We start from the raw sequence: 115,343 nt of genomic DNA, 5'->3' as shown, positions 1-115,343 counted from the left end.
GCGATACGCAGCGCCAGGGTCGTGGTCTTTGCCGCCCCGGCATTGGCCATGGCGATGATATAGCGCGCGCTGTTGGTCTGGATGGCGCTTTGCTCGGCAGTGGGTGTGAACCCGGCGGGCTGAAAGCGCGGGATGGTCGGGGCGGTGCTGGAGGAGGTCTTGGTCATGCCCTGCTATCTGTGATCGTGGCGGTAACGGCGCGTCGGGACGCGCGCAGGCCGGATCGCCGGCGCCGCCATTGCGGTCCATCGGGCGGTGCTCGCTACCCTGCCGGAATCCCTATGCGGACCGGCACTCGTTGGCGAGCGGCTTGTGGGTCTTGCCTTCGAGCAGCAAACCCTTCCACGGCAGGTCGATCCACACCAGGCCGCTCACCGCGTCTTCGAAGCGCGGCAGGCCGGAGTGGGAGGGGTCGCGTTCTAGGCGGTAGTTCTTGCCGTTCCAGCCGAGGACGATGCGGTTGTTCACCCGCTCGTGGACTTCGCGCTGGACGTGGACATACAGTCCATGTTCGCAGTTGTAGTTGCCGCTGGCCAGATCGAAGTCGAACTGGCCGTCGTGGTACGACGGAACGGGTTCGGAGGGCTGGCCGGCAACCGGCGCTAGAGGCTGGGTCGTGCAGGCCGACAGGATCAGAGGCGCTACGACAAGCGCCAGGAGCGACAAACGGATCATTCGGACATGCCTCCATTGGAGCGATCTGGCTGATTGTAGAGCAATGGCGACAGAGCCCATCGCTTTCCCGCGGCCGTTGCGGCCAGCAAGCGCTTCCGGTCCCGGCCGCGCCCGGCTTGTCCAGCGCTTGACAAGTAGACTCGAAAGTCTCGCCCTTGTTCACTTGCCCGAGCATCTCGTCGTCACCGGACCCGGCGCCCAGGTCGATGTCGGCGAAGGCAAAAGAAAAGGCCCGGACACCTGAGGGATCCGGGCCTAAATCCACACCAAAGGAGGAGGGTGGAGGAGACGGTTCAAGAATAGGCCAGAATCTTGTGCGTTGCAATAATTTGACTCCTGAATATTTCTATTGATCGATAAGTTATTCAAATACATACGGCCATACCTTGTTCTCCGGGCCATATTTAAATGTGTTTGTCATGATGCATTGCGCCACAAGCAATGTGCCGCCGCCAGTAATTCCGCGGTGCTTGCGATGCGGATACGGGGGCGGGCCGGCGCCATAGGGGCCACGCCCCGACACTCTGGCCACTGACAGTGGCCACAGTTCCGGTCTGCCGGCCGCAGTTCAGCTCCGGCGCCGCCCACCTGCGAACGGGCGGCGGCCCGGACCGGGCCGCCGCCGCTCGTCGTCGTCTGCCTTGGGCTTGGGCATCAGCAGATTCTTGCCGCCCTGGCGAGCGGTGGAGGCGTGGGCAAGTACGGCGGCCTCGAACTGCTCGGTGCTCAGCGGAATCGGGGCAGACTTCGCGGCCGGAACGTAGGCAGCGAGTTTCTCGCGCATCAGGAAGACCCGTTCCGCCGTATCGGCCTTCTTGGGGAGTCCTTCGCCTAGCGCCTGGCCGGGAAGGGTCAGGGCATAACCGCCGTCTGCCGCAACGATGAGGCCATGGGTGGCGAAGCGGCGAAAGGCCTCCGCCCACAAGCTGGCGGAACTGACCGGACAGCCCAGCAACTCGGCTGCGGCCACGATCTCGACCAGCTCGGCGGGCCGCCGCTTGGTGGCAATCAGGGTGGCCAGCAGCAACTGGGCGTCGATGTCGTGGATCGGGTACATTCGCTTAGACGTCAATGTTCTGCGCGTACAAGGCATTGCTCTCGATAAACGCCCTGCGCGGCTCGACGTTGTCCCCCATCAGCGTGGTGAAGATCTCGTCGGCGGCGATGGCGTCGTCGATCTGCACCCGCAGCAGGCGGCGCACGGCGGGGTCCATGGTGGTCTCCCACAGCTGGTCGGGGTTCATTTCGCCCAGGCCTTTGTAGCGCTGCTTGCTGATGCCGCGCTCGACTTCGGCCAGCAGCCAGGTGATGGCGTCGGCGAAGCGGATGACGGTCTGGCGCTTCTCGCCGCGGCGGATCTCGGCGCCGGGGCCGATGAGGCCGGTGATGGCTTCGGCGGCGTTGCGGATGGTGCGGTAGTCGCCGGAGACGAGGAAGTCGTTTTCGACCCAGCCGAACTTGCGGTTGCCGTGGTGCAGGCGCTCGATGGTGAGGCGCCAGGCTTCGGATTCGTCGTGATATTCGGCGTAGATCTGCAGGCCGTCGGGCAGGTGGGGCTGAATGCGCGTGGCGGAAGCACGGGCGGCGGTTTCGTCGTCGAGGCTGATCGCAAGGTCGTGGGCGAGCATGGCCTGCAGCACTTCGGGATCGATGTAGCTGGCCAGGCGTCGGGTGACCGCTTCGGCGAGCAGGTAGCTGCGTGCGAGGCCGCCGAGGGCTTCTTCGGCAATCGGATCGGCGCCTTCGCGCGGCACCAGCACGGCGCCGTCGAGGGCGAGCTTGAGCAGGTGACCGTTGAGCTCGTGGTCGTCCTTGATGTACATCTCGCTCTTGCCGTGCTTGATCTTGTACAGCGGCGGCTGGGCGATGTAGATGTGGCCGCGCTCGACCAGTTCGGGCATCTGGCGGTAGAAGAAGGTCAGCAGCAGGGTGCGGATGTGGGCGCCATCGACGTCGGCGTCGGTCATCAGGATGATGCGGTGGTAGCGCAGCTTCTCGGGTTTGTAGTCGTCCTTGCCGATGCTGGTGCCGAGCGCGGTGATCAGGGTGGCGATTTCCTGGCTTTGCAGCAGCTTGTCGAAGCGCGCCTTCTCGACGTTGAGGATTTTGCCCTTGAGCGGCAGGATGGCCTGGAATTTGCGGTCGCGGCCCTGCTTGGCGGAACCGCCGGCGGAGTCGCCCTCGACCAGGTAGAGCTCGCACAGCGCGGGATCCTTTTCCTGGCAATCGGCGAGTTTGCCGGGCAGGCCGACGCCGTCGAGGATGCCCTTGCGCCGGGTCATGTCGCGCGCCTTGCGGGCGGCGTCGCGGGCACGGGCGGCTTCGACGATCTTGTTGCAGATGGTGCGGGCGTCGAGCGGGCTTTCGAGCAGGAAGTCGCCGAGCTTGCTGGCGACGACCTCTTCGACCGCCGGACGGGCTTCCGAGGAGACCAGCTTCATCTTGGTCTGGCTGGCGAACTTGGGGTCGGGCATCTTGACCGACAGCACACAGGCGAGGCCCTCGCGCATGTCGTCGCCGGTAATGTCGACCTTGGCCTTCTTGGCGATCTCGTTTTCTTCGATGTACTTGTTGATGACCCGGGTCATCGCCGCGCGCAGGCCGGTGAGGTGGGTGCCGCCGTCGGCCTGCGGGATGTTGTTGGTGTAGCACAGCACCTGTTCGGCGTAGCTGTCGTTCCACTGCATCGCGACTTCGACCGCCAGTTCGGCGTCGTGGCCCTGGCCGGTGGGAATGCGGGTGGTGCCGGCGGCGTAGAACACGGTTGGGTGGAGCACGGTCTTGGTGCGGTTGACGTACTCGACGAAGCCCTTGACCCCGCCGGCGAAGGCGAAATCTTCCTCCTTGCCGGTGCGCTGATCGATCAGGCGGATCTTGACCCCGTTGTTGAGGAAGGACAGTTCGCGCAGGCGCTTGGCGAGAATGTCGTAGTGGTATTCGATGGTGCCGAAGATCTCTTCGTCGGCGAGGTAGTGCACCTCGGTGCCGCGCTTGCTGGTCTCGCCGAGGACCTTGAGCGGGCTGACCTCGACGCCGTTGACGACCTCGATGAGGCGGTCCTGCGGCACGCCGCGGTGGAACTCCATGAAGTGCTTCTTGCTGTCGCGGCGCACGGTGAGGCGCAGCCACTTGGACAATGCGTTCACGCACGAGACGCCGACGCCGTGCAGGCCGCCCGAGACCTTGTAGCTGTTCTGATTGAACTTGCCGCCGGCGTGGAGCACGCACATCACGATTTCGGCCGCCGAGCGCTTGGGCTCGTGCTTGTCGTCCATCTTGACGCCGACCGGGATGCCGCGGCCGTTGTCGGTGACCGAGATCGAGTTGTCGGCGTGGATGGTGATGACGATGTCGTCGCAGTGGCCGGCCAGGGCTTCGTCGATGGCGTTGTCCACGACCTCGAACACCATGTGGTGCAGGCCGGTGCCATCGGAGGTGTCGCCGATGTACATGCCCGGACGCTTGCGGACCGCCTCCAGGCCTTCGAGCTGCTGGATGCTGGTTTCGTCGTAGTCTTCGTGGGCGATTGCGGACGCGGTGGGCAGGTTTTGCGGTTCGGACATGGTCATCTCGGGTGATTCATAAAGAACGTGCCCCCGCTGGCGGGGGCATCGAACCCGGCGGGGCCGGGTTCATCGGTGCTGAAGGGTGGATCAAATGCGGGATCAAATGCGCATCGGCATCACGACGTACTTGAAATGCTCGTTGCCGGGCAGGGTGATGAGTGCGCTCGAGTTGCCGTCATTGAAGCGCCATTCGATGGTCTCCGACGACAGGTTGTTGAGCACGTCGAGCAGGTAGGTGACGTTGAAGCCGATGTCGAGCTTGGTGCCGTGGTAATCGATCTCGAGCTCGTCCTGGGCTTCTTCCTGCTCGGCGTTGGAGCTGACGATGCGCAGCGCACCGTCGTCGAGCACCAGGCGCACGCCGCGGAACTTCTCGTTGGTGAGAATGGCAGCGCGCTGCAGGCAGGCAAGCAGCGGCAGGCGCGGCAGGGTGACGATGCCGGGGTGGTTGTGTGGGATGACGCGCTGGTAGTCAGGGAACTTGCCGTCGATCAGCTTGGTGACCAGTTCGATGGCACCGAAGCGGAACACCGCCTGGTTGCCGGCGAGGATGACTTCGAGCGGGTCGTCGCTGTCGGCGAGCTGGCGCGACAGCTCGAGCACGGTCTTGCGCGGCAGGATGGTTTCGCAGCGCTGGGTGACCGGGACTTCGAGGTCGCTGGAGGCGTAGGCGAGGCGGTGGCCGTCGGTGGCGACCATGCGCAACTCGCTGCCGTCGGCGATCAGCAGCAGGCCATTGAGGTAGTAGCGGATGTCCTGCTGCGCCATCGAGTAGGCGACCTGGGCGAGCTGGCGCTTGAACGCGCGTTGCGGCACCGAGAACCGGGTGGCGTCGCCGTCGGGCAGATTCATGCGCGGGTAGTCGGCCGCGGGCAGGGTCTGGAGCTGGAAGCGGCTCTTGCCGGCCTTGACCGTCAGGCGCTTGTCGTCGAGGGTGAGGTTGACGTCGGTGTCGGGCAGCGCGCGCAGGATGTCCTGCAGCTTGCGCGCGGCGACGGTGATGGCGACGTCCTCGCCGCCGGCGTTGCCCGCGGTGGTGGTGCGGATCTGGATCTCGATGTCGGTGGCGAGCAGGGTCAGGCGGTCGCCCTGCTTCTCGATCAGCACGTTCGACAGGATGGGCAGGGTGTGGCGCTTTTCGACGATGCCGGCCACGGACTGCAGCGGGGCGAGAAGCGCATCACGGGTGGTGTTGAGCAGGAGCATGGCGTCAGTCTGGTCAGGAAATTGATCGGAAAGTCATCGCTGGCTCAACCCCGCAGGACCTGGGTGAGCACGTGTACATCGTGGTTGAGCTGGTGGTCGCCGAGGCGCAGCTCGGTGATGGTACGACAGGCGTGTAGCACGGTGGTATGGTCGCGACCGCCGAAGGCCTCGCCGATCGCGGGCAGCGACATCGGGGTGAGCTCCTTGGCCAGCCACATCGCGACCTGGCGCGGGCGGGCGATGACCCGGGTGCGCTTCTTGGAGTGCATGTCGGCGATCTTGATCTTGTAGTAGTCGGCCACCGTCTTCTGGATGTGCTCGATCGAGAGCTGACGGTTGTGCGCGTTGAGCAGGTCCTTGAGCGCGTCCTTGGCCACCTCGAGCGAGATGCCGCGGCCGTGGAAGCGGGCGTAGGCGACGACCTTGTTGAGCGCGCCCTCGAGTTCGCGCACGTTGGAGCGCAGGTTCTTGGCGATCAGGAAGGCGACGTCGTCGTCGACGGTGACGCGCAGGGCCTCGGCCTTTTTCTGCAGGATCGCGACCCGCATCTCGAGCTCGGGCGGCTCGATCTGCACCGTCAGGCCCCAGTCGAAACGGGAAATGAGGCGGTCTTCCAGACCCTGGATGTCCTTCGGGTAGGTGTCGCAGGTGATGACGATCTGCTTCTTGGCTTCGGTGAGCGCATTGAAGGCGTGGAAGAATTCTTCCTGGGTCCGGTTCTTGTTGTTGAAGAACTGGATGTCGTCGATGATCAGCATGTCGAGCGAGCGGTAGTAGCGCTTGAACGCGTCGAAGCTCTTCTGCTGATAGGCGCGCACCACGTCGGCGTAATAGTCCTCGACATGTACATAGCGCACCACCGCGCGCGGGTTGTGGCGGAACACCGCGTTGCCGATGGCGTGCACCAGGTGGGTCTTGCCCAGACCGACGCCGCCGTATACGAACAGCGGGTTGTACGAGGTGCCGGGATTCTGTGCCACCTGCATGGCGGCGGCGCGGGCCAGGTCGTTGGCACGGCCGGTGACCAGGGTGTCGAAAGTGAAGTCGGCGTTGAGGCGGGTCTTGTCGTAGGCGAGTTCGGCGCCGGACTGCGGCTCCGGCGTGGCCTGACGCATGATGGCCGCCGAGGCGACCGGGCGCGGTTCGCTGAGCGGTACGGTGCTGACGCTTGCCGCGGTCGCCGGGCCGGCTGCCGGTGCCCGCGGGGCGGCAGGGGCAACCGGTGCGCGCACGACACCGGGTGCGGGCAGCTGGAGGTCGAGGAGCAACGGCACACCGTGGAATTCTTCGCCGAGCTCACCGATCCGGCCGATGTAGCGCTCGCGCACCCACTGCATCACGAACCGGTTGGGCGCGATCAGGGTCAGGGCCGGGGCGCTGTCACTGCCGCCATAGACAACCTGCAGGGTCTTGATCCAGGTATTGAATTGCTGCTGTGGCAGTTCCTGCTCGAGGCGCGCCAGGCAGAAGGGCCAGAAATCCTGATTCACGGAGGGGGCAGTTTGGGTTTGCGGCACGGTTCTCGAAAACATGCATGCCGCGCCTGCAACACGAGGCGCAGCGGGAGCGACGGCCTGATGGCCTGTTATTGGGAATAGTCCGGTCAGCCGCGGCGGGTGGAAAGACCGCGTGTCGTTTGCCGACGGGATGATCAAGCGCATGATTCTACCCCTCGACGTCGGACTTATCCACAGACAGGCGCAATCATTGCGGAGAATCGGCAAGGCGCTCTTTCGCATGGGCCGGCGACCAATGTTCTTGACAAACAGGGCATTATCCAATCTAATCTCGCGTTTGACCTTACCACTGGCAGCCGATCATGAAACGCACTTACCAACCTTCCGTCGTTCGTCGCAAGCGCACCCACGGCTTTCTGGTCCGCATGAAGACCCGTGGCGGTCGTGCGGTCATCCGTGCCCGTCGTGCCAAGGGCCGTCATCGCCTCGCTGTCTGAGGTGATCGACCCGGCGGGCGCTGACCAGAGTTTTCGAAGCGCTCACAGATTGCACAAAACGGATGAATTTTCATCCGTTTTTGCTTTTCGGCGGGCGCTACGTGGGCGCTTCTACATGCTGCATTACCGCCCCAACGGGTCGGAGTCCGCCCGCGTGGCGGTGGTTGTGGCAAAGAAGGTGGCCAAGCGCGCCAATGTGCGCAACCTCGTCAAGCGCATTGCGCGCGAGATCTTTCGTCGTCAGCGTGTCTTGATTCCGCCTTACGATCTGATCGTCCGGCTGCATGCGCCGGTTGCGACTGCAACGCGCGCAGAAATGAATCAGGATCTGCTGCAGTTGCTGTCGAGGCTGCCCCGGCTGTGAGCATTGCCGCAGGCATACTCATGCGGGGTCTGCCCGTTTTTCTCCGCCCCGGCCTCACTTTGAAGCCGGTCCGCGCTTGTTCCTCCCTCAGGGCGGGTATCATTCCGTTCCCTGACTAACGACCGTACGACCACGAACCCGATGGATCAACGTCGCCTCATCCTCCTCCTGATTTTCTCCCTGTCCCTGGTCATGCTGTGGGATGGCTGGCTCAAGTACAACCAGCCGGCCCAGCCGCCGGTGCCGGCAAGCGCCGCAGTGACCAAGGGTGGCAGCAGTGTGCCCGTTCCCACCGCCGGTCTGACGCCGGGTGCCGCTGCACTGCCGGTGGTCGAAGCCGCCAAGACCGCTCCGCGGGTGCGTGTCGTCACCGATTTGCTCCGTGCCGACGTCTCCGCCGAGGGTGGCAGCATCGTCCGCCTCGAGTTCGAGAAGCACCAGGCCACCACCGACCAGTCGCGCGGATTCGTGCTGTTCGACGACGGCGCAACGCACCTGTACTCGGCCGAGGCCGGCCTGATCGGGGCCGGGCTGCCCAACCACCGCACGATCTACAGCCTGCCCGCGGGCGAGCAGGTGCTGAAGGACGGGCAGGATGCGCTGGAGCTGCGCCTCGAGGCGCCGGAACAGAACGGGATCAAGGTTGCCAAGCTGATTACCTTTCATCGCGGCAGCTACCTGGTCGATGTCAGCTACGAGATCACCAATGGCAGCGGCGAGCCGCTGTCGGCACACGCCTATTTCCAGCTCACCCGTGACGGCAAGGAGGCGGAGCAGGTCGAAGCCTTCGGCGTGACCACCTTCACCGGGCCGGCCTTCTTCACCGATGCGGCCAAGTTCCAGAAGGTGCAGTTCGAGGAGATTGCCGAGGGCAAGGCCAAGTTCGCCAAGAACGCGAACGATGGCTGGGTGGCGATGGTGCAGCATTACTTCGTCAGCGCCTGGCTGCCGGCCGAAGGTGTCGAGCGCGAGTTCTTCGCCCGCAAGGTCGGTGGCGACCTGTATTCGGCCGGGGTCATCGTGCCGGTGGCGGCGATTGCGCCGGGCGCGAGCGGCAAGGTCGACTCGCGCCTGTATGCCGGTCCGCAGGAGCAGGACAAGCTCGAGGGCATCGCTCCGGGCCTCGACCTGGTGGTCGACTACGGCTGGCTGACGGTGATCGCGGCGCCGCTGTTCTGGGTGCTGTCGTGGTTCCACAACCTGACCGGCAACTGGGGCTGGGCGATCATCCTGGTGACGGTGGCGATCAAGGCGGTGTTCTTCCCGCTGTCGGCGGCGAGCTACAAGTCGATGGCCAAGATGCGCGTGCTCGGCCCGCGCATGCAGCGCATGAAGGAGCTGTACGGTAACGACAAGGCCAGGATGCAACAGGAGATGATGAATCTCTATCGCACCGAGAAGATCAATCCGCTCGGCGGCTGCCTGCCGATCCTGGTCCAGATCCCGGTGTTCATCGCGCTGTACTGGGTGCTGCTGGGTAGTGTCGAGATGCGTCAGGCGCCGTGGCTGGGCTGGATCCAGGACTTGTCGGCGAAGGACCCGTACTTCATCCTGCCGGTGATCATGGGTGCGTCCATGCTGATCCAGATGAAGCTCAACCCGACCCCACCGGATCCGCTGCAGGCCAAGATCATGATGGCGATGCCGATCGTGTTCACCTTCATGTTCCTGTGGTTCCCGTCCGGGCTGGTGCTTTACTGGGTGGTGAACAACGTGCTGTCGATCGCACAGCAATGGCAGATCACGCGGATGATCGAGAGTGGCAAGCCGGGCGCCAAGACCGCCTGACACCATTGCCGCGATCGCAACGGCGCCGGGCCGCGGAGGCATTGGCGTCGTTCGTGTTTCCGGTGCGGCGCTGGACGGCTTTGCGCGGGCACTGAGCGGGCGTCAGCCCCGGCCCCGGGTCGCGTCCTTCGCCCGCTTCCTCGACGCCCGCGGCGAGCCGATCGACGAGGGTCTGCTGCTGTACTTCACGGCGCCGGCCTCGTTTACCGGCGAAGACGTCCTCGAACTGCAGGGCCACGGGGGCCCGGTCGTCATGCAGTTGTTGCTCGATCGCTGTATCGCGCTCGGCGCCAGACTGGCCGAGCCCGGTGAGTTCACCCGGCGCGCGTTTCTCAACGGCAAACTCGATCTGGCCCAGGCCGAGGGCGTTGCCGACCTGATCGAGGCTTCGACTGCGGCGGCGGCGCGCTCTGCCGTGCGTTCGCTGTCAGGGCGATTTTCGCAGGAGATTCATCGTATCCGCGATGCCCTGATCGATCTGCGCATGCTGGTCGAGGCGACCCTGGATTTTCCCGAGGAGGAGATCGACTTTCTCGAACAGGCGCGGGCACTGCCCCGGCTCGAGTCGATCCGCGCCCAGCTCGAAAAAGTACTCGATCGCGCGCGCCAGGGGGCCTTGCTGCGCAGCGGGCTCAATGTGGTGCTGGCGGGGGCGCCGAATGTCGGCAAGTCGAGCCTGCTCAACCAGTTGGCGGGCGAGGAGCGGGCGATCGTCACCGAGGTGGCCGGCACCACCCGCGATGCCTTGCGCGAGACGATCCAGATCGAGGGCATCCCGCTGCACATCATCGACACGGCCGGCTTGCGCGCGACCAGCGATGCGGTCGAGCGCATCGGCATCGAGCGCACGCGGCGGGAATTGGCGCGTGCCGATGTGGTGCTGCGCCTGATCGACGCATCGCGGCCAGGCGAGGCCGAGGGCGGGACGGATATCGACCTTCAGCTTGCTGCCGGTATCGAGTGCATCACGGTGATCAACAAGATCGATCTTGCCGGGCTCGTTCCGCAGCGCAGCGAAGAGCAGGGGAGGGTCACGGTACAGGTGTCGGCGCGCGAGGGGCTCGGCATCGATCTTGTGCGCGGCGAGTTGCTGCGAGTGGCCGGGTGGCACGCTCACGGCGAGGACGTGATTCTCGCGCGTGAGCGGCATCTGGCGGCACTGCGTGCCGCACTTCAACATATCAATACCGCGGCCGAAACCTTGCCTGCCCTCGAGCTGTTTGCCGAGGAGTTGCGCCTTGCCGGGGAGAGCCTTGGCGAGATTACCGGCGAGTTTTCGGCCGATGATCTTCTGGGGGTCATCTTCTCCCGATTCTGCATCGGCAAGTGATGGTTGCGCAGGGAAAGGATGTATGGCGGATCGGTGCGGCGGGGGCCCGAAGCGGAGGTGGCAGTTTATGCCGTTGGTATTGTCCCGGGTTCAATTGTCTCCTCCGGTGGCATGCATGAGTCGAAAGCCAATGAGTCGAGATCCATTCGGGGGCACCCCAAAAAACCTTACGGAAGCGCAAAGCCTGATTGTTGCGGTGCAGCGCAGCGCTGAGGATGTCGGCGTAACGGTACGGCTGCCCCCGCCCATTCCGACCACCTGCTGTGGCCGTGGTTGTAGCGGGTGTGTATGGGAGGGCTACTACGCGGCCCTCATCTACTGGCGAGATCAGGCCGTGGAGAAGCTCGGGGTCGGGCGCGCGTCTGGCGACCTGCATTTTCCTTTATTGGGGGACACTCGATGAGCTGGGATCCCGATCGCTATCTGGGTTTTCACGACTTGAGATTGCGTCCGGCGCTGGACCTGCTTGCGCGGGTTCCACTGACCGCACCTGAGAATATCGTCGATCTCGGTTGTGGTCCCGGGAACGTAGCGCGTGTATTGCGCGAGCGCTGGCCGGAGGCGGATTTGTGCGGGGTTGACCAGTCCATGGCCATGCTCGCGCGTGCACAGCAGGTGTTGCCCGACGCGCGCTGGATCGACGCGGACCTTTCCAGCTGGTCCCCGGCGCTTCCAGTCGATCTGGTGTTTTCCAACGCGGCACTGCACTGGGTGGACGATCATCCGGCATTGTTTGGACGACTTGCCGGCATGGTCGCGACGGGCGGTGTACTGGCCGTTCAGATGCCGGCGAACTTCGACGCCCCTTCCCATCGGCTGATTCGCGAACTGGCAGCGGCCCCCGCTTGGGTCGACTACCTGGGCGGGGTGCGCATGGGCGCGGTACTGGACACGGGGAGCTACCATCGCCTGCTTGCACCGCACTTCAAGGTGGTGGATCTGTGGGAAACGACCTATGTCCAGCAACTCGTCGGCGAACATGCGGTGTTCGACTGGTTGATGGGGACCACACTGGTGCCCTATCTGGAGCGACTCGATCCGAGCGCGGGCGTTGCATTCGCGACTGCGCTCAAGCCCTTGCTGGCGAGCGCGTATCCGGTGCAGGACGACGGCTCGGTGCTGTTTCCGTTCAAGCGGGTGTTCATGGTTGCACGGGAACCGCGGCAGGATGTTTCACGTGAAACACGATGATTGATGGCGATCTCATTTTTCTGGTTCTGGGCGTCGCGGCCTTCTTTGCCGGGTTTGTCGACGCGGTGGTCGGCGGCGGTGGCCTGATTCAGATACCGGCACTGTTTGCGGCGTTTCCATCGACGTCGCCGGCCACGCTTTTCGGAACGAACAAGGTTGCGAGCATCGTTGGCACCACGAGTGCTGCGCTCCAGTACGGTCGCCGGGTTGCGATTCCATGGAGCGTCGCACTGCCGGGCGCGGTCGCCGCGCTGATCGGGGCCTGGTATGGCGCCAAGGCGGTGGCCTATCTTCCACCGACGATCCTACGCCCGTTGATCCTGCTGTTGCTGGTGTTGGTGGCGGTGTACACCTTCGTGCGCAAGGATCTCGGATCGGTGTCGCGCGAAGGTGAACACGGCCGTCGGTCGGCGATCGTGGCCTCGGCAATCGGCGGGGTGATCGGATTCTACGATGGCTTTTTCGGCCCCGGCACCGGAAGCTTTCTGATCTTTCTGTTCATCCGCTGTCTGGGCATGGACTTTCTGCGTGCTTCGGTCACGGCGAAAATCCTTAACGTGGCAACGAATCTCGCCGCAATCAGTTTCTTCGCTGGCAACGTGGAAATCATGTGGAAGCTGGGGCTGACGATGGCGCTTTGTAACCTCATCGGTGCGCTGGTGGGATCGCGCACAGCCTTGCGCCACGGGACGGGCTTCGTGCGAAAAATGTTCCTCGGCGTGGTATCGGTACTAATTGCGAAGCTTGCCTACGATACCGTTCTGGCATGGTAGCCGGCGGGAATGTTTCACGTGAAACAGCATCTGATCTTGCAAGCTCCGACGGGGTCGCCCCAAAGGCACGACCGATCACGTAGCGCGAACGGTCGGGTGCTTCGTTCGCCGCTGGTTTGGCCCGCGCTGCCGTTTGCCGCGCTCCCCACAATTCAATTTTGACCTTCAGAAGGCAACGTGAACCGTCCTCCCAATCGCGTGACCCGCCCCCAGGAACGCCCTCGCGCGCACCGCCGTCAACCTGCCGCTGCGCCGTCACTGCCTGAAGACAGCCTGGGCTATGCACTGCGCCAGGCTGCCTTGCTGATCGCCGCGGTCCTCCAGGGCGATAACCTTACCGACCGTTATGAAGCGCTGCTCAGGACTCATCCCGACTGGGGCGATGCCACGCGCGGGGCGGTCAGAGATCTGGCCTGGTCCACCCTCCGTGAATACGGTCGAGGTGATGTGGTGCTGAAACAATTTCTGCACAAGCCTCTGCCGGCATACGTCCATGCGCTTTTGTTGATTGCCGTGCATCGGCTCGGCCAGCGCCCGGCGCAGGCACATACACTGGTGGATCAGGCCGTGGAAGCTGCCGCAGTCGAGGCGCCCGCCCTGAAAGGCGTGGTCAACGGCGTACTGCGCAACGTGCTGCGCGAAGGCGCGAACCTCGACCGCTGGCGACAGCACGACCCAGTCGCACGCTACGCCTACCCGCAGTGGTGGATCACGCGCGTGCGCAAGGACCATCCCCACGACTGGGAGGCCGTGTTGAGCGCGGGCAACCTCCATCCTCCCATGTCGCTGCGGGTAAACCGCCGGCGCTCGACGACGCTGGACGTGCTCGCCGCGCTCGACGCGGCCGGGATCGCGGCACGGGAACTGGATAACGGCGCGGTGTTGCTCGATCGTGCGGTGCCGGTCTCGCGTCTGCCCGGCTTTGCCGACGGCGCCCTGTCGGTACAGGATGCAGGCGCACAATGGGCCGCATTGTGGATGGACCTCGGGCACGGTCAGCGTGTTCTCGATGCCTGCTCCGCACCCGGTGGCAAAGCCGCGCACATGCTCGAACTGGCCGACATCGAGCTGACAGCCCTCGAACTCGATCCTCAACGTGCCGCACGGGTTAAGAGCAATCTCGACCGCCTCGGTCTGGAAGCGCACATCAAGGTCGCCGATTGCCGGGATCTCGATGCCTGGTGGGACGGACGCCCGTTTGATCGCATCCTTGCCGACGTGCCATGCTCCGCCTCCGGCGTCGTACGGCGCCACCCCGATATCAAGTGGCTGCGCCGCAACGAGGATATCGCCCGCTTTGCCGCCCAGCAGGCGGAAATACTCGATGCACTTTGGCATACCCTGGCGCCCGGTGGCACAATGCTATACGTGACCTGTTCGGTTTTCGATGAAGAGAACCGTGACCAGATCGAACGCTTCCGAGCCCGCCACCCGGATGCAGCGTCGGACGCCATCGCGGCCTCCGGTTCGCGTCCGCTGTTACCCACTGGCGATCATGACGGCTTCTACTATGCGCGGCTGCGCAAGCATTGCTGATTTGTTGCGCCGGCTGCTGTTGTTGCTGGCACTGGCTTCGGTTGCGGTGTTCGCTGCCGACGAGAGCACCATCACGCATGCGGAGATCGTCCCGGGAGATGGCGGCTACGTGCTCAATGCCGACATCGAACTCGACCTCAATCCACGCCTGACCGACGCGATCACGCGCGGGGTGGCGCTCCATTTTGTGGCCGAGCTGGTGATCGAGCGCCCGCGTTGGTACTGGGTCAATGAGGTGGTGGTAGAGCGCGAACTCAATTACCGCATCTCCTACCACGCGATCACCCGCAGCTACCGCCTGTCGATCGGTAGCCTGCACCAGAGCTTCGAAAGCCTCGACTCGGCCTTGCGTACCATGCAACGCATCCGCAACTGGCAGCTGACCGACAAGGACGGACTGAGCCCAGGGGTGTCGCATGAAGTCGCACTGCGCTTTCGTCACGACACCGCACAACTCCCCAAGCCCTTTCAGGTGACGGCGATCGGCAGCCGTGACTGGAATGTCGGCACCGACTGGATGCGGTGGACCTTCCTCCCCGGCGCAGCGACTTCGCAATGAAGCGTATCGCCCTCGCCTTCATCGCTGCCATCGCAGGGATTTCGCTGTATTTGCTGACCTCCGCAAGTGCGAACTCCGACCTTTTTGCCGGCAACTATCCTTATCTGCTCGCGCTCAACGGCGTCGTGGCAGTGGCGCTGGCCGGGCTGGTGGCCGTGCAGCTGCGCTCCCTGTGGCGGGAGTATCGCTCACGCCAGTTCGGCTCCCGGCTCAAGTTCCGGATGATGCTGATGTTCGCCCTGATGGCCCTGCTGCCGGGGCTCGTCGTTTATGCGGTGTCGCTGCAGTTCGTGGTGCGCAGTATCGAGTCCTGGTTCGACGTCCGGGTAGATTCGGCGCTGGAAGGGGGCATCGCGCTCGGCCAGAACGCGCTCGATTATCTGGTGAGTCAGGTCAACGTCAAGGCGGGCGACATGGCGCTGGATCTCGAGGGCGCCGAAATCGTCACCCCCAGTCGACTGAACCGGATGCGTGAGCTTTCCGGGGTCGCCAGTGCCACCGTACTGGCGGCGAATGGCCAGGTGATCGCGACCGCGTCGGACGGCATGGTCGAGCTGATACCCGATTTGCCGACTTCGGCGCAACTGCGCCAGGCCCGGCAGAGTCGCAATGTTCACATGGTCGACAGCGGCGCAGACGGACGCCTGGTGATCCGGGTGATTGTCCCGATTCCGAGCCGTTCCATCATCAGTGAGCCGAATCTGCTGCAGCTCACCCAGCCGGTGCCGGAGACCTTTGCACGCCACGCCGAGGCGGTCCAGGAGGCTTATCGGGACTATCAGCAGCTCACCCTCGGCCGTGATGGCCTGAAGCGGATCTACCTGCTGACCCTGACCCTGACCCTGCTGCTCGCGCTGCTCACCGCAATGGCGGTGGCCTTCGTCCTCGCCCGCCGCCTTGCCGCGCCGTTGCTGATACTGGCCGAGGGCACCCAGGCCGTCGCTCAGGGCGACTATCGCCCGCGGCAGGCATTACCCGCACGGGACGAACTCGGCGTGCTGACCCAGTCGTTCAACCAGATGATCCGCCAGCTCGAAGATGCGCGCGCCGCAGCCGACCGCAACCGCGCCGCGGTGGAGGCCGCGCGGGCCTACCTCGAGAGCGTGCTCGCCAATCTGTCGACCGGGGTCCTCGCCTTTGCCAGCGACGGCACGCTGCGGGCGGCCAACCGTGGTGCGCTCGATATCCTGGGAGACGACCTCGCCGGTTTCGAAGAGATTGCGCTCGCCGACTGGCCGCGCCACCAGGTGTTCCGTGACGCTCTGCTCGCCGGCTTCGCGAGCCATGAAGGGGACTGGCATGAACAGATCGAAGTGCCGTCGAGCGATAGCTCGCCCCTCACCCTGCTGGTTCATGGATCGCGCCTGCCCGAGGGTACCGGCGGTGGACTGGTGGTGGTGTTCGACGATATCTCGCGCCTGATCGAGGCCCAGCGTACGGCCGCGTGGGCCGAGGTGGCGCGACGGCTGGCGCACGAGATCAAGAATCCGCTGACGCCGATTCAACTGTCGGCTGAGCGTCTGGCCGTCAAGCTGGCCGCCCAGCTCGACGAGAACGGTCGGGCGATGCTCGAGCGCGGCACGCGCACGATCGTGAACCAGGTGGAGGCCATGAAGAATCTGGTCAATGCCTTTCGCGACTATGCGAGATTGCCTGCGACCGAGCTGGTGCCGATCGATCTGGCCGCGCTGAGCCGCGAGGTGTTGAACCTGTACGAGAGCGCTGCAGTGCACATCGATGTGCAACTCGCGGATGACCTGCCGAAGGTTCTGGGGGATCCGTCGCAGATCCGCCAGATCATTCACAATATGCTGCAGAATGCGCAGGACGCAGTGGCCAGCCAGGACGACGGCGAGATCACGCTGATCGCACGCCGCGATGGCGAGCGCGTACTGATGTTGTTTCGCGACAATGGCCCGGGCTTTCCGCCCGAGGTCCTGGCGCGTGCCTTCGAACCTTATTTCACGACCAAGTCCAAAGGCACCGGACTCGGGCTCGCAATGGTCAAGAAGATCGTTACCGAGCACGGGGGCGACGTGCGGATTGCCAATCGCGATCTCGGCGGTGCCGAGGTGCGTATCCGTCTGCGGACGATCATGACAAGCGGTGAATACTGACCATGGCAAAGCTACTCATCGTTGATGACGAAGTCGGCATCCGGGAACTGCTCTCGGAAATCCTGCGCGACGAAGGGCACGACATCCAGCTTGCCGGAAACGCTGCTGAAGCGCGTGCTGCACGCAACTCCGCGCGCCCCGACATGGTGTTGCTCGACATCTGGATGCCCGATACCGATGGCATTACCCTGCTCAAGGAGTGGTCCGCCAACGGCCAACTCACCATGCCGGTGGTCATGATGTCCGGCCATGGCACCATCGATACGGCGGTGGAGGCCACCCGCATCGGTGCGATCGACTATCTCGAGAAGCCGATCGCTCTGCAGAAGCTGCTGGCCGCAGTGAAGCGGGGGCTGCAGCGACCGGTGGCGAGCGGGGTTCCGGCGCCGTTGACGCTGGCGGCCTTTACCCGGTCGGCTCCATTGCGCGAGCTCAAGCGGCGCATCGAACAGATTGCCGACAATTCACGTGTTCTGCTGCTCAGGGTCGGCGGCGGCAGTCTGGCCGAACTCGCTGCGCGCAGCCTTCAGGTGGCGGGCACCCCCTGGCTGGATCTGAGTGCGGTGATCGCGCCCCTCGATCTGACCCAGCTCCAGGCAAGCCACGGCGGCCTGCTGTTTGTCGGCGAGCTGGGGCGACTGAGCCGGGCCCAGCAAAAGAACCTCGCGTTCGCGCTCGAGCGGCTGGAACGCTTCGAACTGCGGCTGGTTGTCGCCACCGAGCGTAGCCACGACATGCTGCTCAACGACGGCTGGGACGAAACCTTGCTCGATCGCCTGTTCGAGGTCAGCCTCGCACCGCCGTCGATGACCGATATTCGAGATGATCTCCCTGAACTTGCCGCCCAGGTCCTGCTGCACCTGGTCGAGGCCAACGAGGTGCCATTGCGCCGGTTCTCCACCGCAGCCCTGAACCATATGCGCACCCAGCCGTGGACCGGTGGCTATGGCGAGTTGCGTGCTGCGGTCCGTTCGCTGGCGTTGGCGACGCTCGATGAGGAGATCGGACTGTCGGAGGTTCGTCGGCTACTGGCGCCGACCGCCGACAATGCGTCCTGCGCGGTCTCATTCGATCAACCCCTGCGTGAGGCGCGCGAAGCGTTCGAGCGGATGTATTTCGAGCACCACCTCCGCCTCGAAAGCGGCAACATGACGCGTCTCGCCGAGAAAACCGGCCTTGAGCGAACCCATCTCTATCGCAAGCTCAAGCAGCTCGGCTTGCAGGCAGGGCGCCGCCACGAAGAGGCCTGACCCCATGCATACCAGATCGGCGACAGTCCGCTTATGCGGCAGTGCAACATTCCGTGTCAAGGGTCCATCAGAGCGCGTAGAATCGTCGGCTTCTGTGTCATTCTGGGGCTAGCCCGGTGAAAATCATCATCCTCGGCGCTGGTCAGGTGGGAGCCTCGGTGGCTGAAAATCTGGTGTCCGAAGCGAACGACATCACTCTGGTGGACACCAGCGCAGACTACCTTGCCGAACTGCGTGAGCGACTCGAAGTGCGCACCGTCTGCGGTAATGCCGCTTCGCCCTCGGTGTTGCGCGAGGCCGGGGCCGACGACGCGGATCTGCTGATTGCGGTCACGCAGTCGGACCAGACCAATCTCTGCGCCTGTCGGGTCGCGAAGGCCTTGTTCAACCTGCCGACTCGGATCGCCCGACTACGCTCCTCCGACTACGTCGATCATCCCGAACTGCTCGACGAGAATAACTTCGCGGTCGATTTCTCGATCTGTCCGGAGCAGATCGTCACCGACTATATCAAGCGCCTGATCGCGTTTCCCGAGGCGTTGCAGGTGCTCGAGTTCGCTGACGGTGTGGTCAGCCTGATCGGGGTGCGCGCGTTCGAGGGCGGGCCGCTGGTCGGGCATCCGCTCAAGGCGCTGCGCTTCCACCTGCCGAATGTCGAAGTGCGGATCGCCGCGATCTACCGCAACGGCGAGCCGATCATTCCCGAGGGCGACACCGTCATTGTGCCGGGCGACGAAATGTTCTGCCTCGCCGCGTCGGTCCATATCCGCCAGGTGATGCGTGAACTGCGTCGCACCGACAAGCCGATGCGACGGATCATGATCGCCGGCGGGGGCAACATCGGTTTTCGCCTCGCACGCTCGATCGAGAACGACTACAACGTCAAGATTCTCGAAGTCGACAAGCGCCGCGCTGAGGTGCTCGCCTCCCAGTTGGGACACACCCTAGTGCTGCGCGGCGATAGCACGGACGAAAAATTGCTCGAGAACGAGGGGATCGACGAGACCGACCTTTTCGTTGCGCTGACCAACGACGAGGAAGACAACATCATGTCGGCCTCGCTCGCCAAGCGGATGGGCGCGCGCCGCACGCTGGCCCTGATCAACCGCAAGAGCTATGTGGATCTGGTCCAGGGCGGGCCGATCGACATTGCGATCTCGCCGGCACACACCTCGATCGGCTCGCTGCTTGCGCATGTCCGCCGTGGCGATGTGGTTGCGGTGCACAGCCTGCGCCGCGGTGCGGCCGAGGCGCTGGAGATCATCGCCCACGGCAAGCCCAAGGACTCCAAGGTGGTCGGTCGTCGAATCGAGGAAATTGCCCTGCCCAAAGGGGCCACCATCGGGGCCATCGTGCGCGACGAACGGCGCAGCGACGGCAAGGTGATCCGGCGCATGGTGATCATTCCCCACCACGACACCGTGATCGAGAATGAAGACCACGTCATCGTGTTCTGCACGCACAAGAAATTGGTGAGCAAGGTGGAGAAGCTGTTCCAGGTCGGTTTCACTTTCCTCTGATCGCATGCAATCGCCAGCTCGCGCCTATTACCCCGCGCTCAATGCGCTCGGCCTGATCATCGTCATTTTCGGGCTGTTGATGTGCTTCCCGCTGGTGGTCTCGGTCTGGCTGGACGACGGCGCCAGGCTCGCCTACGACCAGGCCATTCTGTTCACGCTGGTCGCCGGTGCCGTGCTGTGGTTATGGACCCGCGGCCGACGCCGCGACCTGCGTATACATGACGGTTTTCTGCTGGTGGCGTCGACCTGGGTGGTATTGCCGGTGTTCGGCGCCTTGCCCTTGATCGGCTACCTGCCCGAACTTTCGGGCATCGATGCCTATTTCGAGGCCGTCTCCGGACTTACCGCGACCGGCGGTACGGTGCTGACCGGACTGGACGAGTTGCCGACCTCGATCAACCTGTGGCGCACCTTCATGCACTGGATCGGGGGCATGGGCGTGATCGTGCTGGTGGTCGCGATCCTGCCGCTGCTCGGGATCGGCGGCCGTCAGCTGTTCAAGGCCGAAGTCCCCACCCCGATGAAGGAGAGCAGCCTCACCCCGCGCATCGCCGAGACGGCCAAGGGGCTGTGGATGACCTACATCCTGCTCACGCTCGGTTGTGGCTTCAGTCTCTGGTATGCCGGTCTGGATGGCTGGGATGCGGTGATCCATGCCTTCTCGGTGACCGGGCTGGGCGGTTTTTCCAACAAGGACGCCTCGCTAGGCCATTTCAACAACCTGAATGTCGAGCTGGTGGCGATCGTGTTTGCGCTCGGCTCGGCGCTGAACTTCGCGACCCATTACCTTGCGCTGTCGCGGCGCTCGATCATGCCCTACCTGCGGGACCCTGAAATCCCCTTCTTCTTCGGTGTGCTGGTGTTCAGCATCGTGATGCTGACCGTGTATCTGATGCAGTTCAACGCCCATGCCGATGCCCCGACGACACTGCGCTACGTGGCGTTCCACGTGGTGTCGATTTCGACTTCGCTGGGCCTGTCGACCTACGACTACACCCTGTGGCCGATGTTCGCGCAGGTCTGGGTGCTCTTTCTCGGCAGCTTCATCGCCTGTTCGGGTTCTGCCGGCGGCGGCATCAAGATGATGCGGGCGATGATCCTGTACAAGCAGGTGTTCCGCGAGATCATCCGTTCCCTGCACCCGAACGCGGTCAGCCCGGTACGGCTGGGCACGCAACCGGTGTCGGAGGGGATCCTGCACGCGGTGCTGGGTTTCAGTTTCATGTACATGGTCACCATCGTGTCGCTCACCCTGGTGTTGTCGGCGAGCGGGCTGGAGCTGGTCTCCGCGTTCTCCGCGGTGGTGGCCTGCCTGAACAACACCGGCCCGGGGCTGGATGCGGTGGGGCCGGCGTCGAACTATCAGGCGCTCAACGATTTCCACACCTCGGTACTGGCCTTCACCATGATCCTCGGACGACTGGAGATCTTCACCTTCCTGGTGGTGCTGACGCCGGCGTTCTGGCGACGGTAGATGCAGTCGGGGGGCGGATCGCGGGCCCAAAACTGACCGCGCTCAACCCATCTTGCCCTGCAACAGGCGATAATCACGGCTTGATGCCAATCGGCCGGATGAGAGGACTCGACGTGAGCCGCCTGAAAAACGATACCTTCCTGCGCGCCCTGCTGCGCCAGCCTACCGAATACACCCCCGTCTGGCTGATGCGCCAGGCCGGACGCTATCTGCCGGAGTATTGCGAAACCCGCAGACGTGCAGGCAGCTTCCTGCAGTTGTGCAAGAGCCCGGCAATGGCCTGCGAAGTCACCCTGCAGCCGCTCGCGCGCTACGACCTCGATGCCGCAATCCTGTTCTCCGACATCCTTACCGTTCCCGACGCGATGGGGCTGGGGCTGTACTTTGCCGAGGGCGAAGGGCCGCGCTTCGAGCGTCCGCTGCGCGACGAATGGGAGATCCGCAATCTGTCCGCGCCCGACCCCCATGCCGAACTGCAGTATGTGATGGACGCGGTTTCCGAGATCCGCCGGGCGCTCGATGGCAGCGTGCCCCTGATCGGCTTTTCCGGCAGCCCATGGACGCTGGCATGCTACATGGTGGAAGGCGGAGGGTCTGACGACTACCGCAAGGTCAAGAGCATGGCCTACAGTCGGCCGGACCTGATGCACCACATCCTCGCGGTGACCGCCGATGCGGTGGTGAAATACCTCAATGCCCAGATTGAAGCCGGCGCCCAGGCGGTGATGGTGTTCGATTCCTGGGGGGGCGTGCTCTCCGATGCCGCCTACCGGGAATTCTCTCTCCCCTATCTCGAGCGTGTCGTGTCCGGCCTGATCCGCGAGCGCGAGGGCATGCGCGTGCCGAGCATCGTGTTCACCAAGGGTGGCGGCCTGTGGCTGGAATCGATTGCGGCGATCGGCAGCGATGCGGTAGGGCTGGACTGGACCATGGACATCGGCCGCGCCCGCACCCTGGTGGGTGACAAGGTTGCGCTGCAGGGCAATCTCGATCCCAACGTGCTGTTTGCGCCGCCCGAGGTGGTGGCCGCAGAGACCCGCAAGGTGCTCGATTCCTACGGCCCGCATCCGGGACACGTGTTCAATCTCGGTCACGGGATTTCCCAATACACGCCGCCCGAAAACGTCTCGGTGCTGGTCGACACGGCACACGAATACAGTCGCCAGTTGCGGGCCAGGGGTTGAACACCTGGCACACGACCTGAGAGCGGGTGGAATCCGCCGGTTTCCAGGTCGTGTCAAGCAAAGAATTCGAGCTTTTTGCTTGACTTATGCACACCGCGGCGATCAAGCCGCTGAATATTCACCGGAATGGTGCAGATATGCGGACGATTTTTCAAGCTACTGATTTAAAATGAAAAAAACTTTGCTGCATGTTAAGGCAAAGTGACAGAAGTGCTTGATTTCCGCAGCTTCCAGGCCGATTCACCCAGCTTTCCCACAAAGTTATCCACAGATTTTGTGGACAAGCCGCAGGAGGCTTTTTAAGCAAGTGCTTAGCCTTCTTTTTTATGTTCTGGCATCAAGACTTGGCTGCAAGTGCATGAAATAACGAAACTTTAAAGATATTCCAGGTTTTGAAATGCCGATCGTTCGCATCGCCCTCCCCCTCCCGATACCACAACTCTTTGATTATCTGGCGGAAGATGCCGATGAGTCGGATGTGGGGCGGTGTGTTCGGGTGCCCTTCGGCCGGGGGGAAAAGAGCGGATTGATCCTTGCGCTGCCCACCGAGCCCGGCATTGACCACCATCGCCTGAAGCCGGTCAGCCATATCCAGCGCGAAGTTCCCCCGCTACCGGCCGACTGGCTCGAACTGGTCGCCTTTGTCGCGCGCTACTACCATGCGCCGCTGGGCGAAGTCGTCGCCCTTGCGCTGCCGCCCGGCCTGCGCCGTGCGGACGGGGTCAGTGCCGACGAGATCGACCCGCTGCTGGCGGTTTCTGCCGCGGGCGCGGCTGCGGTGGCGCAGGCGCGCCGTGACAGCCGGCCCTTGGCCTTGGTGCGCGAAATGGCGACGCTGGGCGGGCCGGTGCGGCGCAGCGTGGCGCGGGCGCTCGAAGCCGGCAGTGCGGTGGGCGATGCGCTCCGGCGGGGCTGGCTGGCGCCCGCTGCCGCCAGCGCCGATCGCCATCTAGCCGCCAACCGCCCGGCCTTGACCGACGAACAGGCCGGCGTCATCGCGGCGGTTACCGCGGCCGGTGCCGGGTTCAGGCCGTGGCTGCTGCACGGTGTCACCGGCAGCGGCAAGACCGAGGTCTATCTGCGTCTGGCCGAACAGGCGCTGGCCGCGGGGCAACAGGTGTTGATGCTGGTGCCCGAGATCGCGCTCACCCCCCAGCTCGAGAACCGGGTTGCGCAGCGCTTTCCGGCGGCCAATGTGGTGAGCCTGCATTCGGGGCTGGCCGAAGGTGCGCGCTCGCGGGGTTTCGTCCAGGCCCTGAGTGGCCATGCCGACATCGTGCTCGGTACCAGGCTGTCGGTGTTTGCGCCGTTGCCGCGTCTGGGCATCATCCTTGTCGACGAGGAGCACGACGCGTCCTACAAGCAGCAGGAAGGGGTGCGCTACTCGGCGCGCGACGTCGCGATATGGCGCGCCCGCCAGCGCGGCCTGCCCGTGGTGCTGGGCTCGGCGACGCCGTCGTTGGAGAGCTGGCAACATGCGCGCAACGAGCGCTACGGACTGCTGCGTCTGACCCACCGTGCGGTGGCCACCACCCTGCCCCGGGTGCGCGGGGTGGACACGCGACGGATGAAGCTCGACGAAGGCCTCAGTCCGGCCCTGCAGGCGGCCATCGCCGAGCGCCTGGAGCGCGGCGAGCAGAGTCTGGTGTTTCTCAACCGGCGCGGCTACGCGCCGGTGCTGTCATGCCCGGCGTGCGGCTGGGTGAGCCATTGCCCGCACTGCTCGGCCAATCTGGTGGTCCACCTCGCCGACCGCCGCCTGCGCTGCCATCATTGCGGCTGCGATGGCCCGATTCCCCACGCCTGCCCGAGTTGCGGCAATCAGGACATCCAGCCTTTTGGCCGCGGTACCCAGCGCGTGGAGGCGCGGCTGGTGGAGCTCTTTCCCGCTGCCCGTGTGCTGCGGGTGGATCGCGACGCGGCGCGCACCCGCGCGCAATGGGAACGCCTGCTCGACAGCATTGCCGCGGGCGAGGCGGACATCCTGGTCGGCACCCAGATGATGGCCAAGGGGCACGATTTTCCCAAGCTCACCCTGGTGGGGGTCATCGGCGCCGATTCGTCGCTCCATGCCGCCGACTTTCGCGCCCCCGAGCGCTTGTTCCAGCAATTGATGCAGGTCGGCGGCCGCGCCGGTCGCGGCACCCTGCCAGGCGAGGTGCTGATCCAGACCGAATACCCCGCCCATCCCTTGTACCAGCACCTCGGCCGGCACGATTTCGATGCCTTTGCCCGCATGGCGCTGGACGAGCGCCGCACCGCCGGATTTCCACCCTTCACTCATCAGGCCATGCTGCGGGCGGATGCGCCCGCGCTGAAGGACGCCGTCGAGTTCCTGCAGCACGCCCGTCGTCTTGCCGAGTCGAGTGCGTCGGCTTCGCTGCGTCTGTTCGACCCGGTGCCGATGCGGATGACCCGGCTCGCGCGGCGCGAACGGGCACAATTGCTGGTCGAGGCGGACGGCCGCGGCGAGCTGCAGGGTTTCCTGGCGGGCTGGATGCATATGCTCCATGGTCAGCGCACGTCAAGGGATCTGCGCTGGCAGCTCGATGTGGATCCGCTGGAGGTGTGAGCGTCGCCTACTTTGCCCTGCCACCAGCCGGCCACAACCACGCGGCACCGCGCACACCCGAAGAGTCGCCATGCCGTGCCGGGCGCAGCCGGGTGACCACCTCGTCGGAGAAGATGTGCTCGCGCCAGCGTGCGGGCACATTGGTGTACAGGCGATCGAGCTTCGACAGGCCGCCGCCGAGCACGATCACGTCAGGGTCGAGCAGGTTGATCACCGGCCCCAGGGCGCGCGCCAGCCGGGCCTCGTAGCGTTGCAGCGTGGCCTCGCAGGCAGGGTCGCCGGCTGCGGCCGCAGCGGCGATCCGGGTCGCATCCAGCCGGCCACCGTGACGGCGCGCGTGATCCGCCGCCATGCCCGGACCGGAAAGCCAGGTTTCGATGCAGCCGTGGCGGCCGCAGTAACAAGCCGGCGGTGGCTGATCGTCGGCGTCCGCCAACGGCAGAGGCGAATGCCCCCATTCGCCGGCAATGGCATTGGCGCCGGTGAGCAGGTGGCCGCCGACCACCACCCCGCCGCCCACACCGGTGCCGAGGATGACCGCGAAAACCGTCTCGGCGCCGGCTCCGGCCCCGTCCGCCGCCTCCGACATGGCAAGGCAGTTGGCGTCGTTGGCCAGCCGGATCTCGCGTCCGAGCAGCGCTTCGAGGTCGCGACGCAGCGGTTTGCCGTTGAGACAGGTGGAGTTCGCGTTGCGGATGCAGCCGGTCAGCCGTGACAGCGAGCCGGGGGCGCCGATCCCGACGCTGGCCCGCCCGCCGGTCTGCGCTTCGGCAAAGGCGACCAGCTCCGCCACGACGTCGAGGGTGGCGCGATAGTCACCGGGAGGGGTCGGCACCCGACGGCGCAGCAGCTCACGGCCATCGGGCGCGAGCGCGACAATCTCGATCTTGGTGCCACCGAGGTCGATCCCGATCCGGACCATGGGCAGTCGGATCCGCTCAGGTCAGCCGGTCGACTGCGTCGCGGTACTGCTCCATCGCCTGTTCGCGGCTGTTGGCACTGACCCCCAGATTGCGCACCAGACCATCATTCAGGCTATAGCACCAGCCGTGCACGGTCACGCCCTGGCCACGCTGCCACGCTTCGCGCAGGATCGACGTCTGGCACACGTTGACCACCTGGTGGATGGCGTTGAGTTCGCACATGCGGTCGAGGCGGACGGCCGGATCGTCGATCCGGGCGAGTTTGTCTTCATGGCGATCGCGGACGTCCTGCACATGGCGCAGCCAGTTGTCGGTGAGCCCGGTGCGGTTGTCGTTGAGCGCGGCCTTGACCCCGCCGCAGCCGTAGTGGCCGACGACGAGGATGTGCTTCACGCGCAGCATCTCCACCGCATAGTGGATGACCGACAGGGCGTTGAGGTCGGTATGGACGACGACGTTGGCGATGTTGCGATGGACAAAGACCTCACCCGGCGCCAGGCCGATGATCTGGTTGGCCGGTACGCGGCTGTCCGAGCAGCCGATCCACAAGTACTCGGGGGACTGCTGACTAACCAGACGCGCGAAGAACTCGGGGTCTTCGTTGCGCATGCGCTCCGCCCATGCCTGGTTGTTGCTGAAGAGGTCGTCCAGATCGTGACTCATTCGATAATCCTGCCTCGGGTGGTCCGATGATAATGTCGGTAATTATGAATTACTTGCGGGGGGGCTGTCAGCCCCAAAACCGGGATGTGTTCGCGAGCGACGATGCAGCCAGCCCCGTATCGTCGATTCTGCACACGGGGGTGGAGTCCGGTGCCGCGCTGGGCACCATCACCATACTCCCAGGTCCCCCAGCTGTTTGCCTGCGGCCGCGGCCCAGCCCCGGTTTGCTGCCGGACTGGCCGGGCTGGGGTGCAGGATGCGACCGAATTTTACCCCGGACTGCCCGAGCGCGTCCGCCGCACGCTTTTCAGCCCAGTTGCCGATCCCGATCACCCATTCCGGTTGCAATACCTCGACCAGGGTTTGCAGGTGCGCATCGCAGGCATCCAGCAGAGGGCGTTGTTCGGCGGCGGGCAGCTTGTCCGGAGTCAGGTTGCGGCCGTCCTCGAAGAAGGCAAGCGGGCAGTAATTGGCGACGAAATGCTCGGCGAAGAAGGCCGTGGGCTCGCCGAAGCGGTCCCGGAACAGTCCCCACAGACGTTGGCCGCTGACTTCCGAGCGGGTGCACGCAAAGCCTTCCACCGGCCGCCTGGGATTGGGCATCGGCGGCTGGCCCACCGGACCCTCGAGGCCGAGCCAGTCGCGCGCGGTGTTGATTTCGCCGAAGGGCACCCCGATCTGGGCCATGCCGAAGGGCCCCGGGTTCATGCCGACGAACACGATCCGCTTGCGGCCCTCGCCGTAGCGTTGCAAATAGTGTTCGTGGATCTCGCGGGCGTAGACCAGGGGGTTGTACACGTGGGTGACCGGTGGTGCGAACTGCATGCGGTCAACGCGGGCCGCGAGTTCGCGGGCGGCGGCAATCAGGGCGGAGGCGGTCATCGGACAGGTTGTGCGGCAGCTTGTAGGGGTCGATTGCGCTCGTGCCAGGGTGCCACCTTCAACAGCAGCAGCATGCCCGGAACAGCCAGGAAGAAACACATCCAGAAGAAGTTGGTCCACCCCAGAGCCTCGACCAGCCAGCCCGCGGTGGCATTGACGAAGGTGCGCGGCACGGCCATCAGGCTGGTGAACAGGGCGAGCTGGGTGGCGGTGTAGGCCGGGTTGGTGGTACGCGCCATGAAGGCGACGAAGGCAGTGGTACCCAGCCCGGCGCCGACCGCCTCACCGGCGATCACCGTGGCCAGCACCGCCAACCGGGCTGCGTTCGATTCCCCCGGGCCGAGCCACGCCATCCACACGAAGCCGAGGATGGTGACGAACTGCACCACGCCAAATATCCACAGCGCCCGGTTGATGCCGATCCTGACCATCCAGATGCCGCCGACGATGCCGCCGATCACCATCGGCCACAGCCCCGCGTTCTTGGCGATCACCCCGATTTCAGTCTTGCTGTAACCCATGTCGAGATAGAAGGGCGTGGCCAGCGCGGTGCACAGCGAATCGCCGAGCTTGTAGAAGAACAGGAACGCCAGCACCAGCAGCGCCGACTGCACCCCGTGGCGACCGAAAAATTCGCGGAACGGCTCGATCACCGCGTCGCGCAAGGTGCGCGGCGAGCCGGCCGCGGCGAACGGCTCCTTCACCGTCAGCGTCATCGCCAGTCCGGGCAGCATGAACGCGGCGGTGATCACGAACACCTGGCTCCAGGGCAGGTGGTCGGCCAGGATCAGCGACAGCGAACCCGGGACCAGGCCGGCGATGCGGTAGGCGTTCACGTGGATCGCATTGCCCAGACCCAGCTCGCTATCGGGCAGGATCTCGCGGCGAAACGCGTCCAGCGCGATGTCCTGGGTGGCCGACAGAAACGCGAGGGTGGCGGTGAGGCCGACCACCATCGCCAGATGATCGACCGGCGATAGCTGACCGAGCCAGGCGATGGAGCCGATCAGGCCGACCTGGGACACGAACATCCAGCTGCGCCGGCGCCCGAGCCAGGGCAGAATGCCGTAGCGGTCGAGCAGCGGTGCCCACAGGAACTTCCAGGTGTAGGGGAACTGGATCAGGGCGAAGGCGCCGATCGCCTTCAGCGACAGTCCTTCGGTCTTCAGCCACGCCGGCACCAGGTTGAGCAGCAGGTAGAGCGGCAGCCCCGAGGCGAAGCCGGTGAAGATGCAGATCAGCATCCGGCGGTTGAGCAGGGTGGTGAGCCAGGCGGGACGGGACAGGGACACGGGCGGCTTCGGGCAGACAGGAGCGCCGATTATCCCAGATCGCCCGTAGCTGGGGCGGGTCGTTTGACGAGGCGGAGGCGATCGCCCCGTCCCGGTTACGTATTCATGGAATGGCTCGCCGCGCGGATCAGAGCCTCGGCTTCACGCGCCGGGAGCGGCTTGCTGAAGTGGTAACCCTGCAGCTCGTCGCAGCCCAGTTCGCGCAGACGCGCGACCTGGACCGCGCTCTCGACCCCCTCGGCGATCACCGACAGACCCAGGTTGTGGGCCAGCGACACTGCGGCGGCGACAATGGCGGCGTCGTTGGCATCGGTCTCGATATCCGACACAAAGGAGCGGTCGATCTTCAGGTGATCGATCGGGAATAGCTTCAGATAGGACAGCGACGAATAGCCGGTCCCGAAATCGTCGATCGCGATCCCGATCCCGAGCGCCTTGAGCTGACCGAGCAGTTCCGCCGCCTCCTGCGGCTTCTCCATGATCGAGCTTTCGGTGATTTCGAGTTCGAGCAGCGCGGGGCGCAGGCCACTGGTCGCGAGCACCTCCGCGACACGGCGGGCAAGGTGGCCGGTGCGCAGCTGCATCGCCGACAGGTTCACCGACATGCGCAGCGCCGGCAGTCCGGCCAGCTGCCACTGCCGTGCCTGGTGGCACGCGGTCTCCAGCACCCAGTCGCCGATATCGCCGATCAGGCCGGTTTCCTCGGCCAGCGGAATGAAGCGCACCGGCGCGATCAGGCCATCGCTCGGATGGCGCCAGCGCAGCAGGGCCTCGACGCCAGTGAGCGCGCCGCTGGATGCCGAGTACTGGGGCTGATACCAGAGTTCGAATTGCTTGTCGTCCACCGCCTGGCGCAACTTGCGTTCGAGTTCGATACGTTCGAGCGCCATGCGGTTGAGCTCTTCGGCATAGAACTGGAAGTTGGCCCGACCGAGCGCCTTGGCGTGATACATCGCGGTGTCGGCATTGCGCATCAGGGTGGAGGGATTGTCGCCGTCATCAGGGAACAGGCTGATGCCGATCGAGGGCGTGGTATGCAGCGTGGCGTCGCCGATCGCGTAGGGCGCCGACAGCCGGGCAAGCATCTTGGCCGCGGCATGGGCGGCATCGTTGGCGTCGTGCAGGCCCTGGAGCACGACCACGAACTCGTCGCCGCCGAGACGGGCGACGATGTCGGTCTCGCGCACCGCTTCGCGCAGCCGGTCTGCCACCTGTACCAGCAGCGCGTCGCCGACATGATGGCCGAGCGAGTCGTTGATGGTCTTGAAGCGATCGAGGTCGAGGAACAGCACCCCGGCCCGTTGCTGCGCCCGGCGCGTGGTGGCGATCGTCTGCTGCAGGCGGACGCCGAGCGAGAAGCGGTTGTCGAGCCCGGTCAGGGTATCGTGATGGGCGAGGTGCTGGATCGCCGCCTCGGCGCGCTTGCGCTCGGTGATGTCGGAGAAGATGACAATGTAGTGGGTGGGGGCTGACGATGCGCTTTCGCGCACCACGCTGATGGTCAGCCAGCGCGGATAGGGTTCGCCGTTGACGCGAATGCCGGTGGTCTCGCCGGCCCAGAAGCCGGCCGCATCGATCGACGGCCACGAGATGACGCTTGCGGTCCGGTCGCTGTCATTCTCCTCGGGCGTGAACCGGCGGCCGATCACGGCCTTGCCGGCAAAGCCCGAGATGGCCGCATGTGCGGGATTCACCGACAGGATCCGGAGTTCGCCGTCGGTGATCACGATCGCTTCGGGGCTGTGTTCGAACACCTTGTCGGCCAGCTGCAGCTGTTTGTCGGTGCGTTGGCGCGCGGTGATGTCGGTGTAGATGGTGACGAAGCCACCGCCGGGAACCGGCTGACCCTGGATATCGAGGACGGTCCCGTCGGGGCGGGTGCGCTCGAAATGATGGGCTTCGGCACGGCGCGCACGGTCGAGCAGTCCGGCGACGATGGTGTCCGGATCGCCGCTGCCATATTCGCCCCGCCGTGCATTGAAACGCAGCAGCGCTTCCAGGCTGGGCGGGCCGTCGGCAAACAGGGATTGCGGGAAATCGAGCAGATGGCGCAGACGATCGTTGCAGGCCACCACCTGCATGTCGCCGTCCACCAGCGACACCGCACTCGGAATGTTGTCGATGATGGTCTGCAGCGTTTCGTTTTTGCGTGCGAGTTCCTGCTCGATCGCCTTGCGCTCGGTGATGTCGGTATAGGTGGTGATGAAGCCCGCCACCTTGCCGTCCAGGCAGAGCGGTTCGCCGGTCACCAGGTGCGAGCGGCCACTCGGCTTGCTGCGCTCGAAGCTGTGTGGCCTGAACTGCTGGGCCAGGGCGCGCCGCCGGCTTACGTGTTCGGCAGGATCACCCGGCCCGTAGTCGCCGCGCAATGCCGGGACCATGATCAGGTCGTCGAAGCTGACGTCCTTCACGACGATCTCGGGCGGTAGTTCGAGGATCTCGGTAAACAGGTCGTTCCAGTACTTCAGCCGCAGATTTTCGTCGAAAACGCTGATTCCCTGGGGCAGATGGTTGACGATGGCGGTCAGGTAGGCGGCCTGCCGGTGGAGTTCGAGGGCGATGGTCTGCTGCGCGGTGATGTCCTGCACCGTACCGATGGCACGATACGCCTGCCCGCGGTCGTCGCAGTCGATTCGCAGGTGATTGTTGAAGTAACGGATCTGGCCGTCGGCATGGATCACCCGGTAGGCAAACTCGCACTCGCGGCCGGATGCGTAGGCCGCTTTCAGGGCGCGGGCAAGGTGCTCGCGATCGTCCGGATGAACGCGGCGCATGAAGCCGTCGTAGCTCGCCGGCTCGTCGTCGGGGATGCCGACCAGGGCGCGGGTCTGTTGCGACCACCACAGCTGGCCGGAGTCGAGCCGGCGTTCCCAGCGTCCGATGTGGGCCATCGACATGGCCAGTTCGAGTTCGGCGTATCGGGCCGCCGCGGCCGCCTGCTGCCTGCGGCCGGTCCGCAGCATCACGGCCGTGGCGAGCATCAGCAGCGCGGCGCAGGCAAGGCCGGCGGCGAGGCTACCGGCGTAGGCGGCGAACGTGATCCCGATGGCCAAGACGATGGCGGCGAGCATGGCAGGCCATTGGCGATCGACGGGCGCTGTGGAGGAAGTGGCTGACATGTGCCGGTGTTTGGAAACCCGTTCCTTCGAGTAGGACCGGAAACGGGACTGGTTCCCGTCCCGCGGCAGGCAGGCGACTGCAGGAGTCCGGATTCTGACAGCCGCATCCCCCGCAAACAAGCTTGCACTGCAGCGAGAAGGCACTGAAATTGCGCGGGTTTACACAATTCGATACGTTCCTTGCGCTAATGTCCGAGTACGCGAACAATGCCGGCTCGTACTGAATCCAGACCTGAGTAGGAGACCTGCCATGACTCAAACCGTGATCGTGTCTTTCGGTGAGAACCGGGAGTACGAACTGAACGTCAACGATGCGGACGTGGCCGGACTGGCGAAGGATCAGGCCCGCGCCTGGCTGTCGAAGGAGTTCGAGGCGCTGGAATGCACCCCGTCGAACCCGATGGGTAAGGTGCTGGTGCTGGACATGATCCTGAACGTGGCCAAATACGGTGGCGAAAGCCGTTTCGAACAGGCCGGCGATTGGGCGCGGAAGTTTGCCGCAGTGACGGCGGTGACCCTGGCGCGGCCGGTCATGAAGGTGGATGTCGCCAACTTCGTGGTGGGCTGATCCCGCACTGCTTACCAGCGCGCGACGGGCCGGCAACGGTCGGGTTGCGCGCCGTGCGTGTCAGTCGCGGCCCAGTCGATACACCGCCACACTGGCCAGGAAATTGGCTTCTTCCTTGACCACCTTGCCCTCGTCGAAGGCGATGCGCTCACGCACCGCAATGCCGTTCATCTCGCACAGCGCGTCGAAGTCGGCAATGGTGAAGAAGCGTACGTTGGGGGTGTTGAACCACTGATGCGGCAGGCTCTCCGACACCGGCATACGGCCGTTGAGGATGCTCTGACGGTGGCGCCAGTAGCCGAAGTTGGGAAAGCTCACCACCGCCTCGCGACCGACCCGCAGCATTTCCGCGAGGATGCCCTGAGTGTTGTGCATGGCCTGCAGCGACAGGCTCATGATCACGTGATCGAAGAAGGCGTCCTCGAAATCGGCCAACCCTTCGTCCATGTTGGCCTGGAGCACGTTCACGCCGTTCCTGACGCAGGCGAGCAGCTTGTCGGGGTCGTTCTCCACGCCGTAGCCCTGCACCTGGCGCACCTCGATCAGGTGCTTGAGCAGGCTGCCGTCGCCGCAGCCGAGATCGAGCACCTTCTCGCCCGCGTCGATCCACTGGGTAATGACCTCGTAGTCGTATCGATAGGCAGCCATGCTTACACCTTGATGCGGTCGAACCATGCGGTGAGCACTGCATGGTACTGGGGTTCGTCGAGCAGGAAGGAGTCGTGACCGGCCGCGCAGTCGATCTCCGCGTAGCTTACATTGCGCTGGTTGTGCAGCAAGGCGTAGACGATCTCGCGCGAGCGCGCCGGCGAGAAGCGCCAGTCGGTGGTGAACGACACCACCAGGAAATCTGCACTGGCGCCGGCCAGTGCGGTGGTGAGCTTGCCGCCATGGGCGAAGGCCGGATCGTAGTAGTCGAGTGCCTTGGTGGTGAGCAGATAGGTGTTGGCGTCGAAGTAGCCGGCAAACTTGTCGCCTTGGTAGCGCAGGTAGGACTCGATCTCGAACTCGACGTCGTAGCTGTATACCGCCTTGCCGTGGCGCAGGCTACGGCCGAATTTCTCCCCCATCGAGTCGTCCGACAGATAGGTGATGTGGCCGATCATGCGCGCCAGCTTGAGCCCGCGGGTCGGGACCACGCCGTGTTCGTAGTAATTGCCGCCGTGAAACTCGGGGTCGCTGAGGATGGCCTGGCGGGCGACCTCGTTGAAGGCGATGTTCTGTGCGGTGAGCTTGGGCGCCGAGGCGATCACCGCGGCGTGGCCGATACGCTCGGGGTATTGCAGCGTCCATGACAGGGCCTGCATGCCACCGAGGCTGCCGCCGATCACGGCCGCGAGACGCTCGATGCCGAGCCGGTCGGCCAGCCGGGCCTGGGTGTCGACCCAGTCTTCCACGGTGACGAACGGGAAATCCGCGCCCCACGGCTTGCCGCTGGCGGGGTTGATCGACAGCGGCCCGGTCGAGCCGTAACAGCCGCCGAGGTTATTGACCCCGATGACGAAGAACTTGCGCGTGTCGACTGGCTTGCCCGGACCGACCAGGTTGTCCCACCAGCCGGCGCTGTCGGGTTCGTCGGCGTAGCGGCCGGCGACGTGGTGTGAGCCGGACAGCGCGTGGCATACCAGTACCGCATTGGTGCGATCGGCGTTGAGTTCGCCGTAGGTCTCGTACACGAGGTCGTAGCTCGGCAGCGTGCCGCCGCTGCGCAGCGGCAGAGGCGTATCGAAGTGCGCCGTCTGAGGGGTCACGATGCCGACGGATTGAGGTTGGATCATGGTCGCTGTCTGCAAAAAAACAAAACCCAGTCGGCTGCAAAACGCGGACTGGGTTGCCCTCGCTTTAGCCGTATTTATTGAGCGCCCGCAAGCTATGGTTCAAATCGGCGCTAGGGCTGAAAATTAGCCTGCGTACGGGGAAATGTCAAACCGGGGGGTGCGGTGAGGTGCCTGCGCTTGAGGCGGGTGGGCGGGGGCGCGTGTGGCGGGCAGACGTTCGCGGCCTTCGGCTTCCCCGCTGCAAGGGCGTCATCGGGGCGGCGATGCAAACTCGGTCGCTGCGCTCCCTCAGACATGCATCACCCTGTTTCCCCGCTGACGCCCTTCCAGCGGTCGCTCTCGACAGCCCGCCACACGCGCCCCCGCCGACCCTTGGTGCCATGCCCTGCGATCGCGCCGGTTGCCGCAGTTGGCCATGGTAAGATTTTGCCCCGTCAACCCCCGCTTTCGCCCCGAATGATCCGCATCACCCTCAACGGTCAACCCGAAATCCTGGACGATGGTCTTACCGTGCTCGCCCTGCTCGAACAACGCGGGCTGGTCGGCAAGCGCCTCGCGGTCGAGCGCAACGGCGAGATCGTGCCGCGCGCGCGCCACGGCGACGCCGTGCTGGCCGAAGGCGACCAGCTCGAGATCGTGATCGCGGTCGGTGGCGGCTGAGCACGGTGTTGTCCGGCGTACCGCATCGGCGTGGCAACGCCCTGTCCTCCTGATCCTCCATTACAGGCCCCAACATGAACGATCCCCTGGTGATTGCCGGCAAAGCCTACGGTTCCCGGTTGCTGGTCGGTACCGGCAAATACAAGGATTTCGCTGAAACCCGCGCTGCGATCGACGCCAGTGGGGCGGCGATCGTCACCGTGGCGATCCGTCGCACCAACATCGGCCAGAACCCCGGCGAGCCCAATCTGCTCGACGCCCTGCCGCCCGAGCAGTTCACCATCCTGCCCAACACCGCCGGCTGTTACAGCGCCGACGATGCGGTGCGTACCCTGCGTCTGGCGCGCGAGCTCCTCGATGGCCACGCGCTGGTCAAGCTCGAGGTGCTGGGCGACCCGAAGTCGCTGTTCCCGAACATGCCGGAGACGCTGAAGGCGGCCGAGACCCTGGTCAAGGACGGTTTCGACGTGATGGTGTACTGCTCGGACGACCCCATTCAGGCGAAGATGCTCGAGGACATCGGCTGCGCCGCGATCATGCCGCTGGCCTCGCTGATCGGCTCCGGCATGGGCATCCTCAACCCGTGGAACCTGCGTTTGATCATCGATCAGGCGCGCGTGCCGGTGATCGTCGATGCCGGCGTCGGCACCGCGTCCGACGCCGCGATCGCGATGGAGCTCGGCTGCGACGGGGTCCTGATGAACACGGCGATCGCCCTGGCCGGGCAACCGGTGCTGATGGCGAGCGCAATGCGTAAAGCGGTCGAGGCCGGGCGCGAGGCTTTCCGCGCCGGGCGCATGCCGCGCAAGTTCTACTCGGCCGATCCGAGTTCGCCGACCGCAGGGCTGATCGGTTCATGAGCGAGACCCAGGACAGGGTCGAGATCATCGGCCAGGACAGCCCGGAGCACCGCTTCTCCAGCCGCAGCATCCGCAGCTTCGTGCTGCGTCAGGGGCGCATGTCGGGCGCGCAGCAGCGCTACCTCGACGACATGCTGCCGAAGGTCGGCCTGCCCTACCGGGTCGCGCCGCTGGAACTGGATGCGGTGTTCGGCCGCAGCGCGCCGAAGATCCTCGAAATCGGCTTCGGCATGGGCGAGACCACGGCGAAGATCGCCGCATCCCGGCCCGAGCATGACTTTCTCGGCATCGAGGTGCATGGGCCGGGGGTAGGCGCACTGTGCAAGCTGATCGCCGAGCAGCACCTGTCGAACGTGCGCATCATGCAGCACGACGCAGTCGAGGTCTTGCGCGACATGATCCCGGACGGCGCGCTCGCCGGCGTGCATGTGTTCTTTCCCGACCCCTGGCGCAAGGCGCGGCATCACAAGCGGCGCATCATCCAGCCCGATTTCGTCGCCCTGGTGGCGCGCAAGCTGGTGCCGGGCGGTTACTTGCATTGCGCCACCGACTGGGAGGACTATGCTCACTGGATGCTCGAAGTGCTGGCAGCCGAACGGACGCTGGAGAACACCGCCGACGGGTTCGCGCCGCGTCCCGATTATCGTCCGCTGACCAAGTTCGAGAACCGCGGTCTCAGGCTCGGCCATGGCGTGTGGGATCTGGTGTTCCGGCGCAGCAGTTGATTCATCACCACAGATAGCGAGGCGACGCCGTGCTCGGTAGCATGTTCAGGTTTATCGGTAGGGTGTTGCGAGCGCTGTGGCGCTGGCTCGACCTGGTCCGCCGCACGGTGGTCAATCTCCTCCTGCTGGTGCTGATCGGGCTCGTGCTGGCGCTGTTCTTCCAGCCCGATCCGAAGGTGCCCGATGGCGCGGTGCTGGTGCTGCGCCCTTCCGGTTCGCTGGTCGAGCAGCGCATGCTGAGCCAGCCCCTGGCCCTGCTGCGCAGCGGCGGCGATCAGGGCCGGCAGACCGTGTTGCACGATCTGATCGAAGTCGTGCGCGCCGCGCGCGACGATGATCGGATTGCGGCGCTGGTGATCGAAACCGACGAGCTCGACAGCACCAGCCTGTCCAAGCTGGCCGAACTGCGTGCAACGATCGCCGACTTCAAGGCGACCGGCAAACCGGTGCTGGCCCGCGGCGAACACTTCAGCCAGGGTCAGTACTACCTTGCCTCGATCGCCGACGAGGTCCAGCTCGCGCCCGACGGTTTCGTGCTGCTACGGGGTTTGGCACGCTATTCGAGCTATTTCCGTGGCGCGCTCGACGCGCTCGGGATCAAGGTGCATGTGTTCCGGGTGGGTGAATACAAATCCTTCTCCGAGCCCTTCACCCGCAGCGACATGTCCGACGAGGACCGCGAAGCCACCCGGGATCTGCTCGACGGCTTGTGGAGCCACTTCCGCACCGATGTCGCTGCCGCCCGCAAGCTGACTCCGCAGGCGCTCGACGGCTACATCACCGGCTATCGCGATGTGCTTGCGGCCACCGGCGGCAATGCCGCGCAGGCGGCGCGCGATGCCGGTCTGGTCGATGCCTTCGCCACCCCGGATCAATGGCGCGCTCAGCTGATCGAGCGTTTTGGTGCCGATCAGTCGGGCAAGGATTTTCGCCAGATCGATGCTGGCAGCTATCTCGCCGTTGCGCGTGCTGCGCGCGCGACCGTGCCGGAGCAGATTGCGGTGCTGGTGGCGCAGGGCGCGATCGCCGATGGCGACCAACCACCCGGCGTGGTCGGTGGCGACACCTTCGCGCGCATGATCCGCGAGGCCCGCGAGGACGATGCGGTCAAGGCGCTGGTGGTGCGGATCGACAGCCCGGGCGGGAGCGCGTGGGCGTCCGAACTCATCCGCCGCGAACTCGAGCTCACCCGCAAGGCCGGCAAGCCGGTGATCGCGTCGATGAGCTCGGTGGCCGCCTCCGGTGGCTACTGGATCGCCGCCGGTGCCGACGAAATCTGGGCCGCGCCGACCACGGTGACCGGTTCGATCGGCATTTTTGCCATTTTCCCGGAGATCTCCGAGCCGCTGAAGCGGCTCGGCATCACCTTCGACGGCGTCGCCACCGCGCCGCTGGCCGGCGTCCTCGATCCGCGTCGGCCACTGGACCCGGTTGCGGCCGAGGCGATGCAACTCGGGATCGAGCATGGTTATAGGCGCTTCCTCGAGACGGTGGCCGGTGCGCGCAGCATGACGGTGGAGGAAGTCGACGGGGTGGCGCGTGGCAGGGTGTGGACCGGCGAGGCCGCGGTCGGGCTCGGCCTGGTCGACCAGGTCGGCGGCCTGGAAGCCGCGGTGGCGGCCGCCGCACAGCGCGCCGCACTCGAGCGCTACACCCTGGTATGGCCGGCAGTGGGGCTTTCCCCCGGGCAGTTGTTGATGCAGCAGCTGTTGACCGTCAGCGGGCTGGGCGACGTCGTCCAGGGCCGTCCTGACGCGCCGATGACGCAGTTGTTGCGGCAGCTGCAGGCGGAGGCCAACGCGCTGTTGCGCTGGAACGATCCGCAGCACCTCTATGTTCATTGTCTGTGCGAAGCGCCGTGAGCGGAATTCGGCATCAAAGACGGCACGAACCCGCGCTTGGGCGTAAAATAAGCGTTTTCTAATAATCGAACTGGTCGGTCCTGCCGGTCCGTTTGCCGGGCGACGTGTGACACGGCGTCGTGCGGCCGGGTCATGGGCAGCGTTCCGGTCGGAACCGGGATCTGCCTCAATGCGTCGTCGTCTGTTTCCCGCCATTGTCATCGCGCTCGCGGTCGCGGGCTTCCTCGTCCTCAAGGCCACCCGCCCGGCACCCCCGGCGGTCGAGGTTCGCGAACGCGTGTGGCGGATCGAGGCAATGGCGGTCGAGGCGGTGGCGGCGCGGCCGACCCTGGTGCTTTACGGCCGCATCGAGGCGCCGGACAAGGTGCGTGCCGCGGCGTCGGTGGCCGGGCGCCTGCTCGAAGTGAAGGTGCGCGACGGTGACCGGGTCGCCGCCGGCGCAGTGCTCGCGCAACTCGATCCGCGCGACCTCCAGCCCCGGGTGGCGCAGGCGCGGGCCGATGTCGAGCGCGAGCGCATCCGGCATGCTGCGGATCGCGAGGCCATCGAACAGGAAAAGGCCTTGCTGGCACTGGCCGAGGCCAAGCAGGCACGGTTCGAGAAACTGAAGAACGCCCGCCTCGGGGCGGTGAGCGCTTTCGACCAGACCCGCGAAGAAGTTGCTCGCGTGCGCCTGTCGCTGGCGCAACGTCAGCAGGCGATCGCAGAACATCCGGCGCGCCTCGCCCAGTTTCGGGCCAGACTCGCCGAGGCCGAACGTGACGCCGGTCGCGGCGAGATCGTGGCGCCGTTCGCCGCGCGCATCGGCAAGGTCGAGGTGGCCGCGGGCGATCAGGTCCAGCCCGGACAGGCCTTGCTCACGCTGTACGCATCGGATCAACTGTTCCTGCGCGCACGGCTGCCGGCCATGTATGCCGAGGAGCTGCGCCTGGCGCTGGTCCGGGGCGAGCACCCCGAGGCCAGTGCCGACTTCGGCGCCACCACGATCCGCGCGCGGCTGGAGCGGATCGGCGGCGAGGCCGACGCACGCGGGGTGGACGTGTTGTTGCGGATCGACAACGGGGCCAACCTGCCGGTGGGCGCCTTCGTCAATGCCGTGCTCGAGCGTCCGCTCGCGCCCGATGTTCTGGTGCTGCCGTACTCGGCCCTGCACGGCGGCGACCGCATCTACGTCGTGCGCGAAGACCGACTGGTGAGCGTGCGGGTGACCCGCGTCGGCGAGCGCCGCGATGCGGACGAAGTCCGGCTGCTGGTGCGCGCGCCCGGCGTGGCCCCGGGTGAGCAGGTCATGCGCACCCATTTGCCCAATGCGATCGACGGCCTTGCGGTCGAGGTGCTCGCGCCATGAAGCACCAGGGTACGCTGTCGATGCTGGTGCGCCACCATGTGGCCGCCAATGTCCTGATGTTGCTCGCCTTCGTGATCGGGGCGATCGGCCTGACCCGGATGAACGTGCAATTCTTCCCCTCGTTCGAGCTCGACGTGATCTCGGTGCGGGTGGTGTGGAGCGGTGCCGCGGCCGAGGATGTCGAGGTCGGTATCACCTTGCCGCTGGAGGAGCGGCTGAAAACCGTCGACGGACTCAAGAAGATGAGCTCGACCTCGGCCCAAGGGATAGCCAGCCTCACCCTCGAACTGCATGAAGGCACCGAGCCACTGCAGGCGCTCGACCAGGTGCGCCAGCGCGTGGACGAGTTCCGCAACCTGCCGCGCGACGCCGAAACGCCGGAGATCAGCCGGGTGGCGCGCTACGAGCCGATCGCCCGCCTGCTGGTGCGCGGCAGCAACGTGGACGAACTGCGCCCCTGGGTGCGTCGTTTCGAGAGCGAGCTGCTCGCCAGCGGTATTGACCGGGTGACGATCACCGGCCTGCCCGAGGAGCGGATCGCGATCGAGGTGTCCTCGGCTGCGCTCGAGACCCTGGGCATGTCGCTGGTCGAGGTCGGTGAGCGGGTCGGTCAGCTTGCCCGCGACGTGCCCGCCGGGATGGCGGGTGAGCAGGACGGCGCGCGTGAGATCCGTGGCCTCGAGCAACGCCGCGACGCGCGCGCCTTCGACGATCTGGCGGTGGTCAGTGACGCCGGCGGCCGGGTCGCGCTCGGCGAGATCGCCACCATCGGCCGCGAGCCGCGTCCCGGCGACCTGGCCTTGAGCGCGGCGGGCGACACCGTGATCGAGCTGCAGTTGCAACGCGCCGAGAGCGGCCACTCGCTGAAGGCGGCACGCGCCTTCGACACCTGGCTGGAGAAAACCCGCCCCACCCTGCCCGCCTCGATCCGGCTCGAAGTGTTCGACGCGCAGTGGGAGCTGATCAGCGAACGCATCCAGCTGCTGATCAACAACGGCCTTTCCGGGCTGCTGCTGGTGGTGCTGGTGCTGTACGCCTTCCTGCCGGCACGGGTGGCGTTCTGGGTGATGGTGGGCATCCCCACCGCCTTTCTCGCCACCCTCGGGCTGATGCTGTTCTTCGGCGGCACGATCAACATGATGAGTCTGTTCGCGCTCATCATGGCGCTGGGCATCATCGTCGACGATGCGATCGTGGTCAGCGAGGACGCCGACACCCATCGCAACATGGGCGAGGGCCCCGAGCAGGCTGCGCTCGGCGGCGCGCGGCGCATGCTGTGGCCGGTGCTGGCGGCGTCGCTGACCACGGTGGCGGCCTTCATTCCGCTGATGATGGTGGGCGGCGTCATCGGCAACATCCTCGGCGACATTCCCTTCGTCATGGTCATGGTGATCATGGCCTCGCTGCTCGAGAGTTTTCTGATCCTGCCCGCCCACCTCAAGCATGCGCTGCAGGGCGAGGCGGAGCGCAAGACATCGCGCCTGCGCCAACGCCTGGACGAGGGTTTCGTGCGTTTTCGCGACGGCCGTTTCCGCCGTGTGGTGACGCTGGCGCTGGACTGGCGCGGCACCACCGTGGCGCTCACCCTGGCCACGATGATCCTGGCGGTTGGCCTGCTTGCCGGCGGGCGGATCAACTTCGTCTTCTTTCCCACCCCGGAAGGCCAGGTGGTGTATGCCAACGCCACTTTCGTCGCCGGCACCCCGCGGGCGCAGACCGCGGCCTTCCTCGGCGAACTGGAGCGGGCCCTGCTCGACACCGACCGCGAACTCGGCGGCGGCCTGGTAGAGACCGCGGTCGCGCGCCTGGGGGGCACCATCGGCGTTGGCTCGGGGGCGGGCGCGCGCGGTGACCAACTGGCCGCGATCATGGTCCAGCTTGCGCCGCCGGATCAACGCACGGTGCGCAACGAGCAGTTCCTCGCCACCTGGCGCAGCAAGGTCGGCGCAGTGGCCGGGCTCGAGCTGCTGACCTTCAACTCGCGCCAGTCCGGCCCGCCCGGGCGCGACCTCAATGTGCGCCTCACCGGCGACAGCGCGGAAGCGCTCAAGGGCGCCGCGCTCGAACTGGCCGAGACCATGAAGAGCATCGACGGCGTCGGCGAAACCGAGGACGACATGCCTTTCGGCCGCGAGCAACTGGTGTATCGGCTGACCCCGGCCGGGGAGGCTCTCGGCCTGACCACGGAGAGCCTCGGTCGGCAACTGCGTGCGGCGTTCGACGGTCATCTCGCGCAGTTGGTCCAGGTCGGCCGCGACGAGCTCGAAGTGCGGGTCCTGCTACCGCGCACCGAGCGCGAGCGCCTCGACGTATTCGAGCGCCTTACTGTCAGCTTGCCCGACCGTAGCTTCGCCCCGCTGGCCACGGTGGCCAGCTGGGAGTCGCGCCGCGGCTTCGAGGCGCTGCGCCATGCCGACGGCCGGCTTGCCGTCGAGGTGTCGGGCGAGGTCGATACCGCGCGCACCAATGCCAACGTGATCCAGGCCGAGCTGCAGCGCGAAGCCCTGCCGCGCCTGGCGGAGAAGTACGGGCTCGAATACAGCTTCCAGGGCCGTGCCGCCGACCAGCGCGAAACCATGGCCGACATGGCCAACGGCCTCGCGCTCGGGCTCGGCCTGATCTACCTCGTGCTGGTGTGGTCGTTCGCGTCATGGACGTGGCCGCTGGTGGTCATGGCGGCCATTCCGCTGGGCCTGGCGGGGGCGATCTTCGGCCACTGGGTGCTGGACATGAACCTCACCATCCTGTCGCTGTTCGGCCTTTTCGGCCTGTCGGGCATCGTGGTGAACAACTCCATCATCCTGGTCACCCTGTTCAAGGATCTGCACCGCAAGGGCGCCGACCTGCACGACGCCCTCGTCGGCGCCGCCTGCGGCCGTCTGCGCGCGGTACTGCTGACCTCGCTGACCACCGTCGGCGGCCTCACCCCCTTGCTGTTCGAGCGCTCGCTGCAGGCCCAGTTTCTGATCCCGATGGCGGCGTCGATCGCCTTCGGCCTCGCGGTGTCGGCGGTGCTGGTGCTGTTCTTCGTGCCGGCGCTGCTTTCGCTGCTGGAGAGTTTCAAGGAGTGGGTGGCGAGGAGCCTGGGCGGTCTGTCCGCCAGCAAGGCTAGCGCCAAGGGCTGACAAGCTGACCCGTAGCGTACGTCCGGTGCGGCCTCGCAGGGCTGGCTTCCGCCCGCCGCCTCAAGCGATGCCGCGACGTGCGTCAGGAGCGGACAGCGCGGGCGATCCGGCCTCAGTCCCCAAGCACCGTCACCACGATCTCGCGGCTGTGGCTCCGACTGCGGTGTTCCCACAGGTAGATGCCCTGCCAGGTCCCGAGCAGCAGGCGGCCGTTGCCGATCGGTACGGTCAGCGCGACTTCGGTGAGCACGCTGCGCGCGTGCGCGGCCATGTCGTCGTCGCCCTCGAGGTCGTGGTGGTAGGCCGGGTCGCCGTCGGGGGCCCAGCGCCGGGCCAGGGTTTCGAGGTCGCGATGGACGTCGGGGTCGAAATTCTCGGTGATCAGCAGCGCGCAGCTGGTGTGGCGCACGAAGACGTGGGCGATGCCGGTGGCAACGCCACTGGCGGCCACCGCGGCCGCGACCTCGGCGGTGAGGTCGGTCATGCCGCGGCCGTCGGTGGTGATCCGCAGTATCGTCTGGTGGCTCATCCGCGGCGCTTCCACACGGTGAGTTCCGACAGCGTGTGCTGGTGCTTGCGGCGGGTTTCGCGGATCACGAACGGTACTGCCTGCGGACCCTGCACCAGCTCGAACTGTGCGCCGAGCAGGTCCTTGAGTCCGTCGAGCGTGGTCCGCGACTCGCCATCCTGCTTGAATCCGCCGATCCATTCCTCGCGCTTGGTATGTTCCTCCAGCCAGGTGTAGGGCGAGGCCAGCACCAGCAGGCCGCCGGGGGTGAGGCGGTGGGCGACGTCGGCGAGGAAGCGGCGCGGACTGTACAGACGGTCGATCAGGTTGGCGGCGAGAATCAGGTCGAAGCCGGTGAAGACGGCCTTCAGATTGCACGCGTCTCCCTGCCAGAACTCGACCCGGTGCGCGGTCTCGGCCAGGCCCAGCGCGTCGAGGCGGCGTTCGTGGTAGCTCACCAACTCGCCCTCGTCGGGCAGGGTGTAGCGCAGGTTGCCGGTTTCGGCGAGTCGCGCCCCGGCCTGGATGAAGCGCGCCGAAAAGTCGATGCCGACCACGCGGGCGAAGGCGCGCGCCAGTTCGAAGCTGGCGCGGCCGGTGGCGCAGCCGAGATCGAGCGCGCGCCCGAAACGGCCGTTGCCCAGTCGCCGGTGGGCGTCGATCGCGAGTTCGGCCAGCGCGCGGGGGAAGTTGGGTACGCCGAAGACTTCGTCGCCGTAGTGGAACTCGGCGTACTGCGACAGCAGGGCATCGGTCTCGTAGGTGGAGGCCGGGTTCAGTACCGGGGTGTCGGTGACCACGTAGCGGAAGCCCGCGTGCTGGAAGAAGTGGCGGCGAAAGGCGTAGCGCGAGGCGTGGCGCGCTTCGTTGCCGGTCGAGATCCAGCTGCCGCCCTTGATGATGTTGTGGCGCTCGTCGAAGGTCGGGGTAGTGAAGTCGTCGTAGATCGGGTGCACCTCGAAGCCGTCGAAGGGGTAAGTCGGCGTTTCGCACCACTGCCACACGTTGCCGACCACGTCGTACAGCTCGCCGTGGGCGAAGGTGCTTACCGGGCAGCTCGAGGCGAAGTGGTCGAGATGCAGGTTGGCGGTGGCGGCTGCGTCGTGCCCCACATCGGCCAGACCGGCGTGATCGTACAGCCGGTTCCATTCGTCTTCGGAGGGCAGGCGCACCGGCAGGCCGGTTTCGCGTGCCTTCCAGCGACAGAAGGCGCGCGCCTCGAGGCAGTTGGTCTCGACCGGCCAGTCCCACGGCATCGGCACTTCCTCGGTCATCAGGCGCAGTTTCCAGCCGCCGCTCTCGGGCACCCAGAAGCTGGGGTGCTCGGCGCGGGCGTAGCGTTTCCAGCCCAGGCCTTCCTCGTCCCACAGGCGGTCATCGGCATAGCCACCAGCGTCGACGAAGGCGCGGAACTCGCCATTGCTGACCAAGAACTTGGCGGCGCGAAATGCCGGCACCTCGGCCTCGTGACGGCCGTACTCGTTGTCCCAGCCGTAGATCGGCTCGTCGAGCTTGCGGCCGAGGCGAACGCGGCCGGCGGGGATATCGACCAGCGTGTTGTCGGGGGCCGCGCCGGACTGGCGACAGGGGCGCCAGGCGGGGCTGGGCTGCACGTACTCGAGAGCGTGCTGGCGGATCAGGACCGACGAGGTCTCGAGGTGGATGCGTTCGTGCTCGATGCCCATCACCACCGCCCACAGCGGATCGTTCCAGCCGATCGGCAGGGTGAAGGGGGTATCGCGGATCACCTGCTCCACCACCGCGCGAACCCGGCGCCGGTAGTCGGCGACCTCGCCCACGGAGGGCCAGTCGTAGCGGGCGTCGTCGAGATCGTCCCAGCTCATTTCGTCCACGCCCACCGCGAACATCGATTCCAGGCGGGGGTCGATGCGCTGCCCGATCAGGCCGGCGAGGATGAACTTGTTGATGAAGAAGGTCGCGGTGTGGCCGAAGTAGAAGATCAGCGGATGACGCAGGCGGATCGGCTTGCGGGTGAAGGCCTCGTCACCGGCGAGGACTGCGAACAGCGACTCGTAGCGCTCGAAGGTGGTGCGGAAGTAGGCCAGCAGTTCACCGCGTTTGGCTTCGACATCGGTGCCGGTGAGCAGTGGCGTACGGGGGAAGAGCGGGGATTGCATTCGGGCATCCGGCATCTGAGTGTATTTTTCCGACTGTGATTGATTCGTGCTGGCGGATCAAGGCCGACGCGCGCTCGGGCGCCCGTCAGGCAAGCTCGCGCAGATCCGCCACCGGCAGCGTACCGAAGGCCGCGGACAGCACGTAGTCCACCAATCGGGCCGCGCAGCGTTCCGGGCGCTCGAGCTGTGCATTCTGTTTGAGCGCCTCGAAGCGTGCGCGCTGCGGAAACCGGGTCGCGGGCGTGGCGCGGATCTCGGCCTGCATGCCGGTATCGACGACGCCTGGTGCAAGGCTGCAGATGCGCAGTCCGGGCTGGGCTTCCAGTGCGACCGCACGGGCATGATGGTCGAGCGCGGCCTTGGCGGCGCAATACACGCTCCAGCCGGCATAGGCGTTGCGCGCCGCACCGCTGGAAATGTGCACGATGCGGCGCTCGCGATCGGCCGCGGCGCCGGCCGCGAAGGCATTGGCCAGCGCCAGCGGCGCGGCCACGTTCAGGGTCACCGCCTGGAGCACGGCCGCGGCCGGCAGGCTGCCGAGCGGGCCGACCGGCTGCAGCAGTCCGGCGTTGTTGATCAGCACGGCCGGACCGCCCGCGGCCAGAAAGCGGTCGAGTGCACCGTCCGCCAGCCAGGTGGCGAGCGCCTGCGGGTCCGCAAGGTCGAGTCCGGTCTCGTGCAACAGGGCCGGATAACGTGCACCAAGTGGCGCATTGCCGCTGCGCGCCAGGGCAAGGACGCGATGACCGCGACCGAGCAGGTTCTCGGCGAGCGCCGCGCCGAGGCCGCGGCTGTGTCCGGTGACGATGGCAAGCATGGTCGCTCCAGGCGGGGAATGCCCGATTGTCGGCAAGAAACGGCCTCCGGAGCAAGCCATTCGGGTTGCGCGCGGCAGCCGGGTCCGCGCCGGTGGCGCTGCGGATCATGATTCGAAGCGGTGCATGTCCCGTCGATACGGACTGCCCGGCACGAAGGCCCGCTTGTGGGTCGGTTGGTCGGGCGCGCACAATCGTCCTTTGCCCATCGGCCGTCCATGGTGCCGTTTCCACTGTCTTCCGTTCTGTTCCTGCTGGCTGGCGGTGGTGCGCTCCTTGCACTGCGGGTCGGTGTGCGGCATGCGATCCGGGCCGGACTGGCCGCACCGCGCATCGTCGACACGACCGCGCCGGACTCGGTCGATTTGCCTTTCGAAACCGTGTGCATTCCGACCGCCAACCACAAGATCCTGCACGGCTGGCTGATTCCACCCGCGTTCGGCGAACCCGGGCAGCCGGTGCCGGCCGTCGTCGTGGTGCACGGGTGGGGCGGCAACGCCCGGATGATGCTGCCGCTTGCCCGTCCGCTGCATGAGGCGGGCTTCGCCGCCCTGTTCATCGATGCGCGCTGCCACGGCCATTCCGACGACGACAGCTTCGCGTCCCTGCCCCGTTTCGCCGAGGATGCGGAGCACGCCTTCGACTGGCTCTCCGCGCGGCCCGGGATCGATGCCCGCCGGATCGCCCTGCTCGGGCACTCGGTCGGCGCCGGCGCGGTGTTGCTGTGTGCTGCCCGTCGCCCGGAGGTGGCCGCGGTCGTCAGCGTGGCGGCCTTCGCCCACCCGGCGGAGATGATGCGCCGCTGGCTCACCGACAAGCGCATTCCGCAGTGGATGGGCAGCTATATCCTGGACTACGTGCAGACCACCATCGGCCATCGCTTCGACGACATCGCCCCGCTCGCCAGCATGGCCCGGCTGCGCTGTCCCGCCTTGCTGATCCATGGTGAGCAGGACCGGATCGTGCCGGTGGCCGATGCATCGCGCCTGTACGCCGCGCGCACGCACGACCGGGTGCGCCTGCTGATCCGGCCGGGCGACCATGAGTCGTTCGACGACCTGACCGAGGAGATGCGCGCCGTCACCGGCTTCCTGCGCCAGCTGCCGAGCGGATAGGGCGGACCCGTGCGCGGGCGCCCGCACACGGAGGTGCGATCGATGTGCCGTGGCACGCATGAGGCGCGCATCCGGCGTGCGCGGCACCATCGTGACCGGCTGTCTTGCTTGATCGCCGCGGCAGGTGTGCGAAACTCCGGGTTCGGCTTTTCCTCCTCGCGGTCTCCCCATGCGCTTCCTCCACACTGCCGACTGGCACCTCGGCCGGGTCTATCACGGCGTTTCGCTGCTCGAAGACCAGGCCTACGTGCTGCGCGACTTCGTCCGCATCGCCGCCGAAAGACGTCCGGACGCGATCCTGATCGCCGGCGACATCTACGACCGGTCGGTGCCGCCGGCTGAGGCGGTGCGCCTGCTCGACGCGGTCCTGACCGAGCTGGTGTCCGGGCTGGCGATTCCGGTGGTGATGATCGCCGGCAACCACGACGGCCCGGACCGGCTGGCCTTCGGCTCCGGCATGCTCACCCGCGCCGGGCTCACGGTGTGCGGGCCGGTGACGGATAGGGTGGTGCCGCTGATGCTGCGCGACGCCCATGGCGAGGTGGCGGTGTATCCACTGCCTTACGCCGAACCGGCGCTGGTGCGTGCGGCGCTCGGCGACGACAGCCTGACCGACCACCACGCGGCGCTCGGTGCCCAGTTGCAGGCGATCCGCACCGCCCATCGCGCAGGCACGCGCGCGATCGTCGTCGCTCATGCCTTCGTGCTCGGCGGCAGCGAATCGGAGTCCGAGCGGCCACTGTCGGTGGGCGGTTCCGGTGCGGTGGGGGCGGCCCTGTTCGAGGGCTTCGACTATGTCGCGCTCGGCCACCTGCATCGCCCGCAACAGGCCGGCAGTGCGCGCATCCACTACGCCGGCTCGCTGCTGAAGTATTCCTTTGCCGAGGCCGACCACATCAAGTCGGTCAACCTGGTCGAACTCGATGCCGCGGGGACGTGCACGGTGGAGCGCATCGCCCTCGCGCCGCGCCGCGACCTGCGCATTGTCGAAGGTACTCTCGAGTCCATCGTCGCCGCCGCGGCGGCGGACCCTGGACGCGACGACTATGTGCTGGCCCGCCTCACCGACAGCGGCGCGCTGCTCGACGCGATGGGCAAACTGCGCACCGCCTACCCCAATGCGCTGGCGATCGAACGCCCCATGTTGCAGGGCGCCGGCGACGGGCGGGCCGCTGCCGATCATCGCCGGATCCGGGTCGAGGATCTGTTTGCCGGCTTCTATGCCGAGATGACCGGCCAGCCGCTGGAGGATGCCGCGGCCGCGGTGCTCGCCCGCATCGTGAACGCCGTCGACCACGAGGAGCGTCACGCATGAAGCCGCTTCGACTCGTCCTGCAGGCGTTCGGCCCCTTTGCCGGGCGCGAGGAGATCGATTTCACCCTGTTGCCGCCGGGCGCGCTGTTCCTGATCTCCGGCCCCACCGGCGCGGGCAAGACCGCACTCCTCGACGGCATCACCTGTGCGTTGTATGGCGACACCTCGGGCGGGGAGCGCAGCGCGCGCGAAATGCGCAGCCATCATGCCGACGCGACCCTGCAGACCGAGATCGAGTTCGACTTCGCGCTCGGTGCACAGCGCTACCGGGTGCATCGGATCCCCGAGCAGGAACGCGCGGCGCAGCGCGCCACCCGCAGCGGCGAGACCGTGGTCAAGGTCGCGGCCAAGGCGACGCTCTACCGGCGGGAGGGCGAGCCGGGGGCGGAAACCTGGGTCCCGCTGTCGACCAGAACGACCGAAGTCAGCCGCCAGGTGGCCGAACTGCTCGGTTTCGAGGCGGAGCAGTTTCGCCAGGTCGTGTTGCTGCCGCAGGGCCAGTTCCGCAAACTGCTGGCGGCCGGCTCCGGTGAACGCGAGAAGATCCTCGAAACCCTGTTCGGCACCGTCGCCTACAAGCGCGTGCAGGATGCGCTCAAGAGCGAGGCTGCCGCATTGAGCAAGCGTGCCGAGGACGCGCGCCTGCGCCGGCAGACCGTGCTCGAGCAGGCCGGGGCCGAGTCCGCCGCGGTGCTGGAGGCCCGCCACGCCGCGGTGGAAGTGGCTCTGGCCGGGCTGCTCGCCGCCGAAGCCCTTGCGCGTGCTGCCGACACCGCCGCCGGTGCGGCACTGCAGGCGGGTCAGGCGTCCGCGGTCCGTTTTGCCGAAAGTGACGCGGCAGGGCACGCACTGCAGGCGCTGGATGCACGCAAGACCGAGGCCGGGCTGCAGCGCGCCCGGCTGGCGCTGGCGCGCAAGGCGCTGCAGGTATTGCCGGCGGACCGTGCGCTGATCGAGGCACGCAAGCAGGCGGGCGCGGCCCGTGCGTCGGCCGTGGACGCCGCCGACCGGGTGCGGGTTGCCGCCGAGGCGCTTGCAGGCACCGCGGCGCTGCTCGAGCGCGAGAACGCACGCGGGCCGGCGCGCGAGGCTGCGCAGCGCGAGGTGCTTCGGCTCGAAGGCCTGGGCGGACAGGTGCAGGAACTGGCGCGTGCCGAGGGCGAGTTGCAAGGCCGGCAGTCGGCACAGCGCGCGATGGATGCCGCGCTCGCGGCCGCGGCGGCGCGCGTTGAAGCGCTGACCACCGGCCGCCAGGCGCTGAGCCAACAGATCGAAACCCTGCAGCCGCTTGCTGCCGCGGCCGATGCCTTGGGCCTGCGCCTGCAACAGGCCGAACAGCGCGAACAGGCGGTTGTGACGCTGGTGGCGCGCATTCGCAACCGCGACGCCCTGCGGGCGGACGAGGCCCGGCGGCAAGTACTGTTCGATGCGGCGCTCGCTGCCCGCGACGCGGCCAGGGCCCGTTTTGAAATGCTCGATGCCGCGTGGCGGCGGGCACAGGCGGCGATTCTCGCACAACATCTGCACGACGGTGGTCCGTGCCCGGTCTGCGGCAGCGCGGAACACCCCGAGCCCGCGCGCTTCGACGGCGAATTGCCGACCGAGGCCGCGCTGAGCGGTGCCGCGGACGCGGTGCGTGTCGCCGAGCAGGCCCAGGAAGCTGCCCGGACCGCCCTTGATGGTGCCGCCCGTCTGGCCGCTGCCAGCCAGGGCGAGGTTGAAACCCTGCAAGCGGCGCTCGATGCTGTCGCTGTATCAGCGGGTGGCACGCAGCCCGATACCGTGGCCACGCTGCGCAGCCAGTTGCAGGCCGCGACCGCCGCCCGGGCGGCGCTGGCCAAGACCCGCGCGCAGGTCATCGAACACGAGGCCGCGGTGGCGACCGCCGGCTCCGCGCTGGAGCAGGCTCGTGCCGCCGCGGCCGACGCCGCAAGTGCGGTGCAGGTCGCCCGTCATCGGGTCGACGAACGTCGCGCGGCAGTGCCCGAGGCGCTGCGTGCGCCCGCCGCACTCGAGGCGGCGCTGAAGGCGGCGCGCACGCAGCGCGAACAACTCGATCGTGCGCTGCGTCAGGCCCAGGAGGCACATGGCGCCGCAGCGCGTGAGGAGGCCGCGCTGCGGGCGCGGCAGGACGCCCTGGTCCAGGCCGCAGCGGCATCCGTGGGGCGCGCCGAGGAGGCGGGTGCCGCCTTCGCCGCTGCGCTGCGCAGCACCGGTTTCGACCACGACGCGGCATACCGCGACGCAGTGCTCGATCCCGATGCGACCGATGCGCTCGCCGCCACGCTCAGCGCTTTCGATGAGGCCCATGCCGCCGCGCGCGAACGCCAGCTGCGCGCGGCCGCGGCGGTCGAAGGCTTGGCGCGCCCCGATCTGGCTGTGCTCGAGGCCCGTGCTGCGGCCGATCGCAGCCGGCTCGACGAGGTGCTCGGGCAGCTCGGTCAGCGCAAGGTCGAGGGCGAGGCGCTCAAGCGCAGCATTGCACTGCTGGCCGAGATCGCGCGCGAGACCGGGGTGATCGAGGCCGAGTACCGGGTGGCCGGCCACCTCGCGGCGATTGCCAATGGCGACAACGGGCGCAACCTCACCTTCCAGCGCTACGTGCTCGCCGCCCTGCTCGACGATGTGTTGCGTGCAGCATCGCTGCGCCTGAAGGCGATGAGCCGTGGCCGCTACCTGCTGCAGCGGCGCGGCGAGGTGGCCGACGCGCGTCGTGCCGCGGGTCTCGATCTGGAAGTGATGGACGACTACACCGGTCGTGCCCGCCCGGTGAGCACGCTGTCCGGCGGCGAAGGCTTCATGGCGTCGCTGGCGCTGGCGCTCGGCCTGTCGGACGTGGTCCAGGCCTATGCCGGCGGGGTGCAGCTCGACACCCTGTTCATCGACGAAGGTTTCGGCAGTCTCGATCCGGAGTCGCTCGACATGGCGATGAAAGCCCTGATCGACCTGCAGCAGCGCGGCCGCATGGTGGGGGTGATTTCCCATGTCGAGGAGATGAAGCAGCAGATCGACGTCGCGATCGAGGTGATGCAGGGTGTGCGCGGGAGCCGGGTCCGGATCGCGAGCTGAGGGCTGTCCCTGCCGCAGGCCCCGGGCGCGGAGAGGCGCGGTGAGAGGGCAATACTCTGTTGCATCCCGGTGTTGAACCAGATGCTTGCGGGCCAACTCTCACACCGCTTATCAACAACCATAATGAGAAGGTGCCCCATGAGCACGGACATTCTGAATCGCTTCCTGCAACTTTCCGCCCGCTATCTCGGCGTGCGTCATCACGGCGAGGCCCTGCCCGCCTGAGCCGTCCCCGTCGATGCGCGGCCGGCTGGGTTCCGCTGCCGCGACACCGCTTTCGATCCGGTGCTGGTCCTCGCGGCGAAGCGGGCATGGTCGGGAACGAAGCGCCCGACCGCTTCTCCAACGCCGCATGGATACGCTGACCCACGCCCTGTCCGGTGCCCTTGCGGGGCGCCTCCTCGCGCCCCGGGCGAGCGGACACCCCGCCCGGCCTCTTCCCCCGGTGTGGCAGGCGGTGGTGGCGGGCGCCGCCGCCGCCGCCTTTCCCGATCTCGACTTCGTGCTCGGCTATGTGTCCGAACTGACCTATCTCCGCGGCCATCGCGGGGTAACGCATTCCCTACTGCTGCTACCGCTGTGGGCGCTGCTGGTGGCGTGGTCGATCGCGGCGCTGTTTCGTTTGCGCGCTCGCGACCGCCCTGCGGCGAACTGGCGTGCGTTCTATCTGATCGCCGGCGTCAGCATCTTCCTCCATATCCTCGGTGACCTGATCACCCAGTTCGGCACCATGATCCTGGCGCCATTGTCCGATCGGCGCTTCGGCTGGGGTACCACCTTCATCATCGATCTCGGCTTCACCGGCATCATCCTCGTCGGGCTGGTGGCGAGTGCGCTGTGGAAACGCAGCCGGGTACCGGCAGGGGTGGCACTGCTCGCGCTGGCCGGCTGGGTGGGGCTGAGTGCAGTCGGGCGCGGCGAAGCGATCGAGGCGGCAAGGGCCTATGCCGCCGCCGGCAACATCGCGGTGGTCGAGCTCGATGCGGCGCCGCGTCCGGCTTCGCCGTTCAACTGGACGGCGATCGTGTTCGACGGCGAACGCTACCATTACGCCCACATCAACACCCGGCGCAGCGAACCGCTGGTGGCGACCGCAGCGGACAACTTCATCCGGCGCCTGTCCGCGCACTATCTGCCGGTGGCGATGGCGCAGTGGGCGGTTCAGCCGAAGTTCGGCAATGGCGAGACCGAAACGCTCGCGCGCAGGGTGTGGGCGGCGGAGGACTTTGCCTTCTATCGCTGGTTCGCGATGTTCCCGGTGCTCGACCATGTGGAAGTGGCCGGCAGTGCGGGCGTATGCGTGAACTTCATGGACCTGCGTTTCGAAACGCCGGGCAGGGACGCCGCCCCGTTCCGCTACGGCTTGTGTGGCGGCGCGGACACGGGAGGCTGGCGTCTGTTCGAGCGCGTGGTGGGTGGGCGCCGGTGGGTGCCGGATTGAACGCTGCCGCATGCTGACAGGCCGGCTAGCAAGGCGGGACGCCGATTGATCAGGCCGGGGGTCCGCCTTACCTGGCGCCCGGCACCGTGCCCTCGACACCCTCCAGATAGTAGTTCAGCGCCAGTTTGTCCTTGTCGCTCATGGCCTGGCCGGCGGCGACGACCTCCTTGCCGGCCTGATTGCGCAGGGGCCCGCCGAACACCGGACGGGTGGCGTCGATGATGCCCTTGCGGCGTTCGGCAACCAGCTCCTTCACGTCGGCAGGCAGCATCGCGCCGAAGCGGCCGAGGTCGATTGCGCCCTCCTTGAGGCCGTACCACACTTGCTGCTTCGGCTCGAACTTCCCCTCCAGCACCTCGCCGACCACCTTGGTGTACCACACCCCCCAGTTGATCTCGCTGGCGGCGAGCTGGGCCCCGGGGCCATAGGCCGCCATGTCCGAATCCCAACCGAAGGCATACGCCCCCTTTTCCTGGGCGACCTGCAGCACCGCCGGCGAGTCGGTGTTCTGCATCAGTACGTCGGCGCCCTGGGCGAGCAGGGTGAGCGCGGCCTGGCGTTCCTTGCCCGGATCGAACCATGAATTGACCCAGATCACCCGCGTGGTGGCGGCGGGGTTCACGCTGCGCGCGCCCACGGTGTAGGCGTTGATGTTGCGGATGACCTCGGGGATCGGATGCGAGCCGACCACGCCGAGCCGGCCGGACTTGCTCATCCTGCCGGCGACCACGCCCGCCAGGTAGGCGCCCTCGTAGGTGCGGACGTCATAGGTTCCGGCGTTTGCCGCGGTCTTGTAGCCGGTGGCGTGCTGGAACACCACCCGCGGAAACTGGCGCGCTACCTTGAGGGTGGAATCCATGTAGCCGAAGGACGTGGTGAAGATCACCTTGTGCCCGTCCTGCGCGAGGCTGCGGATGACGCGCTCGGCGTCCGCGCCCTCGGGCACGCTCTCGATGAAGGTGGTCTTGACCTTGCCCGGGAAGGCCGCCTCGAGCGCGCGCCGGCCGCGGTCGTGGGCGAAGGTCCAGCCGGCCTCGCCGACCGGGCCGACATAGACGAAGCCGACCTTGATCGGCCCGGCGCCCTGCGCGTGCAGCGGGGCGGTCGGCAACAGCGCGGTGGCGGCGAGGGCGGCGCTCCATTTCAGCGCGGTACGGCGATCAGTCATGACAGGACTCCGGAGGAGGGAAGAATGTCGGGTTAACAATCATCGGGTCGGGAGCTTGTCGTGCGGTGGCCCCGCGGTGGCTGATCGCCGGCGCGGCGACCGCAGCGCGGCGGCTCAGGTCTCAGCCAGCGCGTCGAGGCGGGTGAGCCAGGGCGCGCGTTCGGCGGCGCTGACGAAGCTCGCTTCCAGGCTGTTGCGCGCGATGTGTTTGAGTTCGGCGCGGCTCAGGTGCAGAGCCTGCGCGGTGTCCAGAAAATTCTTGCCGATGTAGCCGCCGAAATAGGCCGGGTCGTCGGAATTGATCGTGACCTTGAGGCCGGCGTCGAGCAGCCGTTTCAGGTTGTGGTCCTGCAGGCGCTCGAACACGCACAGCTTGACGTTGGACAACGGGCATACGGTCAACGCGATCTGTTCGCGCGCCAGACGCTCGAGCAGCGCCGGGTCTTCGGCGGCACGCACGCCGTGGTCGATGCGCTCGACCCCGAGCAGATCGAGGGCCTCGACGATGTAGGCGGGTGGACCTTCCTCGCCGGCGTGGGCGACGACATGCAGGCCGAGCTGGCGACAGTGGGCGAACAGGCGGGCGAATTTCGACGGCGGATGTCCCTTTTCCGACGAATCCAGTCCGACCCCATGGATGCGGCCGAGCTGCGGCCGGGCCTGTTCGAGGGTGGCGAATCCGGCCTCTTCGCTGAGGTGGCGCAGAAAGCACAGGATCAGCCGCGAGCTGATCCCGAACTGCACCTGTGCCGTGTTGCAGGCGCGTTCGAGGCCGTCGAGCACGGTTTCGAAGGCGATGCCGCGCTCGGTATGGGTCTGGGGGTCGAAAAAGAGTTCCGCATGGACCACGCCGTCGGCATGGGCACGGGTGAAATAGGCCAGTGCCAGATCGTGGAAGTCCTGCTCGTGGATCAGCGCGGCGGCGCCGGCGTAGTACAGGTCGAGGAAGCTCTGCAGGTCGCTGAAGGCGTAGGCGGCCCGGGTGGCCTCGACACTGGTCCACGGCAGGGCGACGCCGTTGCGCTGCGCCAGTGCGAACATCATCTCCGGTTCGAGCGAGCCTTCGATGTGCAGGTGCAGTTCGGCCTTGGGCAGGGCGCGGATATAGCTTTCGAGGTCCATCGCGATCTCCATGTCGGGTGATTGCCGTTCCGGGCTCGATATTGCACCGCACCAGAATTCCTGTCGATGGCTGGCGCCGGTTGCCGCGCCCCGGGCTGGCGAATGACGATGCCAATCATAGTGCGATGCGCACCGCGACGGGAGCCCGCCGGGGCGATTCAGCGAGTGTCGGTGACGAGGCTGCGGAGGACGCGCTGGAACATGGCGACGAGCATGTCGCGGTCGAGCGCCGGGTTGCGGATGGCGCGGGCGTTCAGGCCCTCGAACATCACCGCGATCATCTCGGACATGGCGGCGATGGTGGCATCGTCGTCCGACTGGCCGTTGGCACGGCGCAGGATGCGCAGGGTGTCGGCGAGGCTGCCGAGGCAGCATCGGTCGGCTTCGCGGACCACCTTGGCCACACCGGGGTTGCGCGCCGCTTCGGCGAGGATCTCGAGTTCGAGGCCGGCGGTGCGCGGGTCGAGATGGTCGACCACGCCTTCGCCGGCGCGACCGACCAGTGCCTCGAGCACATCGCTGGCCGCGCGCAGCTCTGCGGTGAGGGTCAGCATCCGCTCGAGATCGCGGGTCACGATCGCGGCGATGATCGCTTCCTTGTTCTCGAAATAATGATAAATATGACCCGCGCTCATGCCGGCGGTCTTGGAGATCTGTGCGATGCTGGCGCCATGAAACCCATGCTCGCGAAAGCAGTCCATAGCAGCGGAGAGAATCTGGGTGCGACGTGCCTCTGCGCGGGTGCACTCGGCGGGCATGGGCGCAACGGTGTTCATTGTCCTGTCTCCCTAATGTAATGAGAATCTGTTTTAACTGGCTTGCAACGGATCGGACACTAACATAGAATGAGCGTTCAATCTAGAACAACCGTTCTAGTCGCACGGTGTAGGCCATTCCCACCCGGACAGGCGGTTGCGCCGGACAACAATCCTCACGAGGCATAGTCATGCAGATTCAACCCCTGAGCCAGTTCAAGCCACTCGCGACGGCACTGGCGAGCGCCCTGGTCCTTGTTGCCTGCAGCGGAGGCCAGCAGCCCGGGGCGGCGCCGGGCGGGGCGGGAGCCCCGACCGTGGGCGTGGTGGTGGCGGTAACCGAATCGGTGCCGCTGATCGACGAATTGCCGGGGCGTACCGCGGCCTACATGGTGGCCGAACTGCGGCCGCAGGTCAGCGGCATCGTGCAGAAGCGGCTGTTCGCCGAAGGCAGCGAGGTCAAGGCGGGCGATACCCTGTATCAGATCGATCCCGCGATCTACCGTGCGGCCCACGACAGCGCCAGGGCGAACGTCGCCCGTGCCGAGGCCAATCTCTACAGTGCGCGTCTGAAGGCCGGGCGTTATGCCGATCTGGTCAAGATCGAAGCGGTGAGCAAGCAGGCCAACGACGATGCAGTTGCGGCACTCAAGCAGGCCGAGGCCGATCTGGCATTGGCGCGTGCAGCCGTCGACAAGGCGCGCATCGATCTCGAATTCACCCGGGTAAACTCACCGATCTCCGGCCGCATCGGCCGGTCGACGGTGACGCCCGGCGCGCTGGTCACGGCCAACCAGACGGACGCGCTGGCCACGGTGCAGCAGCTCGACCCGATCTATGTGGACCTCACCCAGTCGAGCGCCGATCTGCTGCGCATGAAGCGCCAGCTCGAATCCGGCGCGCTCAAGCGGGTGAGCGGCCAGACCGTACCGGTGCGGCTGGTGCTGGAAGATGGCAGCCAGTATGCGGTCGAGGGCAAGCTTGCGTTCTCCGAGGTGTCGGTGGATGCCGGTACCGGCAGTGTGACCCTGCGCGCGGTGTTCCCCAATCCGAAGGGCGATCTGCTGCCCGGCATGTATGTGCGCGCCCGGCTTGCCCAGGGTCAGACCGATGCCGCGATCATGGTGCCGCATGCGGCGGTGAGTCGCGACGCGCGCGGCCATGCGACGGTGATGGTGGTCGGGGCCGACAGCAAGGTCGAGTCGCGCACCGTGGTGGCCGCGCGCTCGCTCGGCGACAAGTGGGTGGTGACCGAAGGCCTGACGGTCGGCGACCGGATCGTCGTCGATGGGCTGCAAAAGGTCCGACCCGGCGCCCAGGTCCAGGTGCAGGAAATCGGCGCCGCCGCGCCTGCGCCTGCTGCCGCAGCTGCTGCCACCACCGCTACCGCCGTGTCGGCCACCAATTGAGGGCCTGAACCATGGCGCGCTTTTTCATTGATCGGCCCATCTTTGCCTGGGTCATTGCCATCGTCATCATGCTGGCGGGGGCGCTGTCGATCCTGCAGTTGCCGGTGTCGCAGTATCCGTCGATCGCCCCGCCCGCGGTGGTGATCAACGCCACCTATCCGGGCGCCTCGGCCAAGGCGGTGGAAGACTCGGTCACCCAGATCATCGAGCAGAAGATGACCGGGCTCGACGGTCTGCTGTACATGAACTCGGCCAGCGATGCGTATGGCCGAGCCTCGGTCACGCTGACCTTCGACGCCGGGACCAATCCCGACATCGCCCAGGTGCAGGTGCAGAACAAGCTGCAGCTGGCGCTGCCGCTGCTGCCCCAGGCCGTGCAGCAGCAGGGCGTCCAGGTCGCCAAGTCGGCACGCAACTTCCTGATGGTGATCGGTTTCGTATCGACCGACGGCACCCAGGACGCGGTCGACCTGTCCGACTTCCTGGTGTCGACGGTGCAGGATCCGCTGTCGCGGGTCACCGGCGTCGGCGAGGTCCAGGTATTCGGCGCACAGTACGCCATGCGGGTGTGGATGGACCCGGCGCGGCTCAACAACTACAAGCTGACGCCGGGCGACGTGAAGGCGGCGATCCAGGCCCAGAATACCCAGGTCTCGGCCGGCCAGCTCGGCGGCACCCCGGCGCTGCCCGGTCAGGGTTTCTCCGCGACGATTACCGCGCAAAGCCGCCTCCAATCGGTGGAGGAGTTCAACGCGATCCTGCTGCGCACGTCGGCGCAAGGGGGCGAAGTTCGCCTCGGCGACGTGGCGCGGATCGAGATCGGCGCCGAGAACTACGGCACCGTGGCCCGTTTCAACGGCAGCCCGGCGGCAGGGATCGGGGTCAGGCTCGCGGCAGGCTCGAATGCGCTCGACACCGCGACCGCGGTGCGCGCCAAACTCGACGAGATGAAGCGCTACTTCCCGCCCGGAGTGGAGGTCGTGGTGCCGTATGACACCACGCCTTTCGTCAGGATCTCGATCGAAGAAGTGGTCAAGACCCTGATCGAGGCGGTGGTGCTGGTGTTCCTGGTGATGTATCTGTTCCTGCAGAACCTGCGCGCGACGCTGATTCCGACCATCGCGGTGCCGGTGGTGCTGCTCGGCACCTTCGGGGTGATGGCGGCGTTCGGCTTCTCGATCAATACCCTGACCATGTTCGGCATCGTGCTCGCGATCGGCCTGCTGGTGGACGACGCGATCGTCGTGGTCGAGAACGTCGAGCGGGTGATGACCGAGGAGGGGCTGTCGCCCAAGGAAGCGACCAGGAAGTCGATGCGGCAGATTACCGGCGCGCTGGTCGGCATCGGCCTGGTGCTGTCGGCGGTGTTCGTGCCGATGGCCTTCTTCGGTGGCTCGACCGGGGTGATCTATCGCCAGTTCTCGATCACCATCGTGTCGGCGATGGCGCTTTCGGTGCTGGTGGCGATCGTGTTTACGCCGGCGCTGTGCGCGACCATGCTAAAGCCGGTCGAAAAAGGCCACGAGCATGGCGAAGGCGGCCTGTTCGGGCGCTTCTTCCACTGGTTCAACGGCATGTTCGCGCGCAACACCGAGCGCTACGAGTCGGCGGTGGGCGGGATCCTGAACCGCAGCCTGCGTTTCCTCGCCATCTTTGCCGCAATCGTGGTCGTGCTCGGCCTGCTGTTCGTGCGCATGCCGACCTCCTTCCTCCCCGAAGAGGACCAGGGGGTGATGTTCAACCAGGTCATGCTGCCGGCGGGGGCCACCCAGGAGCGTACGCTGGCCGTGCTGGAAAAGGTCGAGAAGCACTTCCTCGAGAACGAGAAGGACACCGTGCGGGCAGTGTTCACGGTGGCCGGCTTCAGCTTCGGGGGTAGTGGCCAGAACATGGGTATCGGCTTCGTCAACCTGAAGCACTGGGACGAACGCCAGGGGCCGGGCATGGATGTGAAGTCGGTCGCCGGGCGTGCGATGGGCGCGTTCTCGCAGATCCGTGAGGCAATGGTGTTCGCCTTCGTCCCGCCCGCGGTGATCGAACTCGGTACGTCCAACGGTTTCAACGTGATGTTGCAGGATCGTGCCGGTGTCGGTCACGCCGCGCTGATCGACGCGCGCAACCAGTTTCTCGGCATGGCGGCGCAGGACCAGCGCCTGGTCGGGGTACGCCCCAACGGGCAGGACGACACGCCCGAGTACCAGCTCGATATCGACCACGCCAAGGCCGGCGCGCTCGGCATCAGCGTGGCCGATATCAACGACACCTTGTCCACGGCGTGGGGCGGCACCTATGTGAATGATTTCCTCGACCGCGGCCGGATCAAGAAAGTGTATCTGCAGGCCGATGCCGCCGCACGGATGACGCCGGAAGACCTCGGCAAGTGGTTCGTGCGCAACAGCAGGGGCGAGATGGTGCCGTTCTCGGCCTTCAGCACCGCGCACTGGAGCTTCGGCTCGCCGCGCCTGGAGCGCTACAACGGCCAGCCTTCGATCGAGTTGCTCGGCCAGGCCGCCCCCGGGCTGTCCTCGGGTGACGCGATGAACGCGGTCGAAGAGATCATCGCCAAGCTGCCGCCCGGGATCGGCTTCGAGTGGACCGCGACTTCATTCGAGGAGCGGCGCTCGGGTGCACAGGCGCCGGCGCTGTATGCGCTGTCGCTGCTGGTGGTGTTCCTGTGCCTGGCGGCGCTGTACGAAAGCTGGTCGGTGCCGTTCGCGGTGATGCTGGTGGTGCCGCTCGGCGTTCTCGGCGCGCTGCTCGCGGCGACCGGACGCGGCCTGTCGAACGATGTCTACTTCCAGGTCGGCCTGCTCGCGACCATCGGCCTGTCGTCGAAGAACGCGATCCTGATCGTCGAATTCGCCAAGGCCGAAGTGGAGGCGGGCAAGGATCTGATCAGCGCAACGCTGACTGCGGTGCGCATGCGTTTGCGCCCGATCCTGATGACCTCGCTCGCCTTCGGCCTCGGCGTGCTGCCGCTGGCGATCGCCACCGGGGCGGGCTCGGGCAGTCAGAACGCGATCGGCACCGGCGTGCTCGGTGGCACGATCGCCGCCACCGCGCTGGGGATCTTCTTCGTGCCGCTGTTCTACGTGACCATCAAGCGCATTTTCAAGGACAAGCCGGTGCCATCCGACGCCCCGGCCGCGATCGCTCCGGAGGCACGGACATGAGCCCCATACACACGCTGGCGATGGCCCTGGCTGCGCTGCTGGCGGGCGCGTGCACCACGCTCGCACCGGACTATCAGCGCCCCGCCGCGCCGGTGCCGGCGACCTGGCCGGAGGCGGCACTACCGGCGGAGTCGACCGCGCCGGCCGCGGCCGACATCGACTGGCGCGACTACTTCGCCGATGCCCGCCTGCGCGAACTGATTGGCATCGCGCTGGCCAGCAACCGCGACCTGCGGGTCACCGCGCTCGACATCGAGCAGGCCCGCGCGCAGTACCGCATCCAGCGCGCCGACCTGTTTCCGGCGGTCAATCTGAATGGCAGCCAGAATGCACAGCGCCTGCCGGGCGACCTGAGCAACAGCGGCGAACCGACAATCAGCCGCCAGTTCAGCGCCAGCGTGGGCATTGCCGCATGGGAACTGGATTTCTTCGGCCGCGTGCGCAGCCTGCGCGATCAGGCGCTGGAAGCCTATCTCGCGACCGAAGATGCGCAGCGCAGTGCGCAGATCAGCCTGGTCGCGGAAGTGGCCAACGCCTGGCTCACCCTCGCTGCCGACCGCGAACTGCGCGATCTCGCCCGCAACACCTTCGAGACCCAGCAGAAGTCGGTGGAACTCACCACGCGCGCCGTCGACGCCGGTGCCGTGTCCTCGCTCGACCTGCATCAGGCGCAAACCGCAATGGAGCGCGCGCGCGCCGATGCCGCCCGTTATGCCGCGCTGGTGGCGAAGGACGAGAACGCGCTGGCGCTGCTCATCGGAGCCCCCGTGCCCGCCCGGCTGTTGCCGGATCGGCTGGTCGATGCGGTCAGTACCGTCACCGATCTTCCCGCCGGCGTGCCGTCCGAGGTTCTGGTCCGGCGCCCCGATGTGCTCCAGGCCGAGCGTCAGCTGCGAGCGGCCAATGCCAACATCGGTGCTGCCCGGGCCGCCTTCTTTCCGCGCATCACCCTCACCGCGACGGCCGGCACCGCGAGCTCGACCCTCGACGGCCTGTTCAGCGCCGGTTCCGGTACCTGGAGCTTCGCGCCGCAACTGGTCCTGCCGATCTTCAATGCCGGCGAACTCAGTGCCAGCCTGGATGTGGCCGAGGTGCAGCGCGAGATCAACGTCGCCCGCTACGAGAAGACAATCCAGTCCGCGTTCCGCGAAACTGCCGATGCGCTGTCCGAGCGCGCCACCTTTGCCGAGCAGCTCGACGCCCGGCGCAAGCTGGTCGAAGCCAGCAACGAAAGTTATCGTCTGTCCGACGCACGTTATCGTAACGGTATCGACAGCTATCTCGGTCTCCTCGACGCGCAGCGTTCGCGGTATGCTGCGGAGCAGGAGCTGATCGGCACGCGCCTTTCCGAAGCGAGTAACCGGGTAACGCTTTACAAGGTGATGGGCGGGGGTTGGCAGTAGGGGACAATGGGCAGGACAAGCTGCGGGTGCTGCATCCGATGGTCACGGTAGTCGCAACAATTCCCGCTTTGCGGTATGGTCACGACCTGCCAGTCCGGACGGATGCCGAACAAGGAATCACAACATGAATGCAATCACCACGCCTGCCCTCATGACCGAGGAAGAACTCCGTACCGCGCCGGAGTCCGATTACATGTCGGCGCGCCAGCTGGCCTTCTTTCGGCAGCTGTTGCAGGACGAGATGGATCAGCTGCTCGAGAATGCACAAGAGACCACCACTCATCTGCAGGACAACGAGGCCACACCCGACCCTTCCGACCGCGCCAGCGTCGAGGAAGAGCACACCCTCGAACTGCGCGTGCGTGACCGCGAACGCAAGCTGCTGAAGAAAATCGAGGAAGCCATCATGCGGATCGACACCGGTGATTATGGCTGGTGCGAGGAAACCGGCGAGCCGATCGGCATCGGCCGCCTGCTTGCGCGTCCGACCGCCACGCTGTCGCTCGAGGCGCAGGAGCGCCGCGAGAAACTCAAGAAGATGCATGGCGGCTGAACTGCTGCCCGATGCGGGCACGCGGAGCTTCATTCCGTGGCCGTGCCGGGCGCATCGTCCGGAATCCGCTTGATGCGCTGGCTTTTGCGCGGCCTGATCAGGGGCTATCAACTGTTCATCAGTCCCCTGCTCGGGCCGCGTTGCCGTTTCTACCCGACCTGCTCCCACTACGCACTCGAAGCCATCGAAACCCACGGGGCGCTGCACGGCTCGTGGCTTGCCCTGCGCCGCGTGCTGCGCTGCCACCCGTGGAATCCGGGCGGGCTCGATCCGGTCCCCCCGCGCTGCGGGTGTGAACACGCCGATCACGATACCGGCGCGCCGCGCTAGGCGGAGCTGCCGCGTGCCCCCTTCGCACCCGCCCGACCGCCCCCTTTCCGCGCTCGAAAGCCGCTGGCTGGCCGAAGTCGTTCGTCGCCACGAGGCACGACACGGCCGCCTCGACGACGCTGCCGCGATCGACGACGCGCGCGCTGCCCCGCCCGATCTCGAAGCCCGAATCTGCCGCCGGGCCGAGGTGCTCGGCGTCGGCCCGGGCTGGCGCCAGGCCATCCTGCGCTGGCGCCGACGGACACGACTGGTGTTGCTGGCGGCGGGTCTGCTGGCGCTGATGCTGGGCGCAGGCACCGCGGCGGCCGTGCTCGGTGACGGCGCCCGCCCGGTCAATGTGGTGTGGACCCTGGGTGGTCTGCTCGGCGTGCATCTCTTCAGCCTGCTGTTGTGGCTGTCGGGCACCATGATCGGTGGTGGTGGAGGGATGGCGGGCGGGAGTGCCCTCGGTGCGGTCTGGCTGCGCCTGGTGGCGATGTTCGACCGCAGCCCCGCCGCCGCCGACCTGCCGCTGGCCCTGGCCGGGCTGCTCACCCGCGGGCGCCTGGCGATCTACGGCCTGGGCGTGGTCAGCCACCTGCTGTGGCTGCTGGCGCTGACCGGTGCCGCCGCCGGCATGCTGATCCTGCTCGCCACCCGGCGCTACGGCTTCGTGTGGGAGACGACGATCCTGCCCGCGGATGCCTTCGTCTCGCTTACCACCGTGCTGGGGGCGGTGCCGGCCTGGCTCGGTTTTCCGGTCCCCGATGCCGCGTTGGTGATGGCCAGCGGCGAGGCCGTCGGGGCCGGCGAAGCGGGACGCCGGGCGTGGTCGGGCTGGTTGCTCGGTTGCCTGCTCGCCTACGGCGTGTTGCCGCGCCTGCTCCTGACGGCGGGTTGTGCGCTGTGGTGGCGGATCGGGGTCAGGCGCCTGCGCCTCGATCTCACCCGGACCGAGTATCTGCGCCTGCGCGCCGAGCTGCTGCCCGCGAGCGAGCGCATGGGTGTCAGCGACCCGGCTCCGGCCGCGTGGTCGCGACCGGTCCGGCATGCAGGGCGTCCTCTCAAGGCCGGGGCCGCGATCATGGTCGCGCTCGAACTCGGCGACGACCTGCCGTGGCCGCCACCGGCTTGTGCCGGCCGCGCGATCGATGGCGGCCGGCTCGACAGCCGCGAGCAACGTCGTGCCGCCCTCGGCCTGTTCGACGCCGAGCCGCCCGCTCGCCTGCTGATTGCCATCGATCCGCGCCAGACGCCTGACCGTGGCAGTCTGGGCCTCATTGCCGAGTTGGTCGGCCGCGCCGGCGAAACCCGGCTCTGGGCCCTGCCGGCGGATGGTATCCGTGCCGATCGGGTGGGCCTGTGGCAGCAAGGCCTGACCCGGCTCGGGGTTCCGTCCGCGGCGCTGATGCAGGATCAGGCGGCGGTCGCCAGCTGGCTCGAGGCCGTGCCATGAGTGCATTGCTGCGGGTCGCCGTGGTCGGCCACACCAATACCGGCAAGACCTCGCTGCTGCGCACCCTGGCGCGCGATGCCGGCTTCGGCGAGGTGTCGGATGCGGCCGGCACCACCCGCCATGTCGAGGGGCTGCGGCTGATGGCCGATGGCCATCCGGTGGTCGAACTCTACGACACCCCGGGCATGGAGGACGCCATCGCCCTGCTGGAGTTCATCGACGGTCTGGTGGCACCGGGCGAGCGCGTGGATGGGCCGGATCGCATCGCCCGCTTCCTCGCCACTGCCGAGGCAGGCACCCGTTTCGAACAGGAGGCCAAGGTCCTGCGCGCCTTGCTCGCGAGCGACGCCGCGTTGTATGTGGTCGATGCCCGCGATCCGGTATTGCCCAAGCACAAGGACGAACTCGCCCTGCTTGCCGCGGGCGCCCGCCCGTTGCTGCCGGTGCTCAACTTCGTCGCCTCGGATGCGGTCCGTACCGACGCCTGGCATGCCGCGCTCGCCCGTCTCGGCCTGCATGCGGTGGTCCGCTTCGATACCGTCGTTCCGGAACTCGACGGCGAGCGTCGCCTGTTCGACACCCTGGCCACGCTCGTCCACGCTCACCGTCCGGCGCTCGAAGCCCTGATCGCCGATCGCGCGCGTGAAGCCGATGCCCGGCGCGTGGCCGCGCGGCGGCTGGTGGCCGAATTGCTGATCGACCTCGCGGCCCGCCATGACCGTGTCGGCGATGCATCCGACGCCAGCCTGCAGGCGGCGGTGGCGCAGCTGCGTGATGCCGTGCGCCAGCGCGAACAGACCTGCGTCGACGCCTTGCTGCAGCTTTACCGCTTCCGCCCCGACGATGCCCGCGCGGCCGCGTTGCCGTTGACGGCCGGGCGCTGGGATGATGATCTGTTCAATCCGGAAACCCTGCGCCAGATGGGGGTGCGCCTCGGCACCGGTGCCGCCGCCGGCGCCGCCGCCGGGGTGGGAATCGACCTGATGGCCGGCGGCCTCACCCTCGGTGCCGCGGCAGCGCTCGGTGCGATTGCCGGCAGCCTGTGGCAGACCGTCGGCCACTATGGCGAACGCATCGCGGCCCGCCTGCGGGGGGATCGCGAACTGACCGTGGACGACAGCATCCTGCGCCTGGTGGCACTGCGCCAGCGCCAGCTGCTGGCGGCGCTCGAGCGCCGGGGACATGCGGCGATGGCGCCGATCGAGATGATGGATGCGCTCGAGCGCTCGCGCGAGCCCGTCACCGCTGCGTGGCGCAAGGGCCCGCTGCCCGAGGTGTTGCGCGCCGCCCGCGCCCATCCCGAATGGGCACACGGCGGCGGCGATCGCGAACAGGCCGTGCTCGCACTTGCGGCACACCTGAGCTGAGCGCCACGGTTGCGGCATCGCACCCCTCACCCCCCGGGCGACGCCGCGCCCACCTGCACCGGGGTAGCGGGGTTGCGGTGCGGAATTGCTAGACCTGATTGGGCGGCACGATCCGGTAGCGTTTCATCTGCCGGTACACCGTCGCTCTCGAGATGCACAGTTCGGCGGCGGCCGCGGTCACGTTCCAGCGGTGGCGGCGCAGCGCCGCCTGCAGGTCGCCGGCCTCGTTGCGCGTCGGTTCGGGGGCGCTTTCGGGCGCGAAGCGACCGCTTTCCGATGGTGACATCAGCTCGCCCGGCAAGTCGTCCGGCGTGATCGTGCTGCCGTCGCACACGGCGAGCGCGAACCGCAGCACGTTGCGCAACTGGCGGACATTGCCCGGCCAGTCATAATCGACCAGCGCCGCGCGCGCAGCCGGTGTCAGGGTGGCGCTGCTATCCATTTCGGCGCCTTCCGCCACCAGCAACAAATCGATCAGATAGTCGCGGTCGCGACGCTCGCGCAGCGGCGGCAGGTAGAGGATCGCACCGCACAGGCGGTAGTACAGATCCTCGCGGAAGCTGCCTTCGGCGATCAGCTTGCGCAGGTCGCGGTGCGAGGCGGCGACCACGGTGAGGTTCACCGGCACCGGCTTTTCGGCACCCAGCGGCAGCACCTCACGCTCGGCCAGTACACGCAGCAGCCGGGTCTGCAGCTGCAGCGGCATGTCGCCGATCTCATCGAGCAGGATGGTGCCGCCATCCGCCTGCTGGATCAGGCCGCGCATGCCCTTGCTGCGCCCGCCGGTGAAGGCGCCGGCGGTGTAGCCGAATAGCTCGCTTTCGATCAGCGATTCGGGAATGGCCGCGCAGTTCACCGCCACGAAGGGCTTGGCGGCGCGCGTGCTCGATTCATGCAGGGCCTTGGCGAGCACCTCCTTGCCGGTACCGGTTTCGCCATGGACCAGAATGTTCACCGGGCGATTGACCAGGCGTGCGGCCTGCGCGATCAGGCGCTGCATCTGCGGATCGTTGCCCGCGAGGCGTTCGAGCGCCGGCGCACTGGTGGTCGCGATGGCGGCGGGTGAGGTCGGGTGCCGGGGCGCCACCCGGGGCTGCAGCACGGCACCGTAATAGACCTCGCCGCTGTCGGTCGACAGCGCGGTGCGATCGGCCGAGAAGCCGGCGCGGGCAATACGCCAGATCGCGTCCATGCCTTCGCGGAAGACCTCGCCCAGCGGGCGTCCGGTCAGGGCGTCGCCATCGGCACCACGGAGAGGCCGCAAGGCGCGTCGTGCGCCGCTGTTGGTGCCGACGATGATGCCGTCGGCATCGAAGGCGAGCATGATCTCGCCCGACACGTCCACCATCGACCACGCCGACCCCAGGCGCAGCACCCAGCGATCGCGGAAATAGCGCAGGAAGTTGGCATCCTCCACCATCTGCGCAAACATCGTGGTCATCTGCAGTGCCAGGTGCTGGCTGTCGCGTGGCGAGGGCGAGGTCAGCGCGGATACATCGAGCACGCCGAGAAAGCCGCCGGTGGGGTCGAACAGCGGTGCGGCGTTGCAGGTCAGGGCAATGTGGGTGGCGTCGAAGTGGTCGGCGTGATGGACCGTGATCGGCGCCTTCTCGACGATGCAGGTACCGACCGCACAGGTACCAGCGCGGCTCTCGCTCCAGTCGGCGCCGAGGTAGAGCCCGGACTGCTTCAGTTCGCGCGCCCAGGCATCGTTGCCGATGAAGTCGACCGCGATGCCGTGGGCGTCGGTGAGCAGCAGCACGTAGCCGATGCCGGCCATGCGCTTGTACAGCTGTTCCATGCCGGTGCGGGCGACGCCGAGAAATTCCTCGATGTGGTCCTGATGCTCGCGCAGGCGCGCATGCTCGACGATGTGCGCGCGCGTGGGGCGGCAGGGATCGAGCCCATAGTCGCGCATGCAGCGTACCCACGAACTGCGGATTGGATCGGTCGCGGGCGCACCCGTCTGCGATACGGCAAGCACGTGATCGATGTGCTCCCGTTGGGATGGTGCCAGCATCTTGTCTCCTCCTGCGGGCAGTCTTGCCGAGTTGCCCGGTTGCGGACCGTGTTCCGGTCTCTGTGCGTCACCGTACAAGTTACTCCTCCCTTACCTGTGGCTCAACAAAAAAAGGGCGGGGCGGCCCAAGGAGCGCGCCCCGCAAGACGCCTGGAGGAGGGAGTCAGGCATGAAAACGGATGACCCGGACGCGCACCTTGCGCAACGTGCCCGGGCGTGTCGGCGACCATGCGATGGCCGCCGATGGGCTCACTTGGCGGGAAAACGCGGATCCCACAGCTTGCGCTGCAGCGCCGCCTCGTGCTGCATACCCTTGGGCGCGCTGACGAGTTCGAGCTGCAGGCCCCACGGGGCGAGGAAATAGACCCAGGTCAGGCCCGCCGCCGGGCCTTCGGTGAAGGTGCTCGGGGTGTCGAGCACGCGGACGCCCTTGCCCTTCAGATAGGCCACTGCGGCGTCCATGTCGTCCACGTAGAACGCGAGGTGATGGCCGCCGATGTCGCTGTTGCGCGGGCCGCGCCGGTTCTGGTCGGGTGCGGTGTATTCGAACACCTCGAGGTTGGTGCCGTTGCCGCAGCGGACCATCTGGAAGTCGCTGATCGCCGCGCGTGGATGCACATCGAGGTGACGCGTCATCCAGTCGTCCTCGAACTTGAACGCGCCGAAGGTAAACGACGGCTCGCAGGCGAGGACGTCCTTGAAGAAGGCAACCGCGTCCTTCATGTTCGGCACCGTGATGCCGATGTGCTGGATGCCACGCATGCCGGGAATCGGCGCGGCCTGCGCGGGCAGGCTGGCCGCTGCCAGGCTGGCGGCGAGGGTCGCGGTGACGGCGGCGGCCGACAGGAGGTGCTGGATTCGCTTGCTGGGTTTCATGGATGTCTCCGGATTGTTGTGGTTGGAGGTGCCGGCCGGGGTGGCCGATGCGGTCGTGGATGAGGCCGGCACGGTGAGGCTCAAAGTTCGCGCCGCTGCATGGCGCCGGCGATGTGCTCGGCCTGGCGTACGGCGAGGGCGACGATGGTCAGGGTCGGGTTGGCCGCCGAACTGGAAGTGAACTGGCTGCCGTCGGAGATGAACAGGTTCTTGATGTCGTGGGTCTGGCCCCACTTGTTCACCACCCCGTCGCGGGCGTTGACGCTCATCCGGTTGGTGCCCATGTTGTGGCTCGCCGGATAGGGCGGCATGTCGATCACCCGGGTGGCACCGACCGCTTCCGAGACCTTGCGCCACTGCACCAGACCATGGCGGCGCATCGCGGCATCGTTGGTGTGGTCGGTCTTGGTCACCACCGGGATCGGCAGGCCGTACTGGTCCTTTTCGGTCGGGTGCAGGCTGATGCCGTTCTCTTCCTGTGCGAGGTCTTCGCCACACACCCACACGCAGCTCATGTGGTCGTACTGGTCGAGGGCGGAGGTGACCTCGCGGCCCCAGCCGCCCGGCTTCATGAAGGCGGCGGTGAAGGGCAGGTGCAGCGCCAGCCCTTCGAGGTGGTAGCCGCCGAGGAAGCCGCGGTCGGGATTCAACTGCGCTTCATCCGAGATCACCGCGGCGATGTCGAAGCCGCGGTACATGTACACCGGCCCCTTGTGGATAGACACCGCGGCGGCGGTGGTGTGGTTCATGTAGTTGCGGCCGACCTGGCCGGAGGAGTTCGCCAGGCCGTCCGGGAACTGGCTGGAGGCGGAGTTGAGCAGCAGCCGCGGCGACTCGATCGAGTTGCCGGCCACGCACACCACGCGCGCCTTCTGCAGGTGCTGGCGGCCGTCCTTGTCGGCATAGAGCACGCCGCTGGCCTTGCCGGACTTGTCGTGCTCGATCTTCAGCACCATGCTCTGCGGGCGCAGTTCGGCGCGGCCGGTCCCGATCGCGCGCGGGATTTCCGAGTACAGCGTCGACCATTTGGCGCCGATCTTGCACCCCTGCATGCAGAAACCGATCTGCTGGCAGGCCGGGCGGCCGTCGTTGGGGCGGGTGTTGGACGCCACCGGGCGGCCGATGTCCGTGTAGCCCACCTTCTTCGCGCCCGCGGCGATCACCTTGTAGTGGTTGTTGGGCGGCATCTCCGGCAGCCCGCTGGCCTTGGTGCCGGCCACGCCCATCTTGCGTTCGGCGATGTCGTAGTAGGGCGCCAGCTCGTCGTAGCTCAGCGGCCAGTCGAGCACATTGGCACCCTTGACTTCGCCATAGGTGCTGCGGGTCCTGAAGTCGTGCGGCAGGAAACGCAGCGCCAGCCCAGAGAAGTGCATGGTCGAGCCGCCCACCCCCTTGACGATCCACGCCGGCAGGTTGGGATAGGTCTCGGTGTGGTGCCAGCCGCCGGCCGACACGCGCTTGTCCAGCCACGAGATCTTCTTGAACATCGCCCATTCGTCATTCTCGAAATCGGCCTGGGTGTAGTGCTTGCCGGCTTCGAGGATGACCACGTTGACGCCGCGACTGGTCAGCTCGTCGGCCAGCGTGCCGCCACCCGCACCCGATCCGACGATCACCACCACGCTGTCGTCGTCCAGCGAGAATTTCGCGCTCATTGTCTGTCTCCGTTATGTTGTTTTATGCGGTGGCGCCGGGTCAGGCGCCGTTCCCCAGCCAGTCGATGTCGTCGAAGCCGCGATTTATGTAACCGCCCTTCTCCCACGACGAGCCCTCGTAGCCGAACAGCGGCCACACCGCCTTGTTGTCGTAGAAGCCGGTGACCAGATGGCCCTTCACCTTCTGGAAGAAGGCGCCGTGCTCGATCACATAGAGCAGACTGACGCGCTCGCTCTCCTTTGCGAGCTCGGCATAGGCCTTCTTGAAGCGCAGTTTGGCCAGGCGGTCGAGCGCGGCGACGCCGTCGGTGAGCAGGGTCTTGAGCTGGTCGTCGGCGGCCGCCTGCGCTTCCAGCGGTTCGAGCGCCTGCAGGTAGTAGCGGTCGGAGATGCGGTCGTGGGGGAAGATGTCGCGCGCCAGCACCAGCAAGGTCTTGCCGGTGGCCGCACCGAGGACCTTGAACGACTCGGCAAGCGCCTCGCGGGCCGGCGTCATCAGGGTGGCTGTCGATAGTGCTCCGACGCCGAGGGCGGCCATGCCGCCGCCCTTGAGGAAGCCGCGGCGGCTCAGGGCGATCCGTTTTTCGACGATGCGCATCGGGGGGCGCGAATTAGGGTTGCTCATGCTTGTCTCCTGGGTCTTATGGCGGCCGGGGTGCGGCCTTTCTCGGTGGGGCGGGGGGCGGGATGGGCGGGTGTCAGGCGCTGTCGTCCTCCTCGATGTCGCCGAGCACGTCGCTGAGCATCTGCTGCAGGCCGTCGGCGAGGGTTTCGACATGCACGCCGGTATCGAGCAGCTCGGCGCACGAGGTGGTGACGGCATCGAGGCGGCGGACGTCGTCGTCGGGGCGGTCGAGCGCGCGGCACAGCAGCGCCCAGTCGGGCCGATGGAGCAGGGTGCCGGTGGTCAGCAGCACGCCGTGGCGGCGGCGAAGCTGGGCGAGGCCGACGATCTTGCGGCCGTCGGCGATCACCTCCCATGGCGACAGCCCGCCGAAGCACGCCCACGCCAGCTTCGGGTCGGCCGGCCGGCGGGCGAGTTCGTCCGGTGCCAGCGCATGTGCCGGCACGCCGAAATCGCGCAGCAGCCCGGCATGCAGCGCGCCCAGCCAGCGATAGCTCGTCACCGTGCCGCCGGCCAGCAGGCGGTGGTCGGACGGCAGCACGATGGACGAGGACAACATCCACGGCCCCACCAGCACCGCGCCGCCGCCGGCGCGGCGCTGCACCAGTTCGCAGTCGGTACGGGCCGCCTGGGTCGCCTCGCCATGGAGCGCCGCCTGCGCGCAACCGAACACCACCCCTGGCGCCGGATAGGTCCATACCCGCACGCGCGGTGTGCCGACCGGTTCCGCAAGCTGGCGGATGTTCCAGTCCTGCTCGGTGGCCGCGGGGGCGACGGTCAGCGCGGTGCCGGGGTGTGCCGGATCGGCGCGGTGCCCGGTGGCGGTGGCAAGGGCGGCGATGCGCATCAGTCGAACTCCGCGTGTTCCAGGCGACGGGCGAGTTCGCCGAGAAAGAGCGCCGCCGGGTAGCCATCGACCGCACGGTGGTCGAACACCAGGGTCAGATTGGCGACCGCTGCGGCGACGATGGCGCCGTCCTTGACCACTGCACGTTGCAGCGTGCGGCCGACGCCGAGGATCGCCACCTGCGGCGGGTTGATGATCGGACTGAAGCGATCGACGTCGGTCGCGCCGAGATTGGTGACGGTGAAGGTGCCGCGCTGGTAGGCGCCACCGGTGAGCGCACCGGCACGGGCGCCCTCGGCGAGCTGACGGGTCTCGGCGGCGAGCTGGGCCACCGATTTGGTATCGGCATTGCGGATCACCGGCACCATCAGGCCGTCGTCGAGACTGACGGCGACGCCGAGATTGATGTCCTCGACCAGCTCGACTTCCTTCTCGCGCATCAGGGCGTTGAGCCGCGGGTGGGCGCGCAGCGCCAGCGCCACCGCGCGCAGCACGAAGGCATTGAGGCTGAGTTTCTCACCCGCGGCCTGGCGCTCGGCGCGCACGGCTTCGACCCGGGTCAGGTCCACGTCCACCGAGTGCGCCACCCGCGGCACTTGCCAGCCCTGCGTCATGTTGCGCGCGATTGCGCCCCGCAGGCCGGTCAGCGCCACGGTTTGGGGCCCGGCCTGGGGGGTGGCGGCGGGGGCAGCCGAGGTCGAGGGTGCGGCGTTTGCCGCCACGGTCGCGCTCATCGTTCAGCCCTCCAGTTGCGCGAGCACCACGCCACGGGCGAAGGTGTCCTGCTCCGGCACTTTGAGCGCGGCCACGCGGCCGGCGGCGGGGGCGAAGATCTCGTGGCTGGTCTTCACCAGCTCGGCCACCGCCAGCACCTGGCCGGCCTCCACGGTGTCGCCTTCCTTGACCTGCCATTCCTGCAGCAGCGCTTCGGTGCCTTCATCGACGTCGGCCCATACCGCGTCGTCGAGAATGATGTCGATCATGTGTTTCTCCTGGTTCTGGGGTTACTGGTTAAGCGAGTTTGAAAGTCATCAGGCCGCGCACGCTGGCGACGATGTTGTCCACCTGGGGGATGGCGAACTGTTCGAGCGGACGGCTGAAAGGGATGGGCACGTCGGGCACCGCGAGGCGGCGCACCGGGGCCTTGAGATGGACGGTGTCGATGTTCTCGGCGACCAGCGCGGCGATCTCGCCCGACAGCCCGTAGCTGAGGTAGTCCTCGTCGGCGACCAGCAGGCGGCCGGTGCGGCGCACCGACTTCAGCACCGTGGCGCGGTCGAGTGGCACCAGGGTGCGCAGATCGACGATCTCGACCGAGATGCCTTCCGCGGCGAGCTTGTCGGCGGCCAGCACCGACTTGTGCACCATCTGCGACAGGGTCACGATGGTCACGTCGCAGCCTTCGCGCACGATCTTGGCCTCGCCGAACGGGATGGTGTATTGCGCCTCGGGGACTTCGTTGGTGCTGCCCTCGAAGTAGGACATCCAGGACAGGCCCATGATGCCTTTGTGGTAGAGGAAGACCACCGGGTTGTCGTCGCGGATCGCGCTCGTCATCAGGCCCTTGGCATCGTAGGCGTTGGACGGCACCACCACCTTGAGCCCGGGCACGTGGGCGAAGATCGAGTACAGGCACTGCGAGTGCTGGGCGGCATCGTTGTAGCCGCCGCCGATGCCGGTGGTGATCACCAGCGGGTACTTGCAGTTGCCGCCCGACATGTAGTGGTTCTTGGCGATGTGGTTGTAGATCTGGTCGAAGCAGACGCCGAAGAAATCGACGAACATCAGCTCCGAGATCGGCCGCAGGCCGTCGGCGGCGGCACCGAGCGCGGCGCCCATGAAGCCGGTCTCCGAGATCGGGGTGTCCATCACCCGCTCGGGGCCGAACTGGTCGAGCAAGCCCGTGGTGGCGCTGAAAATGCCGCCGTATTTGCCGACGTCCTCGCCCATGACGAAGACGCGGGGGTCGCGTTCCATCTCCTGTGCGGTCGCTTCGGAAATGGCCTGCGCCATGGTCAGGGTGCGGACCTTGGCGGCGGTGGTTGCAGTGGTCATCGTGGTCTCCTGGTTCGGTGGGGGGCCGGGCACGCGTCCCGCGGCGGCCCGGCGCGGATTGCTCAGGCGCTGAAGACGTGCAGCAGCGCGTCCTCGGGCTCCGGATAGGGGCTGCTGCGGCCGAAGTCGTAGGCGGCCTGGACGCGGACCGAGATGCGCGCGCGCAGCGCGGCGTCGGCGTCGTCGTCGAGCAGCTCGCGGGTGCGCAGCAGTGCGCCGAGCGCCGGAATCGGGTCGTGCTGGCGCAGCTCCTTGGCTTCGCCCTTGGGGCGATAGGTTTCCGGGTCGCCCTGGAAGTGGCCGAAGTAGCGGTCGGTCTTGACCTCGATCAGGGTCGGGCCCTCGCCGCGGCGGGCACGTGCCACGGCCTCGCCGGCTGCCTCGAACACCGCGAGCGCGTCGTTACGTTCCACCAGTACGCCCGGCATGCCGTAGGCCACCGCGCGGTCGGCATTCGAGGCGATCGAGGTGGACGCGGATTTTTCCACCGAGATGCCGTACTTGTTGTCCTCGATCACGAAGATCACCGGCAGTTTCCACAGCGCGGCGAGGTTGAGCGCCTCATGGAAGGCGCCCTGGTTGGCCGCGCCCTCGCCGAAGAAGGCGACCGCGACCTGATCGGTGCCGCGCTTCTTCGCCGCCAGCGCGGCACCGCAGGCCTGCGGCGCGCCGGCACCGACGATGCCGCTGCAGGAAAACTTCACCGTCGGGTCGAACAGGTGCATGTGGCCGCCCTTGCCGCGACCCAGCCCGGTGACCTTGCCGTACATCTCGGCGGTCATCGCGTGGAGGTCGACGTCCTTGGCGATCGCGAAGTGATGCGGGCGGTGGGCGCCGACCACGGTGTCGTCACGGCGCAGATGCACGCACACGCCCACCGCCACCGGTTCCTGGCCGGCGGCCAGGTGCATCTCGCCCGGCACCGGTCCGGCGCCGATGTCGAAGGCCAGGCCCTTCTGGATCCTTGGCGGGAGCTTGGCTTCGAGATAGACCCGGGACATGGTCTCTTCGTACTCCCGGATCTCGATCATCTTCTCGTACATCCACAGCAGTTGTTCGGTTGTCGCTTCCATCGCTGCAAGCCTCCTCGTCGATTGGGTAGTCTGGTTGCGCAGTGGTCGGGGTCGGGGGTCGCTGTGTTGCCTGTCCTTGCCCCACTCCGCCACCGCGTCTGGGAGTGCCATCGCAACTTCGGTGCCATCGCCGCTCCGAGTCGCGGTGAATGTATTCAAGGCCCTGAAAAATAAGGAGTTCCTGTTCGATGACGGGCGTTGCGGCGGGGCGCGCCGGTATTTTGCGAGGCGGCCGACTGTCGCAGCGCGGGCGACACCTGTCGCACGGCGGGCACACCAGATGCGACCGTCGTGCGACTGGATGTGCCGCCTGGGGCATTGAACCCGGAGACCTCGGTTGCCCTGCCCTGTTTGCATGATCCGGGGGCTGGCGGAAAGGTGGCCAGTGCTCCGACTGGAGCGTGGGTGCGCAGATCGGCGACAGCAAGCCGCCCCCCAAAAGGAGCAGGGGCCGCGTCACGCGGCCCCTTCCATGAAGACGGTTTGACTAATGCCAGTCCATCGTCAATACCAGAGGTCTTCCTCGTCGTCGACGTGCGCCTCGTCGTCGGCTTTCACGCGCACGGCCTCCTCGCGCAGAAAGGCGACGATCTGCCAGATCTCCTCGGCGCCCAGCGCCGCACCGAAGGCCCCCATCTGCGTGCCCGCCCGCCCGTTGGCAATGATGTCGTGCATGAACGCGTCGGAGTTGGCGCCGCCCGGGCCCCAGGCCCCACGCACCAGCTGCGGGCATTTTCCGCCGTGCCCCCGCGTGTTATGACACTGCTGGCAGTTGCGCCCGAATAGCTCCTCGCCCTTGCGCGCTGCCTCGCTGCTGCCTGCGAGCGGGTTGGCGGTGTCCGGCACGTTGACGCCGAACGCGTGGGCCGCCGGCACGCAGGCAAGGGCGAACAGGGCGCCGGCAAGAAGAAGTACGAGCGAGGCGCCGCGCGGCGACGGGAAAATTCGATTCAGAGTCATCCGAGAAACTCCTTTGTCCTGTGAATTCCGGTCCAGCCGACCCGTGGGTGGGCCGGTGCGGGGTTAGCGCCCGACGTTCGGCGCGGGCATTCCGTGGCGTGCGAGCACCGCCTGGATGAAGCCATCGGCGCGCATCTGGGCGAGTGCGGCATCGACCTGCGTCGCCAGCGAGGTGTCCGGCTGGCGGGTGGCGACGACGAAGCCGGCATGCAGGCTCGGGTCGTCGAGCGGGGCGCGAAGAACCGCGTCCGGCCACAACTCGAAACCCTGAGCACGCGCGCTCGCGAGCGCCGGAGACCACACCAGGCCCGCGTCGAGCGCGCCTGCGGCAAGTGCCGCGAGCAGCGCCGGGTTGTCGGCGAACGGCAGCCGTCGATACCCGGTTCGGTACAGGTAGAGGTCCGCCGGCGTCGCGCTCACCACGCCGACGCGTTCCGCCCTTCGGGCGTCCTCGGCGCTGCGGACGGCTCCGCCTTTTGCCCCGACCAGCACGTAGGCCGCGGTCATGTACGGGGCGGACGCCGTCAGGCGCTGCACAATCAGATCTTCGTTCGGTCCGTCACCGACCGCGACGCCGAGGAACAGGTCGCAGCGCCCGGCGCCGATCGACTGGCGCAGCGCCTTGCCCAGCCCGCCGCGGTTCGGGATCTCGACCCACGTGATCCGTGCGCTGCGTCCGAGGCGAAGCGCGATCTCGGTGGCGATGTCGACGTCGATGCCGCCCGCGCCCGACGACGAGAACGGCGCATTGTCCTCGCTCACGCAGGCGGTGAGTTCGACTGCCGCGGTCGCGGCGAACGCGCTCCACGCAAGCAGACAAGCCAGTGCTGTTCGTGCCCAATTGTTCACGGCAATTCTCCCTCGGGGCGCTCGCGCAGAAGCAGCAAGCGTCCCTGTTCGGTAGGTCAATCTGGCAGCGCGAACACCATCATTCCGCCGCCGCGGTTCTGGTGCTTGAACAACTCGCCATACACCAAGGGCCACAGACTGCCGCCGCCGGGACCGTAGACCACCGCCACGTACTGCTTGCCATCGACGGTATAGGTCGTCGGATTGCCGTGGATGCCGCTGCCGACGTTGTAGCGCCACAGCGTCTCGCCGGTGTCGTCGCGCATTGCGGCGAAGAAGCCTTCCGCGTCACCGGAGAAGACCACGCCGCCGGCGGTCGCCACCAGGCCACTGGTGGCCGGCGTGCTCTGCGGGCGCGTCCACACCAGCTCTCCGGTGGTCGCATTGAACGCCTTGACGCCGCCGGTGTAGGGGTTGGCCTTGAGCACCTTCGACGACAGGAACCACTCGCCGCGCTTCCACTCGGTCTTCTTCGCCTGGATGTCCATCGAGCTGTCGATGAAGGGCACGTACAGCAGCTTCGTCAGCGGGCTGTACGCGGCCGGGTGCCATTCCTTGCCGCCGTCGAGAATCGGCGCGATGTCGGTCACCACCTTGTCATAGGCCGGCACCTTGTCCGGGTTGACCACCGGACGGCAGTTGTCGCGGAACTCCTTGACCCAGTTCACGCGCGCGATCGGCACCACCCAGTTGCATTTGCCGCTGTCGCGGTTGATGGAATAGACGTGGCCGTTGCGGTCCGCATGCAGCCACACCTTGCGGCCCATCTCATCGTCGACGAGGATGGTTTCGTTGTTGCCGTCGTAATCCCACGCACCGTTCGGCGTGTACTGGAAGTGGTGCTTGATCCTGCCGGTGTCGGCGTCGAGCGCCAGCGTCGAATTGCTGTACAGGTTGTCGCCGGCGCGCACGCGCGGGTCGAAGTCGGGTGCCGGGTTGCCGACGCCCCAGAACACCGTCCTGGTCTTCGGGTCGTAGTTGCCGGTGAGCCACGCCGAAGCGCCGCCGGTGCGCCACGACTCGTTGGCCCAGGTCTTGGCCACCGGGTCCTCGTCGCTGATCGGGCGGGTGTGCGTCTGCCACAGGATCTTGCCGGTGTCCGGGTCGAGCGCGGTGATCTTGCCGGCGTTGCCGCCGACGTCGCCGCCGGAGTTGCCGACCATGATCATGCCGTTGGCCACCAGCGGCATCGAGGTGTAGATCTCGCCGCTGGTGTAGTCGCCCAGTTTCACTTCCCACACCACGCGGCCGGTGGTGTTGTCGAGCGCCACGACATGGGTGTCGAGGGTCGCCATGTACACCATGTTCTTGTATACCGCGACGCCGCGATTCACCGCTTCGCAGCACAGCCGCGACCCGAGGTCGCCGGGCAGCGAGCGCTCGTACTTCCAGATGATCCGCCCGCTGGCACCGTCGACCGAGAACACCTTGTTCTGGCTCGCCGTGACGTAGATGCGCCCATTCACGACAGTGGTCTGGCTGGTTTGCGCATCGGTCACGCCGAACGACAGGTTCCACTTCGGCACCAGCTTCGTCGCGTTGTCCTGGGTGATCTGGCGCAGCGCGCTGAAGCGCGTGCCCTGATAGTCCTTGCCGTAGTGCAGCCAGTTGTTCGCATCCTTGTCGGCATGAATCAGCATGTCGTCGGACACATGGTTCGGACGCCACTTGAACGTGGTCGCGAGCACATTGACGCCCAGCGGCGGCTCGGGCTCGGGCTCGGTCTGTGGCGCGGGGGCGGCTGCCAGCGCGTGCGTGGCGAGGAGGCCGATGATCGGCGCCACGCGCAAGGCGCGTGCGAATCGACCCAGCCAGTGCTGCGATGTGGAAGTGCTGCTCATTGGGGTGTCTCCATTGTTGTTTTCCGGCGGCGGCGACGCGAACGGGTGCCACCTGCGCGTGCCGTCCTGCGTGGTCGAACGGAGGCGCCGCCTGCACAGGTGCGCCCTTTCGTGTGAGTTACCACTGCAGTCGGGCTTGCTGCCCTTCGTCGCCCCGTTTCGGCACCGCGCCTGGAGCGACATCGCAACTTCGGTGCCATCACCGCCTCGGCGCTTGCGCGGGGTTTTCAATGCCTTGAAAAGCAAGGAATTCGTGCGGAACAAGGAGGGCTCGTGCAGGTCGCCCCGGTGCTTTACGGGCGGCCGACTGTCGCAGCGCGAGAGACACCTGTCGCGCGCCGGGCGCAACAGATGCGACCGCCGTGCGACGCGATGCAATGGCTAAGGTGTTGATTCTTATAGGGCCGGCGGCATGGCATCGAAAGTGCAATGACGCAGTCTGGCGGGCGGCGAACCGTTTCCGGTCGGAGCGAGGTCCGCGGCGCCGAGTTCATCCCTTTGCACGAAAACTAGAAGGAGACACCCATGCACATCCACACCCCCCGTCTGCGCCGCGCATCGATGCGCGCGCTTCCGCTGCTCACCCTTTGCGCGGCGATGGCCGTGGCGCTGCCTGTCCACGCCCAAGTCACCCTGGACGTGATCGGTCCGCACGAGTACGACCTGCCGGTCGGGTTCAAGCCCTTCAATGTCTTCGTGCAGTACGCCACCTTCCAGGACGGCGCGCGGGTGTGGGACGGCAGCGGGGACGACAGGCGTGCCGCGGCGAAGACGAAGACCATCGTCGGCCTGTCGAAGTACGTGCGCTTCTGGTCGCCGGAGTCGAATCCGGATATCGGCCTGGCCTACGAGGTGATCCTGCCCGAGGTCGGGGTGAGCAACGACGCCACCAATAGTTCGAACAGCGGTCTCGGCGATCCGCTGACCGGCCCGGCGATCTGGTACAAACCGACGCCGAACTCGACCCTCGGCTTCCAGAGCTTCTTCCAGATCCCGGTGGGGAACAAGGACGTCGGTGGCGGCGACGGCTGGAAGAACCTGTCCAGCCTGTTCTGGGACGTGCAGTCCGAGCACTTCAGCTACACCGCCGATGCCGGCTTCGTGTTCTTCGGCGAATCCACCGCGGCCGATGCGCGCCCGGCCACCCTGTTCCACACCAATCACCGGGTCGGCTACAAGCTCAGCGCTTCGGTCGAGCCCTTCATCGCGCTCGACTACGAGCGCCAGGGTTCGTGGACCAACGATGCCACCGGCGTGAAGGTGGCCGCCAGCCGGGAGACCACCGCCGGTGTGGGCGTGTATTTCAGCTACTACGGCAACCAGTCGATCACCGTGCGCTACTCGCGCGGGGTCAGCGGCGAGGACCACGGGCTCACCGACAGCATCAACCTCAAGTACGCCTACGTGTGGTGAGCCGACCCTTCAGAGACCAGGAAAAAATCATGAAAACCATGCCGATCGCCAGCGCGCTGCTGGCAGCCCTTTCCGCGACCCTGGTGTACGCCCTGCCGGCCCATGCCGAGGGCGGTCCGGGCTACGACGACCCCGACAACTGGCCGCAATACCACCGCAGCTTCAATGCCTGGCGCTTCAGCCCGCTCGACGCCATCAACAAGGACAACGTCGCCAAGCTCAAGGTGGCCTGGATCCACCAGCCGGGCAATATCACCCACGGCCTGCAGGCCACCCCGATCGTCATTGACGGCGTGCTGTACTACATCTCGGCCGAGAACAACGTCTGGGCGGTGGATGCGGCCACCGGGGCGACCCTGTGGCACTACGCGCCCAAGCTCGATCCGCTGACCAGGGAGGTCTTCTACGGCGCCGCCAGCCGGGGTGTGACCGTCGGCCGGGGCAAGGTCTACATCGGCTCGCTGGACGGACGCTTCATCGCGCTCGACCAGAAGACCGGCAAGGAATTGTGGGCGACCCAGCTCACCAATCTCAAGGACCAGTACGGCGCCCTGTTCTCGGCACCGCCGCAATTGGCGGGCAATGTCCTGTTCGGCGGCACGACCGGCGGCGATCAGCCGATCATGGGCAAGATCCATGCGGTCGATGCCGATACCGGCAAGCCCCTGTGGAACTTCGAGATCCTCAAGGACGACGCCGCGAGCTGGCCGGGAGACAGCCGCAAGACCGGCGGCGGCAGCGCGTGGATGCCGGGGACCTACGATCCGCGCACCGACACGATCTACATCGGCACCTCGAACGCGGCCCCGGACTACTACAACAAGGAGCGCAAGGGCGACAACAAGCATACGGCCAGTCTCCTCGCACTCGACCCGAAGACCGGCAAGCTCAAGTGGGCGAGGCAGGAAGTGCCGCACGACTCGTGGGATTTCGATTCCGCCTATGAAGCGCTGATGGTGAAGAAGGACGGCAAGGACGTGATCGTCCATCTCAACAAGGGCGGTTTTGTCTTCGTGATGGACAAGGACAACGGTGCCCTTCATGACGTGTGGCAGTTCGCGAAGAACGTGAACTGGGTGAAGGGCGTCGACCGCAAGACCGGTGCACTGATCGATCCGGTCTATCCCGAGGAAGGCAAACGGGTCAACTTCTGTCCCAATCTCCTCGGCGCACGCAGCTGGAACCACGGCGCATACAACCCCGGAACGGGATTGTGGTACTCGCATGCCATGGAGGTCTGCAACGACGTGGTCGCGGCGAAGGACCTGCCCGAGGACCTCAAGTCGATCGCCTCGCTGTCGCTGGGCATCGAGGAGATCAAGCTCGTGCCCCCGCCCGGTGATGCACCGCACGGCCGCCTGGACGCGCGCGACCCGATCACCGGCAAGGTGAAGTGGAGCCTGCGCTATGACCTTCCGCCCCTGTCGAGTGTGCTGACCACGGCTGGCGGGCTGGTGTTTACCGGTGACATGGAGGGCAGGATCTATGCTTACGACGCCGACGACGGCGCCGAGCTGTGGCGCTTCAGTGCCGGCTCCGGCATCCGTGGCGGCCCGGTCAGCTATGCCGCCGGCGGCCGCCAGTACATCGTCGTGCCGACCGGTCTCGGCTCGCACGCACCGGGCTTTCTCGCCGGCGCCTTTCCACGGATCAAGGATCTGAGCGGGGGCGCCGCACTGATCGCGTTCACGCTCGATTCGGGGGACTGAGTCTGCCCGAGCCCCTGTCGGCGGGTGCGGCCCCTGGGGTCGCACCCGCCGGATCGAACACCACAGGACTGAAATCATGACCCAAGGACAGCACCTTGCGCCCCGCACGGCGGGGCGTCTCTCATCGGCGTGGGCTACGCTACGGCGCCAGGCGGTACCGATCATGTTCGCCTGCATCGCCTTCGACTGCGCGGCGGTGGCACCGGCCAACCCGGTTCCCGAGGTCTCGACCCCTGCCGCCGGCACGGCAGCCCCCTTCGACCTGACCGAAGAGGCGCGCATTGCGGCCGGACGTCGCCGCTTCAACAAGAACTGCGCGGGATACTGCCACGGGCACGAAGGCGTCGGCGGCCGGGCGCCGGATTTCCGCGGCCGCACCGACCTCCCGGCGGACCAGGCCTTCCACACGATCACCAACGGGCGGCGTGGCGCCGACGTGATGCCGCCATGGGGCAATGCCTACAGCGCCGAGCAGATCTGGGAGCTTGTCGCCTATCTCATGCATCTCGGCAAACAGCAGTAGATACTGTTGTCCGGGTCAGGGGGCATATACGACGGGATCGAAAGGTCTGCGTGACTTGATGACGGCGCAACTGGTTGATCGCGGGGTCGTGCCTGAACTGGGGCTGCGTCTTCTGTACTGCATTGCCCCCGCTGGTCGCATCTTCCGCTTCTGCTGCGGCCGTCAATCAAGCAAAGACATAACTGAAGTCGGCCTTGCCAACACCCACACTGACCCCTTTGATGGGCTCGCCGCCCATCATCCGGGTCAGGAACTCGCGTGACAGATCCGGCAGCATGGTGTTGGTCAGGATCGCGTCGATCATGCGGCCGCCGGATTCGGTCTCGGTGCAACGCTTGACCACCAGCTGGACAACGTCGTCGTTGTACTCGAAGGGCACCTTGTGGTGGGTCTCGATGCGCTTGCGGATCCGCTCCAACTGCAGTCTGACAATGCGCGCGAGCAGGTCGTCACCGAGCGGATAGTAGGGAATCGTCACCAGCCGACCGAGCAGGGCCGGCGGAAAGATCTTCAGCAAGGGGTCGCGCAGCGCCTTGGCCAGGCCGTCGGGATCGGGCATCAGGTCCGGGTCCTTGCACATGTCGGTAATGAGCTCGGTGCCGGCATTGGTGGTGAGCAGGATCAGGGTGTTCTTGAAGTTGATGAAGCGGCCTTCGCCGTCTTCCATGAAGCCCTTGTCGAACACTTGGAAGAAGATCTCGTGCACGTCCGGGTGCGCCTTCTCGACCTCGTCGAGGAGCACCACCGAATAGGGCTTGCGCCGCACCGCCTCGGTCATCACGCCGCCCTCGCCGTAGCCGACATAGCCCGGCGGCGCGCCTTTGAGCGTCGACACCGTATGTGCTTCCTGGAATTCGCTCATGTTGATGGTGATCAGGTTCTGCTCGCCACCATAGAGCGCCTCGGCCAGCGCGAGGGCGGTTTCGGTCTTGCCCACGCCCGAGGTGCCGGCGAGCATGAACACCCCGATCGGCTTGTTCGGGTTGTCGAGTCCGGCGCGCGAGGTCTGGATGCGCTTCGCGATCATCTCCATGGCGTGGTCCTGGCCGATCACGCGCTTGCCCAGATTGGCGGCGAGCTTGAGGATGGTTTCGACTTCGTTGCGGGCCATGCGGCCGACCGGGATGCCGGTCCAGTCGGCGACGACCGCGGCCACCGCCTGATAATCGACGGTGGGCAGGATCAGAGGGTCTTCGCCCTGCAGGGAGGCGAGGCGGGTCTGCACGTCGATCAGTTCGGCGAGGAGCTGGTCGCGGGTTTTTTCCGGTTCGGCAGCGGGGGCGCCGTCGCCAGTGCCGGTTCCGCCGGTGGGCCGGGTGGCCGCATCGGTGGCGGCTTCGAGCGTGCTGCCGGTGCCTTCCACCGGCTTGCTGCCGTCGCGCAGTCTGGCGCGCAATGCGAGCAACCGGTCGACCAGTGCCTTTTCTTCCTGCCAGCGCTGCTCGAGCCCGCCGAGGCGTTCGTGTTCGGCGGCAAGCAAGCCGTTGCACAGGGTCTCGCGCTCGGTGGTGTCCATGCCGATCGCCTTTTCGCGACCGATGATCGCGAGCTCGGTGTCCAGCCCCTCGATGCGGCGCTGGCTGTCGTCGACTTCGGCCGGGGTGGCGTGCAGGCTGATGGCGACGCGGGCGCAGGCGGTGTCGAGCAGGCTCACCGCCTTGTCGGGCAACTGGCGTGCGGGAATGTAGCGGTGCGACAGCTTGACCGCGGCCTCGAGCGCTTCGTCGAGAATCTGCACCTTGTGATGCTTCTCCATCATCGTGGCGACGCCGCGCAGCATCAGCACGCCTTTCTCCTCGGAGGGCTCGTCGACCTGCACGACCTGAAAACGCCGGGTCAGCGCCGGGTCCTTCTCGAAGTATTTCTTGTACTCGGCAAAGGTGGTGGCGGCGACCGTGCGCAGCGTGCCGCGCGCGAGCGCCGGCTTGAGCAGGTTGGCGGCATCGCCGGTGCCCGCTGCGCCGCCGGCGCCGACCAGGGTATGGGCCTCGTCGATGAACAGGATGATCGGTTTGGGCGAGGCCTGCACTTCCTCGATCACGGAGCGCAGGCGCTGTTCGAATTCGCCTTTCATGCTGGCGCCGGCCTGCAGCAGGCCGATGTCGAGGGTGAGCAGGGTCACGTCCTTGAGCGCCGGCGGCACGTCGCCCTTGACGATGCGCTGGGCGAACCCTTCCACCACGGCGGTCTTGCCGACGCCGGCCTCGCCGGTCAGGATGGGGTTGTTCTGGCGGCGCCGCATCAGGATGTCGATGACCTGGCGGATCTCCTCGTCACGGCCGACGATCGGATCCATGGTGCCGGAACGGGCCTGTGCGGTGAGGTCGACGGTGAACTTCTGCAGCGCCTCCTGCTTGCCCATCTGCGCCGGTGCGATCGCCCCGCTGTCCTCGCCGGGGCGGCCGGCCGAGCCGTCGCGCGCGGTGAGCTGCTCCTCCGGCGAGCCGGCGACGATGGTGGCGAACTCCTCGGTGAGCACGTCCGCCCGCACGCGCTCGAACTGGCGCGAGATCGCCATCAGCGCATTGCGCAGCGAGGGCGTCTTGAGCATGCCGACGACGAGGTGGCCGCTACGCACCTGGCGCTCGCCGAACATCAACGAGCCGTAGACCCAGCCGCGCTCGACCGCGGTGTCGAGATGGGACGACAGGTCGGAGATCGAGGTCGAGCCGCGCGGCAGGCGGTCGAGCGCGGCGGTCATGTCGGCGGCGAGGCGGGCCGCGTCGAGTTCGAAATGGCGCACGATGCGATGCAGGTCGGTGTCTTCGGTCTGCAGCAGTTGTTGCAGCCAGTGCTCGAGCTCGACATATGGGTTGCCCCGCAGCTTGCAGAATACGGTGGCGCTCTCCATCGCCTTGTAGACCAGGCAGTTGAGTTTGCCGAATGAGGCTACCCGACTGATTTCGCTCATGCGTGTCTCGCTCGTCGTGTTGCGGCCGGGCACGGCCGCGGATGGTGTCAGCGGTGCGTGACGTGCCCCTGCACCGGCATCGGGATTGCCGAGTCAGGGGGAGCCGCGCCGCTGCGGCAGAGAAATGACAAATGACAAATGATTTTAATGCAGATCGGCTGGGCTGAGTGGATGCGGCGTCATCGGTCGATCGCGCCGTCGGCAGGCCGCAGCGGCCGGGGTCATGCGCCGGCTGGCGGCGCGAGCATCGGCGCCGTCCGTTCCGAGGCGACGAAGATCACCTTCATCGTCGCCCGGGTGGCGCCGACGAAGAGTTTGCGCATGGCCAGCTCGTCGAGCTTGTCGAAGTCGATCTCGGTGAAGATCACGCACGGCGCCGACTGACCCTTGAAGCGATGTACCGAATCGATCAGCAGGTCGCCGTCGCTGTACTCGGCCTCGCCGAACAGGTCGTAGCGGCCGCGAAAGGCGCGCAGGCGGTGGGGGCCGAGGTGGGTCAGCGGCGTGAAGCGCGAGTATTCGCGGCCGCGGTAGGTGACGATGGCGATCATGTCGCGGCGGAAGCCGAGGCCGATGGCGCGGGTGATCGCACGCTTGGTGGCGTCCATCAGCCCGGCGTCGTCGTGCCACGGCAGCACTTCGGGTTCGCTGTCGGCCACCGGGCTGCCGGCGACGATCGGGGTCGGCAACGGCAGACGGGCGTTGAGCAGCTCGAGCACGTCGGCCGGGGTGCGGTAATTGGTGTCGGCGGTGAGCCCGGCCCAACCCGGCAGCGCGACCGGTGCGCGGCCGTAGAGGTTCTGCAGCGGGTCTTCCAGCCACCACGCGCGGCCGTCGGCGGTGAGCAGCGCGAGCAGGGTGTCGCGCCAGGCTTCGGTGAAGTCCTGGCCCTCGTCCACGATCAGCTCGTCGAAGCGCCACCCCGGGTCGTCGGCGTCGGACGCCACCAGCGCGGCGAAGTCGGTCTCCATGCGGCGGAAGCGGTCCGGCGCCGAGAAGTCGGGGGTGCGGTCGGCGGCGCGCAGGCGGCGGTCGCACAGCTGATGATAGGTGGCGACTTCGCCGCCGGGCGGCACGATGCGCGAAAAATGGTCGGCCAGCGGGCGGTTGTAGCAGACGTAGAGCGGGCGTCGCCCGGCCGTCAGCGCGTCGCTGTAGGCGGCGAGCGCGAGCTGGGTCTTGCCGCTGCCGGCGGTGGCGGTCACACGCAGGCGATGCGGTTCGAGGCGGATCCGCCGCGCCCATTCGGCCAGCCCGCCGGACAGCCGGGTGGTCAGCGCCACCGCCTGGCCGGCAAGCGCCTGCACGTCGGGCACCAGTTCCAGCACCTCGGCGAAGAAGCGGTGGAGTTCGGGGCGGTGCGCGGCGGCGGCCGGCGGGGTGTCGATGTCCGGCGTGCACAGCGTGCGCACGATGTTCACCAGCTGCGCGCGCCGGGTCGCATCCACGATGCGTGCCGGGTCCAGCCCCGCGGTGCCCGGCTGGCGCACGGTGTAGTCGGGGCAGTAGAGCACGGTGTCCAGCATCGGCTCGCTGTCGCCGAGCAGCGGGCGCAGGCGCGTGCGCAGGGCGTCGGCGGTGCGCGCGAGGTCGAGGTTGATCTCGCGGTTGCGGCGCTTGCCGGGGCGCAGCAGGCCGGCCTCGGTCTCGTCGAGAAAGCCGGACTGCTGCTCGATCAGCAGGATGCGCCCGTCGGGGCCGAGCACGACGAAACCGATCTCGCCGAATACCGCGTGCCGGCCCTCGGCGCGGGTCCAGTGCAGGCCGTGGAAAATGCTGTAGTCGTCGCTCAGGCCTTCGGCGAGCAGGGCGAGGGTGGCGAGCTCGCGCCCGCGCGCGCCGCTGCTCGGGAGATGGCGCCAGCCTTCGGGGTGGATGCGGGCCATGTCAGCCTCGGCGGTGGTTGGGTGCATTCAGGTCGTGGTCACGGTAGGGGGCTTGTCGCCCAGCGTCAACCCGCGCATCGGCTCGGCGCGGGGGCGGATGCGTTATGCTCCGCGGCGCAGGGGCGGGCCGGATCGCCGGCCGTCCGCGCACCGGAACCCACACCATGGAAACGCTGAAGGTCTTCATCACCCTGCTCGCGCTGATCAACCCGTTCGGGGCGATCCCGCTGTTCCTCGGCCTCACCGCCGCGCAGACCCCGCAGCAGGTGCGCGGCACGGTCTACACCGCGTCGATCGCCACCGCGATCGTGATTGCGGTGTCCGCACTGTTTGGCGAGATGCTGTTGAGGCTGTTCGGCATCTCGATCGCGTCGCTCCAGGTCGGCGGCGGCATCCTGCTGTTCTTTCTTGCGTTCAAGATGTTCAACGCCGAGCCCGGTCGCACCCGCACCACGCCGGAGGAAGAGCACGAAGCCGCAGAGCGCTCGAGCATTGCGGTGGTGCCGCTGACCATTCCGCTGCTCACCGGCCCCGGCACGGTCAGCACGGTGATCATCTACGCCGAACGCGCCCAGCACTGGTGGGAACTGGCGGTGATGATACTGATCGGTGCGGTGATCGGGGCCGTGGTGTGGGGCACGTTGCGTCTGGCCGGCCCGATCAGCCGGCTCGCCGGACAGACCGGGCTCAACATCATGACCCGGCTGATGGGCCTGGTGCTGGCGGCGCTGGCGGTGGAGTTCGTGGCGGTCGGCGTGCGCACGCTGGCGGCGGTGTGAAGCCAGGCGTGAACGGCCCGGGCATTGCCGAACGTCCGGACTGCGTGTGTCAGCTGTCCGCGCCCGGCGCCCTGTGGCCCGGGCGCGTCCCTGCCTCCGTGCAAGATGCACCATCAAACGAACGCCTGAACCGCAAGCTTCGGCCGGAGCTGACATGAAGGCGGAAGACCTTGGCCTGCTGGTGACCCGCACGATGCCCTTCGGCAAGTACAAGGGCCGCGTGATCGCCGACCTGCCCGGCCACTACCTGAACTGGTTCGCGCGCGAGGGCTTTCCCGACGGCGAGATCGGCCGCCTGCTCGCGCTGATGCAGGAGATCGACCACAACGGGCTGAAGGATCTGCTCGGCCCGCTGCGGCCGCGCTAGGAGGCTGGCGGACTTGGGGCCGAACTACCGCGCCAGGGGGAGAAGCGGTCCATATCCGCCCGTTTTTTCGTTGCATGGAACGAGCATGCGCCCCAAATTCGGTCGAATCTGTCCTCGCTGTCCCACTCGGCTCGTGACGATCGCTCAAGTCCGACAGCCTCCCAGGTGCGCGGCGCTGCACGCCCGCACCGGCGCGGTGCGGGTGGATCGCAGATGACAGGAGCGCCCCGCTCGGCCATCATTCGCCGGCCCTGTTTCCGGTAGCTCCATGTTCTCCATCGTCTTCTCCAACCGCTTCGAGATTCTTATCGACACCCTGCTCGACCGTCTCGCCGACGAGCGGCCGGGGCCGTTCGGGGTGCGCGAGGTGGTGGTGCCGAGCAGTGCGCTGCGCCGGCGGGTGGAACTGGCGGTGGCCGATCGCGAGGGCATCTGCGCCAACGTCGGCTTCGACTATCTGGCGCAGTGGCTGTGGAAGCAGATCGGCCGGGTGGTCGAGGTCCCGGCGCGCTCGCCGTTTGCGCCGGCGTTGCTGGCGTGGCGGGTGTTCGCGCTGATCGACGCGGACTCGCCCGCGGGCACATGGGTGCAGGCGCATCCGCGCCTGGCGCGCTACCTCGACGGAGCCGATGCGAGAATGCGCTTCGAACTGGCCGAGCGCATCGCCCGCGTGTTCGACCACTACCTGACCTACCGCCCGCACTGGCTGGAGCGCTGGGCGGCGAAGCAGGGCGCCGGGCTGAGTGCGCCGACCGACTCCGAACGCGCCGACGAGGCCTGGCAGGCCGAACTGTGGCGACGCATCCACGACGGCCTCGCGTTGCGCCAGAGCCACCCGGCGGCGCTCTTCCTGCGCCGGGTGGCGACCATGGACGAAGCCGCGCTCGCCGCCACCGGGCTGCCGCGCACGGTGCATGTGTTCGGCCTGCCGGCGCTGCCGCCGCTGTACCTGGAGATTCTGCGCGAGCTGTCGCGGGTGGTGGACGTGCGCCTGTATGTGCTCAACCCGTGCCGCGAGTTCTGGTTCGAGATCGTCGACGCGCGCCGGCTGTCGTGGCTGGCCGCGCGCCAGGACGATCTGTTCCACGAAACCGGCAACCGTCTGCTCGCGGCCTGGGGGCAGCAGACCCAGGCCCACATCGGGCTGTTGTTCGAGGGCGAGCACGCGGTGGTGGAAGACGCGCTGTTCGCGCCCCATCCGGGGCGTCACCTGCTCGCCCGGGTGCATAACGCGATTCTCGACCTGGAAGACCTCGAGCCCGGCAACATCCGGCTGGCGGCGGCCGACCGCAGCATCGAAGTGCACGTGTGCCACTCGCGGACGCGCGAACTCGAAGTGCTGCACGATCGCCTGCTCGGGCTGTTCAAGGGCGCCAACCCGCCGCGCCCGGACGAGATCGTGGTGCTGACCCCGGATCTGGATGCCACCGCACCGCTGATCGAGGCCGTGTTCGGTACCGCCCCGGCGGGCCGGCGCATTCCGTGGCGCATCACCGGCCTCGGCAGCACCCGCGAGAATCCGGTGGCGCAGGCGCTCGATCGCCTGCTGACCCTGGTCGCGAGTCGTTTTCCGGCGAGCCGGGTGTTCGACCTGCTGCAGCAGCCGGTGGTGGCGGCGCGCTTCGGCCTCGGCGAAGGCGAACTCGAGACCGTGCACGACTGGATGCGCGTGGCCGGCATTCGCTGGGGGCTGGATGCGGCGCAGGCGGCGGGCGCCGACGCCGGCCCGCGGCATACGCTGGAAGAGGGACTGCACCGCCTGTTCCTGGCCTGGGCGGCGGGCGATGCGGCCGCGGCCGCGCCCTTCGCCGGACGCATCGGCGCCGGCGCGCCCGAGGGCAGTGCCGGCCTCGCCCTGGGTCGCTTCTGGCGCTATGCCGACACCCTGCGGCAGCTGCGCGACCAGTTGCTGCGCCCGCATGACGCGGCGGGCTGGCGCGGCGTCCTGATCGACGCGCTCGATCGCCTGGTCGGCGAGGCGGCGGAGCGGGCCGAGGCGTTGCGCGAGGTGCGCACCGCGATCAACGCCCTGGCCGACGACATGGCCGCGGGCTACGGCGAAGGTCGGGCCGCCCTCGACGTGGTCCATCCGGCCCTGACCGCCCGCCTCGACGACCCGGCGCGCGGCGGCGTGCCCGGCGGCAGCGTCACCTTCTCCGCGTTGTCCTCGCTGCGCGGTCTTCCCTACCGGGTGGTGTGCGTGATCGGGCTCGACCAGGGCGCCTTCCCCGGCAGCGACCGCGCGGCCGAGTTCGACCTGATGGCCTCACGTCCGCAGCGCGGCGATCGCCAGCGCCGGCTCGACGACCGCAATCTGTTCCTCGATGTGGTGCTGTCGGCGCGTGAGGTGCTGCATCTATCGCATGTCGGGCGCAGCGTGCGCGATGGCGCTGCGCTGCCGCCCTCGGTGCTGGTGGACGAACTGTTCGACACCCTGGCTGCGGCCTGCGCCGAGCAGCCGTCACGGCCCGAGGCGCTCGCGGCCGCACGCAGGCGGCTCACCGTGCATCATCCGCTGCAGGCCTTCTCGGTCGACTATTTCGTCCCCGACCCCGATGCGGATCCACGCCTGACGAGTTTCAACGAGGACTACGCGGCGGCGCTCGCCGCCCGCCTGCGGCGGGCGATCGCGATTCCCGCCGACGGGCCGGCCTTTGCCGCGACCGACGATGACGGCGGCGATGGCGACGGCGAGGATGAGGGCGGGCAGCACACGCCCGCCGTCGCCTTGCGCCCGTTCTTCGAGCACGCGCTGCCGTCGCCGGAGCCGGCCTGGCGCAGCGTCAGCCTCGAGCAGCTCACCCGCTTCTTCCGGAATCCCTGCCGCTTCCTGCTGCGCGAGCGGCTCGGCCTCGACCTGCCCGAGGCCGACGAGGAACTGGACGACGTCGAGCCCTTCGTGCCCGACTGGCCGGGGCGCCAAGCCCTCGCCGCGCGCCTGCTGCCGGCGCTGCTTGCCGGGAACGCCGAACGCCTTGCCCCCGGCTCGGCGGATCCGGACCTCCTTGCGCTGGCCCGCGCCGGCGCCGAGTATCCGGACGGTGCACCGGGCGAGGGCGCACTGCAACGCGAACTCGCGCTGTTGTGCAGCCACGCCCGCGCGGTGCGCGAGGCCGCCGGCGAGCGCTTGCCACCCCATGCGCCGACGCTCGACTTCGAGCTCGACGGCGAGGGCTGGACCCTGAGCGCCGCCTTCGGTGACCTGCATGGACAAGGCCTGCTCTACCATCGTTACGACGATACCCGGGCGGTGGATTACCTCGGCGCCTGGCTGGCCCACCTCATGCTGTGCGCGGCACCCGCGCCGGGCGCCCGGGGGGTAACCCTGGGGCTGTCGCGCGACGGTCATTTCCGTCTCCACCCGCTGGAGCCGCACGCCGCCCGCGCCAGCCTCGCCGACCTCCTGATGCTGTATCGGTCGGGCCTGTGCACGCCGCTGCACTTCTTTCCCAAATCGGCCTGGGCCTACATGGCCAATGGCGAGAACACGGCGAGGGCGCGGACGAGATGGAGCGGCGGACAGCGGGCCGAATTCGGCGAGGCCCGTGACCCGGCCTACCGGCTTGCGCTGCGTGGCGGTGGGGATGCGCTCGACGAAGCCTTTTTCGATACCGCCAGGCGCGTGTTCCGGCCGCTGCTAGAGCGGCTGGAGGATGCACGGCTGGGGTAAGGAATGGCAGCCGTCGAGATCCACGACAGCGCGGCGCAGGTCGGCGAGCAGGTGCCGGCGCTTGTTGCCGCACCCGGCGTCAGCACGAAAATGAGGGATACTGTCAGCATCATGGATGCTTCTGTCTTACTATGACGACCCGATTTACGGCGCTCGGCCACGCGCTGCGAACTGCGCTGGAAGCCAGACGGGGGTGGGCCGTCGGCGCCCTGAGGCGCGGGCTGGACCCGGCAACGGAACCGCGCATCCTGTTTCCGGCGATCGCCATTGTCGCGCTGACGCTGATCTGGGGAACGACCCTGAACCTGATCGGGGTCGAGCGCAGCGCCGCCGAGCACACCATTGCCCTGTCGAGCCACGAACTGGCCGCGACCTACGAGTCGCAGGTCGTGCGTGCGCTGCGCGAGATCGATCAGACCCTGAAAGTGGTCAAGTACACCTACGAGCGCGACCACCGGCCGGACGTGCTCCAGGAGCTGAGCGCGAGGGCGATGCTGCTGCCGAACGTGGTGTTCGTCGTCAGTATTGCGGACGACACCGGCGCGATCGTGGCCAGCACCCGCCCGCCGCCGGTGACCAATGTCGGCGACCACGACGACTTCCAGCGTCAGCGTCACACGGCCGACTTTTCGGTCGGTCGGCCGCAACCGCACCCCGAGTCCGGATTATGGACGCTGCGCTTCAGTCGCAGGCTCGATGCGGCCGACGGCAGCTTCGCCGGGGTGGTGATGGTGTCGGTCGATGCGGCCTACTTCGTCAGCGGCTATGAATCCTCCAAGCTGGGCGAACATGGCGTTATCGGCGTCCTCGGCACCGATGGCGTATTTCTTGCCCGGCGCAGCGGAGAAACGGTGTCTTCCGGCGACCTGACCGATTTCACCGCAGTGAAGGTTCATTCCGAGGACGAGGCGGGAATCGAAACCGCGCTCGCCACCAACGCCTGGGACGGGGTGCAGCGCTATACCAGTGCACGCCAGCTCTATGATTTCCCGCTGGCGGTGATTGTCGGCCTGTCCGCCGACGAACAGCTGGCGGACACGCGGCGGCACATCCATGTTTACCTGTGGCGCGCCCTCGGCGGCAGCGTGGTGTTGATCCTGGTGCTCGTCCTGCTTGGCCGCACGAGTTGGCAACTCGCCTTAAGCCGACGCCAGGCGGTCGAGGAGCAGATTGCGCATACCGCGCGGGTCGAGTACCTCGCCTATCATGACGGCCTGACGACGCTGCCGAATCGCAGCCTGTTCGGCAAACTTCTCAGTCAGAACATCACCCGCGCGCGTCGCTACAACGAACAACTGGCGGTGCTGTTTCTCGATCTGGACCGCTTCAAGTATGTTAACGACACCCTGGGGCACGAGGCCGGCGACCAGTTGCTGCAGGAAGTCGCAACAAGACTGAAGGCGTGCCTGCGCGAGAGCGACACGGTCGCCCGCCTCGGCGGCGACGAGTTCATCGTCCTGCTTCCCGAACTGACCGAGGAAAAATACGTCGCCACGGTGGCGCAGAAGATCCTTTCCGCCGTGGCCCGGCCCTTCGTCCTGTTCGGTCAGGAATTCCGGGTCACGGCAAGTATCGGGATCAGTACCTACCCGCAGGACGGCCTCGACGAGCAGACCCTGACCAAGCATGCCGATGTCGCGATGTACCGGGCCAAGGAGGTGGGGAAGAACAATTTCCAGTTCTACTCCGAGCAGCTGAACCTCGGCGCGCTCGAACAGCTCAGCCTGGAATCCGGCCTGCGGCAGGCGCTGGCGCAGGATGAGTTCGAGCTGCACTACCAGACCAAGCGGGATATCCCCAGCGGGCGCATCACCGGCGTGGAGGCCTTGCTGCGCTGGCGGCATCCCGCGCTGGGGATGGTGGCGCCGATGCAGTTCATTCCGGTCGCCGAGGAAAGCGGTCTGATCATTCCGATCGGCCGGTGGGTGCTGCGCACCGCATGCCAGCAGAACGTGGCCTGGCAGATGCAGGGCCTGCCGCGGCTGATCATGGCGGTCAATCTGACGGCGAGCCAGTTTTCCGACGACCAGTTGCTGCCGACCCTGGCGGCAACGCTCGCCGATACCGGCATGGACCCGCATCTGCTCGAGCTGGAGATCGCCGAGGCGACGCTGATGTCCAATGTCGAACGGGCCGTGGGGGTCATGAACGGGCTCAAGGCCCTGGGGGTCAGGATCGCGATCGACGATTTCGGGTTCGGCTATTCCGCGCTTGCGACGTTCAGCCAGTTCCCGCTCGATACGATCAAGATCGACCGGTCCTTCATTCGCGGTGTGTCCACCGTCGCCGATGACAAGAATCTGGCCGAGGCAATCATCGCGATGGGCCGGGCGCTGAGTCGCACCTTCGTGGCCCAGGGGGTGGAAACGAAAGAGCAGGCCGACTTTGTCCGCGACAACGCCTGCGACCAGTTCCAGGGTTTCTACCTCAATCGCCCCTTGCCTGCGGGGCAGATTGCCGAACTGCTGCGGACGCAGCCGAGCGATCTGTAGCGGGCGGCACCGACCCGGCTATTTGACCAGCAATACTTTCACACTGTCGTCGACCACGGCCTGGTCGATGTAGCCGATGGCGTCGGGATGGGCGGCAACGAAGTTCCTCACCTCGACACTGTCCGCTGCCTCCCGCGGCGGCATGCCGCGGCCGGTGAAGATGACCTTCGACCAATGGGCCTTGACTTGCGCGGGCGACATGTCGGCGAAGCGGGCATAGAACTCGTTACGTGCGGACGAACCTTCGACCTGATCGATCGGTACGGCCTGGCGTCCGTCGGGGAAGTGATTCGTCTTGCCCAGGAAGATATCCACGGTCTGATGCTTGGCCAGCGTGGTGACCGGATTGGTGCTTGAAACCACCGCCACCACGTCGGCCGCTGCCGCACCCGCGCCCAGGCCCGCGGCCAGCGCAATCAGCGTCATGCCGATGCGGGTCACGACGGGCGGACGTGCCATCAGAATACGAAGTCCAGCGAGGCGCTGAACACGTTGACGGTGCCGCCCGGCCGAAAGCCGGGCTGGAGGTTGATCAAGGCGCCGGACGAGTTGGCGCCGAGACGGATGTGATCGAACTGCAGCTTGAGCGCGGTGCTCGCGGCGAAATCCCAGCGCGCACCGACGGAAACGCTCTTTTGCACCGCAATCGTTTCCAGGACCGCGTTGAGGCCGGCGTTGAGGCCGGCGGCAGCCGCCGCCGCGGCGGGCGGCAAGCCCGTCAGGCTCAAGCCCGGGTCGGAGTCTTTGCTGTTCGCTCGCGACTCCGCGTACGTCACGTACGGCGTGACATCGCCGAGCCGGTAGCCCCCGCTCACGTACCAGGAAGTCCGCTCGCCCAGTACCGAACGGGTGTCGCGGGTTCCCCATTCGCCCATGAGGAACCAGGCGCCCGGATCGTACTTGGCGCCGACCCCGATGAAGGTGACGCGCTTGTCGTCGACGTCGTACTTGTCGGCGAGCGCGATCCCTTCCGCGCCAAACCGTCTGAATCCGTCGAAGAGCGGGTCGAGGGCCTTCAGGCTCACGGTGGCCTCGATATAGGCGAGGTGCACGCTGGCGGCGCCGTATTCGCCGGTATAGGCCACGCTCCAGACATCCTTCCCGTCGATCGTGCCGCCGCCGGCCGGGCTTTCCAGCTCGCTGGTGCCGTAGGTTCCCTGCACGGTGTTGATGAACTCACCGACATGCACGCGGTAACTGGCCTCCACGCCGTCGTTGTAGCTGTTGGCCACCAGGGTATAGACCTCGATCGGCGGCCTTACCCATGGATTGGCGTAACCGACCGCCCGATAGTCCGAAACCAGAAACGCCGGCAGCAGCACGCGTCCGGCGCGGACGCTGAACTCGGGGGTGAACGCGTATTTGACATTCGCCCACTCCACCTGGGGCCGGTAGCTGTTGGCGTAGTTCTGTCGCGATATCACCTGCAGGATCGCCGACAGCCGCGGGGTGAGCGCGGCGCTGACCTGCGCGCCGATCAGGCTGTCGACGTCGGCGCTCCAGGTGTGCGTATGGCCGGCACCGTTGAGCGCGAGAATGTTGCTGGCCACGAAGTCCGCCTTGTCTTCGCTGGAATGCACCACGCCCAGGGTACCGAAGCCGTTGAAGCGGAACATCGGCATGGCGGAATCGTCGGCGCGCGCGCCGGCAGTGCATAGCACCAGGGCAAGAAGGGCAAGCGAAGGCCGCCGGTACGCGGTGCATGCAATTGCCTTCGATACGATTGTGCGCCACTGAGGGGTCGGCATGGTCGGTCTCCAGGGTGTATCCGAGTCGGCGCCTGCAGTCCATCTGCCTCCGTGCGACGGGGCCTCCAGGGGGACGACCGCGCGCTCATTCCACAACGATATGCATTATGTGACGGAAGCCGGATGGCGGCGGCATCCCAGATTCTAACCGCCTCGGGCGCCCGCCCGGTAGATTGTATGGGTGTCCCGGCTGGCGCGCTGCTCGCCCGGCGGAATCGGGCATAATCCCGGGCTGTTCAACGCCCTGGATCCCGCCGTGTCCGACCGCCTTGCCGTCCTGCCCCAGTACCTTCTGCCCAAGCAGGCCATCACCGTGCTGGCGGGCAAGCTGGCGGGCCTGCAGGCCGGCGGCCTCAGCACCCGTGTCATCGACTGGTTCGTCCATCGCTACGGCGTGAATATGGACGAGGCCGCGGACCCGGATATTCGCAGCTACACCAGTTTCAACGAATTCTTCACCCGTCCGCTGCGCGCCGGTGTGCGGCCGCTGGCGGTTGCGGAGTTCATCAGCCCGGTCGATGGGGCGATCAGCCAGTTCGGTGCGATCGAGCGCGACCAGATCTTCCAGGCCAAGGGCCACGCCTACAGCACCACCGCGCTGGTCGGCGGCGACCGCGAGCTCGCCACGAGGTTCGACGATGGCAGCTTCGCCACGCTGTATCTCAGCCCGCGCGACTACCATCGCATCCACATGCCGTGCGACGGCCGCCTGACGCGGATGATCTACGTGCCCGGCGCGCTGTTTTCGGTCAATCCGACCACTGCGCGCAGCGTGCCCGGCCTGTTCGCTCGCAACGAGCGCGTGGTGTGCGTGTTCGAGTCGGCGTTCGGCCCCTTCGTGCTGGTGCTGGTCGGCGCCACCATCGTCGGTAGCATGGCCACGGTATGGCACGGGGTGGTCAATCCGCCGCGCCTGGCCGCGGTGCGCGAGTGGCGTTACGACGACCGCCGGATCGTGCTGAAGCAGGGCGAGGAAATGGGTCGTTTCCTGCTCGGTTCCACCGTGGTGATGCTGTTTCCGCGCCCGCGGCTGAATTTCGATCCCGCCTGGGCGCCCGCCGGTCCGGTCCGCATGGGCGAGGCGATGGGAACGCGCGGCGCGGGCTGAGCCCCGCGCCGAGCCCCGGGGCCGACCGACCGATGTCCTCCTCCGACCTCGATGTGTTCACCTGCGCACTCGACGGCATCGGCCTGATCGAGGCCTCGGCCGGCACCGGCAAGACCTGGAACATCTGCGGCCTCTACCTGCGCCAGTTGCTCGAACGCGACCTCCCGGTCGGCGCGCTGCTGGTGGTCACCTTTACCCGGGCCGCCACCGCCGAACTGGCCACCCGCATTCGCGACCGCATCGTCGACACCCTGCGCGTGCTCGATGGCGGCGATCCCGGCGCCGACCTGTTCGTGCCGCAACTGATCCGTACCGTGACCGCGGCCGGTGTCGCCCCGGAGCAGATGGCACAGCGCCTGCGCCACGCATTGCAGACTTTCGATGAAGCGGCGATCTTCACCATCCACGGCTTCTGTCAGCGTGCGCTCGCCGATACCCCGTTCGCCGCCGGTCTGCCCTATGCGCTCGAACTGACCGAGGACGACAGCGCGCTGCGCATCGAAGTGGCGCAGGACTTCTGGCGCCGCGAGGTGGCCGGCGGCAGCCTGCCGCCGGTGCTGGTCGAGTTGCTGCTGCAACGGGGCGATTGCCCCGACCTGTGGGCCGAGTACCTCAAGGCGGCGATGGCGCGACCGCTTGCCGAGGTGTTGTGGGACGAGGGTGTCGCGGCGGGCGCGCTGGATGGCGCCGGCGACGATCTCGCCCGTGCCTATCGCGCGGCGTGCGCGCAGTGGGCCGGGGGCGACGCGGTGATGGCGGCGCTGGTGGCGGCGGCCGACGGGCTGCACAAGGGCAGCTACAAGGCGGACGCGATCGAGCGTGCGCACCAGCAATGGGACGACTGGCTGGGTGCCGGCGATGCGCGCCATCCACTGCCCGTCGACAAGGAGCGCAAGCTGCAGCTGCTGGCCGCCGACACCCTGGCCGCGAAGGCGACCAAGGACGGCATCAAGCGTGGCATCGCGCCTCCGCAGCACGCCTTTTTCGACGCCGCCGCCGCCCTGATCGAGGCCCGCGAGCGCGCCGACGGCATGCTCGAGGGCGCGCGCCTGGCCTTGCTGCGCCGCTTCCTGGAAGCAGGGGCGGAGGAGCTGCGCCGCCGCAAGCGTGAGCGCCGCCTGATCGCCTTCGACGACATCCTGTGGAATGCCCATGAAGCGCTCACCTCCGGCCGCCAGCAGTGGCTGGGCGCGGCGCTGCATGCGCGCTATCCGGTGGCGCTGATCGACGAGTTCCAGGACACCGACCCGCTGCAATTCGCCATCTTCGACCACATCTACCATCGCGACGGGCGTCACGGCAGCCTGTTCCTGGTCGGCGACCCCAAGCAGGCGATCTACAGCTTCCGCAGTGCCGACCTGTTCACCTACCTCGCCGCCCGCGATACCGCCGATGCCCGTTACAGCCTGGGGCGCAACCAGCGTTCGGCGGCGGCCCTGATCGAGGCCTGCAACGGCCTGTTCGGCGCCAACCCGAAGGTGTTCATGCTCGACGGGCTGGATTATCGGGCGGTGGGTCGCGGCGAGCGGGCGCGCCCGCCGCTGGTGGACGACACCCCGTCCGGCGCCAGCGCGGCGGCGCTGCGCCTGTGGCGCATTCCGCGCGACGAGGCGCACGAGGGCGAGGAGGGCGGCGACCGCCTGCCGCGTGCGCTGGCGATGCAGCGTGCGGCGGCGGCGACCGCGGCCGAGATCGCCCGCCTGCTCGCCGCCGGCGCGGTCGGTCGGGTGCGGATCGGCGAGCGCGGCCTGGCCCCGGCCGACATCGCGGTGCTGGTGCGCAGCCACGGCCAGGGCGCGCGCATGCGCCAGGCGCTGGCGCGCATGGGCGTGGGCAGCGTGGAGTTGTCGCAGGCGAGCGTGTTCGCCACCGACGATGCCGAGGAACTCGAACGGGTGCTGCTGGCGATCAGCGAGCCGGGGCGCGAGCGCCGGGTCAAGGCCGCGCTGGCGACCACGCTGATGGGGCGCGATGCGGCGGCACTGGCTGCGCTCGCCGCCGACGAGGACGCCCTGCTCGATCTCCTCGAACGCTTTTCGCGCTGGCGCGACGCCTGGCTGCGCCACGGCTTCGGGGTCATGCTGCGGCGCTGGATGAGCGACGAGGGCGTGGCCACCCGCCTGCTCGCCCGCGACGATGGCGAGCGCCGCCTGACCAATTTGATGCACCTGGCCGAACTGCTGCAGCAGGCGGCGGGCGGCGCCTCCGCCGAGGTGCTGCTGCGCACGCTGGCCACCGCGCGGCGCGACCAGGGCGGAGGCGACGCCGCGCAGCTGCGGCTGGAGTCCGACCGCAACCTGGTGCAGATCGTCACCATCCACCGCGCCAAGGGGCTGGAATTCGGCGTGGTGTTCTGCCCGTTCCTGTTCGACGGCCATCCGCCCCGGACCGGGGGCGGACCGATGCGAGCCTGGCATCGCGACGACGGCCGCCTGGTGCTCGACTACCGCCTTGCCGCCGCGTCCGACCCCGATGTCGCCAACCGGCTGCTGCGCGAGCGCCAGGCCGAGGACCTGCGTCTGATCTACGTGGCGCTGACCCGCGCCGTGCATCGCTGCTACCTCACCGTCGGCTGCTACGCCACGATGAGCTTCGGCCGGCCGGGCTACAGCGAGAGTGCGCGCAGCCTGCTCAACTGGATGGTGGCCGGGGCCGGCACCGCGGTGGACGCCTGGCGCGAGCAGAAATCGAATCCGGCCGAGATCGATGCGCACTGGCGCAGCCTGGTCGCCCGCTGCGTGGTCGATGGTGCGCCGGTGATGGCGCTCGACGACCTGCCCGCCGGCGACGGCGAGCCCTTGCCGGCGGCCGCTGCCGGCCCGCGCCTGCCCCGTGCGCAGCGTCCGCCGCAGGTGCCGGTCGGCTGGCGCATGGGCAGCTTCAGCGCGCTGATCTCGGGTGCCGGCCACGAAGACGCGGCGATCGATCACGACGCCCGCATCGTGGCCGCCGAGGTCGAGCCCGCCGCGGCGGCGGACGACGATCCGGGGCCGGTCGGGGTGCCGGCGGCCGAAGACATCCTGCGCTTCCCGCGCGGACCGGTGGCGGGCGACTGCCTGCACGCGGTCTTCGAGCAGATCGACTTCGGCAACCCGGCGGGCTGGGACGCGGCCATCGATGCGGCGCTGCGCGCCCATCCGCAGCACGTTGCCGGTGACGCCGAGCGCGCCCGGCTGCCGCGCATGCTGCGCCATCTGCTCGACGATGTTCTGGCCACGCCGCTGGTCGACGCGCCGGGTGACCGCGCGCTGGTGTTGTCCGCGGTCGCGCCCGCCCGGCGCATGGTCGAGCTGGGCTTCCAGCTGCCCGCCCCGCAGCTGTCGGCCGCCGCGCTCAACGCCTGGCTCGCGGCCCACGGCTACCGCATGCCGCGACTCGGGTTTGCCGACCTGGCCGGCTACCTCAAGGGCTACATCGATCTGGTATTCGAGCACGCGGGCCGTTTCTGGGTGCTCGACTGGAAGTCCAACCACCTCGGTGAGCGCCCGGCCGACTACGGTCCGGCTGCGCTCGACGCCGCGATGCAGGGCCACGGCTACCATCTGCAGCATCTGCTCTACACCGTGGCGGTGCACCGTCACCTCGGGCGCAGCCTGCCCGGCTACGACTACGACACCCACTTCGGCGGCGTGCTCTATCTGTTCGTGCGCGGGGTGCGGCCGGGGTGGAAGGTGGCGGGCCAGCCGGCCGGGGTGTTCCGCCACCGTGCCCCGCGGGCCGTGATCGAAACGCTCGACGCCTTGCTCGCGGCGCGGGTTGCGGCCACCCTGACGTGAACGGAGCGAACTGATGCCGGCCGTCGACGCCTTCGCCGCCGCGGCGCCCGGGACCCCTTCCCGCGTGTCTCCCGAATTCGACCTCGCCGAGGGCTTTGCCGCGCATCTGCAGGACTGGGCGCGCGCGCTGGGTGCGCCGGCCGCGGCCCTTGCGGTGCTGGCGCCGGTGGCGCGTGCGCTGGCGCTCGCCGCCGCCGAGGGCCATGTGTGCCTGGCGCTGGAGCAGCTGGCGGCGCCCGACGCCGTCGGCTGCCCGCCCGGGGAGCTGCGCCGCCTGCTGGTGGACAGCGGCGTCACCGTCGAGGTGGCAGCGTTGCCGCCGTCCGCTTCTGCGCATCCGCTGGTGCTCGATGCCGACGGCCGGCTCTATCTGCGCCGCTTCTTCGACCTCGAGCAGCGCCTCGCCGGCGCCCTGGTGGGGCGCGCGCGGATGCCGCCCGCGGCCGTGCCGGATCGCTTGCACGCCACCCTGGAGGCGCTCTTTCCGGCGCGTGTCGATGCTGCGCCCGACTGGCAGAAGCTGGCGGTCGCGCTCGCGCTCCACAGCCGGCTGACGGTGATCAGCGGCGGGCCCGGAACCGGCAAGACCACCACCGTGGCCGCGCTGCTGGCCTGTCTGCTCGAACTCGCGCCCAAGCTGCGCATCGCGCTCGCCGCCCCCACCGGCAAGGCCGCGGCGCGCATGCTGGAGGCGCTGCGTGCGCGTGCCGCCCAACTGCCGGCCACGGTGCGCGCGCGCCTGCCGGCCGAAGCCCACACCTTGCACCGCCTGCTCGGGGTGACGCCGGAGGCGGGCCGGTTTCGCCACCATGCGGGCAACCTGCTCGCGGTCGACCTGCTGGTGGTGGACGAGGCGTCGATGCTCGATCTCGCCCTCGCCACCCGGGTGCTCGACGCGCTGCCCCCCGACGCCCGCCTGGTGCTGCTCGGCGACAAGGACCAGCTCGCCGCAGTGGAAGCGGGTGCGGTGTTCGCCGAGCTCTCTGCCGGACGCAGCTTCAGCACCGCCATGATCGCCCGTCTGGCGACCCTGAGCGGGACGCCGGAGCCGGTCCTGCATGCTGCGCTGCCGGTTTCCGGGCCGGCGGCGGCGCTTGCCGACAGCGTGATCTGGCTCAGCGAGAGTCATCGCTTCCGGCGCGATTCGGGCATCGGCCGGCTGGCGGCGGACATCAACGCCGGTGCGGGCACGGCTGCGCTCGACTGGCTGCGTGCCGGCGCCGACGCATCGGTGCGCTGGATCGACGACGACGGCGCCCGTCCGTGCGCGGCCACGCTGGCGGCGATGGAAGCCGGCTACGCCGACTACTTTGCCGCGCTGCACGCACCGGTGGCCGATCCGCAGGCGCGGGTGGCGGCCGCCTTTGCCGCCTTCGACCACTTTCGGGTGCTGGTGGCGGTGCATGAGGGGCCGCGCGGGCTGGCGGCGCTCAATCTGCATCTCGAACGGCGGCTGCGGGTCGCGCTCGACCAGCCGGCGGAACGCGGGGCGGGGAACGCGTGGTTCGGCCGGCCGGTGATCGTGTTGCGCAACGACATGCTGCTCGGCCTCTACAACGGCGACATCGGCCTGTGCCTGCCGGCGCCCGGCGGCGAGCTGATGGTGTTCTTTCCGCAGCCCGGCGGCGGCTACCGCAGCATCGCGCCGCTGCGGCTGCCGGCGCACGACACCGCGTTTGCGCTCACCGTGCACAAGAGCCAGGGCTCGGAGTTCGACGAGGTGTTGCTGGTGCTGCCGGCGACCCCGGTGCGGGTGCTGACGCGCGAACTGCTCTATACCGGGGTGACGCGGGCGGCGCGCCGGGTCACGCTGGCCGGGCCGGCGCGCGTGTTCGCCGCCGGCTGCGCGCTGCGTACCCGGCGCCTCAGCGGGCTGGCGGCGAGGCTCGAAGCGCAGCCGTGAGGGTGCGCAGGTTGTGGCGCATCATCGCCACATAGTCCGGCGCCGGCCCGTCGGCGGCCGACAACGCGTCGGAATACAGCGTGCCGCCCACGGTGGCACCGCTTTCGGCGCGGATGCGCTCGATCAGGCGCGGATCGGCCACGTTCTCGATGAACACCGCAGGCACCTTTTCCTTGCGCAGCTGGCGGATCAGCCGCGCCACGCCCTGCGCGGTCGGTTCGGCATTGTTGGACACGCCCACCGGGGCCAGGAACTGCAGGCCGTAGGCGTGACCGAAATAGCCGAAGGCGTCGTGCGAGCTCACCACCTTGCGCCGGGCTTCGGGCAGGGCATCGAGGGCGTGGCGGATGTCGGCGTCGAGCGCCTCGAGTTCGCCGCGGTAGCGTTCGGCGTTGGCGCGATAGTGGGCGGCGCCTTCGGGGTCGGCGGCGATCAGGGCCGCGGCGATGTTGGCGACGTAGCGCTGCGCGTTGCCGACGTCCTGCCAGGCGTGGGGATCGATGCCGGCGCCGTGGCGGTGGCCATGGTCGTCATGGGCGCTCGCCATCTCGATGGTGTGCACGCCCATGCTGGCGATGACCACGGTGCCGGTGTAGCCCCCGGAGCGGGCGAGGCGCGTCACCCAGTCGTCGAAGCCGAGGCCGTTGGCCACCACCAGCCTTGCGCTGCCGATGCGGCGGGTGTCCGACGGGCGCGGCTGGAACGCATGGGCATCCTCGTCCGCCCCGACCAAGGTCTGGACCACGACCCGCTCGCCCCCGACCTGACGGACAAAATCGCCGAGAATGCTGAAGCTCGCGGTCACTTCGACCGGTGCCGCGTGTGCCATTGCGCTGCTCAGTGCAAGGATGGCAAAGACTTTGGCGAAGGCGCGGGAAAGCGAGGGCATCGGGACTCCGCAGGTTCAGGATTCGAGGTGTTTGCGCACCGGCAGGCGGCCGGCGAGGAGGCCGCCGGGTGCGGCCAGCAGCGAGGCGAAATACACCAGACCGCACATCAGCACGATGGCGGGGCCGGCGGGGACGTCGGCGTGGTAGGACACCAGCAGGCCGACCACGCTGCCGCCGAGCGCGAAGCTGCTCGCGAGCAACAGCAGCATCGGCAGGTTGCGTGCCCACAGGCGTCCCGCCGCCGCCGGCAGGATCATGATCCCGACCGCCATCAACGTGCCCAGCGCGTGGAAACCGCTGACCAGGTTCAGGACCACCAGCAGCAGGAAGCCATAGTGCGCCACCGGCGACCAACGGCTGACCGCGCGCAGGAAGGCGGGGTCGAAGCACTCCAGCACCAGCGGGCGGAACAGCAGCGCGAGGCCGAGCAGGGTCACGGTGGTGATGGCGGCGATCAGCAGCAGCGAGTTGTCGTCGAGTGCCAGCACCGAGCCGAACAGCACGTGCAGCAAGTCGAGATTCCGCCCGCGCAGCGACACGATCATCACCCCGGCGGCGAGCGACAGCAGGTAGAAGGCGGCGAGGCTGGCGTCCTCCTTGAGGATGGAGGCCCGCGTCACCAGCCCGGCGGCAAACACCACCACCAGCCCGGCGACGATGCCGCCGATGGTCATCGCCCCCAGCGACAGACCGAAGGCGAGGTAGCCGAGCGCGGCGCCGGGCAGGATCGCGTGGCTCATCGCGTCGCCCATCAGGCTCATCCGGCGCAGCAGCAGGAACACCCCGACCGGGGTGGCCCCGAGCGATAGCGCCAGGCAGCCGGCGAGCGCGCGACGCATGAAGCCGAAATCGGCGAACGGGCCGATCAGCAGGTCGTAGAGACTCATACCGCCTCCTCGACGTGGCATTCGCGCGCATTGTCGTCGAAGGCCTCGGACAGGTGGCGGGCGCGGGCGAGCATGACGTCGGTCATGACCTGGGTGGTCGGGCCGAACGCAACCAGTTCGCGCGCGAGCAGCAGACAGGTCGGGAAATGGCGCCGCACCTGCTCGAAGTCGTGCACCACGGTGAGGATGGTGCGGCCCTCGACATGCCAGTGCAGGATCAGGTGCACCAGATCCTCCACGGTGCGGGTGTCGATCGCGGCAAAGGGCTCGTCGAGCAGGATGATCGGCGCGTCCTGCAGGATCAGGCGCGCAAAGCGGGCGCGCTGCAACTGACCGCCCGACAATGAACCGATCGGGCGCGCCTCAAAGCCGGACATGCCCACCGCTTCGAGCGCGTGGCCCACGCGCTCGCGCTGGGCCCGGCTCACGCCGCCGAAGGGGCCCAGTTCGCGCCACAGGCCCATCGCCGCCATGTCGAACACCGACACCGGAAAGCTGTGGTCCATCTCGCTGCGCTGGGGCATGTAGGCGATGCCGCCACGCGGCAGTTCGGGCAGGTGGATGTGGCCGCCGATCGGGCGCAGTTCGCCGGCGACGCCCTTGAGCAGCGTGGATTTGCCGGCACCGTTGGGGCCGACCACGGCAACCAGTGCGCCCGCTGGGATGGCGGCGGTCAGGTGATGCACCGCCGGATGACGCTCGTAGCCGAGGGTCAGGTTGTCGAAGCGGATCATGGGCGGGACGGACGGTTGCATGTCAGGCGAGCGCCCACAGGACGGCGAGCCACAGCAGACCGGTGGCAGCGGCGGCGATCGCCAGCCGCGTGCCCAGGCCGGTGCCGAGCGGACTCGGGGGCAGCGCGGCGGCGCGGCGGGGAGCGGAGTGTTGGTGGCTATGGTTCATCGCCGGGGCTGCGCCGGGTTCAGGGTATTCATTCAGCGTTTGCTCGCGGCATCGGGGCCCAGGCGTTGCGCGCCGCAGGTCGCGCACGCACCGTGAAACACCAGTTCGGCGCGATCGAGCCGGTAGCCGTCGGGGAGCGCCACCGCGACCGCCGGCTCCAGGCTTTCGAGGCAGATCACCTGGCCGCAGCGGTCGCAGTGGAAATGGGCGTGGCGGTGGCTGTCGGCCCGTACCGCCTCGAAGCGCCAGGCCCGGTCGCTGCCCGCAATCCGGCGCGCAATACCTTGCTCGACCAGCCAGTCGAGGGCACGGTAGAGCGTAACCCGATCATGCGGGACATCCTGTGCGGCGAGGCAGGCGCCCAGTTCCTCGTGCGACATCGGCTGCACACTGGCCTGCAGGGCTTCGATCACCGCGATCCGGGTGCGGGTAACCCGCCCGCCGTGGGCGGCAATCAGGTCGCGGGTGGCGATGTGGGCATCGCCGCGCTGCGCGGTGCGGGTGCTTGGGGCAGAGGTCATTGATGCCTCGCAGTTTGCGGTTGGAACTGCAACATTGTAGCATTTGTGTCCGCCTGGTCGCATACCAGCTGCACTACCCAATATCCGGTTCGTGATGGAGATGCCATGAAGCGACGCTTGTCCGGTCTGGCCGCCGCCCTGTTGTGCACCACTGCGGCTCTTGCGCAGCACGCCCATGCGCCGCATGAACACGGCGTCGCCGAGTTGCGGGTCGCGATCGAGGGCGAAATGCTCGAGATCGAATTCGCCAGTCCGCTCGACAATCTGGTCGGCTTCGAACATGCACCGGGTACCGACCGGCAGCGCTCGGCGCTGGCCAATGCCGAGCGCACGCTGAACAACTTCGAGCGGCTGTTCGCACTGCCTGCCGCCGCGGGCTGCACGGTGAGCGAGACCGCGCTCGAACCTCCGTTCGGTGGGAACGGCGCGCAGGCACCCGCGGACCCGGCGGGGCACGCCGAACTGAGCGTGACCTACACCGTGCGCTGCACCGCCCCGGCTGCGCTCGATCGCCTCGAGGTCAGGATCTTCGACGCCTTTCCGGCCACGCGCCGGATCCGCGCCGAGCGTGTCTCGCCGCGCGGCCAGAGTGCCGCCACGCTCACCGCGCAGCAGCGCTCGCTTGCCTTGTGACCCCTCCTGCCGTTGCACTGCGTGATGTACGGCTGCGCTGGCCGGGCGCGGCGACCGACTGCCTGGCGATCGAACGCTTCGAACTGGCGCCGGGCGAGCGCGTTTTCCTGCAGGGCCCGAGTGGCAGCGGCAAGAGCACCCTGCTGTCGCTGATCGGCGGGGTGCTGCCACCGTCGGCGGGCACGGTCAGCGTGGCCGGGCAGACGCTCGCGGCGCTGTCGCCGGCCGCGCGCGACCGCTATCGGGCCGATCACGTCGGCTTCATCTTCCAGCTCTTCAACCTGCTGCCCTATCTGTCGGCGCGCGACAACATCCTGCTGGCATGCCGTTTCTCGGCGGCGCGGCGCGAGCGGCTGCGGCGCAGCGGACGTTCGCCTGCCGACGAGGCGCTGCGGCTGGCGGGGCATCTCGATCTCGCCCCGGAACTGCTCGAGCGTCCGGCCTCCGCCCTGTCGGTGGGTCAGCAGCAGCGCGTGGCGGCGGCGCGGGCGCTGATCGGGCAGCCCGGGCTGGTGGTCGCCGACGAGCCGACTTCCGCTCTGGATGCCGACCGCCAGACCGGTTTTCTCGACCTGCTGCTGGGCGAATGCGCGGCGGCGGGAGCGGCGTTGCTGTTCGTCAGCCATGACGCGCGACTGGCAACGCGCTTCAATCGGGTGCTCTGTTTGAGCGACATCAACCAGGCCGCGGCCGGGGCGGCGCAGTGAGCCCGATCTGGCATCTGAGCTGGCGCAGCGTGGCCAACCGCCGGCTGTCGGTGGCGCTGACCGTGATCGCGGTCGCGCTGGCGGTGGCGATGCTGATCGGGGTCGAACGCCTGCGCAACGATGCCCGCGAGGGTTTCGCCCGCACCCTCGCGGGGACGGACCTGATCGTCGGCGCGCGCAGCGGCCCGGTGCAATTGCTGCTGTACTCGGTGTTCCACATGGGCAACGCTACCAACAATGTCTCATGGGACAGCCTGCAGCGGATCGCGGCGCTACCCCAGGTCGACTGGCTGGTGCCGATCTCGCTGGGCGACTCGCATCGCGGCTTCCGCGTGGTCGGCACCACGGCGGAGTTCTTCAGCCGCTACCGCTACGGCCTCGACCGGCCCCTCGTCCTCGCCGCCGGCCGCCCGTTTGCGGCTGCGCCCGAGGGGCTGTTCGAGGTGGTGATCGGTGCCGAGGTCGCGGCGCGCTTCGGCTACCGCGCCGGCGACCGCGTCGTGCTCAGCCATGGCAGCGGAGGGGGGGTGAGCTTTGCCGACCATGCGGACAAGCCCTTTACCGTGGTCGGCGTCCTGGCGCGCAGCGGCACGCCGGTCGATCGTTCCTTGCTGGTCGGTCTGGAAGGCATCGAGGCCATCCATGTCGATTGGCAAGGCGGGGCGCCGATTCCGGGGCTGAGCATCGCGCCGGAGCATGTGCGCAAGTTCGATCTCCGCCCGAAGACGGTCACCGCTGCGTTGGTCGGACTCAAGAGCCGGGTGGCCGTGTTCCGCGTGCAACGCCAGATCAACACCTTCGCGACCGAGCCGCTGACTGCGATCCTGCCCGGGGCGACGCTGCAGGAGCTGTGGGGCCTGGTCGGCATCGCCGAGCAGGCGCTGCTCGCGGTGTCGGCGCTGGTGGTGGTGGTCGGCCTCGCCGGGCTGGTCGCGGTGATGGTCGCCAGCCTTGGGGAACGTCGTCGCGAACTGGCGATCCTGCGCGCGCTTGGCGCCGGTCCGCGGCAGATTCTGGCCCTGCTCGCGCTCGAGAGCATGGCGCTGGCGCTGGCCGGGATCGTTTGTGGCCTGGTCCTGGTCTATGGTGCAAGCGCCGCGCTGGCACCATGGCTCGCGGCGGAGTTCGGGCTCCATCTGGCCACGGGCTGGCCCCCGGGCTGGCCGTCGGTGTCAGAATGGACATTGCTCGGCGCGGTATTCGCCGCCAGCATGCTGGCGAGCCTGGTGCCGGGTATCCAGGCCTACCGCTATTCGGTGGCCGATGGCATGACGATCAGGATCTGACCATGAAACATCTGAAACGCGTTGCCGCGCTGCTGGCAGTGGTGGTGGGATTGTCCGCGCAGCTTGCGCTGGCGCAGAAGACGGCGCCGGCCGCAGCCGACGGCTATCAGGTCGGCGACCGTCTGGTGGCCCCGGGCAAGGGCGGCAGCGGTGACTTTCGCGAGATCAGCTGGGACGACCTGATCCCGGCCGACTGGCATCCGGAGCAGTTCCTCGCCGATCTCAAGCTCGGCGAACTGCAGGACAGCGATCCGCGCGCGATCGAAGCGATGCAGAAAATGCGCGAGGAATGGGATCGGGCGCCGCTGGTGGAGCGCTTCAATGGCCAGCGCATTCGCATCCCCGGCTTCATCGTGCCGCTCGAAACCGATGGCAAGATGATCCGCGAGTTCCTGCTGGTACCGTATTTCGGCGCCTGCGTGCACGTCCCGCCGCCGCCGGCCAACCAGCTCATCCACGTGATGCCCGACCAGCCGGTGACGGCGAAGCTGAACATGATGCCGGTGTGGGTCAACGGCGTGATCAATGTGGCGCGCTTCGAGTCCGACCTCGGCAACGCCGGCTACCAGGTGCGCGCGATCAAGGTGGAGGAGTACAAGGAGCCACTGCCGAAGTGAGCATGAATGCGCAATCCGCCCGCATCTAGGCCGAGATCAGCGCGGACAACTCGCGGTTGAGCAGTTCGGCGTCGCCGAGATTGAGTTCGAGCAGGCGCCGCAGGTGGGTGATGCTGTCGAGGTCGATCTCGCGGCAGACCAGACCCAGCTGATGGCCGCACCGATGGGCAAGGGTCGCCTCCATGCGCACCACGACGGCGTTCCCGGCGAGGGTGATTTCGAGCAGGCAGTGCTCGTCGTCCGCCATTGCCGGGAGATCTTCTTCCAACTCGACAAGAGCGCCCTTGAGCGCGAGATCGAGTACCGCGCACGGCAGCTGCCGGTCGGCCACCAATAGCCGGGCATTGCCACTGAACCGGATGCGCGAGTAGTGCCGTCGTTGTTCGCTGTGCATGGCGTTCTCCGCTGTCATCGGATCTGCGTGGGCTTCGCCGTTGCATTCTGCGACCGGTGGCGGCGCGCCACAAGTGCGGGCGAGGAAGCGTTCCCCGATTCGGGGCGCCGACTGTGCGGTTTTTGCCGGTCGGGCTCAACTATCTGTCGACGGACCGCCAATCCTGTCTAGAATCGGCGCTCGACTCGAATCTGAAGTTCAAGCGGAGTGGGTGTGAAGGATTCCAGGCAGGAGCAAGAAGGGCTGGCCCTCGCGGGCGGGGAAGCGCGGCCGGCCGATGGTGTCGCTCCCCCGCGTGATCAACGCCTGGTCGATGACGCCCTGTTGGGTTGTCTGCTGCTCGTTGCCCGTGGTCATGGTGCCGCGTTGACGCCGGATGCGTTGTTGTCGGGCCTGCCGCTCGAGAACGGCAGGCTGTCGCCGTCGCTGCTCGCGCGTGCCGCCAGCCGTGCCGGCCTCCAGTGTCGGGTGGTCCGTACCGGGCTCGAACGGGTCAATGCCGCGTTGCTGCCGGCCGTGCTGCTGCTCAAGGATGAACGTGCCTGCGTGCTCGCGGGCTGGTCGGACGATCTCGCTCAGGCTCAGGTGGTGTTCCCCGAGCTGGGCGACACCGCGATCGCGATGGATGCCGACGAACTTGCCGAACGTTACGCCGGACACGCGATCTACCTGCGTCCCGGCTACCGTTTCGACGCCCGTGCGCCCGGCGTGCGCAAGGCCCGGCAGGGGCACTGGTTCTGGAGCGTGATCGCCGAGAACCGGGCGCTCTACCGCGACGTCCTGCTCGCCGCGTTCATGATCAATTTCTTCGCGGTGGCGATGCCGCTGTTCGTGATGAACGTGTACGACCGCGTCGTCCCCAACCACGCCATCGACACCCTGTGGGCACTGTCGATCGGGGTGCTGGCGGTGATCACCGCCGAGCTCGTGCTGCGCACGATGCGGGGCCATTTCGTCGATCTTGCCGGCAGCCGCATCGACGTGCGGCTGTCCAGTTTCATCATGGAGCGGGTGCTGGGCCTGCGCATGGAGGCGCGTCCGGCGTCGGCCGGCTCGTTCGCGGCCAACCTGCGCGCGTTCGAATCGGTGCGCGATTTCATCAGCTCGGCAACGGTCGTGGCCTTCATCGATCTGCCCTTCGCGCTGTTGTTCCTGATCGTGATCGGCTGGATCGGCTGGCAGCTGCTGATTCCCTTCGTGCTCGGGGTCTGTCTGCTGCTGGCGTATGCGATGACGGTGCAGGGGCGCATGCACGAACTGGCGGAAACGACTTATCGCGCCGGCGCGCAGCGCAATGCGACCCTGATCGAGGGGCTGGTGGGGATCGAGACGATCAAGGCCATGGGCGCCGAATCCGCCATCCAGCGCAAATGGGAGAGCAGTGCCGCATTGCTCGCCCGGGTCGGCGCCCAGCTCCGCCTGCTGGCGGCGACCACGACCAACGGCGCGCAGTGGATCCAGCAGACCGTAAGCGTGGTGATCATCGCGATCGGGGTCTATCTGATCGACGAGCGCATGCTCACCATGGGCGGGCTGATCGCCTGCTACATGCTGTCGTCGCGCGCGATGGCGCCGATCGGCCAGGTTGCTGCGCTGCTGGTCCAATACCATACTGCGGCCACCGCCCTGACCTCGCTCGACGAACTGATGGAACGTCCGGTGGAGCGCCCGGAAGGCAGCGCCTTCATCAGCCGCCAGGGACTGAAGGGCGACATCGAGCTGCGCGATGTCAGCTTCACCTATCCGGGTGAGGACACGCCGGCCCTGCGCAACGTGTCGCTGAAGATCCGCGCGGGCGAGCACGTGGCCATACTCGGGCGCATCGGTTCGGGCAAGACCACGCTGGAAAAACTGATCCTCGGCCTGTACCAGCCCACCGGCGGTGCGCTGCTGGTCGATGGCATCGACCTGCGCCAGCTGGATCCGGCCGAATTGCGGCGCAATATCGGTTACGTGCCGCAGGATGTGACCCTGTTCTACGGCTCGCTGCGCGACAACATCGCACTCTCGGCGCCGCTCGCCGACGACGCCGCGGTCGTGCGCGCGGCGCGCATCGCCGGCGTGATCGAACATGCCAACGCTCATCCGCGCGGTTTCGACATGCTGGTGGGGGAGCGTGGCGAATCGCTGTCCGGCGGCCAGCGCCAGGGCGTGGCGATCGCCCGTGCGGTGATCAACGATCCGCCCATCCTGCTGCTCGACGAGCCGACCGCGTCGATGGACCACTCCAGCGAGGAGACGGTAAAGACCCAACTGCGCAGCTATGCGGTGGGCCGCACCATGATCGTGATCACCCATCGCACCTCGCTGCTCGACATGGCCGACCGCATCATCGTCATCGATGGCGGCAAGGTGGTGGCCGACGGGCCCAAGGCCCAGGTCGTGGAGGCCCTGCGCCAGGGTCGCATCGGGAGGGCGCTGTGATGGATGGCGAGCTGCAGCGTCGCGCCTTCAAGGGCGTCGGTACCGTGTCGGCGAAAGTGGACCGGGGTTTGCGGCCCCTGGTCGAGCGGGTGTTTGCCCGCTTCATCCCGCCGACGCGGGAGGAAGGGCTCGATTGGGCCGGCGACGCCGACTGGGCCCGTCTGCAGCAGGAGCCGTTGCGTGCGCGGCTGCTGCTGCGCTATGTGACCGCAGCGTTCGCCATCCTGCTGGTGTGGGCGGCCTTTGCGCCGATCGACGAAGTGACGCGCGGCGAGGCCAAGGTCGTGCCATCCACGCAGTTGCAGATCATCCAGTCGTTCGACGGCGGCGTGGTCGAGGAAATGCCGGTGCGCGAGGGGCAGATCGTCAATGCCGGCGATCTGCTGTTGCGCATCGATCCGACCCGTTTCGTATCCTCGCTGCAGGAAAACCGCGCCCAGTACTTCGCCCTGCAGGCGCGGGCGGCGCGGCTGCAGGCGCTCACCGCGGGCACCCCGCTGGTGATGGCGCCGGAGGTCGAGCGCGAAGTGCCCGACATCGTTGCCCACGAACGCCGCCTGTACCAGTCTACCCGTGCCGAGATGGAGGCCCAGCTGTCGATTGCCCGTCAGCAGCTGAACCAGCGCGAGCAGGAGCTCAACGAAATTCGTTCCCGGCGCGAGCAGGCGGGCCGATCCTACGATCTGGTGCAGCAGGAGCTGAGCGTGACCCGGCCGCTGCTTGCGTCCGGTGCCGTCTCCGAAGTCGACCTGCTGCGGCTCGAGCGCGACGTGTCACGCTTGCGCGGCGAGCGCGACCAGGCTTCGTCGCAGATCCTGCGGATCCAGTCGGCCATCGTCGAGGCCACCGGCAAGGTGCAAGAGGTCGAGCTGAACTTCCGTAACCAGCTGCGCAACGAGCTTTCGGAAACCATGAACAAGCTCGGCAGCCTGTCCGAAGGCAGCCGGGCGCTGCAGGACCGGGTCAAGCACGCCGAGATCCGCTCGCCGGTGCGTGGTACGGTCAAGCGTCTGCTGGTCAGCACTATCGGCGGCGTGGTCCAGCCCGGCAAGGAAGTGGTCGAAATCGTGCCGCTCGACGATGCGTTGATCCTCGAAGCCCGGATCACGCCCAAGGACATTGCCTTCCTGCGCCCGGGCCAGGACGCGGTGGTGAAGTTCACCGCCTACGATTTTGCGATCTACGGTGGGCTCGATGCCGTGGTCGAGCACATTTCCGCCGACAGCGTGACCGACGACAAGGGCAATGCGTTCTACGTCATCCGGGTGCGCACACGCGAAAGCCGACTGGGCGAGAACCTGCCGATCATTCCCGGCATGGTGGCCGAAGTGGACATCATCACCGGTAAGAAGTCCGTGCTTTCCTATCTGATCAAACCCGTCATGAGAGCGAAGGCCAACGCCTTGACCGAACGATGAGCACCCACCTTTTTATCACCCCCGATTCGCGTTTGCTGCCGCGCTGGGCGGAGGCCTTCCCGGACGCGCGGGCGGCCGCCTCGGTGGCCGGCCGGCCGGCCACCCACCCGCCTGCGGTGGTCTGGGTGAGCACCGGCGCGGACGGATGGGCGGATTGCGTGTCGCAGCTGCGTGCCATCGCCGGGGTGCAGGTGGTGGTGATCTCGGACGTCCCCAACCAGGCGGAGGGACTGCAGGCCCTGGAGGCCGGTGCGCAGGGCTATTGCCATGCGTTCGCGACTGCCGCCATGTTGCGCGAGGTGGCGCTGGTGGTGGCCCACGGCGGCTTGTGGGTGGGGCCGGAGCTTATGGCACGCGTGATCCGCGCTACCGCATCCCGTCTGCCGATGCGCGCCGACGATCCGCAACCCTTGCTGTCCCGGCTCAGCGAGCGCGAGCGCGAAGTAGCCTCGGCGGTGGTGCGTGGCCTCACCAACAAGGAAGCCGCGGCCCTGTTGGCAATCACCGAGCGCACGGTCAAGGCGCACCTGAGCGCGATCTTCGAAAAGCTCGCCGTGCGTGACCGCATGCAGCTCGCCCTGGTGCTGAGGCCGGCGGCCGCGTCGGCCGTGTGAGGTTTGTCACGGCCTGTCCACTGGTCCAATAGCCCCCGTTCCGGCGCCCCTCTAGTCTGCCTGCCAGCGAAGCATTTTCCCGACCCGGCGCCGTTGGCGTACGGATGGCAGACCAGGAGAGCAGGACATGGCAAACGCACAGGCAATCGCAACCATCGTCAGTATCAGCGGCCGGGCACTCGCCCGCGATGCGGAAGGCAACACGCGCGCACTCAAGCCCGGTGATGTCCTGCTCGAAGGCGAAACCCTGATCACATCGGCTGGCGGTCGGGTCGAACTCGCGTTTATCGACGGCAGCATGCTGCAGGTCGCCGACGGCCAGTCGGTATTGATGAGCGCAGAACTGTCCGAGGCCACCCGCCCGGACGCCCCCGACGCCCAGTTGGCCGACGGCACCATCCAGCAGGTCATCGACGCGCTGAACGAAGGCGGCAACCTCGACGACGTCCTCGAGGAACCGGCCGCCGGTCTGGCGGGCGGTGCGGGTGGCGAAGGCAGCAGCTTCGTACGGCTGCTGCGGATCGCAGAGGGTATCGACCCGGTCGAGTTCGAGTTTGCGGCATCGAGCGCTGCAATTCCTCCCGAGTTTCTTGCCGGGGCGGCCGACAACGACGATCAGGCGGCAACGAACGGCCCGACCGAAGAACCGCCGACTGAAGAGCCGCCGACTGAAGAGCCGCCGACCGAAGAGCCGCCGACCGAAGAGCCGCCGACCGAAGAGCCGCCGACCGAAGAGCCGCCGACCGAAGAGCCGCCGGTCGAAGAGCCGCCGACCGAAGAACCGCCGACCGAAGAACCGCCGACCGAAGAACCGCCGACCGAAGAACCGCCGACCGAAGAACCGCCGACCGAGGAACCGCCGGTCGACGAACCGCCGACCGAAGAGCCCCCGGTCGAAGAACCCCCGGTCAACGATGCGCCCACGATCGACGTGACGGCCGGCGGCTTCACCGAAGGCAGTGCCGCCGCAGGCGCCGTGGCGGC

92 protein-coding genes and 2 pseudogenes (1 of these 94 running past the window's edge) are annotated in these 115,343 nt (G+C 67.4%); 52 read left to right on the top strand and 42 right to left on the bottom strand.

All coding sequences use genetic code 11. The features are described from left to right. From AC3A35_RS12425 to dnaA, 6 genes are all read right to left on the bottom strand, one after another. A protein-coding gene (locus AC3A35_RS12425; protein ID WP_487436415.1) for a UvrD-helicase domain-containing protein crosses the window boundary here: on the bottom strand, nt 1-167 show its beginning. It extends 2,020 nt beyond the left edge of the window; only the first 167 of its 2,187 coding nucleotides appear in the window; its start codon is at nt 165-167; its stop codon lies beyond the left edge, outside the window. Between the two features lie 112 nt (nt 168-279). Next, nucleotides 280-675 (bottom strand): hypothetical protein, encoded by a 396-nt coding sequence (locus AC3A35_RS12420; RefSeq protein WP_487436414.1) that lies wholly within the window; start codon nt 673-675, stop codon nt 280-282. 568 nt (nt 676-1,243) lie between these two features. Next, nucleotides 1,244-1,732: a hypothetical protein gene (locus AC3A35_RS12415; RefSeq protein ID WP_487436413.1), complete on the bottom strand. Its 489-nt coding sequence runs from the start codon at nt 1,730-1,732 to the stop codon at nt 1,244-1,246. Nucleotides 1,733-1,736: 4 nt separating this feature from the next. Next, the gene (gene gyrB / locus AC3A35_RS12410) at nt 1,737-4,238 is read right to left on the bottom strand and encodes a DNA topoisomerase (ATP-hydrolyzing) subunit B (RefSeq protein WP_487436412.1); all 2,502 of its coding nucleotides are present in this window, start codon (nt 4,236-4,238) and stop codon (nt 1,737-1,739) included. A 102-nt stretch (nt 4,239-4,340) separates the two neighbouring features. Further along, nucleotides 4,341-5,447 carry a DNA polymerase III subunit beta gene (gene dnaN / locus AC3A35_RS12405; RefSeq protein ID WP_487436411.1) on the bottom strand — a complete coding sequence of 369 codons (1,107 nt, stop codon included), beginning with the start codon at nt 5,445-5,447 and terminating at the stop codon, nt 4,341-4,343. A 44-nt stretch (nt 5,448-5,491) separates the two neighbouring features. After that, a complete protein-coding gene (gene dnaA, locus AC3A35_RS12400; protein WP_487436410.1) occupies nt 5,492-6,937 on the bottom strand; it encodes a chromosomal replication initiator protein DnaA in 1,446 nt (481 codons plus the stop codon). 329 nt (nt 6,938-7,266) lie between these two features. Between dnaA and rpmH the strand changes: the two genes are divergently transcribed. The 15 genes from rpmH (at nt 7,267) to AC3A35_RS12325 (ending at nt 25,059) form a co-directional block, all read left to right on the top strand. Next, nucleotides 7,267-7,401, top strand: coding sequence for a 50S ribosomal protein L34 (gene rpmH / locus AC3A35_RS12395; protein ID WP_002926183.1), 135 nt, complete (start codon nt 7,267-7,269; stop codon nt 7,399-7,401). Beyond that, a complete protein-coding gene (gene rnpA / locus AC3A35_RS12390) occupies nt 7,340-7,765 on the top strand; it encodes a ribonuclease P protein component (protein WP_487436409.1) in 426 nt (141 codons plus the stop codon). Before rpmH ends, rnpA begins: the two co-directional genes overlap by 62 nt. A 141-nt stretch (nt 7,766-7,906) precedes the next feature. Then, nucleotides 7,907-9,553, top strand: coding sequence for a membrane protein insertase YidC (yidC, locus tag AC3A35_RS12385; RefSeq protein ID WP_487436408.1), 1,647 nt, complete (start codon nt 7,907-7,909; stop codon nt 9,551-9,553). Beyond that, the gene (mnmE, locus tag AC3A35_RS12380) at nt 9,525-10,883 is read left to right on the top strand and encodes a tRNA uridine-5-carboxymethylaminomethyl(34) synthesis GTPase MnmE (protein ID WP_487436407.1); all 1,359 of its coding nucleotides are present in this window, start codon (nt 9,525-9,527) and stop codon (nt 10,881-10,883) included. The genes yidC and mnmE overlap by 29 nt, the downstream gene beginning before the upstream one ends. Further along, entirely contained in the window at nt 10,837-11,286 is a 450-nt protein-coding gene (locus AC3A35_RS12375) for an oxidoreductase-like domain-containing protein (RefSeq protein WP_487436406.1), read from the top strand. The genes mnmE and AC3A35_RS12375 overlap by 47 nt, the downstream gene beginning before the upstream one ends. Then, entirely contained in the window at nt 11,283-12,074 is a 792-nt protein-coding gene (locus tag AC3A35_RS12370; protein WP_487436405.1) for a methyltransferase domain-containing protein, read from the top strand. Before AC3A35_RS12375 ends, AC3A35_RS12370 begins: the two co-directional genes overlap by 4 nt. Next, nucleotides 12,071-12,847, top strand: a complete 777-nt coding sequence (locus AC3A35_RS12365) for a sulfite exporter TauE/SafE family protein (protein ID WP_487436404.1) — start codon at nt 12,071-12,073, stop codon at nt 12,845-12,847. The genes AC3A35_RS12370 and AC3A35_RS12365 overlap by 4 nt, the downstream gene beginning before the upstream one ends. A gap of 285 nt (nt 12,848-13,132) precedes the next feature. Then, nucleotides 13,133-14,383 carry a 16S rRNA (cytosine(967)-C(5))-methyltransferase RsmB gene (gene rsmB, locus AC3A35_RS12360; RefSeq protein WP_487436562.1) on the top strand — a complete coding sequence of 417 codons (1,251 nt, stop codon included), beginning with the start codon at nt 13,133-13,135 and terminating at the stop codon, nt 14,381-14,383. Next, the gene (locus AC3A35_RS12355; RefSeq protein WP_487436403.1) at nt 14,358-14,942 is read left to right on the top strand and encodes a DUF4390 domain-containing protein; all 585 of its coding nucleotides are present in this window, start codon (nt 14,358-14,360) and stop codon (nt 14,940-14,942) included. Before rsmB ends, AC3A35_RS12355 begins: the two co-directional genes overlap by 26 nt. Continuing rightward, entirely contained in the window at nt 14,939-17,059 is a 2,121-nt protein-coding gene (locus tag AC3A35_RS12350) for a sensor histidine kinase (RefSeq protein ID WP_487436402.1), read from the top strand. The genes AC3A35_RS12355 and AC3A35_RS12350 overlap by 4 nt, the downstream gene beginning before the upstream one ends. Before the next feature lie 2 nt (nt 17,060-17,061). After that, nucleotides 17,062-18,309 (top strand): sigma-54-dependent transcriptional regulator, encoded by a 1,248-nt coding sequence (locus tag AC3A35_RS12345; protein ID WP_487436400.1) that lies wholly within the window; start codon nt 17,062-17,064, stop codon nt 18,307-18,309. Nucleotides 18,310-18,425: 116 nt separating this feature from the next. Further along, nucleotides 18,426-19,829 carry a Trk system potassium transporter TrkA gene (trkA, locus tag AC3A35_RS12340; RefSeq protein ID WP_487436399.1) on the top strand — a complete coding sequence of 468 codons (1,404 nt, stop codon included), beginning with the start codon at nt 18,426-18,428 and terminating at the stop codon, nt 19,827-19,829. 4 nt (nt 19,830-19,833) lie between these two features. Then, entirely contained in the window at nt 19,834-21,303 is a 1,470-nt protein-coding gene (locus AC3A35_RS12335) for a TrkH family potassium uptake protein (protein ID WP_487436398.1), read from the top strand. Between the two features lie 113 nt (nt 21,304-21,416). After that, nucleotides 21,417-22,487 carry a uroporphyrinogen decarboxylase gene (gene hemE, locus AC3A35_RS12330; RefSeq protein WP_487436397.1) on the top strand — a complete coding sequence of 357 codons (1,071 nt, stop codon included), beginning with the start codon at nt 21,417-21,419 and terminating at the stop codon, nt 22,485-22,487. A gap of 397 nt (nt 22,488-22,884) precedes the next feature. Then, entirely contained in the window at nt 22,885-25,059 is a 2,175-nt protein-coding gene (locus AC3A35_RS12325) for a primosomal protein N' (RefSeq protein WP_487436396.1), read from the top strand. A gap of 7 nt (nt 25,060-25,066) precedes the next feature. On the opposite strand, the gene AC3A35_RS12320 is transcribed toward AC3A35_RS12325, so the two are convergent. The 5 genes from AC3A35_RS12320 to AC3A35_RS12300 form a co-directional block, all read right to left on the bottom strand. After that, entirely contained in the window at nt 25,067-25,981 is a 915-nt protein-coding gene (locus AC3A35_RS12320; RefSeq protein WP_487436395.1) for an ROK family protein, read from the bottom strand. Nucleotides 25,982-25,997: 16 nt separating this feature from the next. Beyond that, nucleotides 25,998-26,645 (bottom strand): carbonate dehydratase, encoded by a 648-nt coding sequence (gene can, locus AC3A35_RS12315; RefSeq protein ID WP_487436394.1) that lies wholly within the window; start codon nt 26,643-26,645, stop codon nt 25,998-26,000. Nucleotides 26,646-26,813: 168 nt separating this feature from the next. Continuing rightward, the gene (locus AC3A35_RS12310) at nt 26,814-27,527 is read right to left on the bottom strand and encodes a uracil-DNA glycosylase family protein (protein ID WP_487436393.1); all 714 of its coding nucleotides are present in this window, start codon (nt 27,525-27,527) and stop codon (nt 26,814-26,816) included. Next, entirely contained in the window at nt 27,524-28,819 is a 1,296-nt protein-coding gene (locus AC3A35_RS12305; RefSeq protein WP_487436392.1) for an AmpG family muropeptide MFS transporter, read from the bottom strand. Before AC3A35_RS12305 ends, AC3A35_RS12310 begins: the two co-directional genes overlap by 4 nt. Before the next feature lie 95 nt (nt 28,820-28,914). Then, nucleotides 28,915-31,890, bottom strand: coding sequence for an EAL domain-containing protein (locus tag AC3A35_RS12300; RefSeq protein ID WP_487436391.1), 2,976 nt, complete (start codon nt 31,888-31,890; stop codon nt 28,915-28,917). A 298-nt stretch (nt 31,891-32,188) separates the two neighbouring features. On the opposite strand from AC3A35_RS12300, the gene AC3A35_RS12295 reads away from it, so the two are divergent. Continuing rightward, complete coding sequence (locus AC3A35_RS12295; RefSeq protein ID WP_487436390.1) at nt 32,189-32,506, top strand: hypothetical protein; 318 nt, start codon at nt 32,189-32,191, stop codon at nt 32,504-32,506. A gap of 60 nt (nt 32,507-32,566) precedes the next feature. Here the strand turns inward: AC3A35_RS12295 and metW are convergent, their stop codons facing one another. Continuing rightward, the gene (gene metW / locus AC3A35_RS12290; protein ID WP_487436389.1) at nt 32,567-33,154 is read right to left on the bottom strand and encodes a methionine biosynthesis protein MetW; all 588 of its coding nucleotides are present in this window, start codon (nt 33,152-33,154) and stop codon (nt 32,567-32,569) included. 2 nt (nt 33,155-33,156) lie between these two features. Next, nucleotides 33,157-34,284, bottom strand: a complete 1,128-nt coding sequence (gene metX, locus AC3A35_RS12285) for a homoserine O-succinyltransferase MetX (RefSeq protein WP_487436388.1) — start codon at nt 34,282-34,284, stop codon at nt 33,157-33,159. A gap of 456 nt (nt 34,285-34,740) precedes the next feature. Here metX and thiS point away from each other — a divergent pair, with 456 nt between their 5' ends. The 6 genes from thiS (at nt 34,741) to AC3A35_RS12255 (ending at nt 42,864) form a co-directional block, all read left to right on the top strand. After that, nucleotides 34,741-34,944, top strand: a complete 204-nt coding sequence (thiS, locus tag AC3A35_RS12280; RefSeq protein ID WP_487436387.1) for a sulfur carrier protein ThiS — start codon at nt 34,741-34,743, stop codon at nt 34,942-34,944. A 74-nt stretch (nt 34,945-35,018) separates the two neighbouring features. Beyond that, entirely contained in the window at nt 35,019-35,804 is a 786-nt protein-coding gene (locus tag AC3A35_RS12275; protein ID WP_487436386.1) for a thiazole synthase, read from the top strand. After that, complete coding sequence (gene trmB / locus AC3A35_RS12270; protein WP_487436385.1) at nt 35,801-36,529, top strand: tRNA (guanosine(46)-N7)-methyltransferase TrmB; 729 nt, start codon at nt 35,801-35,803, stop codon at nt 36,527-36,529. Before AC3A35_RS12275 ends, trmB begins: the two co-directional genes overlap by 4 nt. Before the next feature lie 41 nt (nt 36,530-36,570). After that, nucleotides 36,571-38,391, top strand: a complete 1,821-nt coding sequence (gene sppA, locus AC3A35_RS12265) for a signal peptide peptidase SppA (protein ID WP_487436384.1) — start codon at nt 36,571-36,573, stop codon at nt 38,389-38,391. A gap of 169 nt (nt 38,392-38,560) precedes the next feature. Continuing rightward, a complete protein-coding gene (locus tag AC3A35_RS12260; protein ID WP_487436383.1) occupies nt 38,561-39,739 on the top strand; it encodes an efflux RND transporter periplasmic adaptor subunit in 1,179 nt (392 codons plus the stop codon). Beyond that, nucleotides 39,736-42,864, top strand: a complete 3,129-nt coding sequence (locus AC3A35_RS12255) for an efflux RND transporter permease subunit (RefSeq protein WP_487436382.1) — start codon at nt 39,736-39,738, stop codon at nt 42,862-42,864. The genes AC3A35_RS12260 and AC3A35_RS12255 overlap by 4 nt, the downstream gene beginning before the upstream one ends. A gap of 112 nt (nt 42,865-42,976) precedes the next feature. Here the strand turns inward: AC3A35_RS12255 and AC3A35_RS12250 are convergent, their stop codons facing one another. From AC3A35_RS12250 to AC3A35_RS12240, 3 genes are all read right to left on the bottom strand, one after another. Continuing rightward, on the bottom strand, nt 42,977-43,393 hold the full coding sequence (locus AC3A35_RS12250) for a secondary thiamine-phosphate synthase enzyme YjbQ (RefSeq protein ID WP_487436381.1): 417 nt from the start codon (nt 43,391-43,393) through the stop codon (nt 42,977-42,979). After that, nucleotides 43,390-45,510, bottom strand: a complete 2,121-nt coding sequence (ovoA, locus tag AC3A35_RS12245; RefSeq protein ID WP_487436380.1) for a 5-histidylcysteine sulfoxide synthase — start codon at nt 45,508-45,510, stop codon at nt 43,390-43,392. Before ovoA ends, AC3A35_RS12250 begins: the two co-directional genes overlap by 4 nt. An 85-nt stretch (nt 45,511-45,595) precedes the next feature. Further along, entirely contained in the window at nt 45,596-46,327 is a 732-nt protein-coding gene (locus AC3A35_RS12240) for an SDR family oxidoreductase (protein WP_487436379.1), read from the bottom strand. Between the two features lie 216 nt (nt 46,328-46,543). Between AC3A35_RS12240 and AC3A35_RS12235 the strand changes: the two genes are divergently transcribed. The 4 genes from AC3A35_RS12235 (at nt 46,544) to AC3A35_RS12220 (ending at nt 53,264) form a co-directional block, all read left to right on the top strand. Then, nucleotides 46,544-47,440: an alpha/beta hydrolase gene (locus AC3A35_RS12235; protein ID WP_487436378.1), complete on the top strand. Its 897-nt coding sequence runs from the start codon at nt 46,544-46,546 to the stop codon at nt 47,438-47,440. Nucleotides 47,441-47,609: 169 nt separating this feature from the next. Then, on the top strand, nt 47,610-48,755 hold the full coding sequence (locus AC3A35_RS12230; RefSeq protein WP_487436377.1) for an exonuclease SbcCD subunit D: 1,146 nt from the start codon (nt 47,610-47,612) through the stop codon (nt 48,753-48,755). Further along, entirely contained in the window at nt 48,752-51,823 is a 3,072-nt protein-coding gene (locus AC3A35_RS12225) for an AAA family ATPase (protein ID WP_487436376.1), read from the top strand. The genes AC3A35_RS12230 and AC3A35_RS12225 overlap by 4 nt, the downstream gene beginning before the upstream one ends. A gap of 352 nt (nt 51,824-52,175) precedes the next feature. Next, a complete protein-coding gene (locus tag AC3A35_RS12220) occupies nt 52,176-53,264 on the top strand; it encodes a metal-dependent hydrolase (protein ID WP_487436375.1) in 1,089 nt (362 codons plus the stop codon). A 67-nt stretch (nt 53,265-53,331) separates the two neighbouring features. On the opposite strand, the gene AC3A35_RS12215 is transcribed toward AC3A35_RS12220, so the two are convergent. The 3 genes from AC3A35_RS12215 to AC3A35_RS12205 form a co-directional block, all read right to left on the bottom strand. Continuing rightward, complete coding sequence (locus AC3A35_RS12215) at nt 53,332-54,432, bottom strand: BMP family ABC transporter substrate-binding protein (RefSeq protein WP_487436374.1); 1,101 nt, start codon at nt 54,430-54,432, stop codon at nt 53,332-53,334. A 114-nt stretch (nt 54,433-54,546) separates the two neighbouring features. Next, nucleotides 54,547-55,554: an adenosine deaminase gene (locus AC3A35_RS12210; RefSeq protein ID WP_487436373.1), complete on the bottom strand. Its 1,008-nt coding sequence runs from the start codon at nt 55,552-55,554 to the stop codon at nt 54,547-54,549. Between the two features lie 158 nt (nt 55,555-55,712). Next, the gene (locus AC3A35_RS12205) at nt 55,713-56,330 is read right to left on the bottom strand and encodes a TetR/AcrR family transcriptional regulator (protein WP_487436372.1); all 618 of its coding nucleotides are present in this window, start codon (nt 56,328-56,330) and stop codon (nt 55,713-55,715) included. Nucleotides 56,331-56,500: 170 nt separating this feature from the next. On the opposite strand from AC3A35_RS12205, the gene AC3A35_RS12200 reads away from it, so the two are divergent. From AC3A35_RS12200 to AC3A35_RS12170, 7 genes are all read left to right on the top strand, one after another. Continuing rightward, complete coding sequence (locus AC3A35_RS12200) at nt 56,501-57,718, top strand: efflux RND transporter periplasmic adaptor subunit (RefSeq protein WP_487436371.1); 1,218 nt, start codon at nt 56,501-56,503, stop codon at nt 57,716-57,718. Between the two features lie 11 nt (nt 57,719-57,729). Further along, nucleotides 57,730-60,891, top strand: a complete 3,162-nt coding sequence (locus AC3A35_RS12195) for an efflux RND transporter permease subunit (RefSeq protein ID WP_487436370.1) — start codon at nt 57,730-57,732, stop codon at nt 60,889-60,891. Continuing rightward, nucleotides 60,888-62,294: an AdeC/AdeK/OprM family multidrug efflux complex outer membrane factor gene (gene adeC / locus AC3A35_RS12190; RefSeq protein WP_487436369.1), complete on the top strand. Its 1,407-nt coding sequence runs from the start codon at nt 60,888-60,890 to the stop codon at nt 62,292-62,294. Before AC3A35_RS12195 ends, adeC begins: the two co-directional genes overlap by 4 nt. 124 nt (nt 62,295-62,418) lie before the next feature. Beyond that, nucleotides 62,419-62,847, top strand: a complete 429-nt coding sequence (gene dksA, locus AC3A35_RS12185; RefSeq protein ID WP_487436368.1) for an RNA polymerase-binding protein DksA — start codon at nt 62,419-62,421, stop codon at nt 62,845-62,847. A gap of 72 nt (nt 62,848-62,919) precedes the next feature. Next, the gene (yidD, locus tag AC3A35_RS12180; RefSeq protein ID WP_487436561.1) at nt 62,920-63,177 is read left to right on the top strand and encodes a membrane protein insertion efficiency factor YidD; all 258 of its coding nucleotides are present in this window, start codon (nt 62,920-62,922) and stop codon (nt 63,175-63,177) included. Between the two features lie 13 nt (nt 63,178-63,190). Next, nucleotides 63,191-64,612 (top strand): DUF2868 domain-containing protein, encoded by a 1,422-nt coding sequence (locus AC3A35_RS12175; RefSeq protein ID WP_487436367.1) that lies wholly within the window; start codon nt 63,191-63,193, stop codon nt 64,610-64,612. Then, the gene (locus AC3A35_RS12170; RefSeq protein WP_487436366.1) at nt 64,609-65,979 is read left to right on the top strand and encodes a GTPase/DUF3482 domain-containing protein; all 1,371 of its coding nucleotides are present in this window, start codon (nt 64,609-64,611) and stop codon (nt 65,977-65,979) included. Before AC3A35_RS12175 ends, AC3A35_RS12170 begins: the two co-directional genes overlap by 4 nt. A gap of 88 nt (nt 65,980-66,067) precedes the next feature. Here the strand turns inward: AC3A35_RS12170 and AC3A35_RS12165 are convergent, their stop codons facing one another. From AC3A35_RS12165 to AC3A35_RS12110, 12 genes are all read right to left on the bottom strand, one after another. Beyond that, nucleotides 66,068-67,999 carry a sigma-54-dependent Fis family transcriptional regulator gene (locus AC3A35_RS12165; protein ID WP_487436365.1) on the bottom strand — a complete coding sequence of 644 codons (1,932 nt, stop codon included), beginning with the start codon at nt 67,997-67,999 and terminating at the stop codon, nt 66,068-66,070. A 249-nt stretch (nt 68,000-68,248) separates the two neighbouring features. After that, nucleotides 68,249-68,875, bottom strand: a complete 627-nt coding sequence (locus AC3A35_RS12160) for a VOC family protein (protein ID WP_487436364.1) — start codon at nt 68,873-68,875, stop codon at nt 68,249-68,251. Nucleotides 68,876-68,955: 80 nt separating this feature from the next. Next, nucleotides 68,956-70,530 (bottom strand): GMC family oxidoreductase, encoded by a 1,575-nt coding sequence (locus AC3A35_RS12155; RefSeq protein WP_487436363.1) that lies wholly within the window; start codon nt 70,528-70,530, stop codon nt 68,956-68,958. Nucleotides 70,531-70,570: 40 nt separating this feature from the next. Next, nucleotides 70,571-71,155 (bottom strand): twin-arginine translocation signal domain-containing protein, encoded by a 585-nt coding sequence (locus AC3A35_RS12150; RefSeq protein ID WP_487436362.1) that lies wholly within the window; start codon nt 71,153-71,155, stop codon nt 70,571-70,573. Between the two features lie 73 nt (nt 71,156-71,228). Further along, entirely contained in the window at nt 71,229-72,002 is a 774-nt protein-coding gene (locus AC3A35_RS12145; protein ID WP_487436361.1) for a lipoate--protein ligase family protein, read from the bottom strand. Continuing rightward, a complete protein-coding gene (locus AC3A35_RS12140; protein ID WP_487436360.1) occupies nt 72,002-72,736 on the bottom strand; it encodes a dihydrolipoamide acetyltransferase family protein in 735 nt (244 codons plus the stop codon). The genes AC3A35_RS12145 and AC3A35_RS12140 overlap by 1 nt, the downstream gene beginning before the upstream one ends. A gap of 3 nt (nt 72,737-72,739) precedes the next feature. Next, nucleotides 72,740-72,985, bottom strand: a complete 246-nt coding sequence (locus AC3A35_RS12135; protein WP_487436359.1) for a lipoyl domain-containing protein — start codon at nt 72,983-72,985, stop codon at nt 72,740-72,742. Nucleotides 72,986-73,013: 28 nt separating this feature from the next. Then, nucleotides 73,014-74,057, bottom strand: coding sequence for an alpha-ketoacid dehydrogenase subunit beta (locus AC3A35_RS12130; RefSeq protein WP_487436358.1), 1,044 nt, complete (start codon nt 74,055-74,057; stop codon nt 73,014-73,016). Between the two features lie 62 nt (nt 74,058-74,119). Next, the gene (locus AC3A35_RS12125) at nt 74,120-75,130 is read right to left on the bottom strand and encodes a thiamine pyrophosphate-dependent dehydrogenase E1 component subunit alpha (protein ID WP_487436357.1); all 1,011 of its coding nucleotides are present in this window, start codon (nt 75,128-75,130) and stop codon (nt 74,120-74,122) included. Between the two features lie 504 nt (nt 75,131-75,634). Beyond that, the gene (locus AC3A35_RS12120) at nt 75,635-76,090 is read right to left on the bottom strand and encodes a c-type cytochrome (protein WP_487436356.1); all 456 of its coding nucleotides are present in this window, start codon (nt 76,088-76,090) and stop codon (nt 75,635-75,637) included. 63 nt (nt 76,091-76,153) lie between these two features. Next, entirely contained in the window at nt 76,154-76,939 is a 786-nt protein-coding gene (locus AC3A35_RS12115) for a transporter substrate-binding domain-containing protein (protein ID WP_487436355.1), read from the bottom strand. Between the two features lie 56 nt (nt 76,940-76,995). After that, complete coding sequence (locus AC3A35_RS12110) at nt 76,996-78,780, bottom strand: PQQ-dependent dehydrogenase, methanol/ethanol family (RefSeq protein ID WP_487436354.1); 1,785 nt, start codon at nt 78,778-78,780, stop codon at nt 76,996-76,998. Between the two features lie 525 nt (nt 78,781-79,305). Between AC3A35_RS12110 and AC3A35_RS12105 the strand changes: the two genes are divergently transcribed. From AC3A35_RS12105 to AC3A35_RS12095, 3 genes are all read left to right on the top strand, one after another. Beyond that, nucleotides 79,306-80,193 (top strand): transporter, encoded by an 888-nt coding sequence (locus AC3A35_RS12105; RefSeq protein ID WP_487436353.1) that lies wholly within the window; start codon nt 79,306-79,308, stop codon nt 80,191-80,193. A gap of 29 nt (nt 80,194-80,222) precedes the next feature. Next, nucleotides 80,223-81,902 (top strand): outer membrane protein assembly factor BamB family protein, encoded by a 1,680-nt coding sequence (locus AC3A35_RS12100; RefSeq protein ID WP_487436352.1) that lies wholly within the window; start codon nt 80,223-80,225, stop codon nt 81,900-81,902. Nucleotides 81,903-81,978: 76 nt separating this feature from the next. Continuing rightward, nucleotides 81,979-82,425: a c-type cytochrome gene (locus tag AC3A35_RS12095; RefSeq protein ID WP_487436351.1), complete on the top strand. Its 447-nt coding sequence runs from the start codon at nt 81,979-81,981 to the stop codon at nt 82,423-82,425. 166 nt (nt 82,426-82,591) lie between these two features. Here AC3A35_RS12095 and tssH read toward each other — a convergent pair whose 3' ends face one another. Further along, complete coding sequence (tssH, locus tag AC3A35_RS12090) at nt 82,592-85,336, bottom strand: type VI secretion system ATPase TssH (RefSeq protein WP_487436350.1); 2,745 nt, start codon at nt 85,334-85,336, stop codon at nt 82,592-82,594. Nucleotides 85,337-85,557: 221 nt separating this feature from the next. After that, nucleotides 85,558-87,222 carry an ATP-binding domain-containing protein gene (locus AC3A35_RS12085; protein ID WP_487436349.1) on the bottom strand — a complete coding sequence of 555 codons (1,665 nt, stop codon included), beginning with the start codon at nt 87,220-87,222 and terminating at the stop codon, nt 85,558-85,560. A gap of 164 nt (nt 87,223-87,386) precedes the next feature. Here AC3A35_RS12085 and AC3A35_RS12080 point away from each other — a divergent pair, with 164 nt between their 5' ends. The 5 genes from AC3A35_RS12080 to AC3A35_RS12060 all read left to right on the top strand — a co-directional run bounded on the left by AC3A35_RS12080 (nt 87,387) and on the right by AC3A35_RS12060 (nt 94,530). Continuing rightward, complete coding sequence (locus tag AC3A35_RS12080; RefSeq protein WP_487436348.1) at nt 87,387-88,001, top strand: MarC family protein; 615 nt, start codon at nt 87,387-87,389, stop codon at nt 87,999-88,001. A gap of 154 nt (nt 88,002-88,155) precedes the next feature. Further along, complete coding sequence (locus AC3A35_RS12075) at nt 88,156-88,368, top strand: DUF3820 family protein (protein WP_487436347.1); 213 nt, start codon at nt 88,156-88,158, stop codon at nt 88,366-88,368. 268 nt (nt 88,369-88,636) lie between these two features. Further along, the gene (recC, locus tag AC3A35_RS12070; RefSeq protein WP_487436346.1) at nt 88,637-92,038 is read left to right on the top strand and encodes an exodeoxyribonuclease V subunit gamma; all 3,402 of its coding nucleotides are present in this window, start codon (nt 88,637-88,639) and stop codon (nt 92,036-92,038) included. Nucleotides 92,039-92,041: 3 nt separating this feature from the next. Beyond that, on the top strand, nt 92,042-92,173 hold the full coding sequence (locus AC3A35_RS12065) for a hypothetical protein (protein WP_487436345.1): 132 nt from the start codon (nt 92,042-92,044) through the stop codon (nt 92,171-92,173). Then, entirely contained in the window at nt 92,170-94,530 is a 2,361-nt protein-coding gene (locus tag AC3A35_RS12060; RefSeq protein ID WP_487436344.1) for a putative bifunctional diguanylate cyclase/phosphodiesterase, read from the top strand. The genes AC3A35_RS12065 and AC3A35_RS12060 overlap by 4 nt, the downstream gene beginning before the upstream one ends. Nucleotides 94,531-94,548: 18 nt before the next feature. On the opposite strand, the gene AC3A35_RS12055 is transcribed toward AC3A35_RS12060, so the two are convergent. Both AC3A35_RS12055 and AC3A35_RS12050 read right to left on the bottom strand, forming a co-directional pair. Continuing rightward, nucleotides 94,549-94,989: a type 2 periplasmic-binding domain-containing protein gene (locus AC3A35_RS12055; RefSeq protein WP_487436343.1), complete on the bottom strand. Its 441-nt coding sequence runs from the start codon at nt 94,987-94,989 to the stop codon at nt 94,549-94,551. Next, nucleotides 94,989-96,278 (bottom strand): porin, encoded by a 1,290-nt coding sequence (locus AC3A35_RS12050; RefSeq protein ID WP_487436342.1) that lies wholly within the window; start codon nt 96,276-96,278, stop codon nt 94,989-94,991. Before AC3A35_RS12050 ends, AC3A35_RS12055 begins: the two co-directional genes overlap by 1 nt. A 256-nt stretch (nt 96,279-96,534) precedes the next feature. Between AC3A35_RS12050 and asd the strand changes: the two genes are divergently transcribed. Genes asd through recD form a run of 3 tightly spaced genes read left to right on the top strand, consistent with a single transcriptional unit; the run spans nt 96,535 to nt 103,065 of the window. Then, a complete protein-coding gene (gene asd, locus AC3A35_RS12045) occupies nt 96,535-97,386 on the top strand; it encodes an archaetidylserine decarboxylase (protein WP_487436341.1) in 852 nt (283 codons plus the stop codon). A gap of 32 nt (nt 97,387-97,418) precedes the next feature. Next, on the top strand, nt 97,419-101,162 hold the full coding sequence (gene recB, locus AC3A35_RS12040) for an exodeoxyribonuclease V subunit beta (protein ID WP_487436340.1): 3,744 nt from the start codon (nt 97,419-97,421) through the stop codon (nt 101,160-101,162). Nucleotides 101,163-101,175: 13 nt separating this feature from the next. After that, the gene (gene recD / locus AC3A35_RS12035) at nt 101,176-103,065 is read left to right on the top strand and encodes an exodeoxyribonuclease V subunit alpha (protein WP_487436339.1); all 1,890 of its coding nucleotides are present in this window, start codon (nt 101,176-101,178) and stop codon (nt 103,063-103,065) included. Here the strand turns inward: recD and AC3A35_RS12030 are convergent. Genes AC3A35_RS12030 through AC3A35_RS12010 form a run of 5 tightly spaced genes read right to left on the bottom strand, consistent with a single transcriptional unit; the run spans nt 103,028 to nt 106,266 of the window. Further along, nucleotides 103,028-103,954: a metal ABC transporter solute-binding protein, Zn/Mn family gene (locus AC3A35_RS12030; protein ID WP_487436338.1), complete on the bottom strand. Its 927-nt coding sequence runs from the start codon at nt 103,952-103,954 to the stop codon at nt 103,028-103,030. The two genes, recD and AC3A35_RS12030, sit on opposite strands and share 38 nt — an antisense overlap. A 15-nt stretch (nt 103,955-103,969) precedes the next feature. Continuing rightward, complete coding sequence (locus AC3A35_RS12025) at nt 103,970-104,842, bottom strand: metal ABC transporter permease (protein WP_487436337.1); 873 nt, start codon at nt 104,840-104,842, stop codon at nt 103,970-103,972. Beyond that, nucleotides 104,839-105,597, bottom strand: a complete 759-nt coding sequence (locus tag AC3A35_RS12020) for a metal ABC transporter ATP-binding protein (protein ID WP_487436336.1) — start codon at nt 105,595-105,597, stop codon at nt 104,839-104,841. Before AC3A35_RS12020 ends, AC3A35_RS12025 begins: the two co-directional genes overlap by 4 nt. Nucleotide 105,598: 1 nt before the next feature. Continuing rightward, nucleotides 105,599-105,745: a hypothetical protein gene (locus AC3A35_RS12015; RefSeq protein ID WP_487436335.1), complete on the bottom strand. Its 147-nt coding sequence runs from the start codon at nt 105,743-105,745 to the stop codon at nt 105,599-105,601. Nucleotides 105,746-105,777: 32 nt separating this feature from the next. Continuing rightward, entirely contained in the window at nt 105,778-106,266 is a 489-nt protein-coding gene (locus AC3A35_RS12010; RefSeq protein WP_487436334.1) for a Fur family transcriptional regulator, read from the bottom strand. A gap of 105 nt (nt 106,267-106,371) precedes the next feature. Here AC3A35_RS12010 and AC3A35_RS12005 point away from each other — a divergent pair, with 105 nt between their 5' ends. Genes AC3A35_RS12005 through AC3A35_RS11990 form a run of 4 tightly spaced genes read left to right on the top strand, consistent with a single transcriptional unit; the run spans nt 106,372 to nt 109,509 of the window. Next, nucleotides 106,372-106,899 (top strand): DUF2796 domain-containing protein, encoded by a 528-nt coding sequence (locus tag AC3A35_RS12005; protein WP_487436333.1) that lies wholly within the window; start codon nt 106,372-106,374, stop codon nt 106,897-106,899. Further along, nucleotides 106,896-107,606, top strand: coding sequence for an ABC transporter ATP-binding protein (locus tag AC3A35_RS12000; RefSeq protein ID WP_487436332.1), 711 nt, complete (start codon nt 106,896-106,898; stop codon nt 107,604-107,606). Before AC3A35_RS12005 ends, AC3A35_RS12000 begins: the two co-directional genes overlap by 4 nt. Beyond that, a complete protein-coding gene (locus AC3A35_RS11995; RefSeq protein ID WP_487436330.1) occupies nt 107,603-108,892 on the top strand; it encodes an ABC transporter permease in 1,290 nt (429 codons plus the stop codon). The genes AC3A35_RS12000 and AC3A35_RS11995 overlap by 4 nt, the downstream gene beginning before the upstream one ends. Nucleotides 108,893-108,894: 2 nt before the next feature. Beyond that, nucleotides 108,895-109,509, top strand: a complete 615-nt coding sequence (locus AC3A35_RS11990) for a DUF3299 domain-containing protein (RefSeq protein ID WP_487436329.1) — start codon at nt 108,895-108,897, stop codon at nt 109,507-109,509. 25 nt (nt 109,510-109,534) lie between these two features. Here the strand turns inward: AC3A35_RS11990 and AC3A35_RS11985 are convergent, their stop codons facing one another. Then, nucleotides 109,535-109,903 carry a PilZ domain-containing protein gene (locus AC3A35_RS11985; RefSeq protein WP_487436328.1) on the bottom strand — a complete coding sequence of 123 codons (369 nt, stop codon included), beginning with the start codon at nt 109,901-109,903 and terminating at the stop codon, nt 109,535-109,537. A 213-nt stretch (nt 109,904-110,116) separates the two neighbouring features. On the opposite strand from AC3A35_RS11985, the gene AC3A35_RS11980 reads away from it, so the two are divergent. From AC3A35_RS11980 to AC3A35_RS11965, 4 genes and pseudogenes are all read left to right on the top strand, one after another. Continuing rightward, entirely contained in the window at nt 110,117-112,327 is a 2,211-nt protein-coding gene (locus tag AC3A35_RS11980) for a type I secretion system permease/ATPase (protein ID WP_487436327.1), read from the top strand. After that, a complete protein-coding gene (locus AC3A35_RS11975) occupies nt 112,327-113,745 on the top strand; it encodes an HlyD family type I secretion periplasmic adaptor subunit (protein ID WP_487436326.1) in 1,419 nt (472 codons plus the stop codon). The genes AC3A35_RS11980 and AC3A35_RS11975 overlap by 1 nt, the downstream gene beginning before the upstream one ends. Next, nucleotides 113,742-114,359 (top strand): response regulator transcription factor, encoded by a 618-nt coding sequence (locus AC3A35_RS11970; RefSeq protein ID WP_487436325.1) that lies wholly within the window; start codon nt 113,742-113,744, stop codon nt 114,357-114,359. Before AC3A35_RS11975 ends, AC3A35_RS11970 begins: the two co-directional genes overlap by 4 nt. 127 nt (nt 114,360-114,486) lie before the next feature. Next, nucleotides 114,487-114,858, top strand: a pseudogene (locus AC3A35_RS11965) (retention module-containing protein); the annotation flags it as partial. Here the strand turns inward: AC3A35_RS11965 and AC3A35_RS11960 are convergent. Continuing rightward, nucleotides 114,767-115,165, bottom strand: a pseudogene (locus tag AC3A35_RS11960) (hypothetical protein); the annotation flags it as partial. The pseudogenes AC3A35_RS11965 and AC3A35_RS11960 sit on opposite strands and share 92 nt — an antisense overlap. Nucleotides 115,166-115,343: the final 178 nt, after the last annotated feature.

The organism is Azoarcus sp. Soil_N_20 (genome assembly GCF_057656155.1).
The sequence above is the reverse complement of the archived record's forward strand: the minus strand, read 5'-3'. Positions and strand labels throughout refer to the sequence as shown.

Coding starts and splice junctions, on each gene's coding strand:
- AC3A35_RS11975 (WP_487436326.1), top strand. CDS start 112,327: ATGGATGGCGAGCTGCAGCGTCGCGCCTTCAAGGGCGTCGGTACCGTG.
- rpmH (WP_002926183.1), top strand. CDS start 7,267: ATGAAACGCACTTACCAACCTTCCGTCGTTCGTCGCAAGCGCACCCAC.
- AC3A35_RS12365 (WP_487436404.1), top strand. CDS start 12,071: ATGATTGATGGCGATCTCATTTTTCTGGTTCTGGGCGTCGCGGCCTTC.
- AC3A35_RS12150 (WP_487436362.1), bottom strand. CDS start 71,155: ATGAGCAACCCTAATTCGCGCCCCCCGATGCGCATCGTCGAAAAACGG.
- AC3A35_RS12025 (WP_487436337.1), bottom strand. CDS start 104,842: ATGAGTCTCTACGACCTGCTGATCGGCCCGTTCGCCGATTTCGGCTTC.
- AC3A35_RS12220 (WP_487436375.1), top strand. CDS start 52,176: ATGGATACGCTGACCCACGCCCTGTCCGGTGCCCTTGCGGGGCGCCTC.
- AC3A35_RS12165 (WP_487436365.1), bottom strand. CDS start 67,999: ATGCTGGCACCATCCCAACGGGAGCACATCGATCACGTGCTTGCCGTA.
- AC3A35_RS12250 (WP_487436381.1), bottom strand. CDS start 43,393: ATGAGCCACCAGACGATACTGCGGATCACCACCGACGGCCGCGGCATG.
- AC3A35_RS12295 (WP_487436390.1), top strand. CDS start 32,189: ATGACTCAAACCGTGATCGTGTCTTTCGGTGAGAACCGGGAGTACGAA.
- AC3A35_RS12100 (WP_487436352.1), top strand. CDS start 80,223: ATGAAAACCATGCCGATCGCCAGCGCGCTGCTGGCAGCCCTTTCCGCG.
- AC3A35_RS12085 (WP_487436349.1), bottom strand. CDS start 87,222: ATGGCCCGCATCCACCCCGAAGGCTGGCGCCATCTCCCGAGCAGCGGC.
- AC3A35_RS12010 (WP_487436334.1), bottom strand. CDS start 106,266: ATGACCTCTGCCCCAAGCACCCGCACCGCGCAGCGCGGCGATGCCCAC.
- AC3A35_RS12370 (WP_487436405.1), top strand. CDS start 11,283: ATGAGCTGGGATCCCGATCGCTATCTGGGTTTTCACGACTTGAGATTG.
- recC (WP_487436346.1), top strand. CDS start 88,637: ATGTTCTCCATCGTCTTCTCCAACCGCTTCGAGATTCTTATCGACACC.
- adeC (WP_487436369.1), top strand. CDS start 60,888: ATGAGCCCCATACACACGCTGGCGATGGCCCTGGCTGCGCTGCTGGCG.
- AC3A35_RS12145 (WP_487436361.1), bottom strand. CDS start 72,002: ATGCGCATCGCCGCCCTTGCCACCGCCACCGGGCACCGCGCCGATCCG.
- AC3A35_RS12195 (WP_487436370.1), top strand. CDS start 57,730: ATGGCGCGCTTTTTCATTGATCGGCCCATCTTTGCCTGGGTCATTGCC.
- AC3A35_RS12205 (WP_487436372.1), bottom strand. CDS start 56,330: ATGAACACCGTTGCGCCCATGCCCGCCGAGTGCACCCGCGCAGAGGCA.
- AC3A35_RS11985 (WP_487436328.1), bottom strand. CDS start 109,903: ATGCACAGCGAACAACGACGGCACTACTCGCGCATCCGGTTCAGTGGC.
- AC3A35_RS12240 (WP_487436379.1), bottom strand. CDS start 46,327: ATGCTTGCCATCGTCACCGGACACAGCCGCGGCCTCGGCGCGGCGCTC.
- yidC (WP_487436408.1), top strand. CDS start 7,907: ATGGATCAACGTCGCCTCATCCTCCTCCTGATTTTCTCCCTGTCCCTG.
- dnaN (WP_487436411.1), bottom strand. CDS start 5,447: ATGCTCCTGCTCAACACCACCCGTGATGCGCTTCTCGCCCCGCTGCAG.
- AC3A35_RS12350 (WP_487436402.1), top strand. CDS start 14,939: ATGAAGCGTATCGCCCTCGCCTTCATCGCTGCCATCGCAGGGATTTCG.
- metW (WP_487436389.1), bottom strand. CDS start 33,154: ATGGCTGCCTATCGATACGACTACGAGGTCATTACCCAGTGGATCGAC.
- AC3A35_RS12260 (WP_487436383.1), top strand. CDS start 38,561: ATGCGTCGTCGTCTGTTTCCCGCCATTGTCATCGCGCTCGCGGTCGCG.
- AC3A35_RS12225 (WP_487436376.1), top strand. CDS start 48,752: ATGAAGCCGCTTCGACTCGTCCTGCAGGCGTTCGGCCCCTTTGCCGGG.
- AC3A35_RS12210 (WP_487436373.1), bottom strand. CDS start 55,554: ATGGACCTCGAAAGCTATATCCGCGCCCTGCCCAAGGCCGAACTGCAC.
- AC3A35_RS12335 (WP_487436398.1), top strand. CDS start 19,834: ATGCAATCGCCAGCTCGCGCCTATTACCCCGCGCTCAATGCGCTCGGC.
- AC3A35_RS12105 (WP_487436353.1), top strand. CDS start 79,306: ATGCACATCCACACCCCCCGTCTGCGCCGCGCATCGATGCGCGCGCTT.
- AC3A35_RS12135 (WP_487436359.1), bottom strand. CDS start 72,985: ATGATCGACATCATTCTCGACGACGCGGTATGGGCCGACGTCGATGAA.
- AC3A35_RS12060 (WP_487436344.1), top strand. CDS start 92,170: ATGACGACCCGATTTACGGCGCTCGGCCACGCGCTGCGAACTGCGCTG.
- AC3A35_RS12140 (WP_487436360.1), bottom strand. CDS start 72,736: ATGAGCGCGACCGTGGCGGCAAACGCCGCACCCTCGACCTCGGCTGCC.
- AC3A35_RS12310 (WP_487436393.1), bottom strand. CDS start 27,527: ATGACCGCCTCCGCCCTGATTGCCGCCGCCCGCGAACTCGCGGCCCGC.
- AC3A35_RS12215 (WP_487436374.1), bottom strand. CDS start 54,432: ATGACTGATCGCCGTACCGCGCTGAAATGGAGCGCCGCCCTCGCCGCC.
- AC3A35_RS12235 (WP_487436378.1), top strand. CDS start 46,544: ATGGTGCCGTTTCCACTGTCTTCCGTTCTGTTCCTGCTGGCTGGCGGT.
- AC3A35_RS12080 (WP_487436348.1), top strand. CDS start 87,387: ATGGAAACGCTGAAGGTCTTCATCACCCTGCTCGCGCTGATCAACCCG.
- AC3A35_RS12320 (WP_487436395.1), bottom strand. CDS start 25,981: ATGGTCCGGATCGGGATCGACCTCGGTGGCACCAAGATCGAGATTGTC.
- tssH (WP_487436350.1), bottom strand. CDS start 85,336: ATGAGCGAAATCAGTCGGGTAGCCTCATTCGGCAAACTCAACTGCCTG.
- ovoA (WP_487436380.1), bottom strand. CDS start 45,510: ATGCAATCCCCGCTCTTCCCCCGTACGCCACTGCTCACCGGCACCGAT.
- AC3A35_RS12160 (WP_487436364.1), bottom strand. CDS start 68,875: ATGAAACCCAGCAAGCGAATCCAGCACCTCCTGTCGGCCGCCGCCGTC.
- AC3A35_RS12170 (WP_487436366.1), top strand. CDS start 64,609: ATGAGTGCATTGCTGCGGGTCGCCGTGGTCGGCCACACCAATACCGGC.
- dksA (WP_487436368.1), top strand. CDS start 62,419: ATGAATGCAATCACCACGCCTGCCCTCATGACCGAGGAAGAACTCCGT.
- AC3A35_RS12345 (WP_487436400.1), top strand. CDS start 17,062: ATGGCAAAGCTACTCATCGTTGATGACGAAGTCGGCATCCGGGAACTG.
- AC3A35_RS11990 (WP_487436329.1), top strand. CDS start 108,895: ATGAAACATCTGAAACGCGTTGCCGCGCTGCTGGCAGTGGTGGTGGGA.
- AC3A35_RS12075 (WP_487436347.1), top strand. CDS start 88,156: ATGAAGGCGGAAGACCTTGGCCTGCTGGTGACCCGCACGATGCCCTTC.
- AC3A35_RS12130 (WP_487436358.1), bottom strand. CDS start 74,057: ATGACCACTGCAACCACCGCCGCCAAGGTCCGCACCCTGACCATGGCG.
- AC3A35_RS12275 (WP_487436386.1), top strand. CDS start 35,019: ATGAACGATCCCCTGGTGATTGCCGGCAAAGCCTACGGTTCCCGGTTG.
- AC3A35_RS12375 (WP_487436406.1), top strand. CDS start 10,837: ATGATCTTCTGGGGGTCATCTTCTCCCGATTCTGCATCGGCAAGTGAT.
- AC3A35_RS12095 (WP_487436351.1), top strand. CDS start 81,979: ATGACCCAAGGACAGCACCTTGCGCCCCGCACGGCGGGGCGTCTCTCA.
- gyrB (WP_487436412.1), bottom strand. CDS start 4,238: ATGTCCGAACCGCAAAACCTGCCCACCGCGTCCGCAATCGCCCACGAA.
- AC3A35_RS12065 (WP_487436345.1), top strand. CDS start 92,042: ATGGCAGCCGTCGAGATCCACGACAGCGCGGCGCAGGTCGGCGAGCAG.
- AC3A35_RS12420 (WP_487436414.1), bottom strand. CDS start 675: ATGATCCGTTTGTCGCTCCTGGCGCTTGTCGTAGCGCCTCTGATCCTG.
- AC3A35_RS12120 (WP_487436356.1), bottom strand. CDS start 76,090: ATGACTCTGAATCGAATTTTCCCGTCGCCGCGCGGCGCCTCGCTCGTA.
- AC3A35_RS12020 (WP_487436336.1), bottom strand. CDS start 105,597: ATGCAACCGTCCGTCCCGCCCATGATCCGCTTCGACAACCTGACCCTC.
- AC3A35_RS12415 (WP_487436413.1), bottom strand. CDS start 1,732: ATGTACCCGATCCACGACATCGACGCCCAGTTGCTGCTGGCCACCCTG.
- AC3A35_RS12125 (WP_487436357.1), bottom strand. CDS start 75,130: ATGGAAGCGACAACCGAACAACTGCTGTGGATGTACGAGAAGATGATC.
- trmB (WP_487436385.1), top strand. CDS start 35,801: ATGAGCGAGACCCAGGACAGGGTCGAGATCATCGGCCAGGACAGCCCG.
- AC3A35_RS12050 (WP_487436342.1), bottom strand. CDS start 96,278: ATGCCGACCCCTCAGTGGCGCACAATCGTATCGAAGGCAATTGCATGC.
- AC3A35_RS11970 (WP_487436325.1), top strand. CDS start 113,742: ATGAGCACCCACCTTTTTATCACCCCCGATTCGCGTTTGCTGCCGCGC.
- AC3A35_RS12300 (WP_487436391.1), bottom strand. CDS start 31,890: ATGCTCGCCGCCATCGTCTTGGCCATCGGGATCACGTTCGCCGCCTAC.
- AC3A35_RS12155 (WP_487436363.1), bottom strand. CDS start 70,530: ATGAGCGCGAAATTCTCGCTGGACGACGACAGCGTGGTGGTGATCGTC.
- AC3A35_RS12015 (WP_487436335.1), bottom strand. CDS start 105,745: ATGAACCATAGCCACCAACACTCCGCTCCCCGCCGCGCCGCCGCGCTG.
- yidD (WP_487436561.1), top strand. CDS start 62,920: ATGCGCTGGCTTTTGCGCGGCCTGATCAGGGGCTATCAACTGTTCATC.
- recD (WP_487436339.1), top strand. CDS start 101,176: ATGCCGGCCGTCGACGCCTTCGCCGCCGCGGCGCCCGGGACCCCTTCC.
- sppA (WP_487436384.1), top strand. CDS start 36,571: ATGTTCAGGTTTATCGGTAGGGTGTTGCGAGCGCTGTGGCGCTGGCTC.
- AC3A35_RS12255 (WP_487436382.1), top strand. CDS start 39,736: ATGAAGCACCAGGGTACGCTGTCGATGCTGGTGCGCCACCATGTGGCC.
- AC3A35_RS12325 (WP_487436396.1), top strand. CDS start 22,885: ATGCCGATCGTTCGCATCGCCCTCCCCCTCCCGATACCACAACTCTTT.
- AC3A35_RS12355 (WP_487436403.1), top strand. CDS start 14,358: ATGCGCGGCTGCGCAAGCATTGCTGATTTGTTGCGCCGGCTGCTGTTG.
- AC3A35_RS12055 (WP_487436343.1), bottom strand. CDS start 94,989: ATGGCACGTCCGCCCGTCGTGACCCGCATCGGCATGACGCTGATTGCG.
- AC3A35_RS12200 (WP_487436371.1), top strand. CDS start 56,501: ATGCAGATTCAACCCCTGAGCCAGTTCAAGCCACTCGCGACGGCACTG.
- AC3A35_RS12030 (WP_487436338.1), bottom strand. CDS start 103,954: ATGCCCTCGCTTTCCCGCGCCTTCGCCAAAGTCTTTGCCATCCTTGCA.
- can (WP_487436394.1), bottom strand. CDS start 26,645: ATGAGTCACGATCTGGACGACCTCTTCAGCAACAACCAGGCATGGGCG.
- thiS (WP_487436387.1), top strand. CDS start 34,741: ATGATCCGCATCACCCTCAACGGTCAACCCGAAATCCTGGACGATGGT.
- recB (WP_487436340.1), top strand. CDS start 97,419: ATGTCCTCCTCCGACCTCGATGTGTTCACCTGCGCACTCGACGGCATC.
- metX (WP_487436388.1), bottom strand. CDS start 34,284: ATGATCCAACCTCAATCCGTCGGCATCGTGACCCCTCAGACGGCGCAC.
- AC3A35_RS12110 (WP_487436354.1), bottom strand. CDS start 78,780: ATGAGCAGCACTTCCACATCGCAGCACTGGCTGGGTCGATTCGCACGC.
- AC3A35_RS12005 (WP_487436333.1), top strand. CDS start 106,372: ATGAAGCGACGCTTGTCCGGTCTGGCCGCCGCCCTGTTGTGCACCACT.
- AC3A35_RS12230 (WP_487436377.1), top strand. CDS start 47,610: ATGCGCTTCCTCCACACTGCCGACTGGCACCTCGGCCGGGTCTATCAC.